Genomic DNA, 115,343 nt, shown 5'->3' with positions numbered 1-115,343 from the left:
ATCACCTGTTCTTTGAGGTCGAATCCTTCTAGTACTCGACGGCGTTCGGCATAAATAGCACGACGTTGGTTATTCATTACCTCATCATACTCAAATACTTGCTTGCGGAGATCGTAGTAATAAGTTTCTACTTTTTTCTGGGCTCCTTCTAAAGAACTAGTAAGCATTTTAGACTCAATTGGCATATCGTCTTCAACGCGCATCATATTCATCAACCGTTCTACCCGGTCGCCGCCAAAAATGCGTAGCAGATTATCCTGTAAGCTGAGGAAAAATCTCGTCGAACCGGGGTCGCCCTGTCTACCGGCTCTTCCTCTCAGCTGGTTGTCAATGCGGCGAGACTCGTGTCTTTCCGTACCGATTACGTGCAATCCGCCATTGGTTACTACCTCTTCGTGTTCGCGGGAGGTAAATTGTTCGTATTCTTGCAGAATTTTCCGGTATACTTCTCTGAGCTTTTGAACTACGGGGTCTTTTACAGGAGCTTTTTCCGCCGCGATCGCAATTTTTTCTTCTGCTTCTAGTTCTGGTAAGCTTTGTTCGCCGTACTCTCTTACGGCAAATTTAACTGTTTCTTTGAGTAAGTTTTCGGTTTCAGCAGCTAATTCAGTGGGAAAAATTTGGGGCGATGCTTTCCAAGTTTTGACTTTTTTGTTGCTATTAGTGCTATTGGGGGCAAAACCCTGGGGAGCTGACTTTCCACTAAGCTGGGGAGAACTCGCCATTAAATTATCGTCTTCTGGCATGACGATTTGAGGCATTAAATACTCTCTAATCTTCAGACGTGCCATATAGTCGGCGTTACCGCCTAAGATAATATCCGTACCGCGACCAGCCATATTGGTGGCGATCGTCACAGCACCTTTACGTCCTGCTTGAGCGATAATTTCTGATTCTCGTTCTACATTTTCGGGTCTGGCATTGAGCAAATTATGAGCGATTGCTTTTTCTCTTAATAGTCTCGAAAGTAATTCAGATTTTTCTACGCTCGTGGTTCCCACTAGTACCGGACGACCGTTTTCATTCATGTTGGCGCAGTCTTGGGCAACCGCCTGCCATTTACCAATTTCTTTTTTGTAAACCACGTCGGCAAGATCTGCACGTCTTGAAGGCAAGTTGGTGGGAATTACCGTAACTTGAAGATTGTAAACTTTCTCGAACTCGGTTTCCTCGGTTTTCGCCGTACCGGTCATGCCTGCTAGAGTCGGATATAACAAGAAAAAGTTTTGATAGGTAATACTCGCCAGAGTCTGGGTTTCTTTTTGAATCTTGACTCCTTCTTTAGCCTCAATTGCCTGATGCAAACCATCACTCCAGCGTCTGCCTGCCAATACCCTTCCCGTAAATTCATCGACGATCACTACTTCTCCATTTCGTACCATGTAGTTTACGTCTTTGGTAAACAGTTCTTTAGCTTTAATGGCATTGGATATATAGTGTGCCCAAGGATTTTCAGGGTCGTATAAATCGTTGACTCCCAATATTTCTTCAGCGTGAGCGAAACCTTCATCAGTCATCAAGACATTACGAGCTTTTTCGTCAACTTCGTAATCGCCTACTTCTTCTTCTCCTTCCTGTTTGACTAATTGTTCGGCAACCTGTGCTGCCTGTAAATATTTCTCTGTAGGACGTTCTACTTGTCCCGAGATAATCAACGGAGTTCTAGCTTCATCAATTAAAACTGAATCTACCTCGTCAATTACGCAGTAGTTAAAGGGACGCTGTACCACCTCTTCCATTGAGGTTGCCATATTATCCCGCAGGTAATCGAAACCTAGCTCGCTGTTGGTGGTATAGGTAATGTCGCAGGCATAGTTTTTCTTTCTCTCCATCGGACTCATTCCCGACTGAATTAGCCCCACGCTCAAACCGAGAAAACGATGCACCTGTCCCATCCATTCTGCGTCCCTTCTTGCCAGATAATCGTTGACGGTAACCACGTGGACTCCTTTACCCGTCAAGCCATTGAGATAAGCAGGAAGAGTACATACTAGAGTTTTACCTTCCCCCGTTTTCATCTCGGCAATTTGTCCTCGATAGAGGACGATACCCCCTAGTAGCTGTACGTCGTAGTGACGCATCCCCAAAACTCGAACTGCAGCCTCTCTAACTACGGCAAAAGCTTCTGGCAATAAGTCTTCGAGTATTTCCTTAATTTCTTCGTCGTTTTTAGCTGGTTCTAGTTGTTGTTTAAATTCTGCGGTTTTAGCTTTCAGTTCCTCATCCGATAGCTTTTTGATGTCTTCTTCGAGTAAGTTTATTTCCGCTACTATAGGCTGAAACTTTTTTAGTTTGCGGGCGTTGGGATCGCCAAACAGTTTTTTTAGCATAATAAATAAATTGATTATCAGTATTTTTATCTATCTCAGGGAGTTGCGATCGCAGCTTGATTATTTTTTTGCCGTCTTATATTTATTTCACCAACAGTCCAAGGAGGGCGTATCGCCTAGAGTTTCGCCGGGCGCGGGGCTTTCAAGGACTCGAATTCACTTCGAGTCACAGCCCCTTGTTTATGCCGCCCGTCAGGGTGCGGAACTTGTCTCCGCAGTAATCTCCGATCTTCTCTAAAATAATGTTACCATTTTGCCCAATTTCTCTGTGTTTTACTATGTCTGCTTCCATAGCGTGAAATTACTACCTATATGCTTTTTGCTAGTACTTCTTTACTCACAAATCTATTTTTGTGACTACTTTTAGGCTGAAGCGGTACTCCAACAGTCTTCATTTTTAATTCTAAAAACTTGCTATTTAGCCACTGAAATTGAAACTAAATGATTGACTTCAAGCAATTTTAGATCCTGGGTAATCGTAATCAATTCATTTTTAGTTTACTTAAAGCTAGTAATTTGAATTAGCCGAAAGTAAATTCTCAATCTTTACTAGATAAATTTTACAGCCAAGCTACGAAATTAACTCCATTATCCAAGCAAGTTGAAAACGGCAGGCGAGCATTGGTCGAGTTTTTGACCTATGATTAGAGAGGACACAACAGTTCGAGCCATCGTGGATATTTTAGTTGGCTAATTTTTCCGAACCCTGACAGAGTGTCTCTTTTTAGTTTACTTCGAGACTATCTCTACTGGCTTAATTACGTTTGACCATTTTTTGACTGTCTAATTTTTGACTGAGTTTGAGAAACGAGTAATATTTTCTTTCTTGAGATGGATATTTTAACTAAAACTATTTCTGCGGCAGAAAACTACGTCAACCAAGTAACTAAAACTGCCAGCGAGCGGTTAGATGCCTGGAGAGAAACAGCTCAAAATTCGGTTGAAATTACTTTAGAAAAGACCGATAGTTATATCATAGACAATCTTCAATCCTCAGTGAGTTCGGCGATCGACAGTTGGTTTGCCGAACATCCGTTTATTTTATGGCTGGTGCATCATCCCCTAATTACCTTAATTGGTTTTACCATCACTGCGATTTTGACCGTTAGATTATTAGTTATCATCTATGTTTCGATCGCCACTGCAATCGATCGCTTGTGGTTGTGGATTTTAAAATCTCCCTTGAGATTAGTCAAAGCTTTATTTGGTTGGGAAGTTAAAGCCAAGAATAACAATAGCAATACCACCATTACCAATTACGAGGTAACAACTAATTCCCAACAGTTAAAAGAGATTTGCGATCGCCTCGATATTTTGCAACAACAACAGCAGCAAATTATCCAGGAAATTGCTCGCCTCAAACAACAAGAAAAACATATCGAGTTAGAAAAATTCCAGCCAATACCAACACTTGGCAACAAAAAACTGTTTGTGAAATAAACAAGATCTTTATGCTTTATGTAGATTTGGTTTTGTCTAACGACAAATTTAAAGCTGAATTTTGCTCAATTTACTCTCTCAATTCAAGATTAATTTTTAAAAATTTTCAGATTACTAAACTGCTAGCTTCAATTGTTTACGGTAATATAATCCAGCCTTTCAGCATTGGGATGACAGAGATTACAACTTTGATGAGTAGTCGGTTTGGGTAAATCTACCTGGGGGTGAAGTGCTTTTAAGTAACGAGAATTAGTGACATATTCAGGTGTAGTTTCTCCTGCTATCAAGGGACGAGAATTATTTTTTAAGTAACTCCAGATCAAACGAGTAATTACCCGATTTGGTAAAGATATAGATGTACCATAGTGATTGGCAGGATTATTTAAAATTTGCTCCCAGGTCTTAGTCGGTAAAACTTCTGCAGGAATGGGTAAATGACAACCACTACAACTAACGATATATACTTCCTTGGCTAGCTGAGAATTGGCATTTTGAGCCTGGGTTAAATTAGAGCTTAACAGCAAGCCCAAAGCGATTGCTGCCAACCAAACGAAGCTAAATCGAGCAATAAATTTAAATTTTTTACAGAGCACTTGGATACAATTCTTCATATTTTTTTTCAAATATCGCAGCTTACTTATAGGTTGTGGTTTATATAGCAATCCAAAATAGAATAAAACAAAATAGTTTTGTCAGTTCCTAGTTCTACATGGCTGAAATCCATTACTCCCTCAAATCGAATAAAACTACTATATAGATCTTTATTATTTCATTGAGGGTTGAGCATAAATCAGATCGCACTGAATACTGACACCTCTTTTCGATTGCGCTGGCATCAGGCAAATTTTCCATTCCTGAGCTATGAGGTTTTTTTTGACAAAATAAGGGATAATCGAAAACAGATTTTAACTAAAAACCAATTCACAGCATCATATCGAGATTTTTTGTAATGACCGTCGTTGTCTTCGGCAGTATTAATTTAGACCTTGTAGTAGAAGTTCCCCATCTACCAGTACCAGGAGAAACTGTAATTGGCAATCGCTTTTTTTCTGCTGCCGGAGGAAAAGCAGCTAACCAAGCTGTAGCTGTCGCTAGATTGGGGACTTCAGTCAGTTTGGTCGGTCAAGTTGGAGACGATAGCTTTGGTAAAACTTTACTCGAAAGTCTCTCGACTGCAGGAGTAGACATTAACGGAGTAACTATCAATCCCCACGTCCATTCAGGAATAGCTTCGATCGCAATCGATCGACAAGGTACTAACACCATTGCCTGTGCTGCCGGAGCGAATAACTTAGTTAGAGAGGAAGAAATCAAAAAGTTTCAAACTTTGCTTCCGCAGGCAAAAGTAGTTTTGATGGAATTGGGAATTCCTTTAGCCTCAATTTTAGCTGCAGCCAGAGAATCTAAAGCCCATAACTGTTATACAATTCTCGATCCCGCTCCTGTGATAGCTAATCTGCCCGATGAACTCTATCGCTTAGTAGATCTGATTACTCCTAATGAAGTCGAGGCAAGTCAATTAGTAGGCTTTACAGTAGATGGCATAACTACTGCTAGGCAGGCAGCATTTTGTTTGCATCAAATGGGAGTCAAAAATGTAATTATCACTTTAGGCAGCCAGGGAGCTTTTTACAGTAGCGCGACGGAAAACTTTTGGGTAGAACCAATTTCCGTACCCGTAGTCGATACAGTTGCTGCAGGGGATGCGTTTAATGGCGCTTTGGCAGTAGCTATAGCTTCTGGAAAATCTCTGCGAGAAGCAGTTCGGTGGGGGACGGTTGCTGGTGCTCTAGCGGTTACTAAAAACGGCGCACAAACTTCTCTGCCTACTCGCGATCGCTTTAAACAACTGCTGGCTCAGACTTTTTATAGTAGTCCTCAATAATTGCAGCAATTTTGATTGTTTGTCCTGCTTGCCGTCCGCTCTAAAAAAATAGATGGTTCTGGTGGATATTTGAAGTGTTTTAGGTATCTATCCCAGACAACTACTAAAATTCACAGATAGCTTGGTTACATCTGCCGGAACTCTCATCACCCAAAGCCTTGAACTTAGATTAGATCGATAAAACACCAATATACTTGCCAAAAGGTTATATTCATGCTCCAATGAGGCAAATACTTTGGGATTAGTTAGAATGATTTTATAATTAAAAGTAACATTTATGGCATGATGTAGAGACTCAAACTCGGTAGTTACAGAATAACTTTTGTCGCGTACGGTAAACAAGTAAGCTTAGTGGAGTAGAAACCTCAAAAATTTTCGGTCTTGCTCGCTAAGCCCTCAAATGACACTAAATGCAATAGGTACTCACCTTAGCAAAATTATTACACTATACCTTTTCAATAACAACTGTAACCATTCCGCGCCATTTAAAAATTACCTTTTAAAAATAACAAGTGCAAGCATCAGCTTACATAAACCAAACAATAAAATGACAACTGAAAATACACATCTACGTTCTGAATTTCTCAATACTCAGGTAATCGCTCGTAATAGTGGCAAGCGATTGGGAGTAGTTAAAGAGATATTAGTAGATATAGACCGCAGAGAAGTAATTGCCTTGGGTTTGCGAGACAACATCCTCTCGCTGTCTGGTATACCAAAATATATGTATCTTGATAGCATTCGCCAAACTGGAGATGTCATTTTGGTAGATGATGAAGATGTTATCGAGGATATCGCTCTAGAAAGTTTCACTAAGTTGACCAACTGCGAAGTAATTACTGAAGCTGGAGAACCTCTTGGTAGAGTAAGAGATTTTCAGTTTGATGTTCGAGATGGCAAGGTTTACTCGATCGTCATTGCTTCTATAGGTATATCCCAAATTCCCGAACAACTGATTAGCACTTACGAACTATCTATTGAAGAAGTTGTAAGTAGCGGTCCCAATCGATTGATTGTCTTTGAAGGTTCCGAAGAGAGAATTACTCAACTTTCAGTAGGGCTTTTAGAACGCCTGGGTATTGGTCGCCCGATTTGGGAAAGAGAACAGGAAGAATATTATCCTCAAACAATCAAAGCCGAAAACCAACTGGGTACTGGTGTGCCAGTAAATCCTCCTATTTCTACTCCAGTCCCCGAACGAACTCCAGTAATGGAAGAACGTTGGGATGAGGATGATTGGCAGGAAGCACAAGTAGTTCCACCAGTAAGCCAGCAGGCTGAAGCAGTTCCTTACGAAGAGTACGAAGAAAGTAATTGGCAAGAAGTAGAACCTGAAGAAGAAGTATATGATGTCCCCATATACGAAACTCAAACTCCCGCTAAAGAGTATGAATATAATACTCCTTCTGAAGATGTTTGGGATGATGATATCAAACCAGAACCATACAATCCTCCCCCAGTTAATATTCCCGAAAAGCAAAAAGCACCCGAATACGAAGAAGAACCGGGCTATTAGAGCATAGTATCGTTAAAGGCGGACAACCAAGTTCGCCTTTACTATTTTTACTATTAGAGATAGAGAAATTTTAATCTCATACATAAAAAAATGTGTGAGAGCTAATCTTAGAGACAGTTTATAAAGTACATCTTAAGACGGATTACGGCGAATAGCAAATCGAAAGACTGATTCTAGAAAAATACTCGCCCAACTCAACCTATACGAGCATTTAATTTTTGTTTAACAAACAGTCTTCTATATTACCTAGAACGTCAGTTAACGTGAGTTCGACAGAGGCTTAAAGCCTGATTCTTTCGTAAGCTGAAACTATTATAATTTTGTTAAGAGACTAATAATTTCTGTTTTTATCGAACTCCCGTTCAGTTAGTAAGTTAGTAACTTTATATCTCTGTTAGTAAGACTCTAGCAATTTCCTCTCGTTCTTGGGATAAACTTAGGAGAGATTCTGGTTTACCACTACGCCGATACCAGTAACGAGCATTACTCAAATCTCCCTCTTTGCGATGCAAATAGGCATGAACCCAAGCACTATCTTCATCCCCAGCAGTATCAATGGTTCGGTGAGATTGATGCCAATCATCTCGATAGTCATACCATAATGCTTGTAGTGCCAGAGGATAGCTTTTTATCTCTTGCTGAGTTAGTCGTAAAAATTCTTCAACAGTCATAATAATTTGCCAAAATTCAAACTTAATTAGACAAAATATTCTATAGTTATCATTCTGGTCACGATATGTGGAAATTTCAAACAGAACTGCTAGAAGACGATCGCCTTTACAGAATTTCCCTTTTTTCTGACGAGCGACAGGTTACCTACTCTGAGGTAATCGAGTTATGGCAACACGATAACAGCTTTCGGGCGTTTTTTATTTCTTTATTAGGGGATACTTCCTTAAAAGCTTATTTTTGGGAAACACCGCCAGTAACAAATTCTACGGTTAATCGAGCATTTGAGTTTGTTCTGGTAGACAGTCCTCAATTAGCTAGAGTACGCTCCGATCCGAGTCATTTCAGACAGTATTTTTATTCGGCAGAAGAAATCGTAACCTTCCCCAATCTAGGCAATGACGCTCTACTAATCGTACCATGTCCTATTGCCGAAATATCTACCTACCCTCATCTTGCCGCGTTCATGCGAGCAGCACCCATATCTCAGCAGCATTTATTATGGCAAACTGTGGGTAGAGAAGTTCAACGGAGGCTTAACCAGCAACCCCTCTGGGTTAGTACCTCGGGGGTAGGAGTTTACTGGCTTCATGTTAGATTGGATTCTAAACCAAAATACTACTGTTTCGAGCCTTATAAAAAGATATGAAAAGATATGAAGTAGGACTCTATTAAGTAGATTCGATATAACCTTCAATTAAAATATCTGTATCGACATTTTTAATCGTTGCCCTTTCTAACCGAAGAGCATCAGTCATTTTCGTCAAACCCAAATCTCCTATAGGAGAAGGTGCGATCGCGCCACCGATAATTTTGGGGGCGATAAATGCCATTACTTTCTGTATCGCACCATCGGCGATCGCTTGTGCTGAGAGAGTTCCACCGCATTCCCATAGCACTTGGGATATTTCTCTTTGATATAGGTTCTGCATTACCGCTTTAGGAGTCAAACGAGGTAGTTTGATAATTTCTACACCACGAGCAATTAATTCAGTTTTGAGTGAAGGATTAAAATTGGGTTCGGTATAAACCAGCGTGGCAGCGAACTCGGTTTGCCACAGGTGGCACTCCCTGGGTAAATTTAAGCTGCGACTCATGACTACTCTCAGAGGATTGCGATCGCTAGTTCCATGACTGGTTAACTGGGGATTATCTTGGCGTACCGTATTGCTGCCAACAATTACGGCATCGCAGACACTTCTAAGTTGGTGTACCAGATGACGTGAGGCTTTACCAGTAACCCAGGCACTGTGTCCCGTACTAGCAGCAATTTTGCCGTCTAAAGTCATAGCATATTTAAGGATGCCAAAGGGCTGATGGTATAGAGTGCGATGGATAAAAGCCTCATTTAGTTGACGACAGGCAGTTTCTTCTACCCCAACGATTACTTCTATTCCTGCATCCCGCAGTTTAGCAATACCGCCTCCCGAAACGCGACGATCTGGATCGATCGTGCCTACAACCACTTTAGCCAATCCAGCCGCAATTAAAGCATCGGTACAGGGCGGGGTTCTTCCATAATGATTACACGGTTCGAGATTTACATATATCGTTGCACCTCTAGCTCGTTCTCCCGCAGCTTGCAAGGCAAAAACTTCACCGTGGGGTTGTCCTGGTTGGGGATGAAATCCTTCTCCAACGATTTTGCCATCTTTTACTACTACCGCACCTACCATTGGATTGGGTGAGGTTCTTCCCAAAGCGCGACGCGCTAGTTGCAAACATCTTTGCATCATTTCTGAGTCGAAAGGCGATCGCTGGTTAGAGTTTGATTCTCGATTCATCGGTCAATTTAAGTAACGCTCGACGACATTTTTTGGCATTTTAAATCTGAGAGAGGAGGCGGCTAGTTTACATGATAAGAATTTATGTTAATTCCAAATTTTTAGCGATGCTGAAATTTTCAATCCGTCACTCTCTCAAGTTAAATACTATTGTTGCACTCGTCTAAGCGTTATTGATTTAGCAATGCTCGACTAAGCTGCTTGCTGCATCCAGTCGAGACATTTAGCCAACTCCTGCTGCATTTTTCGAGCATCAGCATGATAGCGTCTGCCGTGACCGGGCAATACCCATTCAAAGCTATAGTTAGTCAACTTAGCCATCGATTTGACTAATTCCGACCAAGAGTACCAACAAACACTACGAAAAGCAATCAGCTGGTGATAGTTATCCGACCATGCCAAATGATCGCCAGTAAATAAGAATTTGTTGTCGTACAGCAGAATGGTATGTCCTTTAGTATGACCTGGTACGCTAATAATCAGGAGGTCGTCAGCTAGGGAATAATCGTCAGTACCAGTTAACTGAATTTCCACATTTCTAGTCTTGGAAGAAATTTCATCCCGATGCAAAATGCGATCGCAGCCAAAATGTTCGTGAAACTTACGATGATCGGCAACATCATCGCGATGAGTGAGATACATAAATTTAATTCCCCCCATCTGTTCGATTTGCTTGACCAATGGTGGTGTAAAACGAGGAGAATCAACTACAATATTACCTTCCGGACGCTGAATTAGATAACTCGCCGCACCAAAAGAAAGTTCGGAGTGATAGCCGCAGTGATACACATTGTCTGCTACCAACAGGGGAAATCTCGATTGTACTTCTTTAATATCCTGTGGTTTTTCTACCGTACCGATCGAAGCTGTCGGACAAGCCAATAGTGCCTCAAGTGCTGAGATGCGTTCTTCTTCGTTACTGGGTTGATGGTATACTGCTGACTGTGAACCCTTCTGACGATAGACGCTTGGAGCCATCCAACGACACGTATCGCAGTTGATGCAGGAGCGATCGACATAAAAATTGCCGCTCACATTTTGGGAACGTCGCTGCTGTAATTTAGCCATATTTATTAATTATTAACTGAAGGAAAATTGGTAGGAGTCTTAATGTCTCTTGCTCGATCGCTCCTAACTCTCGTCCTCACACGCAATTACATATCCCTATCGTAACAAATTGGCGATCGGCTGAATAATTAGGTTTACTCTATTCGATGGATGAGCTTGTAGTAGTTCGATCGTTATTTCATTGAGCGATCGCTCCAAACTTCAAACTTCAAACCTCTTTAACACCGTTGCGGCTATTTTTCGAGCTACCGAGACTAGAGAAGATGAGGCAGGAGCGAAGAGTTGAAGTAGTTATAGGGTTGAAGTACTCTGAGCAAATCTTCAGAGTTCCTGCCTAGACAAAGACTTTTTTCGGGACGATTGTCTTCTTGCTCTTGATTTACAACCCAGCCGTTTGCTTGCTTTTCTTGATATTTTGTATATCCAACAATCCTAAAAATTAGCCAAAACTTTAAATTTAAACTCAAAGATTCACTGATGTCAGCGATCGAAATAGTGATTTTAATAGAAACGTAAGTTACAAAACCAGATATTTATTGAAACTACTTTAGATTGCCATGACAAATTTTGATTCCGAACCTATTTTAGAAAGTATTCCCAAACTATTTATCTCCAATGCCGAGGTAATCGAAGGTAACGATTTCGAAGGTAACGATTTCAATAATGTTCTAGAATTCACCGTAACTCTAGATCGACCATCGACGGAAAGTATTTTTGTCATGATGGAAGCCAGCGGTTACTTGCCCGATGAATATAACTACTATCTTCCCAATGATGTTGCTGATTGGGACGATATGTATTACATGACTATGGAAAGTTTGATTTTTGAGCCTGGAGAAACCGAAAAAACCTTTAGCGTACAAGTTTATCCAGATTTAGAAATCGAGAATGATGAAGAAGTTTTCGCTACCGTAAGCTATGTTGACGGCAATGTTGAAATTGCTGATGGTTTGGGTATCGGTACGATTATTAACGACGATTTTGCAACCGAAAATTTAACATTTATTTCCGAATCCTCTACTGCCGAACCATCGCTACAATATCGAATTAATGTCGGTGGGGAGCAAATTGCCGATGACCTAATGGACTGGAGTGAAGATACCAACAGCAATCCTTCAGTTTATCGAGTAGGAGATGGTGGTGCTAGAATTTATCAAAAAACCACAACTAATATCGATCTAAGTGACGAAAGTTTGCCTACTGATGTCCCAGAAGCAATCTTCAAAAGCGAACGTTGGGATCCAATTTCTGGCTCAAATATGCAGTGGGAATTCGATGTAGATTCTGGTAATTATGAGGTTAGACTTTACTTCGCAGAGATTTATCAACCAATTGATGTAGCTGAAGAAAGAGTTTTTGATGTAGCGGTGGAAGATTCTGTACCTGGTGTATTTAATGATGTAGACATCTATGCTAGCGTAGGTCAGTACTCTGGATTTATGTTATCTCACACTACGACGGTGTCCGATGGCAGCCTCAGTTTAGAATTTATCCATGACATTCAAAATCCAGCTCTTAAAGGAATTGAAATTTTCTCTCTCGGTGAAACAGTTATTTGAGAGTTTATTAATGGATTAATTACTCTCGTGAGTCGATTTCCTTGCTACTTTTCTGATGAATAGCTCGTGTGTTTAATCCTGTTTAAATTTAAAGAGCGATCGCAGAAGGATGAGAGGTCAAAGATAAATTATCTGGATTTTCTACTTTATTTAATACTCACATCTTGCACCAGTACAAAAAACTGAATAATTAAAGATTGATAATCAATTTGAGTATTTTAACCCTCAAATCTTATACCTATTACCTCACTTAACTAGTCAATTTAGACAAGGTGCAAGATCTCAGTAATATCGCCTTTTTCCTCTTTGCCACAGGAGGGGTAGTAAAGAGCCTAGTATCATACCTACACCCGCACTAAAAGCTAATAAAACTCCTACAGGAAAGGAAATTGATTCAAAAGTAATAAATTTAAGCGATACTGGTTGAATATTTTGAATCGAAAAAATAGCGATCGCACCGATCCACAGCGCGATCGACAAGGAAACTAATAATTTGGCAACCAATCTCATATCACGCGAAAAATAAACGGATAGCGAAAAGCACGCTCTGAATTATTGAGAGCATGGATAATCGCCCAAATTGATAGACCCCAGTGATAGACTAACCAGATAGGTCCAAGAATGAAACCTAAAAGACCAAAGGTAATAAAAGACAATACCGCAATTACAATGCCAATCGCCCAGACATTGAGGTGAAAGTTAATCGCTTCGGTAGCATTTTCCTTAACTACTGCATCTTCTGAAATAAAGAAAATTGCTACGGGAATTCCTATTGAGGCAACCAACGCACTGATGAAAATAGAAGCGTGACAACCTGCAGAAAGTAACTTCCGTTTATCTAAATTTGAATCCGCCTGCATTCGTTTTCCTCAAAATACCTACGAGGTCATTTTATTCCTAATCAATTCTACCATCTTTGTCTGAGGGCGGTTTCTTTGCTGACTTACTTGTAGGTAAATTCTGGTAACGGTCTTTTAAATATAAATACTGAAGCAGAATTTTTTCCGTAAATTTGCTGGCGACTAAAATCCGACATAGATTTATGGTTAAAGAGTAAGAGAAAATTTTGTCGACGGACGTTTTTTGAGCTTAGCCATATAGAAAATAGAGTGTCATATCTGTCGTGCTTTAGCGGCCACTAAGGCACGATTTTTTTGAGCATTTTTAAGCTGGTTTTGCTGGTTGTTGTTTATTATCTGCGATCGCCGAGCTTGTCTGGTTGTAGTTTAAAGTATTATTTAGTTTTGCTAAACTTACTTACCGGATATTGCTGAGATCGCGATTGTTGTGTTTCTTTTGGCCTCCCTACTCAAGCAAATGAGAATTGGGATGAACTTAGGTAAAATTAAAAAAATAAATATCAAATGATTGATTGACTTGTATCGTGACTAGAAATACAGGACTGTTGAATCGCCGTTTTGCTTCAAATTTTGTGCCCTTGCCTCCTTTTCAAGTGCCAGCAATAGGGGCGATCGCACCAGACTTTAGTTTGCTCCAAGTTAGAGGTGGCGAACGGGTGCGGCTTTCAGACTATAGAGGCAAACAGCCTGTAGTGTTGGCATTTACACGCATTTTCACCGAAAAATTATTTTGCCCTTTTTGCTATCCCCACATTCAAGACTTGAAAGTACGGTATCGAGATTTCAGTGGTAAAGGAGCAGAACTACTGACGATCGCCAGCACCGATCCAGTGCAGAGTCAGGAAGTTGTCGAAGCACTCAGCTTGCCTTATCCTTTTCTGTACGATCCCGACTGCACTATCTTCCGCCGGTATGGAGTGGGGCAAGCTCTAGGAGCACCTTTACCGGCTCAGTTTATCGTCGATCGAGAAGGTCGAATTGTCTTTCGACATCTGTTTTCCTTTACAGACAGTAACGCAGAGACAGATACTATTTTAAGCGAGTTAGCTCGGCTTTCGAATAGGTAGTGGTTGGCGAAAAAATTTCTAGAGGAGAGAGATTTGTCAGAGAGCGTCTATCAATTGCAAGTCGAGCAAGCTATTGAAACTCTTAAAAGGGAACTGCCAAGCTTGTTTGTCAGCGACCTTTCCTACGATATTTACACCCAAGATATCTATTTCCAGGATCCAGTTAATACTTTTAAAGGTAAGTTGAATTATCGAATTATCTTCTGGACATTGAGATTTCACGGCAGGCTCTTCTTTACCTCACTCTATTTTGACTTACACGACATTAAGCAGACTGCATCAGATACAATTTTGGCTAACTGGACGGTGCGGGGTACTTTACGGGTACCTTGGCAAGCTCAGATCCTGTTTAATGGCTATTCTAACTATAAGCTTAATGTAGAGGGTTTAATTTACGAGCATCTCGATACTTGGGATCGCCAGCCAAGCGCAATTCTCAAACAGTTTTTTCGTAGTGGAAAGAAATGAAATGTACAGTCAATTTTAGGGCGTTTTTTCTAGCAGTTTTCCATTGGTTAGTAAAAGCTTATATATTATTTTCAAAACACAGACGATGCAGAAAATCAAATAATTGCTCGGCATCTTCGAGATAAAGTACGTATCGATCGCGGCTGATTTTAGTTACCGTACCTTCTAGCTCTGATGGATATTTGTCAGCTAAAATTATTACAGGCGGAGGTTGGGAAAATTTACTTTTTTGGTAAATGTGTTGGACATTTTTCAAACACTGAGAGAGTGAAATATTGACCTGATTAATTATAAATATCTCGGGACGTAAGTTCGCAGAACTCATCCAATCAATCGCGTTTTCTCGGTCTACTACAACTATTACTTTATAACCTTCATTACGCAGATTTTTAACTAATATTGGTCGGGTTTCATCATCTTCTTCTAATAGCAAGATTGTAGTCATTTAATATTATTTATCCTTGGTTTAACTTAACAATTTGGTATTTAATCAACGCTGTTTAAAACCTGAGTTCGATGCAAAAATTAAAATCTGCTTGAGGTTGAGTAAAGGGGAAATAGGGAAGGGGAAAAGGCTGATTTTTCGTTCCTTTACCCTATCTTTAAACTTATGTCGAACTGACGTTGTTTAAAACGTCTTTTTAATCGGCTAAAAGCAAGTAGAGCTAAAGGCGATCGCTTGCCATCACTTTGATTTGGATAGAGTTTGTTTGAAGGAGATTCTCGCTCGATCCCGGTTAACAGGTAGTTGGGACTAATCTTTTTTATGTTCCCAGCAACCGATTGTATTCATCTTTGACGACCCGAAAACATTCACAAGCACAGTCCCTCAATCCCTGGAGATCGAGAATTTCGATATGACCGCGACTATACTTAATAATGCCCCGATCTTGTAATTTTTGGGCGGCTTGAGTTACTCCAGCGCGGCGTACCCCCAACATATTGCTAACAAACTCTTGAGTTAAATAAAGCTTGTTAGACTCAACACGGTCTTGAGATTCTAATAACCAACGTGCCAGACGTTCTTCTAAAACATGAAGTCGATTGCAGGCAGTAGTTTGTGAAATTTGAGCGATGAGAGCTTGAGTATAGCGCAGCATGACATCGCGCAATGCTGAATTTTGTTGAAACAGCGATCGCATTATGGGCGCATCGATTTTCAAGGCTCGACCGGAAATTTGGACGATATATTCTGTTTGAGTAGCTTCGGCATCGCCCATCACAGCATTAATTCCCAAAACATCGCGATTACCAACTAGTCCAGTTTCAGCAGTAGTGCCATCATTCATCGTCGTAGTAATCGAAATCATACAATCGATGGGAAAATAAAGCTCCTCAATTGTTTCTCCGGCTAAATGCAGAATTTCACCTTGACTGAGATAAGCCAGCTTGAGGTGTGGTTCGAGCTGATAATAAACTCCTTCGGGCAAAATTGCTAACAAATGATTTTGGGGTTTTTCCTGACGCTCTTGTAACTTGACTATCATGTTAGATCTGCTTACTTTAGCCTGTGATATTTTAAGCATATCAAGAGATTCGAGCGAATTGGTCGAGAAGAAATCAAAGTTTAGCAGTTTCATGAGTTACAGCAGTTTTCGTTTGGGCAGACTATATTTCGATCTGAAGCAGGAGGCAAAGGAAAATAAAGTCGCTCGGTCGTGCTCTATTCAACTGAAAAGCGCAGTAATTTTGTAAGTTTCTCTAGCTCTTTGTTCGAAATTCTGGTTTTGAATAGAGACTCGAAAAATAATTTATAAAATTTTAGTTCGCTCTGTATAGTCTCTACCTAAGTCTGGATCGATGGTGATTGCGGTCGGGACTTATCCAGTTGAATAAGTCTAATTTAAGCTTTTTCCCACTTAAATACTAGCGCTCGATTATCGGTAATTCAGTACGTTGATGTACGGTAAAAGTTGTTTGTTTTTACCGAGACAAAATACAGTCGGCGGCAAGTACATCGAAGCCATTACTGGCAAAAACCGAACAGCTATCTTTAACAGTGCTCAAAGCAGGAATATTGCCTCGTTCGAGACTTTTAATTGCATTTTGAGCGACTGGCTGATGTTGTTGAATCCAGTTATTATCTTTAATGTATCCAGGGGTAAAGCTATGGTGCTCGATCAGGAAAAAATCGATGCCGTACCTGCGAATAAAATGTTTGACTACTTCGATTTTGGGACTATACTGAGCGACAATTAGAGCGATCGCTTTTTGACGAAAAGGCAGGTAATATCCTAAATGATAGGGAATGGCATATTCGGGACTGACCAAGATCGAACGCTTGGCAAAAGTAGGCAAATAGTCGGCTTCGGTAGCTAAGGAGGCAATTAAAATGTTTTTCGGCTGCTGCTGCAAAAATTGATATAAAGCAGGTTGGTCGCCAGTTTTATATTTGGTCAGAGGGAAATTATCCAGCAATAGGGGATAGTAAAAAACCGTTCCCAGCGCGATCGCCACGGTCAAGGATAAGAGGGCGAATTTCTGGACTAGAGTAATAAAATTCAATCTAGCAGGAGTTACTGCTCGCTGGAGTCTTTCGAACAATGCTGCTAGTAGTGAGGTAATGGTAATCCCCGCTGCTATAACTAAAACAATCCGAAAACTGTGATCGCTATAGCGACTGGGAAGATGTAGAGTAAATAATGCAGCGTGAGCCACAGCGAACATCAGTATCGATACGACAACTAACTGGAGCAAGATTCTGATATTTTGATTAATTTGCTTGACTAAGGTAAATTGTCGAGGGAATTGGTAGATTATTGGCAAAAACAAACCAAAGGCTAAAGTAGCCGGATTGAGTAACTCTTCTGATGTGAGTCCCGCTCTTCCTCCACCAACTAGATATTCCCACCAATGTTCTTTGAAAAAGCTCGCTCGCCCGTGAGCATAAAAGTCTGGTAGCTGCCACGCTTCAGCGCGAGTAATCGTCGGCGCAAATTCGGAACTATAGAGCGCGTATGGTAGCAAGATGACAAAAGCCGTTGCCAAACCTACAAAACAGAGCAAATAATCCTGAGAATCTTCAGAAAATTTTGGCGTTTTACCCTGCCATTCGACTAACCGAAAAATCAGCATTGCCCCACAGAGAAAGACGTATTGAGGATAAAAAATTCCCAGGAGGGCGATAGTTAAAGCGCAGGGAAGTAAAGAACCTTTGGTTAGATAGTATAAAAATGCCAAAAAGAACGGATAGACAAACGCTCTCGGCGTAGCCGAAATCAGATCGTCTTTCATCCACAATGCCTGGTTTAACAGCACCGTAGTGATAAAACAGCCGCTAGGAACGGGAAAGATACGCCTACAGAGTAAAAAACAATAACCACTACTAACGAGGGCGATCGCCACAGGTAACAGCTTATTAAACACAAACGGATCGATGCCAAAATCTGTTGCCCACCGGTAAAGCGCCCGATATCCCAAAGGTGCGACAGATTGAAAATAATTGGCGATTGGATCTTGGGGAAATAAATCGCGGTCGACATAGCGCATCATCCAAAATACGTGCTGTCGCGCATCATCTTGAACCACGTATTCACCAGCAAAGGCTTTTTGTAGTGCCAGTAAACTATAAATTGCAGCAAAAGTTAGACTCAAATATAACCAAAATCGCCCTTGCCGCTCGCTCTGCAAAATAGCTAGTTGTTTCAATTTATCATCCCTGACAACAATAACCTCCGACTGATTACCATCGCCAATAAGTTCCCAATAGTTAACAATCGGTAAATTATCTCGACGTTCTACTTTCCTGATGACTAGTCACTAATACCTAATAGGGACTACGCACTTGCCTCCTAAACCCCCTGCCTCTCTAATAATCTCCCCAAGTTTGGGGGATGGGGACTTAGAATTTGTTTTCCCCCTGATTTGGGTAGTAAGGGGCGAATCTGATTCAACTGCGTAAGTCCTGACCTAATTAACTTCTAGCTTGCTTGAGCATATCGATTAGGGTGTGGTGCGCGTCCTCAGCATCTGCTAGAGTATGGTCGAATTCTACTCTAACCGGAACGGTTTCCCCTGCTACCTGCACCGACAGGTTCATTCCTTGGGGATCGATAGAATTCATTACCGCCGACTCGGCTTGAGGTGAATTGCCATAAAGTTTGGCATAAAGAGTTACCGCATCGCTATGATCTTGGTTCATGTGTTTGCAGATGCGATCGCTGATAGCGGGAGTAATAGTTTCAGACATCTAAATAAATTAAATAAATATTTCAATTTCGATAATAGTCCAGAGTCAGCCTCAAAACCTACTTCAGAATCAATTCCGAGTCCCATCTGATAATTATATTACTTTAAGTTAATGGACATAAATTTTAATAATCTATGGCGGTTGTCAGGGTTGATGCTTGTCGTATGTCAATCCATCCTATAGCAACTACGTCGAGTACTGCATTTTCCCTTCGTATCTGGTTGCGATCGACGATCTTACCGCCCAAAGCCTCGTAGAATTTGCAAGCAGGGTTATCAGCTAAAACCCAGACTAACAGAGATTTAAATCCGAGTCGCGTTAAATCGTCTGCAATTTTACAAAAAAGAACTTTGCCGATGCCCTTTCTTTGATACGCGGGCAAAATGTAGATAGCATAGAGTTCGGCTTGGTAAATTGAATTGCCGCTTCTTTCTCTACCTCCGTCTGCAAAAGCAATAATTTCGTTTTCGGAATTTTCTACTACGTAGATCGGATGATTATTGGTTGATGCTTCAGCCAGAATTTTTCTCCAGCTAGTTTCTCGTTGCTCGTAAGATAATTTAGCTAAATAATCATCTGGAATTATGCCTCTGTAGGTATCGAGCCAAGTATCTACATGAACTTTAGTGATCGCTTCGGCATCTGTCAGTTTTGCTTCTCGAATAATCATTTCGATCTGTTTGGTAAATAGCGTTGACAAAAAGCAACGACTTCATCAATACTGTCGGTTTGTTGGGGATAAACTATTTTAGGGCGATCGATAATTACCAGGGGTACATTTAACTTAGCCGCTACCTGAGACTTGATTGCTTCTCCTCCCGCTACTCCAGAGGCTTTAGTTACCACTAACCAAATCTTCCACTGTTGCCACAAAGCCGCTTCTAATTCTATGTCTATCGGCGGACGCAAACAGATCAGGCGATCGCTGGTAAAACCAGAGGCTAGGGCAATGTTTAATGATTTTGGCTGGGGTAAAATTCTGGCAAATAAGGTGGCGCGCTCCTGCCAGGTTTTAAATAGGGGTAAAACTTTACAGCCTACGGTCAACAATACTCTTTGTTGCTGTAAATATTCCCCTGTCAGTAAGCTCTCAAAACTATCTAATTTGATTATCGACGAATTGTGGGGTTGAGTTCTGGCGATCGCTTGCCTTTCGTAGCGTAAATAGGGCAAATTGAGCTGTTTAGCGGTGGCGATCGCGGCTCGGGAAACTTCTACAGCATAAGGATGGGAGGCATCGATAATGGCAGCAATGTTATTTTTTTTACAAAAATTTTCCATCGCAGCAGCATCCATTCGTCCGCTGACTACTTGAAACTTATTAGGATAGAGCGATTGCGCAGTTGGACTGACGACGGTGATAATGTATGGTAGTCGAACCTCAGATGTAAAATTAGTAGCGATCGCTTCGGCTATAGCTACACTTTCGCTCGTACCGCCGATCGACCAGATATTATCGGTCATTCAATCTTGAGAGATTCACTTTTCTAACCCTTGAGAGCTTTTTGAAAATTTTTGCGATATGATTTGTTGGCTACTAGTGCCGGCCATAAAACAGCTAAAACGATACGATTAGCCAAACTCGGATTAAAGTTGGTTCTGCGAAAACCTTTCGAGAATTTCCAGATTCCGCTGCCATAAATTGCCAATAAGATAATACCGATTAACTCTGTCATAATTTCGCTATTGTTAAACTAAACATCGAATCAATAACTCATACACTCGAGTACTCGTAAGCAAGTACTATCAATAATTGTAGCTCGAGATAACTTTTCGGTCAGCTCAATGCAGTACCGAATAATTTTCCTAATTACTGAAAAATGCGAGAACATAAAGATAAAGATTGGGGAAGTCAGAAATTACTCGATAGTCTGACAGCGAAGTAATCTCTGACCGTTGGTCAAACCAAGCTATCCCGACGAAAGACAAAACAATCAAAGAGGCAAGGAGGTATTATGCGTGCAGTGCTGATGGCTGGGGGTTCTGGAACTCGATTGAGACCCTTAACCTGCGATCTGCCCAAACCGATGGTGCCAGTGCTCAATCGCCCGATAGCAGAACACATCATTAATTTATTAAAACGCAATAACATTAGAGAGATTATCGCCACCCTTTACTATCTTCCCGATGTGATGCGGGATTATTTTCAAGACGGCAGCGATTTTGGTGTAGATATGACCTATGCTGTCGAAGAAGAGCAGCCACTGGGCACTGCCGGCTGTGTCAAAAACATTCAACAGTGGTTGAATGAAACTTTTATCATCGTTAGTGGCGATGCGATTACCGATTTCGACCTACAAAAAGCGATCGACTTTCATCGAGAAAAAAAATCTAAAGCGACTTTAATTCTCACTCGCGTACCCAACCCCGTCGAGTTTGGCGTGGTGATTACCGACAAAGATAACAGAATCAATCGTTTTCTCGAAAAACCCTCTCTCAGTGAAATATTCTCGGATACAGTCAACACCGGTACTTATATTCTCGAACCAGAAGTTTTAGATTATCTGCCCGAGAATGAAGAATCTGACTTTTCTAAAGACCTCTTTCCCATACTATTAGCTAAAGGCGAACCAATGTACGGTTATGTCGCCGAAGGTTACTGGTGTGATGTCGGTCATCTAGAAGCCTATCGAGAAGCACAATATGATTCTTTAGAAGGGAAAGTAACCATAGATTTTGCCTATCAAGAAAAATCTCCCGGCATTTGGGTAGGGGCAAATACTTATATCGACTCTTCAGCCACCATCGAAACTCCAGCTTTAATCGGCAGCAACTGTCGCATCGGAGCTCGAGTCAAAATTGAAGCGGGTACTGTAATTGGCGACAACGTTACCATTGGTGCGGATGCCGACTTAAAACGCCCGATTATCTGGAACGGCGTGTCAATTGGAGATGAAGCTCATTTACGTGCCTGTACTATTGCTCGCGGTACCAGAGTAGATCGCCGCGCGCAAGTTTTAGAAGGGGCGGTGGTCGGTCCTTTATCTGTAGTGGGAGAAGAAGCGCAAATTGCCCCTGGAGTAAGAGTCTGGCCCAGTAAGAGAATTGAATCGGGAGCTATTTTAAACATCAATTTGATTTGGGGCAATACCGCTCAACGCAATTTATTCGGACAGCGTGGCGTATCTGGACTGGCAAATATCGACATTACCCCAGAATTTGCCGTCAAACTAGGGGCTGCTTATGGTTCGACTCTCAAGCTCGGCTCTACGGTATTGGTGTCTCGCGACCAGCGTAGCGTCTCGCGGATGGTCAGCCGCTCCTTAATTTCGGGATTGATGTCGGCAGGAATTACCATTCAAAATCTAGAAGCTACCGCAATTCCGATTTCTCGCACCATGACGACTAAATTGACTGAAGTATCGGGAGGAATTCACGTTCGTTTAGAGCCAAATCGCCCCGACTATATTTTGATTGAGTTTTTTGACAAACAGGGCATTAATATCTCTAAATCTAAAGAAAAGAAAATCGAAGGAGCATATTTTAAAGAAGACTTGCGTCGAGTTACCGTTCAAGAAATCGGTAATGTTGCCTATCCTGGAGGCATTATCGATACTTACAGTCGTACTTTTGCCCAACAGCTTAATGTTGAGGCAGTTCGCAATAGCGGTGCCAAAATCGTAATCGACTACGTATATGCTGTTTCAGGGGCAATTTTACCCCAACTGCTGACTAAGTTCGACTGTGATGCGGTGGTACTCAATGCCAGTTTGAAACAAACGGCAATCTCTGCCGTAGAAGGAGAGGTGTTGTTGCGTCAACTAGGACAAGTGGTAGAAGCCCTCAAAGCCAACCTAGGAGTGCAGGTATCGGCTAATGGGGAACAGTTTACTTTAGTAGATGAATCTGGTTTGCCAATTCAGGGCGAAACTTTAACTGCCTTAATGGTCAACACGATTTTTACGGCGCACCCCCGCAGCACGGTAGTGGTTCCCGTTCATGCTTCGAGTGCAGTAGAACAAATTGCCCGTCGTCATGACGGTAAAGTAATTCGCACTAAAGTCAATCCAACTGCCTTGATGGAAGCTTCCCAAACTAATCCCAATGTCGTTTTGGGAGGAAGTGGAGAAATGGGCTTTATCTTTCCCCAACTACATCCCGGTTTTGATGCGATGTTTGGTATTGCCAAACTAATCGAAATGTTGACGATTCAAGAGCGCTCGCTCGCTCAAATTCGTACCGACTTACCCAGCGTCTGTCACAAATCTTATTCCCTTCGCTGTCCTTGGAAAATTAAAGGAGCATTAATGCGTCATTTAGTGGAAACTCATTCCCCAGAAAAACTGGAACTAATCGACGGAGTAAAAATTATCAATCCTCAAGACGATAGTTGGATTTTGATTTTGCCAGATGCGGGAGAACCTTTAGTACACATCTTTGCCAATAGCGACGATCGCGATTGGGTGGATGATATGCTGATGGAATATCGCCATCTCGTCCAAAAATTCATCGATCGCGAACAGGGTTTAGTCGAAAGTCACATCTAAAGGTAAAAGGTAAGAGGTAGTCGCTCTCGACTACTTACTTGCTACTTTTTATTTCCCTAATGCCTAGGGTCTATTTAAGGCTTTATTGTTTAAAATAAATTACTCGACTTAGAATAGTACAATTGTTCAAGTTAAGATCGATTGGCAGATGTTTAGGAGTGTCTCAAAATGAATAGCTGTATTTTAATGGCGGAGATAATTGAAGAGCCTCAATTGCGTTCGACTCCCGATGGCAAAACAGTCGCCAATGTTATGGTGGAGTTTGAAGGATTGCGCGAGGAAGATCCTAAAGCCAAACTAAGAGTAGTTGGGTGGGGAAATTTAGCCGAAGAAATTGAAAGCAGCTATCATCGTGGCGATCGCATAATCATTGAAGGTCGTTTATCGATGGTCTTAGTTGAAATGCCCGAAGGTTATAAAGAAAAAAGGGCGGAGTTGGTAGCTTCCCGGATCTATCCATTGGCAAGTAATGGCAATGCTGCTGCTTCTCCGTCGATAAGCGGCGCTCGCACGAATTTACAGTCCGAGGACGATTTTAATGACTTTTCTTCTACTCCAGAACCTACCACGCCATTATCTAGTTCCGATGAAAGTTCTGATTACCAAGATTTAGACGAAATACCGTTCTAAAAACCCAGCAATTTTCTCGGCAGCTAATTGTAAAATTTCTGGCTCTCTAACTAGGGCAAAACGCACGTATCCTTCGCCAGATTTACCGAAACCAGCTCCAGGAGAAACTGCAACGCCAGTTTGAGCGACTAATTTGGTGGAAAATTCCACAGAATTTTGCTGCCAGGGAGCGGGGAGTTTTGCCCAAATATACATAGTGGCAGGCGGAGGCGAGACTTGCCAACCAATTTGATTTAAAGCTTTGACGAAAACATCGCGGCGCTGTTTGAAGATAGCTATATTCTCGGCTATGAAAGTTTGAGATCCTGACAAAGCGGCGATCGCGCCGTTCAAAATTCCGCGATACTGATTGAAGTCAATTGCAGCTTTGACTTTTCTTAAGGCAGCAATCAATTCAGCATTACCGATAGCGTAGCCGATCCGAAAACCACCCATATTGTAAGATTTGGAGAGGGTAAAAAATTCGATGGCTACTTCTTTATGGCGATCGGCTTGAAACACTGAAGGAGCGGAAGCATCGTCAAATACCAAATCTACATAGGGAAAATCGTGGACTAAGACTAAATCGTGTTGGCGACAGAAAGCAACTGCCTGCTGAAAAAATTCTAAAGGGGCGATCGCCGTAGTTGGATTGTGAGGATAGCTCAAAACCATCATCTTAGCTCGAGCGACAACTTCAGCAGGAATGGCTTCTAACTTTGGTAAGAACCGATTTTCTGCCAGTAAAGGCATGGGATAAATTTCGCCTCCAGCTAAATACACTCCTCCTGCGTGGGAAGGATAGCCGGGATCCTGCAGAAGCGCAAAATCCCCAGGATTGAGAATTGCTAGTGGCAGATGGGCAGTGCCTTCTTGAGAACCGATTAACTGGAGTACTTCCGTTTCAGAGTTGACTGCCAGTCCAAATTTTCGAGCGTACCAACTAGCGGCAGCTTCCCGAAATTCCTTGGTTCCCTGATGTAATAAATAACCGTGAGTACTGCGATTGCCTAAAGCTACGGCAATTTCATCGAGGATATGTCGAGCTACTGGTAGATCGGAAGAACCTAAGGACAGATCGATAATTTCTTGCCCGGTTTCTCTAGCCATAGCTTTGGCTCGATCCATATCAGCAAAAACATTATGAGAAAATGAGGTTAAACGTCTAGCAAATTGCATGGTAGAGCTCGAGCGAGGTTAAGTTCGGTCGATACAAAATTTTAACTAATCAGAAGACAGGCAATAAACTACTAGTCAATTATTGGCGTTGCTAATTTAAAGGATGACATATTTAGTGTTACGGTTCGTAGCTATAAGCTATAAGCTCTAAGTTTTTTGAAATTAAGCAAAAATAATAGCTGTGAAAATCATACTCTAATTGTGCAACGCCCAATTATTAGATGGCGATCGCTCTAGTAAACTATCGCCTATTTACTTGGTGTCAGCAGCAACAGCAAGTAAGATAATTTACCAAAGTATGAGTTAATGAGCAAAAAACCCTGTCAATAACAAAGGCAATAGGATTAGGGCAGATAGAATAAAGGTTACTGTTACTGCATCTATATTAATCGTCTTTTTTGGTGTTCTTTTCATGGCAATCGGATTTTATACACTTTCTACAATATTAGAAACTTTTCCCTCGCTCTTGCTTGTCTACTTCATCAATTAAGTATGTTCTAAACCAACTGCATCGGCAAGCTTATCCAACCCCGATTTTTCTAACTTATCCAACACCCCTGATAATATTTCTTTTACCATCCAAGGACCTTGATAGATCCAACCTGTATAAGTTTGTAGTAAACTCGCTCCCGCAATGATTTTTTCCCAAGCATCTCTAGCGTTGAAAATACCGCCAACGCCGATAATGGGTAATTTTCCCTCCGTTTGGCGATAGATATAGCGAATTATTTCAGTAGAGCGCTCTTTTACTGGTAAACCGCTAATGCCACCCGCTTCATCTTCGATCCTCTTACCAGTTTCACTGAGAATCTCGGTTTTCAAACCATCACGGCGAGTAGTAGTATTAGTAGCGATCGCACCAGCTAAATTATACTTAATAGCTAAATTGATTATACTCTCGATATCTCCCCATACTAAATCGGGAGAGATTTTGACTAAAATTGGTCTGTTATTAGTATTTGTCCCTTGTAATTCCGATAAGATTGGCTCTAGCTGCTCTACTGCCTGAAGCGATCGCAGTCCCGGGGTATTGGGAGAACTAACATTAACTACAAAGTAGTCTGCCAAATCTTGTAGGTAGCTAAAACTACCTACATAGTCTTCTGGTGCTGCTTCTAAGTTAGTAATTTTTGATTTACACAAATTAATCCCAATCGGAATTGTGCGGGCTTTTCTCTTCCAGGTTTGCTCTAGAGTATCTGCCATGACTGCCGCACCTAAATTATTCGCACCCATGCGATTGAGCGCGGCTTTGTCTTGAGGCAGACGAAACATTCGCGGACGAGGGTTACCCGGTTGTGAGTGTAAGGTTACTGCCCCTAGTTCGGCAAAGCCAAAGCCCAAACTAGACCAAATTCCTGCTGCCGTACCGTCTTTATCGAACCCTGCCGCCAAACCAAGGGGGTTATTAAAGTTCAATCCCCAAAGCGACTGTTGCAGACGTGGATCGCTGACTAAAAAAGATTTTTCTAGTTGACTGATTGTCAAATTTCCCCAGGCAGAGTTACGGGAGGTTTCTATATTATGTAATGTTTTTAACATTTGACGATGGGCGGTTTCGGGATCGCCTTTAACGACAGAAAGAATCAGAGGATAAAACGGCTTAGTAAAATCGAACATACTACAGTATTATATTTGTCGCTCGTGATTGAAGTAATTACTCTTCAAAACTCAAATTATGAGCATCGATGGGTTATGTAGGTAGACCACATCTTGGTGTTAGGCAGAAAGCAGAAAGCAGGAGGTTATTAATCTATACTTATCTCAATCTAGCTCTTTTTTAGTGTACTGAGGTGCATTTACTTTCTATCGAAACTATTAATCACTCAAGAATTGAAGCTGAAAGAGTAATTAGTTTATCGCTCTTGCCTGTTGTCTGACTGCTATGGCAATGATTTAAATCATGTTATAGTTTGTTGCTTAAATTTGTTTTGGTTTGAGATCGGCTTCTAGCTGTTGCTGTTTTTTAGCTAAATCTTCTTGATGGCGTTTGAGTTCTTGTTCTAATTCTTGAAGTTGTTCGCGACGAGTTTCAATTTCTAAGGCACGACGGTTTAACTCTAGGTTTTGGACGGTGATTTCCTGTCGCCATTGTTCTACTTTATGCTGTTCTGCTTCGATAAATTGTGAATTGATGGCATTTTTAGTTAAGTATTGCTGCAAAATACTCAATACCCAGTCCTTAGCTTCTTGAATACTAATAATTTGACCGTTTTCTGATGTTTCTACTAATACCAATACTCCAGGATAAAGAGACGTTTCTTTAGTCAGCAATATAGCTTCTAAATTATCCACTTCCCAGACATATTCAGATTTTTGGCGAGCTAGTAACTGTAATTGTATTTCTCCAGAAGTAGAATTAATTTGGACTTGAGCTAGGTATAACATAGCTATTGGGTCTGGGTTATTAAATATAGATTAAGCAAAGTTTTTCAAAAATCAAACCAATCAAGATCGAATTGCAATTCCTACTCTAAACCTTGAAGCCGTTTACGTAGAATTTGGGCTTGAATTTCAGCTTCAGCTAGAGCATCCCTAGCTCCTTGTACTACCTCTGTCGGTGCTTTGTTAATAAACCCTGAATTGCTCAAACGACCTTTTAGTGATTTTATTTCGCCTTCGACTTTGTTTAAGTTTTTCTCTAACTTACTACGAAGTGCCGCTAGATCGACTAGTCCTACTAAAGGAATTAAGATTTGTACCGTGCCAAATACTCCCGCGAGCGCTTGCTGACGCTGTTCTGTTAAGGTATTGACAATGGTTAACTGTTCGACTTTGGCACGATCGCGGATATAATCGGCTGTAGACTCTAAAATATCTCGTTCGCGATCGCTTTGAGTTTGCAGTACCACTTCAATTTCTGCCCCTGGTTTGATTCCCGCTTCGGTGCGTAAGTTGCGGATCGTTCGAATTATGTTAAACAGCAGGTCGAAGCTTTGTTCTAGTTCGCTGTCGATGAGATCTTCATTCACTTCAGGATAAGCTTGTAAAGCTAGTGTTGCTTTTCCCTCAGCTTGAGTGAGAGTTTGCCAGATCTCTTCGGTAATGTGGGGCATAAAGGGGTGGAGTAGTTTTAAAATGCCGTCTAGGACGTGGGCGAGGGTTTGTTGGACTGTCTGTCTTTGAGGAGAATTGTTATCTTGCCACAGTCGCGATTTGACTAGTTCGATATACCAGTCACAAAAATCTCCCCAGATAAATTCATACAGTCTGGTAGCCGCTTCTCCCAAGCCATAAGCTTCAATATCCGTTCTAGTCTGCTTGACTGTTTGATAAAAACGAGACCAAATCCAGCGATCGCATAGTTCCAATTCTGAAGCTGCCGTAACTGGTTCGCCCAATTGCTGCGGCATTTTGCCATCTAAGTTCATCATTACGAACCGCGCCGCATTCCACAGCTTGTTAGCGAAATTACGCGAAGCTTCTACTGAAGGGGATTCATCTTTATCGCGATCGTAATCAAAGCTGATATCTTGCCCTGCCCCCGCGACTTTTTTAATTAGCGTGTAGCGCAAAGCATCCGCGCCGTATTTATCGATCGTCAACAGCGGATCGATGCCGTTTCCCTTCGACTTAGACATTTTTTGTCCGTTTTCATCTAGTACCAAGCCGTGAATGTAGACATCTTCAAAAGGCATCTTATCGGTGAAATACCCCGCCATCATAGTCATGCGGGCTACCCAGAAAAAGATAATATCAAAGCCTGTAACTAGAGTAGAAGTGGGATAATACGTGGCTAGATCTTGAGTTTTTTCCGGCCAACCCATAGTGGAAAAAGGCCACAAACCAGACGAAAACCAAGTATCGAGAACGTCGGGATCGCGTTCTAGTTTAATCTCTTCCCCGTAGCGAGCGAGCGCCTTTTCTCTAGCTGCGGCTTCATCGTGGGCGACAATAAACGGCGTATTATCGCGAATTTCGCCGGCGGTTTCGGAAACTACATACCAAGCTGGAATTTGATGCCCCCACCATAGCTGACGAGAAATACACCAGTCTTTTATTTTGACTAACCAGTCTCGATAGACTTTGCGCCAGCGTTCGGGAATGTAATTAGGGGAATTGTCGCGATCCAAACAGGCTAGTGCCTTGTTTGCCAATGGTTCCATTTTGACGAACCACTGGGTAGACAACAGAGGTTCTACTGGTACTTTGCCGCGATCGCTGAAGGGAACGCTGTGTTTGTAGTCTTCGGTTTTGACCAATGCTCCCAGTTCGGCTAACTTGTTAACTATATTCTTACGGGCGACAAAGCGATCCTGTCCGGCAAACTCTCCTGCATTTTCATTCAAGCTGCCATCGAGATTCATGATGTTAATCATTGGCAGATTGTGGCGTTGTCCCATCTCGAAGTCGTTGGGATCGTGGGCGGGTGTTACCTTAACACAACCCGTACCAAACTCAGGATCGACGAGGTTATCGGCAACGATGGGAATTTCTCTACCGACAATGGGCAGAGTGATGGTTTTACCGACTAAATCTTGATAGCGATCGTCATCGGGATTAACTGCAACCCCCGTATCGCCTAACATGGTTTCGGGGCGAGTGGTAGCAACTTCTAAATAGCCACTACCATCAGTCAAAGGATAGCGAAAATGCCATAGATGCCCGTCTACTTCTTGGTTTTCAATTTCTACATCCGAGACTGCCGACTCGGAAGCGGGACACCAATTAACCAAATATTTACCGCGATAGATTAATTTATTTTCGTATAGTTGGATAAAAGCCGTCTTAACCGCTTCGGACAACCCTTCATCCATAGTAAACCGTTCTCGCGTCCAGTCTGCCGAGATTCCCAAACGACGCAACTGTTTGACGATACGATCGCCCGATTGTTCTTTCCAAGCCCAAGCCCGTTCTAAATATGCCTTTCTACCTAAATCGTGCCGAGTTTTACCTTCAGCTTTTAGCTGTTTATCGATAACTGTACTGACAGCAATACTAGCGTGATCCGTTCCCGGCAACCAGAGAGTATTACAGCCAATCATTCGATGGTAGCGAATTAAGGTATCGATCAGAGCACTTTCAAACGCATGTCCCATGTGCAAGCTACCCGTAACATTTGGCGGAGGGATAACTATACAGTATGGTTTACCTTCACGTTCTGGATCGGCTTTAAATAATTTTTTTTCTTCCCAGTATCGTTGCCATTTAGCTTCTGTAGCGGAAGGATCGTATTGAGTAGAGAGGTTGAGTGTGATCTCGGTCATGAAACTGATATAGGCAGTAAAGTGTATGAGCGATCGGCACGATTATTTATTGTATAGTTATTGCGCTTTTTATCGCTATAAAACGATCGCTCTTGCTGAGTCATCTTTACCATCAATTTACAATCATATTTCTTGACGATCGCATTTTAACTCTCATTGAGTACAGATAGAAGCAATGGTTTTCTCAGCACTATCCGTAAAGTGCAAAGTAATTTTTTGCCTAGTTTCGACTTTTTTACCCCGATGTCATTTCATTCGAGGTTGAGAGTCTTGGCAGTTGGCGATCGCTCTGTTGATACCATACTCGACCATCTAAAGCCATTTGTTCGATCGAGCTAGCCAAACGTAGGACTTTTAATGCCTGTTCTCCTCCTACAGAAGGTCTTTCGCCACCCCGTATACAATTGACGAAATGTTCTATTTCGGCATATATTGGCTCGACGTTGTTGGTATAGACTTTTTCAATGATGCCGTCTTGAAGATAGGGGCGATCGTGCCTGAGAGAATTACCTGCCAACTGATGGCGATGAATTAAAATTTCATTTTTTAAAAAATCGGTTTCAATCAGAGAGTTTTGACAATGAGCCGCCAAAGTGCGAATTTTGCGATGGGTTATTTTAGAAGCAGTTAGAGTTGCCACGATGCCGTTAGCAAAACCTAGAGTGGCAGTAACGTAGTCTAAGTATCCCGACTCCCCAGCACTACTGCCGCTGGCGGTCGCTCTAATTACTGGTGCTGAAGTTAATTCTAGTAGGAGATCGATATCGTGAATCATTAAGTCTAAAACTACCGAAACATCATTGGCGCGATCGCAATAGGGACTCATGCGTCGAGATTCTAGAGCTAGGATCGATTCTGTTTGAGCTACTTTAGTTAATTGTTGAAAAGCAGGATTGAATCTTTCTATATGACCGACTTGCAAAATCAGGTTGGTTTCTGCCGCCATGTTTACCAGAGATTCGGCTTCAGCGATCGAAGCGGCGATCGGCTTTTCGATTAAAACGTGAACTCCTGCTTGTAGACAATTTATCCCCACTTGATGATGTAGTTTTGTCGGTACGGCAATACATACTGCATCGACATGAGCTAAAAGTTCGAGATAATTTTCCCAAAAATGAGTATGATAGCGACTGGCAATATCAAGTCCTCTTTCTAGATTAATATCCGATACTCCTACTAATTTGATATCTTTAAGCAAACTCAGAACGCGAGCGTGATGTCTTCCCATATTACCTACGCCAATAACTCCCATCCTTAGCGGAGGGGAACTAATGTTATCTGAGTAATTGGGCTGTTGTTGAGAAAAATTAGATTGCACTTGTAATAAACTCCTTCACCACTAGGATTTAGTAGACTACCGATCCCATCCTTGCTCAGTCATCCAGATAGTACCACAGACACATTTGTCAACGATAATTTAACCTTTGTCTCAATTTCTGAGACTTTCTGATAACTACTTACAACTTTATATATCTTTACATTGTGCGGTAATGGTCGACAAAACAAATTGAGTTTGTGACAGTTTTCGTGACTATTGTCTAACCAACAATCGATTTCGAGCAGAAACGGGAAGCAATCTCTAACTTAAATTGCTTAACTAAAATCTTCATAATCAAACAGCCTCCTGTGCTTAACTAAAAATCTCTATAATAAAACAGCTTCCCGTTAAGAGGAAGCTGTTGTAGTTTCGGTCAAATTTAACTAGGAAAAACTCAACCGATTATGGCGTTGGCTTTTTTAATTACTTTCTCTACAGTAAAGCCAAATTTTTCTAAAGCGACGCTACCAGGGGCAGAAGCACCAAAAGTATCTATTCCGATAACTGCGTTGGGATCGCCAGTGTAGCGACACCATCCAAAGGTAGTACCGGCTTCCACTGCTAACCGCTTTTTGGCAACCGAAGGCAGTACGGACTCTTTATAATCGTCGTCTTGAGCTTCGAATACTTCCCAGCTTGGCAAAGAGACAACTCGGACTTTCTTGCCTTCGACTTTGAGTTTGTCGGCTGCTTTGACGCATAACTGAACTTCGCTACCGGTACCAATTAAGATTAGGTCTAATTCTTCGGGAGCAAAGCCACAGGAGAGAACGTAGCCACCTTTAACTGTATCTTCAATAGAACTACCCTCCAAGTTGGGCAAGCTTTGACGAGAAAGAGCCAATAAAGTAGGACTATGGCGGTTTTCTATAGCAAACTTGTATGCCCCAGAGGTTTCATTACCATCAGCAGGACGAAAAACGGTAAGATTGGGAATCATCCGCAATGAGGCAACTTGCTCGATAGGTTGGTGAGTTGGACCATCTTCTCCCAAACCTACAGAGTCGTGAGTCATCACCCAAATTACCCCTGCTTCAGATAGAGCTGAAAGGCGAATTGCATTGCGCATATAGTCAGTAAACACGAGGAAAGTCGCACCATAGGGAATTATGCCCGACTTGTGCAGAGCTAGACCGTTACAAATAGCTCCCATACCGTGCTCTCTTACCCCAAAGCGAACATTGCGATTTTCATAGTGACCCTTTTGGAAATCACCAGAAGACTTTAATAAAGTTTTATTAGATGGAGCCAAATCTGCCGACCCACCGAACAATTCGGGCAATACTCCTGCTAATGTATTTAGAACGATGCCAGAATGGTTGCGAGTAGCATTAGCTTTATCTTCTGGAGTGTAAGTCGGCAGCACTTTATCCCAACCTTCAGGTAGCTCGCCCTTCATCATCCGTTCCAAAACTGCAGCTTCTTCAGCGTATTCAGTTTTGTAGTGAGTTAGTAGGTCATTCCATTCTGATTCGGCTTGCGCGCCTTTATCAATCGCTTGACGAAAATGATTTAAAGCATCTTCTGGAACTTCAAATTCTGGGTATTGCCAATTTAGGTGTTCGCGGGTAGCTTTGACTTCTTCTGCGCCCAAAGCAGCGCCGTGAACGCCGTGGGTGTTTGCCATGTTGGGAGAGCCATAACCGATAGTGGTAGTGACTTTAATTAGAGAAGGTTTGTCGGTAACGGCTTTGGCAGCTTCGATGGCTTTGGCGATGCCTTCTAAGTCGTTATTACCATCCTCTACGTGCTGAATGTGCCAGCCATAGGCTTCGTAACGCTTAGCAACATCTTCAGTAAAGGCGAGATCGGTAGAACCATCGATGGAAATATGGTTATCGTCATAAAAGGCGATTAATTTACCCAAGCCTAGGTGTCCTCCTAGAGAACAGGCTTCCCCTGAAATGCCTTCCATGTTACAGCCATCACCCACAATAACGTAGGTGTAATGGTCGATAATCTTACAGTCGGGCTTATTAAACATCCCTGCTAGATGTGCTTCTGCCATTGCCAGCCCAACTGCATTGGCAATTCCCTGACCTAAAGGACCTGTAGTAACTTCAACTCCCGATGTGATATGATTTTCGGGGTGTCCTGGAGTTTTAGAATCCCACTGACGAAACTGTTTGATATCTTCAAGAGAAACGCTATCGTAGCCCGTAAGATACATTAGGGCGTACTGCAACATGCAACCGTGTCCTGCTGAGAGTACGAAGCGATCGCGGTTCAACCAATTGGGGTTTTTGGGGTTAAACCGCATAAATTGATTCCAAAGGACATATGCCATAGGAGCGGCACCCATCGGCAGCCCTGGATGACCTGAATTAGCTTTTTCTACTGCATCTATTGCCAGAAAACGAATTGAATTTATACAAAGTTCTTCAAGTGATTGGGTGGCGACTACCATAATTGGTTCTATAAAGTAAACTACAAACTTACAAACTACGATAAAACAGAATTTGAGCTAGCTAGACACGTCACTTGTCAAGAAGCAGTACCTCCACAAGTGCAATTTGAGTCTTTGCCGACACAAAAAATCGATGCGAGCGGCGTTTGGCATCGATGGCTGTGGGTTGCCCCAAGGCTTATTTACATTTTCCCATTCTTGGGATCGACGAGCAAGTTTTGTTAATCGAAGTAAAATTTTAAATTTTATTGGTATTTTTTAAACGCTAAGGTCACATTGTGACCTCCAAAGCCAAAAGAGTTGGAAAGAGCTGCTGAAATTTGATGCTCGCGACTGGTATGGGGAACGTAATCTAGATCGCATTCTGGATCGGGATTATCCAAATTGATGGTTGGAGGTACTCGATTGCTAGCGATCGCCATCAATACTGCTACTGCCTCAATGCCTCCAGAACCTCCTAACAAATGACCCGTCATTGATTTGGTAGAGCTAATTAAAAGCTTTTCTGCTCTACTGCCCAAAGCTTTTTTAATTGCCTTGGTTTCGGTAATGTCATTCGCCTCAGTGCTAGTACCATGAGCGTTGATATAGTCTATATTTTCGGGAGTTAGAGCAGCATCGATTAGTGCTAACTCGATCGCTTTGGCTGCTCCCTGACCATCGGGTACGGGGGAGGTAATATGATAGGCATCGCAGGTCATGCCATAACCGACAATTTCGCCATATATTTTGGCTTTACGAGCTAGGGCGTGTTCTAATTCTTCTAAGAATAAAATTCCCGCTCCTTCCCCCATGACAAATCCATCGCGATCGCGGTCGAATGGTCTGCTGGCACGGGTCGGTTCGGCGTTACGGCTTGTTGATAGAGCTTTTGCCGAACAAAAACCTGCAAACGATAGAGGCGTGACTGCAGCTTCAGTTCCGCCGCTAATCATCGCCGTCGCATATCCTCTTTGGATCAGCCGAAAAGCGTCGCCAATGGCATGAGAGCCGGCAGCACAAGCAGTTACAGTACAAGAATTAGGACCTCTGGCTCCTGTATGAATTGCTGTCAATCCTGCCGCCATGTTAGCGATCATCATTGGAATGGTAAAGGGACTGACTTTTCTCGGTCCTTTATTCAGCAGCACTTCCTTTTGGTCTTCCATCACTCTAATGCCACCTACACCCGTGCCAATTAGCACTCCTACACTGTCGGCATTGAGTTCGTCGATGACAAATTTCGCGTCTTCGAGTGCTTGTTGGCTAGCGGCGATCGCAAACTGAGTAAAGCGATCCATGCGCTTGGCTTCTTTTTTGTCCAAATAATCATGAGGATCGAATTCTTTAACTTCAGCCGCAATTTGACAGGTATGCTCTGAGGCATCAAACAAGGTAACTGGTGCCACTCCACTACGACCAGCGAGTAAACTCGTCCAATACTGTTGGAGATTGTTGCCTATGGGAGTAACAGCCCCGAGTCCTGTCACCACTACTCTTTTTGGTTGCCAATTTGTCATCTTAGATTACGCTACTATATCCAGGAAAATTTGCTTCAATTTTTCGCGATGCGAGCAGTTATTTGCTGTCACCACCGCTCGAGGCGAGCGCCCGTAGCTCTCAATTACAATAAGAATTTAAGCAGTTGCTTCAATTTCCGAGCTGATATGCTCTACTGCTTTACCTACCGTATCGATTTGTTCTGCAGCTTCATCGGGAATTTCTATATCGAATTCTTCTTCTAAAGCCATAACTAACTCTACCGTATCGAGTGAGTCTGCTCCTAAGTCGTTAGCAAAGCTAGCTTCTGGAGTTACTCTGTCTTCTTCGACCTCTAATTGCTCGACGACAATTTTTTGTACTTTGGCAAAAACTTCTTGATTCATTAGACTTGATTTCCTACTAAACAATCTACAATTATGAAAAAAATGTAAGTTGAAACGGCTCGGGTTTTACCGTTTGCTGGCTCGATGCTCGATTATACTATTAAACTCTGAGCTGTAACACTCATCTTATCTAAAAAAAGACCCAAACCGATCTCATTAGGTAGTCGCTTCTACAATTGGCACCTCAATCGCCGAACCCCGATCGCGAGATAGATTATTTGCAGATTACATTTGAAATAACGAGATTTATAATTTTATTACTCTAGTGTTGTTAATAAACACCAAAAAAAAGCGGAAGTCAATTGAAAAAATCAACCGTTCCGCTTATCCAAGTAATAGAATAATTCCTACTCGAACTATCGCTTCATTTAGTTATAGATAATTAACTTCTAGAAGCTCTAGTTTCATTAGCCATAGCTTTATATTTATCTAAACTCGGACCGGGACGACGACGATAATTTGTAGGGATGGGCATCAAATTGTTGGTGGCAAAAGTCGATTCTGGTTCAGTAGCTCCTTTGCCATTACTACTGTTTTTCTCGTACATCGCTTTAACCCAGAAAGGTTGTTCCCATAAGGAGGCACCAGAATCTTTATTAGCACCATTATTAGCAGATGGTTGAACTGCATTTTGGGCATTCTTATCCGCTGCTAATTTTAATTTTCCTTCTTCGGTTTTAGTGGATTTAACAGCTGTTTCTACATTTTCCCGAGCAGAATCTATTTGTTCTTCACCATCTTCGGCAACGCTAGTTACTTTGTTTACCACTACATCTTTAGCTTCAGTTAGTTTATCTCCAACTGCTTCTTTAGCTTCGGTAATTTTATCTTGAAGTGTTTCATCTTCATCTAATTCTAGATAATATTCGCTTTTTTTCTTAGCAAAATTAAATAATTTTTGAATCATCTTCAGTCTACTCCTGGAAATATTGCCAATGATTATAAAATCGATCAAAATCCAATTAAGTGCGATCTCAAAAATTTGCTTTTTACTATCTATTCGAGCTTAGTAAAAAGCAGATATCTTTATTGTCGATCTCGTTGGTGAAAATAAATGTAACAAAATGTTCGATATATTCTCAATCAAGCCAGAAAATTAAACCTATTGCAATGATATTTTACAAAAGTTTATCGTCTGCCCTGCAAGAATCGTCCAATCTTAACTAGAGATTACTGCGATCGCCGTCCGCTCTCGGCAAGTATTTATGGAATCACTCGGAAAAATCATGGGAAGATAATTTAAAGAGCGATAAAATTTCTAGATGAAGTAGAAAAGCGACGCATCATTGGCATAAACAAAGCTCGCTCTCGTTTTGGTTTCTACTAGGGTGGCTATGAAAAACTAGTGGCAGTAGAAGAAATTAGGGGAACAATTGTTCTCTTTTACTTATTTTAGTCCCGACTTCAGAAGTCTATTGAATAAAAAAAAATACTTAATGAAAAAATATTTTATTGCGCTCGTAGTTACTATAACGACAATCTTATTAATTCTAACTAATTTTAGTTATACTCCAACTGCTTTAGCCTTAGCCACAGATAATCATAACTCTTACTATCGAGAAAAATCCATTCACAACCCCGACGGCACTGGCAAATATTATCTCAACCGAGAAATTGCTAAGGTTATGGGACATCAGGCAATGATGTGGCTAGAGAGACCGAGTCGAGAAGCAGAAGAAAGACCCCAACAAACCGTAGCCGAATTAGAATTACAACCAGACGATGTAGTTGCCGATTTGGGTGCGGGAACGGGTTATTTTAGCTTGCGGATCGCTCGAGCAGTTCCCCAAGGCAAAGTCTACGCTGTCGATATTCAACCTGAAATGCTCGACACACTCAATTATTTAAAATCGGAAAAAAATATCGAGAACGTTGAGGCAATTTTAGGATATGTAGACGATCCTCATCTACCTGAAAATAGTATCGATCTGGCTTTTATGGTAGATGCCTATCACGAATTTGAATATCCCAGAGAGATGATACAGGGAGTGATGAAGGCATTAAAACCTCAAGGAAGAGTTGTCTTGTTAGAATACCGTAAAGAAAATCCCTTTATTTTAATTAAACCTCTCCATAAAATGACCGAAAGACAGGTAAAAAAAGAGATGAAAGCTGTCGGTTTAAAATGGCAACAAACTAAAGAATTTCTTCCAGAACAGCACTTTCTAGTATTTGTCAAACCCTAATTAGAAACTTCTGCCATTTCTATGGTGCGGTTTTCGATATCTTTGACCAAAAAGTTTAAAGGACGATCGCGGCGAATTTTATATCTCAAACGGCGAGACTGAATTTTCAACAGTATATCTTCCAAACAATCGCGATCGAAACAGACATGACGCTGACGCTCTTTATAACCAGTACTCGCTCCAGCTATAACATGAAGCTGAGTATTTTTTTTGAGTTGATACCACAAACCATCTCCGCCACTCAAGCCAGTATTACTCGGAGTAGCTGACATATATAGAGGATCGAGACCTCCCGCACCCATCGCCTGTTCGTAATTGTAATAATAGTGCAAGGGAACGTCGGCAGCGGGTAAGCTCAATAGTCCTTCATAAAACTGTTGCGCCCCTCGCAGATCGGAAACCATAATTGTATAAACTTTGGGCGCACTGGTTAAAAACATCCACATTGCCCCGGCATATGCTACTAACAGCATCACCATGATGCCTTGGGTGGAAAATAAGCTATCAAAAGCTATTGGGGGGAAGAATGCACCTAAGTAGTTAGTCATAAATACACCGAAAGTAAGATTAGTTATTATTTTAATTATTATTATTGACTAATTTAAATTGGGTAGAGAGCGATCGCCCCAAACTAGCTCTACCCCATTTACCCAGTTTGAGCTATTGCGATCGAAGCGAGAGTTTACTTGCCGAGCGCTAGTTATTAAGGTTAAATCTTGAGAATTTACTCAGTTAAGCCGTGCTGGAGAGCAAAGCGAACTAGCTCGGTGCGGCTATTGGTACCGGTTTTCCCAAACAGGCGACTGACGTATTTTTCCACATTTCTGACACTAGTACTTAGCTCCTTGGCAATTTCCTTGTTCATCAAACCACGAGCTACCAAATCTAAAACGCTCTGTTCTCTGGGAGTTAGCTCGATTTTAATCGGTGAGGGTGTAGTCAAAATACCTCCAGTACCTTCACCCAATCTTTCGTCGAGTTTGCCTTTAATTGCTTCTAATTCTCGGGCAATTTTTTCTAATTCGATACTATCGCCATTGCTAGTTACGCTAGCTGCTCGATGTCTGGCTAACAGGTTTCTGACAATAGCTTCTAGTTCCTCGGGATCGAAAGGTTTGGGCAAATAGGCATCGACCCCAGATTCATAGCCTTGAATGCGATCGCTCGTCATGCCCCTCGCGGTCAAGAAAACCACCGGAATTGCCTGATAGCGGGGGTCTTCTCTGAGCTTTTGCAAAAATTGATACCCGTTAACTTTAGGCATCATAATATCAGAAATAATCAGATCTGGAGCTTCGGCTTCAATTTTATCCCAGGCTTCATCTGCATTACTGGCAGCTTGCACCGTCCATTCTTCGTTATCCTCTAGATAAGCTTGTACGGATTCTCGAATACCTGGTTCGTCATCTACTAATAGCAGTTTTTGTTGTTGGGACATAAGCTTTACTTGCGGATTTGATACCGCAAAAGATAGTAATTATTTTTATCATAAACTTCTAGGCGTTATCTAGATTTTAGTAGGCGATTGCCTTGAGGTGAATTTTTTTCGTCAGGGTGCTCTGTGTGTTATCCGAGCGAAGTCACAGCTGGAATTTGCTAGAGATCGTGCTAGTTAGATGACGAGCTGAAGCTAGTTTGACAATAACAATAGATTAAATTCAAATATGACGATTGTGATTACCACCGCCAGACTGGCTTTAAGACACTTTACCCCGGAGGATACCGATGCACTAGCGGCTATTTTTGGGGATCGAGAAGTAATGCGTTATTCCCTCTCTGGAGTAAAGACGCGATCGCAAACCCGAGAATTTATCAGTTGGATTCATTCTAATTATCAAAAATATGGCTTTGGATTGTATGCCGTTACCTTACGAAAAACTAAACAATTAATTGGCTATTGTGGTCTACTGGTTTGGTATTTTGAGGAAGTAACAGAAGTAGAAATTGGTTATCGCCTAGCTAGAGAATATTGGGGTAAGGGATTGGCAACAGAAGCAGCTGTAGCAGTACGAAATTATGCTTGGCAGCAGCTGGAGTTGAATCGCCTGATTTGTTTAATTCAGCCAGAGAATAAGCCATCGCTTCGAGTCGCGGCGAAGTTAGGCATGAGCCTAGAAAAAAATATCATTTTCAATAACTTGAAAGTTGGAGTTTATCGTATTTACCAGAAATCAGACGACCGATAAATTATTATAATTAAAGCAGCAAGACAAAAATTTTTTATAAAAAAAAATGTGCGATAAGCTCACTTAAACGGTGCTTTGCGAATTTCAGAATAAAAAGAAGTTTGCACGATCGTACCCCTATGTTTATCCCGAACGATATTAGTGCGCAGTCTTAAATTATCGCTGGCAAACCATTGGCGTTCTTCAGTGCAAATCTTGTCGGTTTCAATAATTAAAGTTAAAGCTCCATCATCTCCCAAAATATAGCGTCCGTCACTGTTGCTATCTCCTTGACGTAAAATCTTACCCGTTCTCTTATTTTCTTCATGAGGAACGATGGCAATGACGGCAGAACCTAATTGTTTGGGTTTTCCCCAATCTACTGAGTTATCCCAGCTTGTAGCCAATCCACCCAAGCTGAGTTGGGGATCGATGCGAGCATTCTGGCAAATACCCACTACTGTAGAATGATCTGAAGCTAAAAGTTCCACTGTAAGATCGGCTTTGCTGCTTTGAGCTTTATTGTTATCTAAATAATTGGTGCGCTGACTAAACCATTTACCTGCACTCAAATCTAAGAATTGTTTGATATCCATCAACGATAAACTATTTGTCTATTAAAAATTTTATAGAATTATAGAGATTTTTTCATGATCTTGATTTTGCCATAATTTATTATGATGACAACTGAAGCAGCAAAAAACAAGCGGTCGATTACCGAATTAGCTGCGTTGGAAAATGCGATCGCTAAATTACTCAATCGACAAGAAAAAGCTTGGGGTTATTTTCAGGTAGCTAAAGAGGACAACTTTTACGCACTATACGTTCCTTATTTGGCAAGTTTAAAATTGTATCAAAGTTCTAAAAGCATAGTTTATAAAGGTTATTGGCGACCTTCTCAAGATATTATCCTACCAGACATCAAAGATCGCAGCGAAAAACCCGATATTTATCTGAGGAAAAAGCGCAAGCAAGTCCCAAATAAGAAGAAAAATTCGAGTTTAATTAAACAACAACGAATTTTTGAAATTTACTATCGGTTTAATTCCTGTCCCGAAGTGCGCCGCCTTAATCAAATAATCGTTAGAGCCATAGGCGATCGCATTGCCGCCAGCGTAACCGTTTCACCAGCCGAAGAAATCGATCCTCTAGTTTTAATTTCCGAGGCTGAATAATTTTGGTTACAATAATTGCGGCAAAAAATAGTAAGTGACACAGACATGGTAGAGGCAAAAATTGGCATTATCGGTGGTAGTGGCTTGTACCAGATGGATGCCCTGCAAAATCTTCAGGAAGTCAAGCTGCAAACACCGTTTGGCGATCCTTCCGATGCTTTAATTGTCGGACAGCTAGAAAATACTACCGTAGCCTTTCTAGCCCGTCACGGACGCAATCACCATCTGTTACCTTCAGAATTACCGTATCGTGCCAATATTCATGCTTTCAAACAGTTGGGGGTGGAGTACATCATTTCGGCTTCGGCAGTCGGCTCTCTTCAAGAAAAAGTCAAACCTTTAGATCTGGTGGTTCCCGATCAGTTTATCGATCGCACTAAAAACCGCATTGCAACTTTTTTTGGTCAAGGATTAATCGCTCATATTGCTTTTGGCGATCCCGTCTGTCTCGATTTAGCTGGGGTTCTTGCCGACGCAGTAGAATCTTTGAAATTACCTGAAGTTAGTTTGCATCGCGGTGGTACTTATGTCTGCATGGAAGGTCCCGCCTTTTCTACTCGAGCTGAATCTTATCTCTATCGTAGTTGGGGAGCGACGGTAGTGGGTATGACTAACTTAACTGAAGCAAAATTAGCTAGAGAAGCAGAAATTGCTTATGCTACTCTGGCTTTAGTTACCGATTATGACTGCTGGCATTCCGACCACGACAGCGTAACCGTAGAGATGATAATTGACAACCTCCAGCGCAATGCGGTTAATGCGCAAAAAGTGATTCGGGAAACTGTTAAAAGAATTAGTGCCGCTCCACCTCAGTCCGAAGCACATTCAGCTTTAAAATATGCTATTTTAACTCCCCCAGAGCGAATTCCTGCTGCCACTAGAGAAAAACTATCTCTATTAATACAAAAATATATATAAATAATTATTGTTCGGGATAAGTAACCATACTCCCTGGCAATCTTTCTTAGCTTTAAGCTACGAACTATACAAAGAGCCGCTCGCAGATGACCAAAATAGATTTTATTAATAAATTGTGTAGTTAGTTATCATCGAGGCAATAAAGCGTTAGCCTGTAAATAGACCCTTTACTCTGGTTGAACTTATAGATTTAGGTTAATGACTTCTAACGAACTATTAACTCTTGTGGCTCTACTCATTCCTGGAATGCTCTTATCAATTTTAATTATGCTGACTTTTGCTAAAGGCGGTTAAATTTGTTCGGTCGAAGTTTTGCTGACGATCGCCAGTCTAATCTTCTTTTGTAGTATAAAATAATTTAATCCAGCCAAAAATTTTGCTCGAGAGTTTTTGCCGAGAAAGCGATAGCGAGTCTCAATCGAGGTATTTCTATTATTTATATTTATTTGCTGGTGCTGCGCCTCATAATTTTAGACTGATATTAGACTGATATCCATATCCGCTCTCTGGTCTAAATACAAGGTAATCCAGTTTGAAAGCAGAAAATCAACCTAACCAAGAAAGTAGAGTTTATGTAAATCTACCGACAAATTTATCTCGCTTACTCCATATCTGAGGGGTCTGACAGAGAGCTAGATTCCGAAATAGTTTCTTCTAAATCCATTCGCTTTTCCATCTGACATAAGAAATAGCCTGTCATCATCGCTGAAGCTAGTAAATGGGCTAAATTTTCGCGATCTGTCGTAATTTTGATATTGAAATCACCCGTAGGCAACATTCCTACTAGCCCTTGAACATTTTGAGAAATAATTTGTTTGACTTCCGGGCTGGCAGATTGAGCAATTTGCGCTAAAACTTCGGGTTGTTGTTGGCGCAAATACTGCATTAAATTATTATAATTTTTCTCTTGCTGTTCGGAATCTGAAAAATCAAAATTAAATATCATTCGTTACTCAGGTTTAGAAGTAATTCATTTCTACTTTGACATAGTTTTGTCCCTATCCGCTAGTGAACGAGGCTCATAAATCGCCTCAATATTAGCCAGGTCATTAATTTCAAAGTATTGATGAAATCTTTCTGTCACCTCTAGCCAATAAGAACGTCCGTCAGCTTGTGCTCGTTTGCGAATAAATCCCAACTCGACTAATTCTGCTACTTGCTGATAGGCACTGCTGCCCCGTAGGTCGATTAATTCAGTTTGCAGGATAGGATTTTTTAAAGCGATTGCGGCGAGGGTTCGCAGCGCTCCTTTTCCTAATTCGGCAGGAACTAATTCTCGGACTAAATTTTCATAAGCGGACTTAAGCTGAAGGCTAAAACCTGTCGCTGTTTCTACAATCTCTAGTGCCGTGTCGCGGTGGGCATAATCGTTCATTAACTCGATTACAGCATCTTCGGCAGCCTCGAGATCGCAATTTAAATGGCTAACTATTTCTGCTAGGTTGAGAGGCTTGCCTTCAATATATAAAATGGCTTCTACTTTGGTTGCTAATCTCAATTCTTTATCTCGCCAGAAAAAGTTATTTTTTTAGTAAAGGAAAAAAATGCCCTACAGGACCGTATCCTTCGCCTATATCTAAAGCAGATTTAAGAGTATTGGTTACGTATTGTTTTGCCGCGATCGCACTCGACCAGAGATCTTTTCCCAAAGCTAAATTAGCGCATATTGCTGCTGAAAGGGTACAACCAGTGCCGTGAGTGTTTTTAGTCTCCACTGGTGATTCGGCTACAATTTCGAGCCGATCGCCATCGAACCAAATATCAGTGCCCTCAAATCCAGGTAAACTTCCTCCTTTGGCTAAGATTACTCCCCCCTCTAACCGCTCGTAAATTGCGATCGCCGCTTGCTTGAGATCTTCTAAAGTATCGATCTCGATCCCGCTCAAAATTTGTGCTTCATAGCGATTGGGGGTAACGAGCGCCGCTTGAGGTAACAAGTATCGCTCTAAGCTAGTAACGGCACCATCATCTAACAAACGCGCTCCGGTACGAGACACCATCACTGGATCGACAACTAGCTGGGGTAAGTCTAGTCGTTCCAGTTTCCGGGCTACAGTGAGAATGATTTCTCGATTTAAGAGCATTCCCGTTTTCAGAGCATCTACCTTTAAGTCCGTTGCTACTGCTTCTAGTTGAGCTTCAACCATTGATGGAGCGATCGCTTCGACTGCGGCGACTCCTAAAGTATTCTGAGCGGTCGTGCAGGTCAAAACGCAAGCACCGTGAACGCAGTGAAAAGCAAAAGTTTTCAAATCTGCCTGAATTCCCGCGCCACCACCACTGTCAGAGCCAGCAATAGTTAAAGCTATCTTAGCACTCGTCATCCTTTGGGAAAGCGTCTGCGCTGCAAAAAGTCGGGAATTTCAATTCGACCGCGATCGCTCGTTGGTTCGGGACGGCGAGTTCTTTGTGGTTGGGGCTGAGGCATGGGAGCAAACACATCAGCTGTTGCTTCGGATTCTATTTCTTCGTCATTCTGCTCGCCATCAAAGCCCGTAGCAATCACTGTAATCCGCACTTCTCCTTCCATATGCTCTTCGATGACCGCACCAAAGATGATATTGGCTTCTTCATCTACTACTTCATATATGCTGTCGGCAGCGGCATTAACCTCATGAAGAGTTAGATCGTTACCGCCGGTAATATTGATGACTACTCCCTTAGCACCGTGAATCGAAGCTTCGAGTAAGGGAGAAGAAACAGCAGCGATCGCCGCCTCTCTGGCGCGAGATTTACCCGAACCAATTCCGATCCCCATTAGAGCCGAACCCGCATCTGCCATAACTGCTCTGACATCTGCGAAGTCTACATTAATCAAACCGGGAATGGTAATAATATCAGAAATACCCTGTACGCCCTGCCGCAAAATATCATCTGCGACTGCAAACGCTTGCTGCACTGGTGTTTCTGGCGAAATAACTGAAAGTAGCTGGTTGTTGGGAATGACAATTAGAGTATCCACTCGACTGGCGAGGGCTTCAATTCCTTTTACCGCTTGACCAGTACGTCTTCTGCCCTCGAAGGTAAAAGGACGAGTCACTACTCCCACAGTCAAACAACCCATTTCTTTGGCAACTTCTGCGGCGATGGGAGCAGCACCGGTTCCCGTACCACCACCCATGCCGGCAGTAATGAAAACTAGGTCAGTATTTTCTAGGGCGTGAGCAATTTCATCTCGGGATTCCTCAGCCGCTTTTTGTCCGATCGCCGGATTGCCACCCGCTCCCAAACCTCTGGTTATTTTCTGTCCGATTTGCAGCTTTTGGGGAGCTTGGGCGTGGTTGAGAGCTTGAGCGTCTGTATTGACCGCCCAAAACTCAATTCCCGACACCTGACCTTCAATCATGCGGTTAACGGCATTACAACCACCACCGCCAACTCCAATTACTTTAATTTTGGCGACGTTGCTCGGCACAATTTTGTTACCCCTCATATCTTCTTTGGGAATTTGAGAACTATTATTGCCATGAAAAGGAATTCCGACTCCGTTATTAACATAGCTACTGGTTTTATCTGAAGTTAGCTCGGAACTATAGTTAACTCGATCGTTGTGGAGATGAAAAAGTTTGTGGTTGGCTGACATGGGTGTAGATCGTTATTTTTGCTTAATGTTTTCTTTTATACAAAATCGATTTTTGAAATTTTTTCTAGCTTAATTATTATCTACTATAGATAATTACCAGGAAATATTTAAGTTTTTATAACTATTAGGTAGCTAATTTTAAAGTTTAATTCTTACATTCGCCTATTTTAAGAGTTAACACTGTAAATTGATTGTGTAAAAATACGGATTTTTGGGACTTTTTTCTTAGTTGCGATACTTTTGAATCAAATTCAAGTTGGGATTACTGAGATCGATATAGGCAATTTGACTAGAGTCGAAGCGATCTGGCAAATTTTTCAGTCGAACCATAACTTCAAAGCGATCTTCTAATTGAGATAGATCTGCTCCCAAATACACCGTTCCTAATTCAGTTTTTAAAAATAATCTTTCTGTTTCATCCCAGCGAACTTCACTAATTTCCAGAGCAGAATAGAGAGAAATCAAGCGATATATTTCCATCCAAGAAGCTCGATCTTGGGGGTGAAAATTAATTACTTTTAATTGAGGAAGTAGAAAATTTGTACTTAAATTTTTATAGAAATGAGGAGGAATCCAAGTTCCTTCAGCATCTAAAAAACCTACTTTTCCTGCCGACAAAGCTAAAGCTACGGGAACTCTTTCTTGAAGAGAGATTGTCAAGCGTGGGGGAATAGTTTGTTTGCTAACTCTAGCTGCGGCAATTGCCGGTATCGACTCTAATTTTTGTGCTAGTTCGTAGCTCGGTACCGCGCCTAAAAACTGAGGATAGGTTAAGTCGAGCAGAGCATAAATGGCAGCTTCAGAGACCAAATTTTCTCCTTCTATTAGCACTTGAGCCCGTCCGTTAATCTGCCAATAAGATGAAGCCACAATGCCACTAAGACTAGTAGCACAGCCAATTGTAACTAGAGAGCGCCATAGCGATCGCCTCCAACTTTGCTGCTGTTTGTGATTGAGTCGTAATAATTTATGTTCTAACTGGGGAGAGAAAAATTCCATTATGGACTGTAGGTCAATACCGTTTCTGCAGGCAATTATAGTCAATTAGAATACAATTTAGAATTAAATTAAACTGTACTTCATCTCACTGTATAAAAAAATTACCTATGATAAATTAAGGTTTACGACTGTCTTAATATAGTCTTTTAGCGACAACTATTTTTTTGCTTATGATAAATACAAAACGCGGACTCGTCTTAGGGACAACGGCTGTTGCTCTTTCGACTGTGGCGGTAACTGGAGCGGGTATTCATTTATCTCAAAGTCAAGCTTTTTTTCAAGACAGCCCTAAAGAGTTAGTAGATGAAGTTTGGCAAATTATCAATTACCAATATGTCGATACCAGTTTTAACAATAAAGATTGGGTTAAAGTTCGTCAAGAATATCTAGACAAAACTTATCGCGACAAAGAAGAAGCCTATCAAGCGATTCGAGATATGCTCGGGCAACTCGAAGATCCTTACACGCGATTTATGGATCCAGAAGAGTTTAAGAATATGCAGATCGATACTTCTGGAGAGTTAACTGGAGTAGGAATTCAAATTGCTAAAGACGAGGAAAGCGATCGCTTAATTGTAATTTCTCCGATTGAGGATACTCCTGCTTTTGAAGCGGGAATTTTAGCTAAAGACATCATCACTAAGATCGACGGTGTCGATACCAAAGGTATGGATGTCAACGATGCAGTTAAGCTAATTCGCGGTAAGCCTGGTAGTGAGGTGATTTTGACTATAGACCGCAATGGCACTACCAGCAATTACAATTTGGTGAGAGCGCGAATTGAAATTCATCCCGTACGCGCCAGCATCAAAAATTCCGATCTCGGCGAAGTAGGCTACATTCGACTAACGCAGTTTAGTGCTCAGGCTGCCCAAGAAATGCGCGAGGCGCTCGAAAATTTTGAGTCACAACAGGTCAAAGGTTATATTTTAGACTTGCGCTCCAATCCTGGCGGCTTGCTATATTCTAGTATCGATATCGCTCGGATGTGGCTAGAAGAAGGTACGATCGTTTCTACACTAGATCGTCAGGGAGAAAACGACCGCAAGTCCGCCAATCAAAAAGCTTTAACCGATAAACCCTTGGTGGTTTTAATTGATGGTGGTTCGGCAAGTGCCAGCGAAATTCTCTCTGGTGCCCTGCAAGACAACGAGCGCGCTGTTTTAGTAGGTACGCAAACTTTCGGCAAAGGATTGGTGCAGTCGGTTCGTTCCCTAGGAGATGGTTCTGGTGTAGCAGTCACTATCGCTAAGTACCTAACTCCTGACGGAAGGGATATTAACGAAGAAGGGATACCACCAGATGTGGTCATCGAGTTGAGCGATAAGGAAAGAAAAAAACTACAAGGCGATCGCAAGTTGGTAGGAACGGGACAAGATCCCCAGTTTCTCAAAGCCCTAGATATATTATCGGGAGAAATTAAGGCTCAACAAGAAGTAGACAGTCATACTAGCAGAAAATAGCTTTAAAAGATGAACTTGCCGTAGGTGTAAGCTCTAAGCTGTAAAATGCTCGATCGAAGCAAAGACAAAGCTTAGAGCTAATAACTTCAAGAGCGACTTAAAAATTGCTGCTTCCTCGATCTCGGACGGAAATTAATTTTTTTATTGTGGTTGACACTTACCCGCTCTAATCAAACCAACTCGTTTGGCGATCGCCATTGATTGGCTGTCAAAAGGACCCCAGTGAGGTTTTGTTGTTGGTGGACTATTCGGATCGCGCTCGACAATCTTACAAGTAGCATCTTGCACTTTGACTATGTACCATGAGGAAGAACGATCGTTCATTACTATATTATTTATTAAAATCGAAAAATCACAGCTAAAAACCAAAAAGTGGGGTTGTAATGAACCCCACTGCCAATATTAGAAGTAACCAAACGGTTTATTCAAAATCTTTACGACCGGGGTTTCGAGAGGGATCGCCAGAAAGGAAACCAAAAATAAAGAGTCCGATAAAGAAAAAGACGGTGATATAAACAACAATTTTGAGAGTGAGCATGTCAATCTTTCCTAACAAATGTTAAATAATTCTAACAAACCAAGCAATTATTCGGTTAAAAATTGGCTCTGTTAACAACAGCGCAATAACCAATTGCCAAAATGAACATTACATAATTATTAAATCATACCCGAACGCAGTAAAAAAATCAGAAGTTAGACATATACATATTAGGTACTAGATTTTAGAACAGTAGCAAATTACGAGGTATAAAGATAATAATTATTGTCCTCGGCTCTTTTGCCGTTCTCAGCTACGCAAATTTAAACTAAAACAATATTACCAGCATTGAAAAAACCAACCTCAAAGTTCATGAGCGATCGCAATTCAAACCAACTTTTGTTACGCACCCCTCTCTACAAGCTGGCACAGGAAAAAAAAGCCCGTTTTACCGCTTTTTCAGGCTGGGAAATGCCAGTACAGTATGCGGGATTGAAATTAGAACACCAAGCAGTGCGATCGCAAGTGGGGATGTTTGATATTTCTCACATGGGAAAATTTGCCCTAGAAGGAGATAATTTAATTACAACCCTACAGACTTTGGTTCCTTCCGATCTAGCTCGATTAAGTCGTGGTTCGGCACAATATATGGTTTTACTCAACGACCGCGCCGGTATAATCGATGACTTAATTTTTTATTACCAGGGCGTAACGGAAATGGGACGACAGCAGGGAATATTAATTGCTAATGCGGCGACTACTGCTAAAGATAAAGCTTGGTTGTCGAGCCATTTAGAGCCAAATGGAATCGTACTAACAGATATTTCTCAGCAGGCTTTAATTGCCCTTCAAGGACCTCGGGCAGCAGAAGTCTTACAATCTCTAGTAACAGAAGATCTAAGTGAGATGAAAGCTTTCAGCCATCGAAAACTAGTGCTCGTCGATTCTACTGCTTTTGTTGCTAGAACGGGCTATACGGGGGAAGATGGCTTTGAAATTATGTTGGAACCAGAAGCGGGTCAAAAATTATGGATGCGTCTGTTTGAAGCTGGGGTAGTTCCCTGTGGCTTGGGTGCTAGAGATACACTGCGACTAGAAGCAGCAATGAGCCTTTACGGACAGGATATCGACGAAACTACTACTCCTTTAGAAGCTGGTTTGGGTTGGTTAGTACATTTAGACCGTAAAAATGACTTTATCGGGCGACAAGTATTGGAAAAACAAAAAGCGTCGGGAATAGAACGTCGCCTAGTAGGTTTGGAAATGGCAGGACGTTATATCGCCCGTCAGGGTTACCCGGTTGTCTTTGAAGGTCAAACTGTGGGAGAAGTTACTAGCGGTACCCTCTCACCGACTTTGGGTAAAGCGATCGCCCTGGCTTACGTGTCCCGTCCTCTGAGTAAAGTAGGGCAAAAATTAGAAATAGAAATTCGCGGTAAAATTTATCCGGCTACGGTAGTAAAAAAACCTTTTTACCGTTCTCCTCATAAATAGAATCCGTTGCCAAATTGCTACCTACAAATATGAGGAAAAGTAGAGGAAGTAGAGAACAACGGCGATCTCTTACCTTTTATCTTCTTGCAGCCTTTTTTATACTCTCTATTGCTTGTTTCCTTTTGCCTAGCAGCTTCGCTGCCTGACGGAGAGGGAGGGATTCGAACCCTCGAACAAGTCACCCTGTTACGGCATTTCCAGTGCCGCGCCTTCGACCACTCGGCCACCTCTCCAGATAGAGCCGCAATTTCTTATTATACATGGTTAAAATTGCTTGTCAAAATGCGGCGTAATTCTTTAGACTGCATGAAGAATGGGGCAAAAAAATTTGATGAATAAGTATCACAAAGTTAAAATTCGCGATCGCGCTAAGGGAAAAGAATATACGGTAGAAGTACCAGAAGACCGCTACATTTTACAGACAGCAGAACGACAAGGAATAGAACTTCCTTTTTCTTGTCGTAACGGTGCTTGTACTAGCTGTGCAGTGCGAATTTTGGCAGGAGAAATATATCAACCAGAAGCTATGGGACTATCGCCAAAGCTTAAAGAACGAGGTTATGCTTTATTGTGCGTTAGCTATGCTCGTTCCGATCTCGAAGTGGAAACCCAAGATGAAGATGAAGTATACGAATTGCAGTTCGGACGTTATTTTGCTAGAGGAAAACTAAGGTTTGGCTTACCTTTAGATGAGGACTAAAACATCTAAGCTGAATGATGCCAATTAAATCTTTTGTCAATGGCTTACTAGACTTAAATTCAACTGAAACTAAGCTTTTCAAGCGCATCATTACCATTGTTTGCTGTTCGCTTTTGCTATCTGGCTGTGGTGTAGCCGAAACTAATCCCAATTTGATTTCTGCCAGAGTCGAGCGAGTAGTCAGCGGACAGACTTTAGAAATTGATGCGATCGCTGCTGATAATACTTATAAAACAACCAGAGTTAGAATCATCGGGATCGACGCACCAGATTTGAGACAGTATCCCTGGGGAACGGCAGCTAAGCAGAGGTTAGCTGAATTAGTAGGACGAGATTCGATTCAATTAGAAACCGAAACCCAAACGGCAGATAGTTTCGATCGCCTGCTGGCCCATGTCTGGCATAATAAAACATTGATTAGCGAACAGTTAATCGAAGAAGGTTATGTTTTGGCCGATACCAAATACCCCCATAAATATAGTCAGCGTCTTTTAAACGCTAGGGAATATGCCCGTTTGCTGGGTTATGGTATCTGGAATCCAAAACAGCCTCTACGACGAACACCAAGCCAATTTCGTGCTCGATCTTCCTCATCATGAACCAACCCAATCTCGAACGACTGCAAGTTTTTTTAGATATCGCTACCGAAGCCGCTCTAGCAGGAGGAACGGTTTTAGAATCTCTCTGGGGTAAATTAGAGGACATTCAGGAAAAAGGACGTTCTGGGGATTTGGTCACTGAAGCCGACAAACAATCAGAAGCCGAAGCCTTAAAAGTCATACACCGTCACCTGCCCGAGCATCAGATTTTAGCTGAAGAATCTGGAGAATTAGGCAATGCAGATAGCGAATATCTTTGGGCGATCGATCCCCTCGACGGTACGACAAATTACGCTCACGGATTGCCCATCGCTTCAATTTCTGTTGGTTTGTTGATTAATGGCGTTCCCAGTGTCGGAGTGATTTACAATCCTTTGAGTGGGGAACTATTTCGCGCTGCTAAAGGACTTCCCGCGACGCGCGATCGCCGCCCGATAAAAGTCTCTCAAATCTCAGAATTAGCTAACAGCCTGCTGATTACTGGTTTTGCTTACGATCGCCGCGAAACTTCAGATAATAACTATGCAGAATTTTGCTATTTAACCCATCTCACCCAAGGAGTGCGCCGTCTGGGAAGTGCTGCCCTCGACTTAGCTTGGGTAGCTTGTGGCAGATTTGATGGTTACTGGGAACGAGGGCTAAGCCCTTGGGATATTGCCGCAGGTGTGGTTATCGTCGAGGCAGCAGGAGGCAAAATTACCGCTTACGATGGCAGTCCTTTCGATCTCAATTCGGGGCGCATTCTAGCTACTAACGGTGCGCTTCACGATAATTTGAGTCAGGCTTTACTCGAAATTTCTGCTTTGTCTAGTTGGAAGTAGCAAAAATAAGAAGCAATAATCTCTTACCGCTTTGAAATAGCCGGTCTATTCAAGAAAAATAGTTATGGAGAACTCTTGGTAATGGTAAAGCAGGCTGAAAACGCCATACGGGTTACGGTTAGATCGCGACAAGAATTGAGACAGTGGCTGCAAAAAAATCATCTACAAGCTGAAGGTATTTGGCTGATAACGTACAAAAAAAACCATCAAGATTATCTTTCATACAACGATGTAGTAGAAGAATGTCTTTGCTTTGGCTGGGTAGATAGTTTGCCTTGTAAGCTCGACGAACAGCGCAGCATGCTCTATCTTTCGCCGCGTAGAAAAGGTAGTAACTGGTCGAAGGTAAATAAAGAAAGAGTTCAATGTCTAATTGAGAATGGATTGATGCAACCTGCGGGACTAGAAAAAGTCGATCGCGCCATTAAAGATGGTTCCTGGTCATTTCTCGAATGTGGAAGCACACATCTTGCCAGAAGATTTAAAAAACGCCCTGGCTAAAGATCTAGTTGCCTACAAAAACTTTAATTCTTTCTCACCGTCATCAAAGCGAGGTATTTTGGAATGGATTAAAAATGCCAAAAAACCAGCAACTCGTGCCAAACGAATTGTAGAAACGGTAGAGAAAGCCGCGCTAAATATTAAAGCCAACCATTGCAGATAAAAACATATTCTTTCTATCTACGGCTTACTATTTACGGTGTTTTAAAGCGTATTCTTTAAATCTTTCTAAATCTGCCTGAACGGTAGATTCAACGATATTGCCTAAAAACAAATTATCCATCAGCCTGCCTAAGATACCGGGAATGGCATAGGAAAAAGTCATTTTAACTACGCTTTTGCCGTGGCGATCGTAAAAACGAATCGCGCCTCGGTTGGGTAAACCATCTACCGATTCCCATTCAATTATTTGCTGTGGTACGACTTGCAGAATACGAGATAGCCAAGTAAAGTTGAAGCCTCCAGTAGCTAGTTTCCAGCGCGATAGTTCGGGATTGTCTTTGAGAATCGTCACCGAATCAATCCACTTCATCCAACGGGGCATTTGTTCTAAATCCGACCACATCCCCCATACTTGCTCTATGGGAACATCTACTTCTACTTGTACGGTGTGTTCTAGCCAATCTGTCATGTTTGTTTTTGAGTGGGTTGGAAGTCGATCGAGCAAAATTTGCTGGATACAGTTCCCTAAATTTTAAACCGCTAAGGGTTTTAGTTCGGCAGCAGTTTCTAAAATAGCTCTAGCGGCCTGTTTGCCCGAAAGTGTTGCCCCTTCCATGCTGTCGATATAGTCTTGTTGGGTGTAGCTACCAGCTAAGAAAAAGTTGGGCACTGGAGTTTTTTGGGCGGGACGATACACATCCATGCCTGGAGCTTCGCGATATAGCGATTGAGCCAGCTTGACTACACTGTACCAGGTCATGTTCAGTTCCTTAGAAGAGGGGAAAAGTTGATGTACTTGTTGTAAAACGTGACGGGCGACCGCTTCATTACTCTCCTTAATAAAAGGATCTCCTGGGGTTAAAACTAACTGGAGTAAGGAACCCTGTCCTGGCTTGTAGTAATCTCCAGGGCTAGCTAGGGCTAAATCGGCAAAACAAGAAAAGTCCGCATCGGGAGTATAGAGTAAATTATCGATACCTGCGGCGGCCGTGAGTTGTTTTCTTTTCTGAGCGTCTTGAAGTTCTGTAACCCAACCATCAAAGCGTAGCTGTACTGTAGCGACGGGAACGGCATCTAATTTGTAGATCTTGTCGAATTCCGACCATTTACGCCATTCTGGAGGCAAAACTTTTTTAATTCCAGGTACGTCACAGGCAAAAACATAAGCGTCGGCAGTAATAGTTTCTTCCGTAGCTCCATTAGCGACTACGATCCCGGTAACTTTAGTAGTATCTCCCAACTCGCTAAATAAAATTCTTCTGACGCGGCGACGGGTATGAATTTTGGTACCTCTAGCGGTCAAATACTCGACGATAGGCTTGTGGAGGTATTCGTTGGGAGAACCTTCCAACATTCGCAGTACGGAGGCTTCAGTTTTGATAGCAAAGAACTGAAAAATAGTCAGCATACAGCGGGCAGAAATATTTTCCGTATCGATAAAACCCAAAGCATAGGCGATGGGGTTCCACATCCGCTGTAAGCTACCATCATTACCACCATGAGAGCGAAACCAATCGGCAAAGCTGATCGAATCTAGATTGCGAATAGTTTTCATCGCCCCTTCAGAATCGAGCAAAGCACGAACTATCGGACTGGTTCCCAAGGCTAAGGAGTTAGCCATTTTGTCTACTGCCGAAAGTTGGGAGGTAGTAAAAAAAGCTTTTAAACCATTGAAGGGTGCGCCAGTTAAAAAACGAAAATCTAGTTCGCCAACTCTACCGCCTCGATTGATAAATGTGTGGGTATGCTCTTTGAGGCGTAAATTGTCGATCGCACCTACTTTTTGCATCAGTTTAAATAGGTTGTAATAGCAACCGAAAAAGACGTGGAGTCCCATTTCTAGATGATTGCCATCTTTGTCGATCCAGCTACCTACTTTACCCCCCACGAAGGGACGAGATTCAAAAATTTCTACTGCCGCACCAGCATCAGCTAAATCGATAGCTGTTGCCATTCCTGCTAATCCTGCACCAACGATTGCTACTCGCATCAAACTTGTTATCTATTCTGTTAAAAACTGGCTTTACATATTGTAATAGATCTTACTGTTCTTCTAATTTTTCTTGCCCAAAAGCTTTAAGTTTATTGTAAAAGGCTGAAACATCTGGCAGAGGAACGAACCGGTCGATGGGAGTTGCTTCGGCAGCAATTTCCGTCCAACTCGTTTCCTCGGAGATTTTGGCAGTAGGAACTAAACTCTTGGATGATGAATTAGTTAGGGCAGATTGATTATCCGCATCGTTAGCTGAAGGTTTTGAGGTTGCTTCAAAACTCCCCAGATCGGCAGGTTCTGAGTTTAGTTGTGAGGATTGTGGCTTGGAGCGATCGCCATTCTCTGATGAGCCAACCAAATTTCGCTCGACGGTCTGAGCAGGTAAGGGGGTCTGGGGAGAGTCTTTTTTGCCACCAACAGCTATAGATTCTGAGGAACATTTAGAACTAGCATTCTGGTTTGCCGAACTCGATTTCCACTCGTTTTGGCGATGTCTTCTCTGAACGGGTGGCTTCCTCGCCGAATTTTTATCGCTGCCTTGGCGAGGGTCGTGGCGTAGTCTCTGACTGGCTTTTGGGGTAGGCGAAGTGGCTGGGGACATTGATGAGGTCGGTTTCTGAGGAGCGATCGCCTTACTACTCTGCGTCTGTAGCGGAGGCTTTTCCCACGTCTTATAGGATAATCGCCGAGGGTCACGACTATCATTCAGAGATGCAGAAAAAGTTTCTCTAGGTTTATTTTCTTGAGTTGAAAAGTCTGTTAAGTTACTCAAATGTCTCGGTAGATTACGGCAAATTAAACGCTCAAATTCGTGAGTAAAATGAGTACTAGGATTTCCCCGTCGGAACCAAACACTTAAAATTTGTTCGATGGAAATAGCTTTATATCTTCCTAAATATAGAGCTTCGATGGTTGCCAAACGTATCCAGTCGATGTGATAGTCATTTAACCATTTTTGTAATAATTGTTCTATACTATATTTTCCTAAATCGAAATCATAGCTTTTAATTAAAGATAATGTTTGTTCTACCGATAATTTTGTGGTTAATTCCGTCATCGACCTATACCGAACATCTTGATTAACTAACTACTTATAGGTTAAAGATTTAATTTACATAATTTCACTTAATTTTAATACTACTACAGTAAAATTATAGTTTTCCAGCACCACACAATATAGCCTAAGTTTTTGATATTTGCTACCTGAGTCAGCAGTACTCGGCATAAAATAAGCGACGAGAACTCAAGTCAACGCATTGAGTAGAGCAATCGAATCAATCAATCGTAAGAAAACTGATGAGGTCGTCTAGCCAAGACTTCTCGTTACTAAGAAAAAGCCAATCGACAAGACAAACGGGAAAATTTTCCTACGGGAGAGATTTTTAGCTAAAAAATGAAAAATAGTAGAAATCGATTGAATCACCAAACCTAGATGAAAGATTTAGTTAACCGAGCGATCGCGCTAAAAGAAGCTTTATTAGACTTTGTTTATGATGCAGAAGGAGAATTGGCAGTCGCGCTAGAAACCTATGCTGCCGAACATGGTAGTCAGGAGAAGTACGATATCAAACAACAAAATATTATCGTCGATACTTTTTTGACTGAAGGCAAGGTCGGGGAAAAAGAACAAACTCCTCTCGAACTATTCAGCAAGGAACGAGAAGATCTCGATCGAGAAGATCGCGCTTTACTAGAACGCTGGCAGGATAACTTTACGGGTTTATTTGAAATTAAAGCAATTTCTGATGGCAGTTTAAAGTTAATGAACTGGCTAACCGCCAAAGAATATTCAATTATACCTCACTCTACCATTCCAACTGCCGAGTCCGATCGCTGGCAACTAGGAGAAATTTTACTAACTCGCCTCGCACCTCTAAAAGACGATTGTTGGTTCTTTTTTAGCGATCGCATCGTCAAGGGTAAATTGGGTAAGCCAAAGCTGGCAGTTGCTGTAGGAGAATTTAGAACTAAATTTAACAGCGAACTCTACGGAGACGCTCCCCAACTCCTAGAAGAAGCTTGGGAATCGGTAGCAGTATACCATCAAGAATTTATCGATTACTTTGGTAGCGATCGCCTGACTCTGCCTGGAGAAGAACTCAATCAAAAGCTAGGGGAACTCCAAAGTATAATGAGTCAAAAACGTTTGGAGGCAGCAGGAATTGATACCTCTAAATCAATGCAGGAACTAGTACGAGAATCTGGTGCAGATATTTCAGAAATTGAAGCTAATGCAGATTTATCTGAAACAGATGCCGCAGCAGTCACTAAGGTTTTAAACAGCAAAAAAAAGCTTTCCTCAGTTATTCCCAAAGTGGATTTACCGCCAGAAATCAAAAATGCCGAACGTGTCACGGTTATTTCTCATCCGCGCTGGGGACAAATGTATTTACCTCACCACCTCAAGCTGACCGAACTTTTAGACACGGAAAATGCAGCACAAGACCTTACTTGCCAATATTTAGTTCGCCAATATCTTGAAGAACCATCAGCTAATTATTATATTTGGCAACTATTAGTAGAAGAATATGCAACTCAACTGGAAAAAGTGCTGCAAGTTGTGTTAAATAACGATAATTTCAACCTAGAAACCGATTTACCAGCGACACTGCAAAAATACGACAAACCGCTAAAACCAGTGCTACCAGACATTGCTAGCGTTCCCCTGCATTTGAATAACTTGTTCGAAGAAGCCTTGGCGCAGGTGCAAAAAACCAAATCTAAGAGTAAGAAGAAAAAGAAAAAGAAAGGATTTCTGTGAAATTACTGCGCCTTTTATTGCCCAGAAAGACGCGATCTCAGCACCTCTTTCAGAGGTGGACTCGTTGGATAATCAATGACTCGGCATGGTGTCCCTCGAGGCTCAGTGCAGGCTCCGCCGCAGAACGACGGAGTAATCTGCGATCGAAGTCGATTAAAACTTACAAAAACAGAGGCGGTATCAGATCGCCTCTGACAAACTCCGATCGGACTTACCAGTATTATCGAGATTTATTATTTAGCCGAGTCATTTTTAAGCAGAACGGCGAGTTACTAGACCCCAGATAAAGATTAAAATAATCGCGCCGATAACTGCAAAAATAATGCTAGGAATGGATAAGGTTCCTGCCGTCGCACCTGCCGATGTCCCCAGGATGAGTGAACCGAGCCAGCCTCCTACTAAAGCACCGAGAATACCTAAAACGATGGTGGCAATAATACCGCCACCTTGGTCACCGGGATAAATCAACTTTGCTAAGGCACCTGCAATTAAACCTAAAACGATCCAGGCAATAATACCCATATTTTTTCTCCTGTTTTGATATTTTTACTGTTTGCTATCTTGGATTTAAACGTGAATTATTCAATAAAAATAGCCATTTAATATATAAGTTAATAAAGATTTATATAAACTTCGTCTATCTAAAAGAAGATTTGTAATTCTATCGAATTAATGATTTAAATGAGCTTCAAAAATGCCAAATTCACGGCTTTACATTAACTTCATAGATTTTCAATTTTTGTTAAGCAGATAACTTAGGGAAAGTTTAAATTTAAAACCTAGAAACTAGGATAGCTCTGAAATTATAATTATTATGTTCTATGTTTGATTTTAATAATCGAACTCAACCAATAATCTCGTAAAGAATTGCTCAATTGGTCAAATCAAAGTTTAGAGCTCGGAAGTTGAGGAAGAGTTGCTGGGCGAATCAATATCTTTTACATCACTTACTGCGCTTTTCAGTTGAATAGAACACAACCGAGCAACTTTTTTCTTTTGCTTTTTGACTCCTGACTCCTGCCTAATACCAAGATTGTAGTCTACCCAAACGAAAACTGCTGTAAATTATTGATTAGCCATAACTCAATAGATTTCAACAGTAGTATGAATATGACTAAGGATTAGGGCGAGCGCCATCCTTTTATCTTAGTAGCCGTTCCCTCCTTAGGTCAAACGTCGTAATCGTGTCGAGTCCCTTAGAACTCTCTAACACTACCAGCGAAACTAGGGATTGCATCTAAAATTCAAGCTGTTTAGAATTTGAGCTATTTAATTTAAGCTATTGGCTAATTTTTCGCTAACATACATTCATTGAGTCATTGAGTAAAAAAAAATTTCTGTGCCAAAGATTGAATAACTTACCTTAATTGAAGCCAGCGAACTAAAAGCAAAAAATCAAATTCTACAATGCTCGAACAGACTAAAAACAAGATTATTCGTAAGGCTCTCTTATCTCGTCGTTTAGAAGAACGCTTACTAGAGCTTTACAGTCAAGGAAAGCTATTTGGCACGGTTCATACCTGCATCGGACAAGAATTTTCAGGAGCAGTAATTACAGAATTTCTCCAACCTGGAGACTCTATATTTTCCAATCATCGCTGTCACGGTCATTTTCTTTCATTTACCAAAGATGTCGGCGGTTTAGTCGCCGAGATTATGGGAAAACAAACTGGAGTATGTGGCGGTTGGGGTGGTAGTCAACATCTCTGCAAAGACGGTTTTTACTCCAACGGCATTCAAGGTGGGATCGTGCCCGTAGCTGTGGGTTTAGCCTGCGCTCGTAAATTTAATGGCGATCGCCAAATCTCTACCGTGTTTGTGGGGGACGGTACTCTGGGAGAGGGTACTTTCTATGAGGCATTGAATATTGCCGCTAAGTGGGAATTACCTTTACTGGTGGTGCTAGAAAACAATGGCTATGCTCAATCTACCAGTCAGGAAGAAACCCTAGCGGGAGATATTTGTAGTCGAGCAGATGCGTTTGGTATTCGTAACGCTCGCGGAGATACTTGGAATTGGGAACAACTGTATTCTATTGCAGAAGATTTAGTCAGTTATGTTAGAAACGAAGGCAAACCAGCATTTTTACAAATAGATACCTTCAGGCTCAAGGCACATTCCAAAGGAGACGACAACCGCGATCGCAGCTTAGTCGAACCATACGAACGCAAAGATCCCCTCAATCTGTTGCTGGGAGAACCGCAGCCAGGGTTAACTGCTTTACTCGCTGAAATCGATCGCTCGATTGACGAAGCAGTAGCGATCGCCGAAGCGGCTAACTATCCAGAACTAGAGGTAGTTGCGGCTAAATCTCCACAGATCCAATGGCAAGAAAAAACCGTTACCAAACGGCGATTTAACAAAACTCTCAATCAGGTTTTTATCGACTTGATGGCAGAGTATCCTCAAATGCTGTTTATCGGTGAGGATATTAAATCGCCCTACGGTGGAGCATTTAAAGTAAGTAAAGAACTATCAGATTTATATGGCGATCGCGTATTCAACACGCCAATTTCCGAAGCGGCGATCGTCGGAGTATCTACGGGGTTGGCAATGGCAGGCTATCAGACGTTTGTCGAAATTATGTTTGGCGATTTTAGTACCCTAGCATTCGATCAAATTCTCAATCATGCTAGTAAGTTTCGTCAGATGTATAACCAGCAGGTGACGGCTAATGTGGTCATTCGTACCCCGATGGGAGGCGGTAGGGGATACGGTCCAACTCACAGCCAGACGTTGGACAGTCATTTTTTTGGTATTCCCGGACTGAAGATCGTCGCTCCTAACAATTTAATTGAACCCAGACCGATTTATCATACTATCATTGAAGCAAATCTCGATCCGACTTTGGTAATTGAGAACAAAATTCTCTACGCGCAGAATTTACGCCAACAGTTACCAGAAGGATTTACCAGAATGGTGAGTAACGAAACCTTTCCCACAATTTGGATTAAACCACAAGCCTTAGCCGTAGATGTAACTCTCATCGGTTATGGGGGAATGAGTGAAATTTTGGTAATGGTGTGCGATCGCCTGTTTCAAGAACACGACTTAATCGCCCAAGTTATTTGTCCGACACAAATTTATCCTTTTGCTATCGAGCCATTTTTAGACATTATCGCTGGTAGTAAGCTACTAGCAGTTGTAGAAGAAGGACAGGGATATGCAGGATTTGGTGCCGAAATCGTTGCTCAAATTACCGAAGCTGGCTCGAAATTTTTACCAGTCGTAACCAGGATTTTTCCACCCTCGATGGCTATTCCTGCTTCTAGTCCGCTAGAAAAAGCTATATTGCCCGATTCCGACAAGATTATTACGGCGATCGTCAACCACGAACGGTTTCAAACTCAGTCACAAATCACTCCACCATAAAAGCGACGCATTTCGCGCCTGCTACTGTGACTGTTGGTAAATATCTATTTGAAGCCTTATTCACAAAATTAGTTTTCAGTTTTCGCTCCTAATCAGATTTTCAGCCAACTCCACAACAAGTGCGCTCAAAAATTATTATCTAGCTAAAGACTAGCTAAAGAATTGAAGTAGAAAACTGTTGCCAATCGATACGAGCTTCAAGATAATTAACCATGAAAGATATATTAGTTCCCAGAGTCAATACCAACGATAACGAAGTAGATCTCGTTCATTGGTATGTAGAAGATAGACAGTTTGTGGAAAAAGGACAAGAACTTGCCGATGTCGAAACTTCTAAAGCGGTCGTCAGTATTGAAAGCGAAGCCACTGGCTATGTTACGATTAATTCTCAGGTAGGAGATAGCGTAAAAGTAGGCGAGGCGATCGCCACTATCTATTCCGAACTGAGCGAATTAGAACTAGCTCTGACTGGGGGGACACCTCCTGAAACCCAGACTTCCAAAGTTTTAGAACGGCCCGTTGAAGTATCCCCTGCTACTTCTCAAGTCAATAATAATCGCAACGGTAGTTCTCAGGCGATCGCTCCTCCAGAACAACCCGTTACTACTTTACAAGCGTCATTCGATTTCACTCGCTTTTCTCCGGCAGCCAAAGCATATGTAGCGCAACACGATCTCGACGAAAGTCAGTTTGCAGGTATAGGATTGGTTTCGGTGGCAACCATCGAACGAGCTTTGGGCAAATCTCAACCTGTAGCTACTCCTGAGCCTACTACGGTAGAAGCTCCCCCTCCTGCCAACAGCGTTAATTTGCGCTCTCAAAAAATTAGTAAGTCCAAGCAGCTTGAAATTAGCTTACTTACAGCAGGACAAGCCGGAGGAATTAATAGCTCTTTAACAGTACAGTTTAATTCTGCTGATATCAGACTAACTTTGGCTGAAACCAACTCGCTCAACGGACAAATTTTACCGTTAATTTTGTTTGAGTTTTCCCGTTTGCTGGAAGAATATCCGGTGTTTAATGCCTATTATGCAACTGGCAAAATTTATTACTACGATCGCATCAACATTGGTTTGGCAATGGATTTAGGTAAAGGTTTGAAAGTCCCCGTAATTCAAAATGCCAATTTACTCGCTCCTGCCGAGATGCTAGAGATGATTAATAACTACGCCATGCAGTATTTAGACAATAGTCTCACTCCTGAAGTGCTGACGGGAGGAACGGTAACTATTAGCGATCTTTCCAATGAAGGAATTTTGCATTTTCAACCCCTACTCAATCAACACCAGTCAATTATCCTCGGTATTGGCGGCGATCGCTCCTTACCAGGAGAACCAGTAACTCTAACTATAGTTTTCGATCATCGTCTTTCTGCTGGTCGAGAAGTAGCCCTGTTTCTCAACGAACTAAAAAAACGTCTGCTCAGCTACGGTCTTTCCAGGCTACCGCAAATCCAACAAATGGCAAAGACTAATAATGTTGAGTGCAGTAAATGCTCGATTTCTCTTGACGCTTTATACGAACAATTCGGTTCGGATGCTTTGATGCAGGTTCACGTCAATTCACGAGGAGAAACCGCATATATCTGTCAGGTGTGTCGGGAAGGATTTTGATAAATAGTTATAAGCTCTAAGAAGGTAAAAGGTCAAAGGAGAAAGGGGAAAGGTAAATTATTTTGTCTTTCTACTTTATACTTACTACTCCTAATGCAAGCGTGCTTGACCTACTCCTAATATCTCTTGTAAACGCATAAGAACTGTGTAGGTAAAAGAAAAAATGGAAAAAGTAGTAGGTATTGTGGCAAATATTGCTGGCAAGTCTCCGCAACAGATAACCCCAACAACCAGCTTGAGTTCTTTGGGAATTAATTCTTCAATTCAAATTTTAAAAGTTCAAAGTGCTTTAGAACGTAAGTATCAGCAAAAACTACCTTTTTTGGCAGACAGTTGGACATTAGAGCGTATTGCGGCTCAGGTAGGAGAAGCAACAGAGCGAAATAGTGCGATCGCATCTCCAGAAGTTCGAGAGACAGCACGACCAAAAGAAATAAATTCATCGGCTATCTCGGTCGGAGTGGATATCGAAGAGGTAGATAATTTGCCCGACACCTCCAATTATCGCACTCATGAATTTTACCAAGCTCTATTTAGCTTAGAAGAAATTTCCTATGCTTTACTTAAAAACGAGCCCAAACAACATCTCTGCGGAATTTTTTGTGCTAAAGAGGCTTTAAAGAAAGCCGCGCCAGAACTAGTTAACCTGCGCATGGATGAGATTGTAGTCACTCATCAACAGGGTAGACCTGTAATTACTCTAAGCGATCGCGCTATCGATCTTCGGTTTAATTTTCAACTCAGCATCAGTCATACTCAAAACTATTCGGTAGCGACGGTTTTGGCAATTAGGAATTAAAATTTCACTCTTAATTATTTCTCTGACGACTAAACTTAACAAACCCATAGAAAACATAGATGTTAAAAGGAATAAATCGACGTTCGGTTGGAATTTTTGCAAAATTGTACGGCTTTTTGGGCAAATTTTGGCAACGAGGTTTATTTTATAAGCTCAGATACAGTTTGAGTAAGAGGGAATTAGTCAATCCAGTTGGTTTGTTAGAATCCAATCCTCCAGTCAATCTTCAGGTAGATAGATCCGAATCGATTGTAGTAGTTGGAGTGGGAATTGCTTCTTATACCTTGGTTCGCAGTCTCCATCGCTTGGGCTATCAAAATGTCAAAATTGTAGCTCGCGATTGCGCCTTTGGAGGTAAATGCGTCAACATTGGCTGTATGCCTTCAGAATACTACACTGCCTATCGTCAGCAGGGAGCAGCGGCAATTGAAAGAGGAAAGCAATTTGTTTCTTCTCTGCGCCAATTTACTCAACAAAGTTTTCAAGAGCTTGGCTATCCTCTAATTGAAGGGGAAGTAGTCGAAGTCAGAGATAAACAGATTATTCTCAAAAACGGAGATGAGATAAGTTTCGATCGCTTGGTTTTAGCGACAGGCAATCAAATATCCAAATTTCCCTGGTTAGAAGCTACCTGTTCTTTACAGGAATATTGGCAAATTACCGCAGGTAAACTAGTTATCGTCTCAGAAGGTAACCCCGCTTCTCTATCCTATGCCAATATTGCTTGCGATCGCGGGATTGAAACTACAGTTGTCTTTACTACCAATCCTTTACTAGCTCATTTACCTTCTTGGCAATATTTTCAACGGGAGTTGAGCAAACGGGGAATTAAAATAATTGACTCGGCCAAAATTAATGAAGTCAGAGGAGGCTCCGTCGTTCCCAATAGTTTGACGATTGAAGTAGGGAATAGATTAGAAACAATTGCTTTCGACCATTTGCTCTACGATGGTGCGACGGAAATCAATTTACCCCCAATTGACGGTAAAACAATAACTATTTTAGAGCTTGACTTACAGCAGGCTAATATTATCGGTCGTTCGGATATTTCAGTTTTAGGAGATGCGTCTGGTTTATTTTCAGCTACGGAGGCAGAATTACAGGCTAAAAAGTTAGCTCGTGCTTGGTCTAGTAGCGAAACTCTCAACATGAGCGATTTCGAGTGTTTACCTTTAAGAGTACATGGTCGCAAGTCATTAGCACTAGTTGGTTCCCCTTGGACGCTATTGTCGCCAGGGTGGCGTGCTGTAGATTTTAAAGTTTTAGGTTGGTCGGCGGTTCACAATGAGACTGGGAAACTGTGGTATTTATACAATGGCGATCGCGCCAAAGTTGAAGCGATTCACATTTGTCACCGAGATGCTTCCGAACTAATTTCCCTAGCAGCAATCCTGATCGATCTACCCATCACTGATTCTCGTTGGTTAACCTGTGCGGTTCATCCCAGTGCGGCAGAAATTTTCAAGCTGGTTATTGAAGATATCGAAACTCTCGATAGTGAAACCAACTCAGAACGAGTTTTATTGGGAGCTAGTTCCACTGACAACAACTCTCGCGATAACATACTCAACTTACCGCCAATTGCCAAGCTAAATCACAGTTCCTTCTATCAAACTGCATTTTCTGCCGAAGAGCGATCGCTGGGCATTCTCGATCGCCAGCCTGAGGTATATTTTGCCTTACTGTTAGGACTCAAACATCTACTCAAATCGCAAGATCCCTCGGGAACCATTGTCCTAATGCGTTCTTCAGAAGCTCGCTACTTCGCACCCGGACTGAATTTTGACTATCAGCTAGCTGCGGCAGAAAACGCGATCGCCGTTAAGCTAGGTGATGAAAGAGTAACCATCAATATCGGAAAGTAAAAACATCAAACTTTGTCCCAAGTCATAGTTGAAAGATGCAAAACATAATCATCGACGTTGGCAAAAATTATTTCCTTCCCCTGAAACAACGTAGAAAGTAGTCCTCCACTTACATAGATACAATTTTCTCGTTCTAAATATACTGACTCGTGCTGATGAATCCAGCCAGGTTTTTTGCCGTAGGTTTCAATAGCTTCAATTTTTAGAGATTTAAGATCGAGTCGAAATACTAGCGTTTCTTGAAAGTTTCTCTCTCCTTTGTAGCCAAGACCACCGATGATATAAATACCATTGCCTATTAAAGTTGCCGAATGAAAATCTGTAGGCGGAAACACTTCTTTGGGATAGCCATATATAGACCAATCATCCTCACTATTAAAAACAATTACATCATTGTAAATGCAAAAATCATCGTCATAAAAATCTTCGTGTTCGCCACCGATAAAGATAGTTCTGCCATCTTCAAGCTTGGTTTCGCTCATCCCGTATCGATCGAAACATCAAATGGCTCGTTCGAGTGTCGCTCTAGATTGCTGAAATCTCTGACTCGCTTCCCAGGCTGAAATTCTCGTTCTCACCATATATTGCCAAAACTCAAAGTTCATCAGTTCGGGATTTTGTTTGCCAAACTGACGATACTTTTGTTGTTGAAAGTGTTCTTGAGTAACTAGCATTGGAAAAGATCTCGCTCGCTAGAGCTAACGAAGTAAACACAGCAATCAAAACCAGTGCTCTACTCCAAAACCCACAGCGCGATCGCTTTTTAATTTCGCTGCTAAATCTAAAACTGCTTGACGACCGATCTCGGTTTCAAATACGGAGGAAAAAACAGCATCGACCGCTTTTTCTCGACAAAAAGTCAGTAAGCGACTAGGATAACCCATAATTGCCGCTTTGACGGTAAAAATACCTTTCCAGCCTCGTTGGTAAGCTTCTTTTAATTGGTGAAAACTGGCTACAGATTCATCAAGAGCAATCGCGGTAGTATATTCCCGCCTCAAAGACAGCATCTCGACGAAATTAGCGGGAGGTAAAGGCTGTTCGATAAATTCTACGGTATCAGTTGCTTGAGTTTCCTCTAACCATTGCCGCGCCTGTTGGATAGTTAATCCTCCGTTAGCATCTAGTCTTAATTTGCTAGTTGGAGGCAAAACTCTGACTAATTGATGGAAAATGGTAATTTCTTCTGTAATAGGTAGCACGCCAATTTTCCATTTAAAAGTATTGAAATGTGGTTGAGAAATATTTTGCCAGGCGGTTAGAGCGTGTTTACCTGCAGGTAAGAGATAAGAGTAGTCTAAAGCAGTAGGGCGATCGCTTTTGCTAGATAAATTTAATAATGCCGACTCGAAAGCAAACTGACAGGAAGGGAGGCGATCGCTAATGCCATAAATCTCATCGATCGCAATAGTTGCTCCCAACTGTTGACAAAATTCTAATGCCTGTGCCAAAGTTTCCGAACCAAACTGAGGCAGTGGAGCAATTTCCCCTCGACCAACCTTACCGGTTTCATCCATCAGACTAATAATAATCCCTTGCCGCACTCGCCAAATACCCTGACTGGTTTGTAAAGGGGAGCGAAAATGGCGCTGATAAGACTTGTATTTAAATCTATAGACTTGTCTCACAAATCATTAACGACTACTGGCGATCGAGGTCAAGGTCAAGGAAAAAAAGTTTGATTTATTCACTTATGTAGACGATCCTATTTTTCCTTTTGGCGACGATGAAAACGAATCCCCAAAAAAATATCGTATAAAAAGCTTAAAAAATTTTTACCGTCTAGTAAACCTAGAGACTGTTCGCACCCTTTAGCATCTAACAGAGGTTTCGTCGCATAGTAGGCTGGCTGATATTTATACCAGGGAATAGAAGGCCAGAGATGATGTACCAAATGATAATTTTGTCCTAAAATCAGCAGATTGAGGATGGGACTGGGATAGACTCTAGCATTTTTCCAGCGATCGCGCTGTTGAAAGGGACGATGGGGTAAATAATCGAAAAACAATCCTAAAGTTATTCCTACTACCAATGCAGGCACGAACCAAAAGTTCATTACATAGCCGAGGAAACCATAGTAAATTCCTAAAGCAACCACAGTAACTAAAAATAATCTGCTGAGAAACCATTCTAATAGTTCGTATTTGCGCCACAAACGCCGTCTAAAAAAGAAGATTTCGTGATAAAAAAACCGCGCTGCAATCAGCCACAAAGGTCCCCCCGTAGAAACAAAATGATCGGGATCGTTCTCAGGATCGTTGACGTGAGCGTGATGCTGGAGATGTACCCTAGTAAAAACCGGAAAAGCGAATCCCAGCATTAGTGCGCTGCTGTGTCCTAAAATAGCGTTAACCACACGGTTACTGTGTGCGCTATTGTGAGAAGCATCATGAATGACCGTTCCCGATAAGTGTAGTGCCAGGACGTTAGCTAAAAAACAGCACCAGTCCGGAAAATTCCACAACCAATAACCACAAGTCGATAAACTCAGTAGCGCGATCGCCGTAATGGTCATCAAAACGTTGGGATTCAATCCACTCGGAGGTTTGAGAAATTCTTTGGGTACTGTACGCAGTGTCACTGTTTCCCCAACTCGATCGAGCGGAGCTTGCAAGTGACCTTTGGTCAAAACCGACTGCATTTTGGTTTTTGCTCCTCTTAAACTTTTACTAAATATACCTTTGCTGAAAGGTAGTTTACACTACTATTTGCTGCCGGTAAAGATTTGTAACGTAATCTAATTTTTTCGGGACTACTCCGCCTGAAAATTTACATTTTTGTTAAATATTCTTGATACCCTAGTTGGTTTAACCGATCCTGCTTTTCGCGCACTTTCTGAGCTAGACGTTGCCGATACTGCTCGACGCGCTGCTGTAGCTCTAAATTATTAGTAGCTAAGATTTGTACGGCTAATAACCCTGCATTTTGCGCGTTGCCGATCGCCACTGTAGCAACGGGAATTCCTCTCGGCATTTGTACGATGGAATATAGAGAGTCTAACCCCTGTAGATGTCTGGTAGCAACTGGTACGCCAATTACGGGTAAAGGAGTGAGCGACGCTACCATCCCTGGTAAATGTGCCGCGCCTCCTGCTCCTGCAATAATTACTTTAATGTCTCGATGATGAGCTTGTTTGGCATAGTTCACCATGTATTCTGGAGTTCGATGAGCCGAAACAATTGCTAGTTCCCATTTTACTTGAAATTCTTCACAGATAGCGATCGCGCTTTCCATAGTGGGTAGATCGGAATCGCTACCCATGATTATGCCAATCTTTGCTGTATTTTCACTCACACTTAACCTAATGCTCGATGACCAATTATTAATTATCGATTAGCTATGAAAAAAGATGTTATCTCTTAGAGGTTCTTAAGTTTAATTTTAGATTTTTATCAAAATGATTCTAGCGATCGCTGTTTCGACGATTTCTATAACTCATAAATTTAAATTTTCTTAGCTTTAAGTTACTCGTACTAAATCTACCCAATTGTATTCGTGTTTAACCCCAGTTTAAAAGCGATCGAACGCGTAATTTCCATAAAGTGATCGCCTAAATATCAATTTTCCCGAGCCAAATACTCCCATCAAAGCAACAGCTTGACCTCTTTTTACGCGTCTAAACTATCATTTTATAACATGGATAAATGAATTCTCCCTTAGTTATGTAAAGAAAATTCTTTATGTATTCCCACCGCAGATAATAAACTATTGGCATTTATAGTGATTGATAGTTGCGGTTCGAGAGATTTTGTCGGGGTATCCATTGGTGGGATTGTATTAGTAGGATTTAATTTAAAATTGTTGAGATTGGGCATAATTTAGAAGCCAATTCCATCTTCTAACTTGTGCAATTCTGAGAGATATCTTTTCTCCTGTTGTTAATAAAATATATTCCTCACCAGAATTATTTTCATAGACATCTGCAATTAATTGATTTCGAGTATCATTGCCCCAAAGTTTTCCCGCTTCTTCCCACCATTTTAAGCAAATACTCTTAAATCTCGGATCCTCTAAATATTCATCTTGCCAGTTGTATGGATGCCAATGGTTATTTAGAGCGGCAATTAACAAGGCACTAGGATAATCTATTTTTTTATTTTTATTTTGTAAATTAATCCAGTATTCAATAATACTTTGAAAAGCCGCTTCCATTCCATAGCCACAATTGCCAATTGCTTCTCTGACATCTTCACGAGAAAAATCTACACCAATGTATTTTAGTGCCGATTTGTATTTACGATAAATTTCTTGCGTTATTTCGTCTAGTTCCTCAAGCATCAATTTATTAACTAGCAGCTTATTTTATTAAGGAGAATTTATTTTGTAAAATAAAGCTATCGAATCAAAATGATTAATATTTTTCTAGATGGTTGTCGCTACTCGCCGCAAGTTCACTATAGATGAATATCATAAACTCGTAGATTTAGGGATGTTTACAGAGAACGATAGAATAGAACTGATTAGAGGAGAAATCATCGAAATGGCTCCCAAGCGAACTCCTCATTCGGTATGCAAATCTTTTTTGTGGAAACGGCTTTATGACCTAGTCGGTAAACAAGCTGAAATAAGAGTACAAGAGCCTATTATACTTTCAGATAGCGAACCAGAACCCGATGTAGTTATTGCTCGACAAAAATCCGATAATTATCTCTCTGCTCATCTTACTGCCAAAGATATAATTTTAATCGTAGAAATTGCTGATTCTACTCTAGAGTATGACAGGGAAGTTAAGTTATCTCTGTATGCCGAAGCAGGGATTAACAATTATTGGATTTTCAACTTGGTGGATAGTCGTTTAGAGGCTTATAATTGCCTGCCCTTTTTCCGATAGTCAAGGCAAATTCGATTATAAAGCTAAAAATATTTTTCTACCGGAAGAAACCATCAAACTACCAAATTTTGCTGAAGTCACTTTGGGATTAGCTTCAGTTTTCCCAAGCAATAAATAATTTTCGCTTACAAAAACAAAAATTTTTTTAGCAGCAACTTCCTTGACTGTCTACTTTTCTTTTTTATTCAGCAAGCCCTAATATAATTAAGAATCGCCTGTTGGTAAATTTATCGATGCAGCAAATTAATACCGAAGTTTTAGTTATCGGTGGTGGTATTGGTGGAGTTGCTGCTGCTATTCAAGCCTCTCGACGGGGGGTTGCCACTATTTTAGTTAGTGAATTGTCTTGGTTGGGAGGAATGCTTACTGCAGCAGGAGTTAGTGCGCCTGATGGCAATGAGCTGGCAGCATGGCAAACGGGGTTATGGGGGAAATATTTAAGGCAGCTACAACAGAGACAGCCTGGAGGTTTGGACAATGCTTGGGTGAGTCTGTTTACCTATCATCCTCGTATCGGTGCAGAGATTTTTGCCGACTGGGTTAACGAGATACCAAATCTCAACTGGATTAATAACTATCAACCATTAGCAGTAATAACACGGGACAATAGAGTTACTCGAGTCGAGTTTGAAGATTTTGCAGTTACAGCCAAAATTATTATCGACGCTACGGAATTAGGAGATTTATTGGCTTTAGCTGGAGTACCTCATCGTTGGGGTTGGGAGTTACAAGCAGAATTTAACGAACCTAGTGCGCCAGCTATCCAGAACGAATTAACGGCTAAATATTCCGTACAAGCACCTACCTGGGTGTTTATGCTGCAACATTTTAGTAATCTCCAAACTGCTCATTCTTCTGGCGACTCATCACCGTTTCACGATGCTTGGGCTAATTATGGTGCAGAGTCTTTTCTCAACTATGGTAAACTGCAAGATAACCTCTACATGATAAATTGGCCGATCGCCGGTAATGATTATGGAGAGGGTTTAGATCGCCTCATAGCATCTGAGACAGAAAAGCAGCAGTTTTTGGCAGAGGCATATCAACACAGTTACGACTTTGCGGCTTATATTCAATCTCAGTTACCAGGCTATAGTTTGGCAGAGAAAATCTTTCCCCAACCGAAATTAAACTCGGCTTTTGCCTTACACCCATACTATCGCGAAAGCCGCAGACTAAGAGGTAAGGTAACAATTACCGAAAACGATATTTTACCCGTTGCTAATGGCTGTGTAGCACCACTACCACTAAATGCTAATGGAGAAGTTAGCGCGATCGCAATTGGTAATTATGCTAACGATCATCACTATCCTGGGTACGATTTTCCCTTGCAGTCAGAGATTGCTGCGGAAACAAGTGAGTCCTACTCGCGAGGCGAGAAGCTACGCAACGGACTTGCTCTGCAACCGGCAGCCTGCTCTGACCGTTGGTCAAAATCAATTCATTGGGGGGGAAGATTGACGGGTACGCCGTTTACCATTACCTATGATGCTCTAATTCCAGAATCTATTGCAGGTTTACTCGTCTGCGAAAAAAATATTTCTGTCTCTCATCTTGCTAATGGCTGTACCCGTCTGCAACCAGTAGTAATGAATATCGGACAAGCTGCAGGTATGGCAGCCGCACTGTGTATCGAAGCTAATTGTCAGCCACAAGAATTATCGGTGAGAAAATTACAGCAAGCTTTATTAACTGACCAATATGCACCAGCTGCTGTTATTCCCTTGTATAATTTAGTGCCAGAACATCCAGAATGGCTCTACTGGCAGCAATACTATTTAGATCGTCCCCAAGATTATCCCCTTGATGGCAATTGTCCTGCAAGCGATGGCTATACTAAAACTATTGCCAACAGCAATTACTATCGGGGAACTTTTCACAATTTGGGCAATGGAGAATACGCCATTATTCTCAACGAACCACAACACGATAATTCCCACTGGCAGTTAATTACTCTAAATCCACTAGTAAACCAACAATTGTTATCTTGTCGGGAAGGAGAGAAAATTTCTGTAGTGGGAAGATTCAATCGTGCTGGTAATTGGTTAATTGCCGAAGCAATTTTATCGTGAACTAGACTCGGACAGTTTAAAAAAATAAACTGCTGCAAACTGGCTCTAAGATATTACATCTTACCTTTTTGCATCACTTCGATTAAATGTTGGCGAATTTCTTGCATACGATCTGCATCAGATTGCTTCAACTTTTCAAATAATTCAACACAGGCTTGAGAGCCTGCTGCTTTAGCGTCTTCAATGTATTTATCGTATGCCGCTACAGCTTTACCTTTCTCATGAAGCACGGTTACCCAATCATACTCTAGGTCGCTAACATTTTTAATAGCCATATTTGTTTCTCCTTCAAATTTAAGTGTTCTATTCAATCTCACTAAATTTAAAAAGGACAAACATCTATCAAAAAAATGATGTTTAGAGAAACTTGACAACAAAACTTCCAGCCATAAGCGATTGCTGATTGTGTCAATAGTTCGGACAATTTTAGTAACGAGCTTGTAAAGCTTGAGTGACAACAATGAAGAGTCGATCTATCTTACGAGTACTTGTGTCGAACGCGGTTCAATTCTGAAGCTAGTAACTGAAGTCTTTCTAAACCTTCGTCTAAAAAATCATCCCCCTTTGATATGTTTACCGTTTTAGAAACGGGTCGCCAATTGGTGCAGTCAAAAGTCAGTTCTGGAAACCATTTTCTAGGTAGCTTGTGGTCTAAGTTTAACCCGCCGTGTCGAGTTTTCCAGACTTGATAGGTAGGATATTCGATGTCAGTTACTGTCAGATAGCGACAAGCGTACAAGGCATATAAAACTGAAGCTCTAGCATATTCACCCGAACCTACAGCACCATTTAGAATAAAATTATCTAGATCGGCTTTACGAGCAAAACAGATATCGGAGATAGTGTAACTATTTTGATATTTGCCAAAATCGCTTACTATTGTGTCCACCTTCTCAAATTCGAAGCAAAACAAGTTTGATAGTTCTACTAATATTTCTTCCCAACTCTCATATAGGTTTACTCTCATTGATATTTCGCCTTCAAACTTCCGATCAGAGAGCTACCAGTATTGAGAACTTCAAGTAAATCTTGGCTTTGCTTGGCTCGTTTGTATTTGGCTTCTGCTTTTTTTACGGCATATTCTAGCAAGTCGATTGCTTTTGAAGTAATATTATTTTGCAAAATGCTCCAAGATTTACAAACGTTGTCCCAACCTACATTTTTGTAACCTTGCTGCCGAAGCTTTTTCTGTTTGGTTTTACTTAAAGCGTTAAATTTTTCCGAATTACGTTTTTGAGCCTGTCTATAATTTAATCCTTCAAACTTTCTAGTTGAAGCCATTAGTATTTCTCCTCTCACGATATAGATTAAAGTTTGCCGTATTTATTTCGATACTGTTGGGCTATGTTTTTGGAATCATTCACTACTGTTTCAGCTTTTTCTAGATCTTCTCTAGCCGTCTCCTTGGAAACTGCGTCGATTTCAGAGAGAATTTTGTCATCATCTTTGGTTACTTTGCCAAAAAGATGCTTGAAGCTTTGAATAAATTCATTTTTCGTCCATTTAGTTATCGCACCTAGCTTGGCAACTAAGCCAAAGTTTTCTCTATTCAGCCTTTGATTAATTTCTGCTCTTTCGTTGCGCTCTAAAAATATTTTGACCAACGTTGCTGAAGAAATAGTAATTTCATCATGTTCTAGCCAGCTTTCTAGATGGGTCTTCTTTAAATTCTTAAGATTTGTAGCGAGAAGTTCTGGATGTCGAGAGAGAATTACTTTTTCTATTTCTTGGCGATTCATTAACAAATACTTTTTTATAATAATTTATATACTTTTCTCTTCTTAGATAACATAGGGAATTTTTTGCGTCTATAGTTCTAAAAATACTTTATAAAACTTTTATCCGAATTTATATTAGAAATAAACTCTACAAATTTAAGCTCGTTTACTCGTGCGTAGTGTTATATTACTTTATTCTGATGAACGAACTTAGTTGTAAAATTTTATTATGAGCGATTCAGCAGATAAAGAAGCGGTACTAGCGGTAAATCAAGCCTTTTACGATGCCTTCTCCAATAAAGATCTGAGTGGTATGAACCGTCTGTGGTGGCAAGGCTCGACCAGTTCGTGCGTTCATCCTGGGGGAAGTGTGCTTGAGGGGTGGAAGGAAATTCAAGCATCCTGGGAAACTATCTTTCGCAATACAGATTCTTTTGAGATAGATATAGAAATTATTAAACTAGAAGTCGATCGCGCCCTTGCCTACATAATCGTTCGAGAAATAGTGTTACAGTCGAGCCGAGGTAGAAAAGTAAAAGCACCATCCCTCGCCACTAATCTGTTTCAAAAAATGGCGCAAAAATGGTACTTAATTCACCATCATGGCAGTCCAATTATGCGCTAGTTGAAGGATAATTAATAACTGTTCGTTAATTATTGCCGACCGAGCTTTGTTAAATTCTAGTTTCGAATCATTTTATCCCCTTGCCGCGATCACTACCAATCAAACAGCGGCAGGAATTCTCCAACCTTTGTGTCAGACAACGGGAGCGACTTTATGGCTACCAGAGTCCGTAGCAAACACAGAAAATACCCAATATTACCATTCAAGTCTTAAAAAACATCTTACTTCAATTTGGTCATCGCACCAAGCAATTATTTTTTGTCTGGCTGCCGGTGCGGTGGTGCGGTTAATCGCTCCTTTACTAGAAGATAAACAGCACGATCCTGCCGTCATAGTTATCGATGGCGAAGGGCGTTATGTAATTAGTTTGTGTGGCGGGCATCAAGGCGGTGCGGACTTACTCACCCAACTGGTTGCCGATACTATTGGTGCGGTGCCAGTGATTACGGGAGCGGCTAGTAGCCGCAAGTCAATCGCGATCGATACACTAGGTTTTCCATTCGGTTGGGGTAAAGGAGAGGGAGATTGGACGGGAGTGATGGCAGCTGCAGCCAGAGGCGAAACCGTACAGGTAATTCAAGAGGTGGGTTCGACTCTATGGCAAGAACATCTACCAGAGAAGCATGGTTTCAAGTTTGGCGTTTCTGAAACTACACCCCAGGCTCGTATCTGGGTTAGTCCCACTCGCAGAAAGTTCGCCCCTAAGTCTGATTTTCCCAAGGTACAATGGCATCCTCGAGTGTTGTGGATCGGTATTGGTTGCGAACGAGGTACTTCACGGCAATTAATCGAGACGGCGATCGATCACACTTGTCAGAGAGCTCATTTAGCTCGAGAGGCGATCGCTGGAATAGCTAGTATAGAGCTGAAAGCGGACGAAACGGGAATTTTAGAACTATGTGGCGATTTTTGCTTACCTTTTAAAACCTTTAGTGCCGAACAATTACATCAGGTGACAGTACCTACTCCTTCTGATGTTGTCGCTCAGGAAGTCGGTACCCCCAGCGTTGCAGAAGCCGCCGCCATTCTAGCTGCCGAAGGCGATCGTTTACTCGTCCCCAAACAGGTGTTTAAAAGTGAAACCGAACCTGGAGCAGTAACTGTGGCGATCGCCCAAGCTGCGGTAGAATATACGGGTCGCACTGGTAAACTATTTTTAGTCGGGATCGGTCCTGGTAGCTTAGCTCAAATTACTCCAGCGGCAAAAACTGCGATTACTTCTGCCGATGCGGTTATCGGTTACTCACTCTACACTGATTTGATTAAACCCCTGCAGCGAGTCGGACAAATTATCGAATCTCTACCTATATCCCAGGAAAAACAAAGGGCGCAACGAGCGATAAAATTAGCTCGGTGGGGTTTAACCGTCGCGGTGATATCTTCTGGTGACTCCGGGATTTACGGCATGGCAGGTTTGGTATTAGAAGCCTTACAAGCCGACAATTGGGATGGCAAAACTCCTCAAGTACAGATATTTCCCGGTATCTCCGCTTTACAAGCGGCGGCATCCAGAGTCGGTGCACCTTTAATGCACGATTTTTGTGCCATTAGTCTCAGTGACTTATTAACACCTTGGGAAGTAATTATTCAGCGTCTGGAAGCAGCAGCGCAGGGCGACTTCATTACCGCAATTTACAACCCGCGATCGCAAAAGCGCACTCAACAAATTGTAACCGCCCGGGAAATATTTTTACAGTATCGTTCCTCTAACACCGCAGTGGCAATCGTCCGCGAGGCATATCGAGATAATGAGCGAGTTACTCTCACCACGCTAGACGAGATGTTAGCAGTTCCCATCGATATGCTAACTACAGTGATTATCGGCAACCGCTCTACTCGCAACTATGCTAACTGGATGATTACTCCCAGAGGGTATTCATTATAGGAGATGAATTGCTATTCGCCCCTACAGAGATTATTTCTGTTTTAATCAACTAAAGGTAATTTGCTGCCGAAGTTGTTTGTTATATATTTGGGTCATTTTTTTGTGCCTTTAAGTTGGTACTAAAATTTTAACCCATTTATTTAGTCTAAAATCACTTGATGTGTTGCTACAGCTAAAACTTTACTTTTTTCTTTTTTGCCTTGAATATAATATGAATTTAAACGGTATAAGAATATTGAAGCAACGATCGCTTTTTATCGCGATCGCTACAGCCAATCCGACAGATTTATTTCTGTTTCAACCAACTAAAATGAGCGCGTACGTCTTTGCCCACTTCTTCAATGGGATGTGCGGCTTCTTGACGGCGCATGGCAGTAAATCCTGGCTTACCAGCCTGATTTTCGAGAACGAATTCCCGAGCAAATTGACCAGACTGAATTTCTCTAAGAATCTGACGCATCTCCGCACGAGTTTGTTCGTTGACTACGCGGTTGCCGCGAGTATAATCGCCATATTCGGCGGTGTTAGAAATACTGTCGCGCATTTTCTCCAAGCCGCCTTCGACGATTAAATCGACGATTAATTTGACTTCGTGCAGACATTCGAAATAAGCCAACTCTGGCTGATAACCCGCTTCGATTAAAGTCTCAAAACCAGTTTTGATTAGGGCACTCAAACCACCACACAGAACCGCCTGTTCTCCAAATAGATCGGTTTCGGTTTCTTCCCTAAAAGAAGTTTCCAAAATACCAGCACGAGTACCGCCAATACCCTTAGCATAAGCCATGGCGCGATCGCGTGCCTTCCCCGAAGCATCTTGATAAATCGCAAACAGACAAGGAACCCCTTGCCCCTGTTCGTAGGTGCGTCTGACCAAATGTCCCGGTCCTTTGGGTGCAACCATGAATACATCTACGGTTTCGGGGGGGACGATTTGACCGAAGTGGATATTAAAACCGTGAGCGAATGCCAAAGCCTTGCCTTCAGTTAGATAAGGTGCAATCTCATTAGTATAAACTTGCTTCTGCACTTCATCTGGTAGCAGAATCATAATCGTATCTGCCGCTTGCGCCGCATCAGCTACGTTTTTGACGGTCAATCCTGCCGCTTCTGCTTGGGGTTTGGATTTGCTGCCAGCATATAAACCGACAATTACATTAACGCCACTATCTTTAAGATTTAGGGCGTGAGCGTGACCCTGGGAACCGTAACCAATAATCGCTACGGTTTTATCTTTAAATAAATCTAAATTAGCATCTTCATCGTAATACATCCGCGCCATAGTAATTTCTCCCAAACATTTTTAGCTCGTAGGCTCATTATAATTTTTCTCGGGTAGTCGAGATAGACGATGGCTTTGAAGGCAGCTATAGATTTTTTCTATACCTCACCGATACGGGAATTAGCTGTCGAACTCTATAAGCGAACCCTTCTTTGGATAGAAGCAAAAGCAGAATAATAATGGTAAAACAACAGAGGGACGGCACTAAGATTAACTAATTAAACTGAAATCAACCAAATTAAGCCACTTGATTTCTAAGTTACCCAATTACTATACAGTTGCTTGACAAATATGAAAATTGGTTCTCGTTATCTCGGTAATGGTGTTAGTGAATTTACCCTGTGGGCACCTTTGGCAAAACAAATAGCGGTCAAGATCGTCGCCCCCCAAGAAAAATTGCTCCCGATGGTAGAGTTAGAACGGGGTTACTGGCAGGTTAAAGCCGAAGGGATCGAACCAGGTACGCTTTACTATTATCAACTCGAGGACGGAACTACTCGCCCCGATCCCGCTGCCCATTTTCAACCCCAGGGAGTTCATCGAGCATCGGAAGTAATCGACCACAGCCAAATGAATTGGCAAGATACTGGGTGGTCTGGGGTTCCTCTCGACGAGATGATTATTTACGAGTTGCATGTAGGTACATTTACAGAAGAAGGTACTTTCACCGCGATTATCCCTCGTTTGCCAGAGTTGTTGGAGTTGGGCGTAAACGCGATCGAAATTATGCCAGTTTCCCAATTTCCAGGCGATCGCAATTGGGGTTACGATGGAGTATATCCCTTTGCCGTACAAAATTCTTACGGCAGACCAGAAGACTTCAAGCAATTAATTAACAAAGCTCACCAACAGGGCATCGCCGTAATTTTAGATGTAGTTTACAATCATTTCGGACCCGAAGGTAACTATACTGCCTGTTACGGTCCTTATTTTACCGAAACCTATCGCACACCTTGGGGCAGCGCGATTAATTTTGACGATGCCTACAGCGACGGGGTACGTAATTTTGCGATCGAAAATGCCCTACATTGGTTTGAGAATTATCACATTGACGCACTAAGGTTAGATGCCATTCATGCTATTTACGATCTTGGTGCCAAACATATTCTGCAAGAGATGGCGGAAAGGGTAGAAGAATTATCGCAACGAGTGGGTAGAAAATTTTATCTCATTGCCGAAAGCGATCTCAATGACGTACGAGTAATTCGTCCTAGAGAATTAGGAGGTTTTGGGGTTGATGCTCAATGGAGCGACGATTTTCATCATAGCGTTCGCACTTTACTTACTAAAGAATTAGTTGGCTACTATCAAGATTTTGGTAGCTGCGAACAATTAGCCAAAGCCTATAAAAAGACTTTTGTTTATGACTGGCAGTATTCCCCATTTCGCAAACGCTATCATGGTAGCGATGCTAGCAATCGCCCCGGTTGGCAATTTGTCGTTTGTATCCAAAACCACGATCAGGTGGGCAATCGAATGTTAGGAGAGCGTTTGGCTAGCTTAGTTAAGTTTGAAACTTTAAAATTAGCGGTAGGAGCGTTAATGATTTCTCCCTATATTCCTTTATTATTTATGGGAGAAGAATATGGCGAGAATGCTCCTTTTCTCTATTTTGTCAGTCACAGCGATCCCGATTTAGTCGCTGCGGTACGGGAAGGGAGAAAAGCCGAATTTGCCGACTTTCACATTGAAGGAGAATATGTCGATCCCCAAAGTAGAAAAGCATTTAATTCATCAAAACTAGACTGGGAGAAAAAAAGTACGGGCAAACATCAAGTTTTATGGCAGTTTTACCGACAGTTAATTTTACTGCGGCGCACTATTTCTGCCTTGAAAAAATTAGATAAACAGAACTTAAGCGCAACAGCAATAGAAAGCGATCGCCTGATACTATTACATCGTTGGCAAGATCGTAGTCAAATTTTCAGTATTTTAAACTTTGCCGATGAAGCAGTTAGTTTTACAAATAATATTCCCCAGGGAAAATGGCAAAAACTCCTTGACTCTAGCGAAGCTAAATGGATGGGTGATGGTACTTCTTTACCACAGGCGATCGAGCTAAACTCGGAATTAATAATTCAGCCTCAGAGTATAGCCATCTATCAACAATAATTTTTTGAAACCTGGGGTTTGGGTTATTTTATAAAATGAAAAAAATCTATAGTAGTTCTCCAATTAGTAAGAGCTTCGGCTTTTTAGAGCGGAGCATTTCCTGAGTTCGCCAAATACAAATCTAAAACTATTTTAAAAACCCTTATTTCTTTCTTTGCCTATTGCTTATTACTGTTGTCTGTCTCTACTGAAGCATATCTCGGATCCTCGATAACTGCTACATAATTTGCCTTCAATACCCAATCTCTAAACTAGAATCATGCGTATTCCTATAGCTACATATAGAATTCAATTTAATTCCGAATTTAATTTCGATCGCGCCAGAGAAATTATTGATTATTTAGCAGATTTAGGTATATCCGATCTCTATGCTTCACCAATTTTTAAAGCTAGAGAAGGTAGTAGTCATGGTTATGATGTAGTCGATCCGACAACGATCAATCCCGAACTAGGAACCCAAGAAGATTTCAATCAATTAATTCAAGAACTGCAAGTGCGCCAGATAGGATGGTTGCAAGATATCGTCCCCAACCATATGGCATATGATAGTCAAAATTTATGGTTAATTGATGTTCTAGAAAATGGGATCGATTCGGAATTTTTTAATTTTTTTGATATTAACTGGAGTCAACCTTATGAAGAAATGAAGGGACGGGTACTCACTCCTTTATTGGGAGATTTTTATGGTAGTTGTTTAGAAAGAGGCGAAATTAAGCTTAATTATGATGAAACTGGATTGTGGATTGGTTATTATGACTTTAAATTACCTCTAAAAATTGATTCTTATCTAACTTTTTTAAGTTATGATTTAGGTAAATTAGCTGAAAAAATTGGTCGTCAGCATCCAGATTTTATCAAAATTTTAGGGATTATTTACTTATTGAAAACTATTCCTGAAGAAACCAAAGGTAAAGAACGTTACAATCAAATAAGCTTTGTTAAAAGTTTAATTTGGGAAGTTTATATGCAAAATCCCGATATTGAAGAATTTATCAAACGTAATCTGGAAATATTTAATGGTGAACTCGGACATCCCGAAAGCTTTAATTTATTAGACAATATATTATCAGAACAATTTTATCGTCTATCTTTTTGGAAAGTAGGGGCAGAAGAAATCAACTATCGGCGATTTTTTACGGTTAACGAATTAATTTCGGTTAAGGTAGAAGAACTAAAAGTATTCAATAAAACCCATGAATTAATTGCTCAATTAGTTGCCGACAACAAAATTACTGGAGTTCGCATCGATCATATAGATGGTTTGTATAATCCCCAAGAATATCTAAGCAGACTGAGACAACTATTAGGTGATGTTTATATCACAGTTGAAAAAATTCTCGAGCTAACTGAAGATTTACCACCAGAATGGCCGATTCAAGGCACGAGCGGGTATGAATTTCTTAATTATGTAAATGGTATCTTATGCTGTCAAGCACACGAACGCGACTTTAGTAGAATATACAGAAGTTTTATGGGTTCGACCGCAACTTATGACGATTTAGTTTATGAAAAAAAAGCCTTGATTCTAGAAAAAAATCTAGCAGGCGATCTCGATAATCTGGCACAGATTTTAAAAAAAGTTTCGATACAAACGAGAGAAGGAAGCGACTTTACGCTTTACGGTTTGAAACGGGCTTTATTTGAAGTATTAGTACTTTTACCCGTTTATCGAACTTATATTAATGCTGAAGGTATTGGCAAAACAGATAAAAAATATATTCAACAAACAATTAAAGCGGCTCAAAAAAAAGCACCTTTGTTAATTAATGAAATTAACTTTATTCAAAAACTATTGTTGCTAGAATACGAAGATTTTCGTAGCAAAAGCCAAAGAGAAGAATGGCTGCATTTTGTCATGCGATCGCAACAGTTAACTGGTCCTTTGATGGCAAAAGGAGTTGAAGATACTTTACTTTATGTTTATAACCGTTTACTATCTTTAAATGAAGTCGGAGGAAACCCCGGTCACTTTGGTATTTCTTTAGATTTATTCCATCAATTCAACCAAAATAAAATTCAAAACTGGCGGTACGGCATGAATACAACTTCTACCCACGATACCAAACGGGGAGAAGATGCTAGGGCAAGACTGAACGTACTTTCAGAAATTCCTCAAGCATGGGAAACTCAGATTAATCAGTGGAGTGAACTCAATCAAGCCCACAAACAAAGTAACATTCCTGATGATAATGACGAATATTTCTTTTATCAAACTTTAATCGGTGCTTTTCCATTTTCAGAGCGCGAACTCACCGATTTTCCTACTAGAATTAAAAACTATATTCTTAAAGCAGTCCGAGAAGCTAAATTACATACTGCTTGGTTACGCCCCGACGAAGAATACGAACGGGGATTTTTAGACTTTATCGATCGGGTTTTAGATCGTAAAAAATCGAAAAGTTTCTGGGATAAGTTTATCCCTTTTCAAGAAAAAATTGCCGAGTATGGCATTTATAATTCTCTCACTCAAGTTTTAATTAAAAACACCGCACCAGGGGTTCCAGATTTATACCAAGGTACGGAATTATGGGACTTAAGTTTAGTAGATCCCGATAATCGCCGTCCTGTAGACTATCAAAAAAGAGTTGCCTTTTTAGCTGGAATTAAAGACATAAGAGACGAAAATATTCTCGAGTTATGTAAAAAGTTAATTGCTACTAAAGCCAATGGTAAAATCAAGCTATTTCTTACCCATCAGTTGTTATCTATTAGAAGAGAACATCTAGATATTTTCCAAAATGGTGACTATGTAGGTATTGAAGTTATGGGGAAATATCGAGACCACATAATCGCCTTTGCTAGAAACTATAACGGAAAAACTATCATTGCAGTTGCTCCTCGCTTTTTAACTAGTGTAGTTAAACCGAAACAACTTCCCCTCGGTGAAGAAGTTTGGCAAGATACCCGTTTGAATTTATCTTATAAAGATTGGTATAACCCGATCGACGCTCAGACAATATCCCACGAAAATCCTTCCGTTGGAGAAATATTAAACAACTTCCCCGTCGGTTTGTTAATTGGATAACAATAATGAACTTTAGCAAATAAAATTTAAGATTAAAAACCAGGGGCGATCGCCGCAGTAAGGTGTCTAGTAGAGTGTGGCGTAAATTCCCTACCCATTGTTTATAGGGATTGGGAGACAGTGAGACAGGGAGACGGGAAGAGAAAATGGATACTCAACTTTCGCCAAGGTGTACTAGATTGAATGGTTGGTTAGGGATAAAGCATCAAACTTAACAGTAAGTAATAAATGAGTTTGGCGAACGCTAATTAGACGAGAGACAATACAATAAAAAAATCTTGCAACCCAAACCTATTGTTTTGTCAATTAAAAATTGACCAACGGTAACTCCCACGCGCTGGATTTTACGAAGTCAAAGCAGGCACTGGAATTCAATTAGCGACCGCGTGACGGGTAAAAGCGATTGTCTTAAATGTCAAGTTTAATTTGTCTTATGGTGCGATCGCTAGTAACCAAATTAAGTAAGAAGAATCGCTTGTCACAGTCATAACTTACTGCGAGCAGGAAAAAACTAAAGCGATCGTGATAATTGAACTAAACGATTTGAGGTTGCCAGGTTTGATTATTTCTCATCATGGCATTGAGAAAAATGGCATTGCTGAATTAAGACATGAATCAATAAGGAACAGGAACATCGAAAAATCTGAGATAGTGAATTAGCTGTCGGATTGAATGCTTGAGCATCTCAACTGATGTTTGAATAACAAAGCGTTTTGCGGTGTAATCGAGCTAAATAATGTCTCAGCCTGGTGTTTTCTCCTTCAACTCTGGTCATATAAGTTTTACAAATTATTTGGTCGCCGTCGGGAATAAAACCAGGATATACTTTCCAGCCATCGGTAACATAGAAATAACACTGCCATTTTTGGACAATCTCCCAGAGTGGTTCAAAAGTTTCGGAACTGCGATCGCCCAAAACCCACCCTAAAATTCCTGGTCTGAAGTGATCTACTGCTGTCCAGAGCCAAATCTGGTTTTTTTCTGACCAACAAAGGTTTCCAATTCATCTAATTCTCCTACTTGTGGAATTGTTTCTGGCTCATAAGCATCTGCAAGTAATCTTCCAACTTCTCTGACCCCAGTAATGATGGTGGTATGGTGGACTCCTTTGACTCTTTCTATGGCTCTAAAACCCATGCCGTTAACATACATTTTTAAGCATTCACCCTTAGTCTCTTCTGAATCGCCACGACTGGTTTCGTAATCAGTAATGAACTGGCGATCGCAATTGACACAAATATAATTTTGTTTTCCTTGTCTGTTTTTTCCATTCTTTCTGATGTGTTCCGATTTACATTATTGCATGATTTTTCGCTAATTCATACTCGACTTTTAATTATGCAACGCCTATCAGGTAAATGAGCTTTGAATACTTCAATTACTCCTGGTTGTTGTTTCTCATGTCTGGGTCGAGTAACTTTGAGTTTACTTTGTAATTCATATCGAACGACTCGATGTATAGTTGCATAACTTATTTCAATATCTTCACAACTAAACAGCGCGGACAGCTTTGCTGTCCTAGTCGTCGTTAGACGACGAGCTGCGCATACGCGCTGCGTTGTACTTCTTGATAACTGTTAAAACCTTCGGGGTCAGATAACTCTTTTTGAAGCTTGGCTACTGTTTCTATCTCTAGTTTTTTTTGGTCTTCCTGTTTTTAGTGGTTCTTCTAGGAGTAAAGATAATCCTCCTGTTTTATACAATTGTAACCAGCGATGAATCGTTGACTCTCCTCTACCTATAATTACTGCTAAATAATTGACATTTTCTACTACCTTAATTTTTAGCAGATATAGGCTTTGTACTTTAGCATATCCTAATCCCGTTTTTTGCCGCTTCATCAGTAACTTTAACTCTTCTACTGATTCGGCTATTTCTATTTTAGGTACTCCAGACATTCGCTAGCATTTTATCTTTTTGTTATTTTACCAAGTCTCTCATTATTTTTGAAAATTGGTATTATAGGCATAATCACCACATAAAACTAGGGTAGGGGTTTAGTTATCGTATTGTTTACGCTAACATGGTTTTCTTTCCCCACATCTTTTTTCGTTCACCCGTAGCTAGGGAATCAAAAAACTTAAATGATCCCCAGTAATTTGTGCCAATTCAACAGGAGAGCCCTCTACTTTCACCTCACCTCGATCTAAGAACAAAATCCAGTCAGATCTCAAAATAACCCGAGGTCTATGACTAATAAGAATCGTCGTCTTGTTCTGACGGTATAATAGTAACTTATCTAATAACTTCGCTTCCAGAAGTGGATCGAGAACACCAGTAGACTCATCTAGAATTAGTATAGGGGGATTAGTAACGATAGCGCGAGCGATCGCCAGACGTTGTCTCTGTCCGCTAGAAAGGTTGGCTCCAAACTCTCCCAGCACCGTTTGATATTTATTAGGTAGTTCCCGTATAAACTCATCCGCCATTGTTACTTGACAGGCTGTTACAACCTGCTCGAAGTCAATCCCAGGAAACGAAAATCGAAAATTGTCTAAAATCGAACGACTCCAAAAGTGCGATTCTTGAGTAACCAGTACGACCTGTTGCCGCAAACACTCTAGCGAGAGATCGAGCTGATTATAGGGACCAAAGCTAATATTACCTGACTTGAGTGGATATAATCCTGTCAGGAGCTTTGCCAAAGTACTCTTACCGCATCCCGACTGACCGACCAATGCAGTTATCTGCCCTCCAGGAATGGTCAGGTTAAAATTTTGAAGCAAATTCACCCGACCAGCATGGTGAAAATTGAGATTTTTGCAGACAATATCGGCATTGTTGCATAGCTGCACCCAAGGTTTTTTTTCCCTGTATTCATCTTCAGGAGTAGCATCCAGCACTTCTGAGAGGCGCCGAATCGTTACCTGAGCCATAATAAATTCATCTGTCAGACTTACTGCAAAACTTAAAAAGCCCAAAAAATTACCGCTCATGCCGTTAAAAGCTATCAATTGACCAATGCTAAAATTGCCATTAATCACAAATAGGCTCCCCAGCCACAGTAGACCGATACTAGTGAAATCGAACAGAATCTCTGTTAGAGTGCTACTGCAAACTTGCAGTTTTAAAAGTCCCCAGTTGAGGTTAGCAAGGCGACTAAAATTATGCTGATATTCATCCCAGGCTTGAGGCGTAGCCTGAGTAGTTTTCAACACCATCGCTCCTCGAAAGGTTTCTACTAAAAAGCCTTGATTCTCTGAATCTTCCAGAATCAACTGGCGGCTTTTACGGCGCAAAACAGGGAGAAACAATAAATTTATACCAATAACCACTACAAAAGCTAGGATTGAAGCTAGAGTAAGTACCCAGTTATAGAGCAGCATCAGTCCTAGGGAAACGAGTGCAATAAAAAACTGGCCGGGCAGCTCTAGCACAATTTCCTCTACTAGAGCATTTACGTGCTGTACGTCGGTAATGCGACTTATTACTTCCCCACTACGATGAACATCGAAGTAAGATATGGGCAACCGCAGCAACTTATAGCCGTAGTCGAACAGCAAACCTAGTTGCAACCGTTCGGCAAAATAGCCTACCAAGTGCGACTGAACCAGACTCATGATATTACGAAACAAATTCATAATTACTACGGCAATTATGACGGTGGTCAGAAGCTGGATATCACCTCGCACCAGCACAGTGTCGGTGAGGAGCTGCATCATTACTGGCATAGTCAAGCTCAGCAGACCAATAGTAATATTGATAGCGGTTGCTTCTATCAAAATGAAACGATGAGGCCAGACTCGCTTTAAAAAGCGACTAAATCCATCAATTTTGTCGTTAGGTTGGTCATAAAAACATTCTTCATTCGGCTTGAGGAGTAGCATTACACCATTACTCCAGTTTTTAAGAAGCTCTTGACGCTTAAGATAACGTACTCCTACTGCTGGGTCGGCAATCACGTATTTATTACGCCGCTGCTCGTAAAGTACTACCCAATGGTTTTCTTTCCAGTGAATAATGGCAGGTAATGGAACTCGATTTAAACGAGCGATTAATTCTGATGCAGCTTTAACCTGCCTGGCATTAAAGCCTAGAGCTTCTGCTCCGCGTCGCAGTCCTAGCAGAGTAGTTCCGTGCGAACCAGTACCTACCACTTCCCGAGTACGGCTTAGAGCAAGGGTGCGACCATAGTATTTAGCTATAATAGCTAGGCAAGCTGCACCGCAGTCTTCTTCGCTATGCTGAAGTATGTTGAAATATTTCAATTTGGCGAACGCTCAAACTATTCAAATTAAATTTTTTATCTATTAAGCTCAAGTTTATAAGCTAAATAAAAATGGATAAAAAAGCGGTTTGCATGTAGTTTGCATTTCAATGTGAGACACCCAATTAAGAACACTCTAAAAGAATTAGATTATTTCTATATCTGTTAGTCATGCAAACCACTGTAAATTAAATTTTTAAGTTTTTAACGCTCTAATTTACATTAAGTGAAATATTAAATTTACTAATTAGATAGAGCGCATTTATAGCAAACAATTTTCGACTAGGTAGGATGTCTTGAGTACGAGCTTTTTAGCAAGGTTAACGTGCCAACTATTTTCTACTTTCATTAGTAAAAAATTAATGACGTTTTTTTGCGTGAGTTTTTTTCTTGCTTTTTACTTTTGTTTGTCTTTTTTTTACCACTGTTTTCCTCTTTTCAGGTTTTTTCGACTTTTTATCTAAATCCGGAAATTTGATAATGGGTATGGGTACGGGTACGGGTACGACGGGTATGTGTCCAACTCCACCAGACACCAATTCAGCTTGCCTATCTGATAAAAACTCCAAATCTTCAAATTCAAGTTCGTCAGCCAACGAGGTGAATCGATCTTTATTTACTGGTTGATTCGACATGAGTTAAACTCCTTCTTAAAAAAAAACAAGACTATATGTAACTGATGTTGTGCGTTTGTTATGCGTCACAGGTTCCAAACCTTTAGTTTTCTGTGCAAAATTAAATTTTGAAACTATTAACTTTTCGTTAAAGTTTCGTTTCACTGCATAACGTCACATATTTTTTGATTTTGTTCAATTTTTAAATTATTAGATTAGTAGTATTTTGTCAATTGTTTTATAAAATTATCTAATATGCATAAATGATGAATATAGAAATAAAAAGTTACATTTTAATGTTGGACTAATTCTACTCCTCTTCCGTCACTTTCGGAAAAGACAATTGCTAAAATCCTTTAAATTTTGCCTGACCGTATAGACCGTCTGCTACCACGCACCTTGATATGACTTCCGTATCGTTTTGTCGAATAGCTGAACCAAAATCGCGACGTATTCGTAGCTTATAAACTGGAGTTTAGACTAAATCCAAAAGAAGAGATAGCTAAGCAAGCAAAAAGGGAGAAGATAAAAGTTGACTAAAACGAATCATCTTCTCCCCCATGAATCTTGAACGATTAAAAGAATTTCGTCAATCGGCATACGAAGCAATGGGTAAAGCCAAAGATGCTGTCTTTGAATTGATGGATGCAGTGCTATTGACCAGAAGTATCTCTTCATTTGCCGAACTTTCCCTAAGTCCAGTGTTTCGCCGTCAATGGTCAAGTATCTATGAAGCCATTGATGACAGTCGACCCCAAAAACCCAACCTGAAGAAACTGTATATCGAGCAAATTCCGCAGGACAAGATTCTTCGAAGAATCTTGTTAAGGAGACCATACTGACTGGTCAAGACCCGAAGCCTTCACGTTAAAAGATCGTACGTACCTACGAACACTGTAAGCAACTGATTGGAGGAGGCAGCAAGCCAGTTACCTTGGGACAAGGTTACAGCACCCTGGCTTGGATACCAGAAGACCAAGGAAGCTGGGCATTACCTCTGTGTCATGACCATATAACTAGCTTTGAAACACCTCTGAGTCGAGGAGCCTTTCAACTACGAAAGGTTTGCCAAATCCTGAAAGTGCGTCCAGTGAGTGCTTAGGATAGTTAGTACGGTAATGCTTCCTTTGTCAACCAAACTGCCGATATCCCTGCCGACAAAATTATGCGGTTGCGACCCAATTACTGTCTGTGGTGAGAACCGCCACCCTACTCAGGTAAGGGTCTTCCTCGAAAACATGGGGAGAAATTTAAACTCAACGATGAGACTACTTGGGGGTCTTCTCAAGAAACTCTTATTCTCGATGACCCTACTTGGGGTGAGCTGAAAATCCAGCATTGGGAGTCGTGTTGATTATAATTGGCGAGCGCATTACCTAAAAATATACCCTAAATTACCAACTTCAATTTTTCTATGCTGTTAGCTGTGAAGCGGAATAGTCAAAAATGGTAATACCAATAAAAGTAGCCAACTCCAACTCAGCCAATTAGTTTCGGGGATCGAGTCAGTTTCTGATAACAGAAAATCAATTCTCATTTCCAGGCGATCGCGATTTACGGGATAGCTAAAGTGTGCTGAGAGCATTTGAGGCGATTCTAGAGGTGCTTTGACTACCTTTAAAAGAGATTCAGCTAATAATAACGAATTTGTTCTTTCTGCTGCTTGACGGTCGGCCCTCATTTCTCTGAGTAATAATAGTTCTTGCCATAACAATTCTGTATGAGGTAGCCAACTAGTAACAGAACGCAACCAACCAAACCAGAAAAACCAAAATGTATCGCGATAGTAGACATGAGCTTCTTCATGAGCGAAGACGGCGGCTAAATGTTCTGCATCTAAAGCTGCTAATAATCCTTCACTGATAACCAATTCTGAATTCCAAAAACCAACTTGCGCGCTATAGGGAAAATCAACTGCTAGAAAACGTACCGTTCTATCCGCAACCCTTTGCTGTCGATAAGTGTTAAGCTCTCGTAGAGAGCGAATGCCTGAGTAGGCTAGCTTTAGCAACCAATAGCTTGCAAAAATTAAAAAGCTCCAAGACACTACATAACCCAACCAACTAGCTTCAACACCAAACATTGCCCCACGAAAGCCCATACAAACGATCGCCATAGCCGTGCTTAAAAGCAGTAATGGAGGAAATAGCAATAAAAATAAACAGCGTTGCCAGCGATCCCGCCAACTTGCCGTGAGCGGAACTTTTAGCTGTCTCAACTGCCAAACTATTGCTAATATCATCACGATGCCGAGCGAGTGCATTCTATTTTTCCTCCTCTCTCTGACGACGAATCGCTTTTAGGCGAGCAGCAATTTTTTCAATTTGTTCCAAGCTTGCCGTATCCAAACTGTCGGCAAAAGAAGCAACTAGATCGGGATTGCTGACTTCTAAAAAACCATTGAGCTTCTCATAAGATTTTATAGCTTGGGCTTGTTCGCGAGAAATGAGAGCTTGCCAGGTAAAAGCTCGTCCTTTTTTGCAGCATTTGAGCCAGCCTTTGGTAGTTAAGCGACGCAATACAGTGGTTACGGAAGTATATGCTAATTCGCGGTTGGGATCGGTTAAAATTCGGTCGTGAACGTCCTTGACCGTTACGATTTTTAACTGCCAAACTATTTGCAGAATTTCTGTTTCTAACGGACCTAGAGACAGCTTTTTGGGTCTGTAGTGAGGTAGAGGAGGCATCAATGATTTCGTAAGTGTTGACAAAAATCTTATTTATTTTACCTCGTCAAGATGTTCTCTAAGTTTTTACTCTTCAGTAATAAGATAATTTTAAATAAAAATTGCTCCCGGGCTTTTGGAGGCTAAGGTTTTCTAAAGCAAAATCTAAATTAATTATCTTACATGCTATCTGATGTATGAGAGGCAATTAACAGGATGTCTGAAGATTTTCTAAACGATAAAATTGGTATTATATTTTGTTTGTCGAGCTTGCCCCCCGCTTTAAAAAAAATAAGGGATTTAGAGAACTTAACTTTAGTAGCAAATTAGACTTCTCAAATAACTTCTAGGGAAGCCTAACTAAACAATGCTGGCATTTACTAGAGGATTGTACTGATGCTCGATAGTTGTGACTTAGTATTTTTTCAAAAAATTTACTAGAGGATTGTACTGATGCTCGATAGTTGTGACTTAGTATTTTTTCAAAAAATTTACTAGATTTTTAGTGTTCGACCAAATTTAAGTCAATACATTTTATTTTTTATTCGTACTACTATGAGTAATTGGTGGCTGGGAACGGCATTAATTTTAGCATCTACTTTTGCTACATTGAAATTACAGTCAGTAAAAGCGATCGCATCCAACCTCAATTCGAGAGAAATTTCGACCTTAAAAAATCAACAGACAAAACTACTAGCTCAACAACAACCAGTTTGTTCGCAATTGGCAACTGGGTATTCCAAAGTATATGCGTTTGAAACCCAAAGTTTTTGTATTGGCATTTGTCAGACTGACGAGGAGTTCTTTTATTTAAGACAATCTAGAACCAATCCTCAAGAACTTTTAATACTGCCAGCCACAGCCGTATTTGGTGGCAAAGTTTTTCAAGCTATTGATGGCAAAACTATTTACTTTGTTGGGATTGATGCTAATGGACACTATTCTTCAGTAATGCACAATGATGATGAGATTGTCTTCGAGCCAGAAATACAGTCTTCTGTCATAGACTCAACCCCTGGAGATCGCTTTCAGCCAGCTTTTACAGAAAGTATTCCCTGGTTAAATAATGGAGAAAACAGTTTAGACACCAATAACAATAGAGATAATTCCGAATCAACTAACTGGAAAGTTTGTACTCTAGATCGCAGTAAGCTTCATCCCATGTTAAATGACTGGCAAAAACTTTTCAATGCATCGCTTAAAACAAGTGACAATTGTCAAGCTCAATTCACATCTAACTAGTATCGTTTTGATGTTTTCTAGTTTTTCAATCCTGTCTACTGCCTGCTGCCTGGACAACCGTCAAATTACTCGTCTCGTGGAGTAGCCACGGCAGCTTTAGGGATCTTGACCGCTGGTTTATCGACCGCTACTGCTAGCATAATCGGATCGGCAAAGGTTTCTGGTTTGGGAGATTTAACCAGTCTCCACGCTGGTGAATTAGTTCCAGGAACTAAGCCAGATAGAGCAGCAATTAAGGCTGCAGCGATCGCGCCTCCACCCCAAACCGCAATCTTTTTACGTCTTTGAGTGCGGTCGAGTTTTTCGTACACTTGAAGCGATAAGTCGTCAAATGATAACTTGCTAGGAGGTGCGGTTAAATTCTGCATTTGCGAATGTAAGTGCAATAATTGCCCGTACATTTTCTTAACTTGAGGTTCGTTATCCAAAAGATGCTGCACTTGGTTGCGTTCTGTTGGAGTTAGTTCATTATCTAAATAAGCACTTAATAACTCAAAGCAATCCAACTCGCCGTTGCCAGTTTTTTCGTCCGAATCGTAAATGCGATCGCTGTCAAAATCCGATGTCATTGTGGCATCACCGTTACACGTTATTAGGTCAAATTAATTTCAATACTGTAGAAAAACAACCATGGTTGCTGGGGTTATTTACCAATTTACTCTCCATCTATGTAGTTTTGCAATACTGTCTGGAGTTTTAATCTAGCTCTGGCAATTCTGGATTTTACCGTTCCTAAAGATACGCCAGTTATTTCTGCTATTTCTTCATAAGCTAAACCTTCAATCTCTCGCAATACTATAGTAGTACGAAAGGTTGGTGGGAGTTCGGAGATTGCCAAATGCAAATGTTCGTAAAATTCTTTGGTAGCTAGATTTTCATCGGGACCTGGAGTATCAGCAGGCAATTCCCAACTTATTTCACCGTCTTTCATTTGGCGTGGCGCATCCAGAGATAGAGGTGTAGCTACTCTTTTGCGTTTGCGTAGTTCATCATAAAAAAGATTGGTAGCAATACGGCTGAGCCATCCCCTAAACTTAGCGGGTTCCTGTAGGCGATTGATATTGCGATAAACGCGAATCCATACCTCTTGAACTAAATCTGCTCTTTCTTCCCAGTCAGGAGCTAAGTGATAAAACAAACGATTTAAATGGGATTGATATCTTCGCAATAATTCGGCGAATGCCACTCTGTCTGGTTGAGAACCTTCTTGGCAGCGAACGATTAGATCGTAGTTAGAGAGTTTTGTGGGAGTCACTAAGTTGTTAGTTTCGCTCACCTCAACTCTTGACCATGATATAGGAAGAGATTGACTCATAAACTTAATTAAAAGCAATATATGATTTCTCAACCTTTAGACTAAATAGCTGGAGAAAAAGTTCCTCGCTCCCTCCAGATAATACTTAAAATAATATCTCGAGCATATTTAAACTTTACAATTTTGATTGTGCTTCGTAGCTAGGAGCATAGTCCTTTAAAAGACTGCTCAACTGGGTAGCTATAGTCGAATCATTTTTAGCACTGAGAGCTTGTCGTTCGGGGAAAAATTTTGGTCGGTCTAAGTAACGAGAAATTGCCTCTCTGACCTGGTCTTGGATGAGTGCTTGTAACTCTTGTCTGGCTCTTTGACGCTGATAGTTCGCCCCTTCTTCTGTGGTGGCATATAGAGGTGGTAAACGGTTGAGTGCATAGGCAGCAATATCTCCAACATCAAGGGAACTATCGCTAGTTTGCTCGATTTCGGCGATACGAGTAATAGCTTCGCTGAGAACTAACTCCTCCATAACATTGATAAACTGTTTGCGAGGAACTGCCACTACTTCTCCTGTCAGAAGGGCACCCATGAGTTTGTCTAATGCCATATATTCTTCTACAGATAATTCGGCTGCCGCATCACAAATACCTCCAACTTCTGCTTCCATAGTTGGAGTTAAATAGCCGTCTTGCAGAGCTTGTTCTACGATTGATTTAATTCCCATATCTGTTTAAATACTTCCCTAGATTATTACTTTCTCGACCCATCTTAATCTTTATTTTCAGAAATCGAAAAGGTAGCGAGATAAAATATCTGCTGGCTCAAAACTTAAGTGCGATAGGGAAATTGCAACTTTCCTCAGCAGTGCACTCCTATTTATTTTTACTCTAAATTATATGCTTATTTTAGAGGGTTTATCTTAATAAAAGATTAAACACTTTTGTAGGATGGAGGACGTGCTTGTTTACTCAAACAATTATCGTTCGAGTCTTCAATTTGCCTTAAGCTTAATCATGTGAGCTACAAATAAACGACTCGGCGCAGTTGCGCCCTTCCAGTCCGCACGGTGGAGTAATCTCTGACTTTACTTAGTTAATTTCCGTAAATCTCCAAGGAACGGGATCGACAGCTACCCCATTAACGTATAATCCCCAGTGGAGATGGGGACCGGTGGATGCTCCCGAAGAACCAATAGTACCAATTTTTTGTCCCGGCTGAAGCAAATCTCCTTCTCGTACATAAATATCTTGTAAATGCATTAATATACTTAATACACCCTGACCGTGATCGATACCAATGGTATTGCCATGTACGTGAAAGTCTTCGCTTTCTTTGCCGATGAGCCTAACTTTTCCTGCGGCGGGAGAGACTACTATCGAACCGCTACTGCCAGCATAGTCAACACCTTTATGGTAGTAATCATGAGCGAATTCGCCATTGTAGTAACGACGCACGCCAAAAATGGTAGAAACTTGAGCCGCACTCGGTCGAACAAAAATACCGTTCCAGAACTTTTGAGGTGTAACCAAATTTTTAAATGCTGCTACTCTTTCTAGTTCGGTAGGAGTAGCTGGTCTTGAAGCTCTGCCACTCAACCAAATATGTTGAGTGGGAAAAATCCGATTTTTCAACCAGACTCCAATATTTCTAGTTGTTTCTTCGCCTTTAATGCGAATGGTCATTTTGCCTGGTTCGTCTAGAGGAGAAGTTGGAATGAAAGCTCTATAGCGATCGCCGAGTTGAAAAACAGGATAATTTTTTTGCTCCAAACTTACTGTTGGTGGCTTACTAGAACTATCATCTGGAGTTATTAATACTGAAATAGTATCCCCGATTTGCGGAGCGCTCGGCGATAAATCTACTTCTAAAGCTCGCGCATAGGTAGGAGTTGCTAACAAAAATGTTGTTGCCGTCCAAGTAAAAATATTTTTAGACAGGTTTAGCATGAGCCGATCTTTCTGTGCCGATATTTAAGTCATCAAGTGTCTTCTTTACTAGCACAGATTGCAAAAATTAGACATGAGTTCCATCGGTCCGATGCTAATTTTATCAGCGTCGAATGAATGGTAAATAGATAATTTAAGTTAGTTTGCAGTCATCTCTGACTGTTGGTCAATAGTTCTGAATTAAAACTTATTTCTTTAGGGAATTTCTACAACCTCTGCGACTGAAAGTTCTCTATCATCATAGATAGGGAATAAATGTAAGTACTTTTGATGAGCGCAGCGACAGAAACTAGATTTTTACTAAAACAACCCGAGCTTTTAGAAAACCGTCTCCAAGAAATTCCAGCAGAACCTGGAGTATATTTTATGCGGGGCAGTAACGATGATATTCTCTATATTGGCAAATCTAAAAAATTGCGATCGCGCATTCGTTCCTATTTCCGCGACTCGCAAAAATTGAGCGATAGGATCGCCATGATGGTCCGTCAGGTAAGCGAAATTGATTTTATCGTTACCGACACCGAAGCCGAAGCTTTAGCTTTAGAAGCCAACCTAATCAAACAGCATCAGCCTTACTACAACGTGCTGTTAAAAGACGATAAAAAATATCCCTATGTCTGTGTTACTTGGTCGGAAGATTATCCGCGCATTTTCATCACTCGTAAGCGTCGGGCTAAAAATGAACGCGATCGCTATTATGGTCCCTATGTAGATACTGGTTTGTTACGTTATACCCTACATATCATCAAGCGAGTATTTCCGCTGCGCCAGCGTCCCACTCCTCTGTTTAAAGACCGTCCTTGTTTGAATTACGATGTAGGTCGCTGTCCTGGGGTGTGTCAGTCGTTAATCTCACCGGAAGAATATAAAAAAATCATCCAAAAAGTAGTGATGGTCTTCCAAGGAAGAACAAATGAATTGGTTAGTATTCTGCAAACCCAAATGGAACAGGCGGTAGAAAAGCTCAAGTTCGAGCAAGCCGCCAAATTACGCGACCAAATTAAAGCTTTATACAGTCTCAACGCCGACCAAAAAGTATCTTTACCTGATGATACTCTCTCTCGCGATGCCATCGCCCTAGCTGCAGATGACAGACACTGCTGCATTCAATTATTTCAAATTCGTGCCGGACGCTTGGTGGGACGCTTGGGTTTTTTTGCCGATGCTCAATCTGGTAGCGTTGGAGCAATTTTACAACGAGTGTTAGAAGAACATTACTCTACCGTCGAACCAATCGAAATTCCTACCGAAGTTATGGTGCAGCACGACTTACCAGAAGCAGAAATGTTGAGCGAATGGTTGAGCGATCGCAAGGGAAGAAAAGTCAGTTTGGTAGTTCCTCAAAGACAGACTAAAGCCGAACTGATTGAAATGGTGGAACGTAATGCCAATTACGAACTAGAACGAACTCGACGGACGAGCGATCGCAACACTCGGGCTTTACAAGACTTAGCCGATATTTTAGATTTACCAGAACTACCCAAACGCATTGAAGGTTATGATATTTCCCACCTTCAGGGTTCGAATGCTGTTGCTTCTCAAGTAGTATTTGTCGATGGGGTACCAGCTAAACAGCACTATCGTCACTACAAAATTAAAAACCCTACTGTAACTATCGGACATTCTGATGATTTTACCAGCATGGCTGAAGTAATACGTCGTCGCTTTCGTAAATATAAGCAACCAATAGCCGCTCTTTCTCTATCAGAGACTGAAAGCGATCGCGATTTTCCTGACTTAGTCATGATCGACGGTGGCAAGGGACAGCTATCGGCAGTAGTTGCCGTGTTGCGGGAGATGAATCTTTTAGAAAGGGTAAAAGTAGTTAGCTTGGCAAAAAAGAAAGAAGAAATTTTTTTGCCGGATGAATCTTTTCCTTTAGATACCGATCCAGAACAGCCAGGAGTACAGTTACTTAGACGAGTTAGAGATGAGTCGCACCGTTTTGCGGTTAGTTTTCATCGCCAACAAAGATTAAAAAATAGCAGGCGATCGTGCTTGGAAGAAATTTCAGGATTGGGTTTTCAACGCCAGAAACAATTACTGGCGTATTTCCATTCAATTGACTATATCCGCAAGGCTTCAGTAGAAAAGTTAACTGAAGTGCCCGGTATCGGACGGAGTTTGGCTCGAGAAATTTATAATTATTTTCATCCTAGCAGTTAAAGCACTAATTTTTGGCTAATTTTGTTTGCTGGTTACTAACAGGCTTCCATTCCGTAGGTATATCTTCAATAACTGTTTTCTTACCTGTTGGTTCTAAAAATAAAACTTTAATTGTTGGTTGATAACATTCACCAATTAATTCGTGTCCGTGCCCAATAACTTCACCTATGTTACCAGTTTTTTTTTGTAAGACGCGATCGCCTATATTAAACATGAGTATCATCCTTCTGAATTTTTACTTTAAATAAACTTGAAAACTAGATTGAAAAACATTGTTTAATATAGATAGCTTTTTTAAAAAAATCGTCTACCTTTAGTCTTAAAACGAACTTGTCACTCGGTTAATTCGCTTAAATAAGCTTACCGAATTCATAGCGATTAACAGGTCGTGACTGTATTGTCAGAATTGAGGCTCGAGATGTGTACGATCTCTCATGAATCCGAGCTCAATTTTAAGCAACTTTGTCTTATGCTTGTTGTCCACTTTTTACGCTATTTCTGCTTTTCATCAACTTATGCCTGTCAGTCAGCATAAACTGTTTTTTGTTACTTCATCAGAAAATTCAATTTTTTCTATTTTAGAGCCTCCAGTAATCGAACTATATTTTAGTTTTTTACTATTCAATCGACTCTTTAATTTAATATAAATAAAAAATTTAATTTTTATATTCTTATTAATTTTTTCCTCTAGTTTTTTGTCAATTTAATAATTTAAGTTCGGTAAAACTAATTATCTTTATTTTACTACATATTGAGTTCAAAACAAGAAATATTGGACTTGTCTATTAATTAAGTCCATCGCCTGAATCTTTGGCGAAAATCACAACTACTATTGATTGCAATCACACTTAGAAGTCATAGTTTTTTTTATAAAGTTTATATGAACGCGAACACTATTTAATTAAGCAAATAATTTTATTTATTTTATTTGTTTAATTGTTTTTTAATACAAAGGTATTTAATGATGAACTCAGTAAATAAACAGCTCTATAAACAAACCGCTTTCAATTTAGATACTAATTTGCGAGTCCAACCATGGAGGGGTAATAGTGGATCCACTATTCATTTAGATTTAAAAAATCTTGGAGATACTACAATATCGGATTGGGAAATAAAGTTTCAATCTGATGCCCCAATTAGAGAGAAACCTACTGATATTTGGCTGGGAAACATTGTCACTGAAACTTTCAAGAATGGAAAATATGAATATGTAATTGATTTTCCTAACAATCAAGATCTAGATCCTGGAGAAGAGCAGTACTTTGGATTCAATACTTTAAATCCATCTCCCAAAATTAGTAATATTCAAATAAATTCTCCATCTCCAGTTAGTTTCAACAAGCATACTAACTCAGTAAATAAACAGCTCTATAAACAAACCGCTTTCAATTTAGATACTAATTTGCGAGTCCAACCATGGAGGGGTAATAGTGGATCCACTATTCATTTAGATTTAAAAAATCTTGGAGATACTACAATATCGGATTGGGAAATAAAGTTTCAATCTGATGCCCCAATTAGAGAGAAACCTACTGATATTTGGCTGGGAAACATTGTCACTGAAACTTTCAAGAATGGAAAATATGAATATGTAATTGATTTTCCTAACAATCAAGATCTAGATCCTGGAGAAGAGCAGTACTTTGGATTCAATACTTTAAATCCATCTCCCAAAATTAGTAATATTCAAATCAACGATCGAGAATTAGAAAATAATACTTCTAAATCTCCTACCATTAAACAAAAACCGCCTTCATCAAATTCCTCTCTATCTCCACTTAGTTCCAACGCCATCTCAGTAGGATTTGAACAGCATGCTAATAATACGATCTATAGCACTGACGTACAAAGACAAGATTGGGATGCAAAGTGGTCAATGTATATGGATAAATACTCTATGATTACCAATGAAGATGCTCACTCTGGCGATAAATCCTTAAAAATTACCTATCCCTCAAACGCTCAATCGAATGTGGGTGCAGAATGGCAAATTCCCAGTCAAAAGGAATACTTTCTTTCTTATTGGGTCAAGTTCGATAAAGATTTTGATTTTGATGGTTCCAAGTATAGTGGAGGAAAACTACCAGGATTGGGTGCCGATGGTCTTTGCGCCGGAGGCAATAGTTGTAATGGCAATAATGGATTTACTTCACGGTATATGTGGAGAGAAAATGGAAAAGCTGTTCTGTATTTATATCACATGGATAAACCAGGAGCATATGGAGAAGACATTTTACTTAAAGGAAGCGACGGCAGTGATAAATATTTTGCGCGAGGTAAATGGCATAACCTAATTCAAAGAGTAAAAATTAATGACGGCAATCAGTCTAATGGAGAAATAGACGTTTGGATGGATAAAGAGCAAGTACTTTCCAGGGACAATCTCAAATTTGTAACTAATAATCAGGGCATCGATAACCTATTTTTCAGCACTTTTCATGGTGGCTCAGGCAGCGACTGGTGGCCAGAACGTGATGTTAATGCATACTTTGATGACTTTGTTGTTTCGACTAATGCTGCTGATGTAGGTTTATAGTCTGCTAAGAAAACAGAGATGAGCTAATCCATAGATTTGTCTGAAAGTTTGCCTAAAAGTCTATGATTGGATTTGACCCGGATTGAAAATTTTAGGAAAAATGTCATTCAGTACAGTAGCATCAAGAATTGAAGGCTCACGGGGCAATACCTGTATTTCTCATCCTCTATTTCTCACAATGTAAAAACCTTCCAAGTCGGGTAAGGTTTTTAACTCAGAAGAGGGATGAAGCTCAAAAATACTATGAAGGCATCATCATCTCCAGAACTTGTTCTGGAGATTTTCCTTGAAAAAATAAGTTTTGTCTCAGTCAAAAACTGATAGTTCACACTCAACCCAGTAACAATACTTACGAGCGAATTCAAGAATTTACTAGTAAAACACTTGCTTCTCCAGCCTTTGCCGATATTTCGATCGCGCTAAATAAACTTTTATTAATCTAATTCGATTTTCTATTGCTGCAACTGCCAACATTGTGATGCGATGCCTTTGGCTAGCTTCGCAATCGCCCAATCTTCTTCAGTATGAACGACCAATACCCTAACTTGAGAATCTGGGGTAGCGATATCTTCATTAGTAGGATGAGCATTATTTTTATCGGGATCGAGTTGCAAACCCAAAAAAGCGAATCGATCGCAGGTTTTTTCTCTTACTTTGGCTGCATTTTCCCCCACACCTGCAGTAAATACTAAAGTATCTAGCCCTCCCAGAGATGCCATCATTGCCCCAATACTACTACTGAGGCGATGGATATAAATATCGAAGGCTAACTGCGCTCGCTGTTTACCCTCGGCACTGGCGGCTAAAATTGTCCTCATGTCGGCAGATATTCCCGAAACACCTAATAAACCAGACTCTTTATTTAATAATTTATTTAACTCGTCTGCATCTAAATTGTATTCGCGCATCAGAAATAGTAAGATTTGGGGATCGATCGAACCGCAGCGCGTACCCATCATCAAGCCTTCTAGAGGAGAAAAACCCATCGTGGTATCGATACAGATGCCATTTTTAATTGCAGCTAGAGAACAGCCATTTCCTAAATGACAGGTAATAATTTTTAGAGAATCTAACGGTTTATCGAGAAGTTGAGCCGTTTTGGTGGCGCAGTATTGATGGCTGATGCCATGAAAACCATAACGCTGAATACCCCGTTCGTACCATTCATAAGGTAGGGGATAAACTTTGGCAGATTGGGGAATTTGACTGTGAAAGGCAGTGTCGAATACAGCGATCTGGGTTACATCGGGCAGAATGTTAGAGATCGCTTCAATGCCTTCGAGGTGAGCGGGGTTGTGGTTGGGCGCGAGGGGAATTAGTTCGGCGATCGCAGCTTTGACTTCAGGAGTAATTATAGTAGGTTGGGAATATTTCGCCCCTCCATGGACTATGCGATGTCCGACTAGAGCGATCTGCTCTAGTTGGTCTATAACTTTAGTTTCTCCGTCAACGAGAGTATCGAGCATCATCTCTAAGGCGCGATCGCGATTGGCTATTTTAATTTGTTGTTTGAGGTTATTACTTTTAACGGTTAAACTACCGAAGTCTGAAGCAATCGTCCAATCTATGTGCGCTTCCCACAAAGCCTCGGGAAGTTGTTGGGGTAATTCTTTTCCTATTTGATAAAGGCAACTTTTTTGACTGCTCGAACCAGCGTTGAGGACTAAAATATACATAAATCTAGTTGCTCTCGATAAAATGACCGCCAAATTTTCCTTTATTGTAAAGAATAAATTTTAAAAACCCGTAAAATCACTAGTAGCTAAGTACAACTCATTCCAAGAAGGAGGTCTGTAGTCTCGATTTAAACTACGATCGACATATCCTACTACGCGGGGCAATTCTTCTCCTCTAATTTCTCCTTTCAAAAACATTTTCAATTTGTTTTCCCAGTCTTGAGGATATTCTCTAATTAGGGGATGTTTGACCACCAGGGATTGATATTCACCTCGGTCGGGATCGATGATGACATCCAAGCTGAGAATGCCCAAAGAGCGAACGAAAATTCCAGTAGCCGCGATCGCCGAATCGGCATTAACTCGTCTTTGTTTGAGAATGACTACAAAATGCCCTCCTTCAGGAATGTTATAGAGTAATTCTTGGGAATCTTTAATCGGATGGACTTCGACATTGTAGCCTTTAGTCAATCCTTTATCGAGAGTAATATCTTCGTATTCTTGGTCGGGATGGGGCAGATAAATTGTAAACTGATGGAGATCGAGCCAAGGGTTATATACTGTCTCTTCGGTCGCTCGCTTCCAATCATTATATTGTTGGCGCATCTGCCGAGCGACATAACTTTGGCTATCGCAAATGTTAATTAGAGACATATTGAGAACGCATTGCTCGAACTTGTTGAAAGCTCCTAAAACTTGCATAATCACTACTTATTGTTTGTGTTTTTAATCTGTCGTCTCTGGTTACTAATGACTACTAACCACTAACTACTAACCGACTCAATCTTCATCCAAAGCAGGAAATGCCTCTTCAATCGCCCATAAAATACTTTTGTGGGCGATAAACCAACTGCGAGTTTCTGGAGTCAATTCATCCCACACTAAGTCAATAGAGACATGAGGCGATTCGTACTGATATTTTTTACCGAGCAAGCGCAAATTGGCTACAACCTTTTTAGGAATTTCAAAATCTAGCCAATTAACCTCAACAACTTTACCCGATACACCCCCACTAGGATCGTAAATTAGTTGGGCAACTCGAATTAGATCGGCAAAATGAGTGGGTTTCAATCCCGTTATCTGTTGAATTTCTCGAACTCGCTCTCGATCGTTTTTGATACTCATAGTTGTTTTGTTCTTTATGGTTTGTCCTTTGTAACTATCAACCAATGACTAATTAAATAGCCGTATAATTTTTTACTCGTTTTTCTGCTGTAACCCCTAAAATCTTGGCCAACCAAGGTGGTGGAGAAGTGGCGATCGCTTTTTGTAGGTCTGCTAGAATTTCTCTTGCCGAACCACCCGGTTCTACTTTCATCGGATAGATATAAGCCTGGATGACTTTAGCCGCAGCAGGACCGCCGATAGAGACAACATAGAGAACGGGACAATCTTTAATTAAATTGACTCTAAATCTATTTTTGTCTTCGGCGAACTCTACTTCGATGGCGGAGCGAACATCGATTAATCTAATTTCATCTACTGATAGCTGATAAATTAGGTAACGATGGCATGAACCAAAATGTCCGTCTAACTGCTCTCCAGTGTTGGAAGCAACAGCAATTCTGATGGAGTTGGGCAGATCTCCTTCTCGATATGGCTCGATGGGTAAATTTTCTTCAAAGTAACCCGTTTCACCCCACAAGATTCTTACTGCTTCTTTGAACGCTGCGATATCGCTATTATCGGCATCTTCGCCTTCCCATTCACTATCTACTTCATAGATATTGCCGAAGGATCTTTTTAACTGAGTAACGGTAAGCTTACTGAGAGATTCTTCGGTAATTTCATAGTCGAGATTGGTTTGCAAAGCCTCAACTAAATCCTTGACAGACACATCGGGTAATACTCTAGCAGCCAAGGCAATTCTCAGGGCAAGTTCGTTGGAAATGGGTTGGGTTGTCATAATTTTTGTCCTTTGTTATTTGTCCTTGGTCTTTCGTTTTTCGTCTTTATTCAATAAACCAATGACTAATAGCCAACTTATATCAGATTGCTTGAAATATAGTGATTTGAGGTATTTACATTAATATGATTAAGCCTGTACTCGAAATTCTCAACCCTGTGTTTATAGAGTCACGAGCAATTTTGTTTGGATCGAGGTACGAGTATTTTTTTCAACTAGTACGGGTATATTTGAGTAGGTAGTTAAATCCCAATGTGGTCGCGCCTCAAATTTAGATAAATTTCTGGTTATAGCAGTTCTAACTCAATTTTTTTGGGAACTATTACTGTATTTACTTGGGATAGAATACCTCGCGATGACAATGGTGCAATAGCATTGGGAGAATTATTTGGTTGGTTATTAGAGTGAAGAGCGATCGCCTTTGGGTCAAGAAACATCTCGAACCCGAAGAAGAAAAACTACGGTTTTCAAAGTAGATGAGGTTTAATTCAATAGTAAACTTTTCTTGCATCAAGCAATCGACCTTGCCCCAAAAATAGTAATGGGCGCAAACCCTGCGCCCCTACAAAAATTACAATTGTTTTACCTCCGCTACTAACTGCGATACTACATCCTGTGCGCTACCGAATAACATAGTTGTTTTGTCTTTGTAGAATAGTTCGTTATCTACTCCTGCAAAACCTGTCCGCATACTGCGCTTGATGACTATAGCGTGTTGTGCCCGATCGACATCGAGAATGGGCATACCGTAGATGGGACTGTGACTGTCGTTACGGGCGGCGGGATTGACCACATCATTAGCACCGATAACTAGAGCCACGTCAACGCGATCGAATTCGGTGTTAATATCATCCATATCGTATAGGCGATCGTAGGGAACATTGGCTTCGGCTAATAGTACGTTCATATGTCCCGGCATTCTACCTGCAACGGGGTGAATGGCATATTTAACATCCACTCCCATTTTTTCTAGTTGAGAAGCCAATTCTCGTACGCCGTGTTGCGCCTGAGCTACCGCCATACCGTAACCGGGAACGATTACCACAGAGCGAGCATAGCCCAACATCATTGCCCCTTCTTCACTGTCGATAGAACGGTAGGTTTTATCGATTTCTCTGCCACCTGTACCACCGACGGTAGTACTGTCGCCACCAAACGCACCAAATAGCACGTTGGTAAGAGGTCGATTCATCGCCTTACACATGATTTGGGTCAAAATTAACCCTGAAGCTCCAACTAATGCCCCGGCGACGATGAGCATACTGTTGCCTAGAATAAAGCCGACGGCACTGGCAGCCAAACCCGAACACGAGTTCAACAGAGAAACCACGACAGGCATATCAGCACCACCAATGGGCAGTACGAATAAAGCGCCGAGCAGTAAAGAGATGGCAGTTATAGCCAGAAAAATTGCGGAATTTTCGGGCTGAATTAATAAATAAATACTACCGACTAAAAAGCTAGCCAGCAGTAAAACGTTAACCGGTTGTTGTAGGGGAAAGGTAACGGGGGAACCAGTTACCAAACCTTGAAGTTTAACAAAGGCTAATACACTTCCTGTCAGAGTTACGCCACCGATGAACACTCCCACAATAGCAATAAAAGTCGCATCTAAAGGAACAGTACCAGTAGTACTGAGTAACCGCCAGAATTCACCGACAGCTACCAAAGCTGAAGCCGCACCGCCAACCCCGTTAAAAATACCCACCATTTGCGGCATATCAGTTATGGCAACTTTTTGTGCTGCGATCGCACCAATTAAAGAACCAGCAATGATACCTACCAAAATCCATTCATAATTGAGTACGGATTGGTTTAACAAAGTTGCGACAACAGCAATTAACATTCCCACTGCTGCTAGAAAATTACCTTTACGGGCGGTAGCGGGCGAACCTAATTTTTTCAACCCCAGAATAAATAGGGCAGCAGCAGTTAAATAAGCTAGTTCGATTCCCGTGTTTAAATATGTACTCATGATGCTTCTTTCTTTTTAAACATTTGCAGCATTCTGTCGGTTACCAAAAAACCGCCAACGACGTTGACTGTAGCTAGCACTACGGCAAGTAAGCCCAAAATCGTAGTGAGGTTCCATTGCCTTACTCCAGCAATTAATAAAGCACCTACGATAGCAATGCCAGAAATAGCATTAGCACCAGACATTAAGGGAGTGTGCAAAGTCGGGGGAACTTTATTAATTACTTCAAATCCTACGAAGGAGGCGAGAACGAATACGACTAAGCCTGTAAGTAATCCTGCTTCCATAAAATTAACTCCTATATTTTTTGGTTGGTAGTTAGTAGTTAATAGTTAGTAGGAGGGCTAAACACTACTAACCACTAACAACGCTTCTTTTACCCGTTGGTTACGAATCTCTCCAGCGTGAGTTACACAAGCACTACCAGTAATGTCGTCGTCAAAATTAAGCTGTAGCTCTCCATCTTTAGTCAAATGTTTGACGAAGTTTAAAAGATTTTTGGCATACATCTGACTGGTATCAGCAGGGACGGTACTAGGTAAATTGGTGGGACTGATGATAGTTACGCTTTGATAGTTGATGTTTTTACCAGCTTCACTACAGGCGCAGTTGCCGCCACTTTCTGCTGCTAGATCCACGATTACCGAGCCCGGTTTCATCTGCGCCACTGTTTCTGCTGAAATTAACAGAGGTGCTGGTTTACCTGGAACTTGGGCAGTAGTAATCACGACATCAGCCTTAGCAACGTAGGGACTCAATCTCTGACGAATTCGCTCTTGAGTATCGCTCCCCACTTGTTTGGCATAGCCACCATCGCCTTCAGTAGTTTCTTCAAGGTCAATCTCGACAAAATTACCACCGACACTTTGAACCTGTTCTTTGACAGTCGGGCGAATATCAAAAGCTTCTACCACTGCACCCAATCTTCGTGCCGTGGCGATCGCCTGTAACCCAGCTACACCGGCACCTAAAACTAATACTTTAGCTGGCGGGATCGTTCCGGCGGCAGTAGTCATCATCGGGAAAATTCGCGGTAAACTAGCTGCTGCTAATAACACTGATTTATAACCAGCAATGTTAGCTTGAGACGACAACGCATCCATGCTTTGAGCGCGTGTAGTACGAGGAATTAGCTCCATACTGAAAGCTGTAACTTGACGCTGTGCTAGCTGTTGAATGACTGTAGGATCGCCCAAGGGATTGAGAAAACTAATTAGGGTTGCTCCCGGTTTGAGCCAGTCTATTTCCGACTTACCATCTTGCTTGCCAGGAGGATTAACTTTAAGCAGAATATCTGCTGTTCCCCACAATAAGGCTGGATCGGCAATTATTTTGGCTCCTACTGTTTCGTAGGCGGCATTGTCATAACCAGCACCAACACCAGCACCCGTTTCTATCCAAACTTCAAAGCCTTTTTTGACCAAACGGGATACGGTATCGGGGACTTGTGCTACTCGAAGCTCACCTAGCTCGTTTTCTTTGACAATGGCTACTTTCATAAAGTTCTCCTAATCTTTAAAGAGTCATTGGTTATTAGTCTTTGGTCGTCGGTCATTAGTGACTGATTCTAGGTAAATGACAAATAACGAATGACGAAAGACTATAGCAACTTATATCAGCCGAGAATTGGAACGGTATAATTTGGGACTCAGATTAGATTGGTTAAGGTTGTACTTCTAGGGTCGAAACCTAGCTAAAATAGGCTAAATGAATTGTTATTGGGGTAAGGTACGAGTATTTTTGACCGAAAGTACGGGTATTTTGAGTAGGTTCGTCGCCAAACACATGTTATCCCCCTCCTAAGAAACAAAATCAGTCACAGAGGGGGAGACGGACTGAGGAGTCAAATCAAAGCCGAGAGAGTGAGATTTTTTGGTCAGGTTTTGAACGAGTCGCTCTTGATATTTTTGTTCGTAATAATCAACTCCTGGATCGACATAAGCCTCACCTCTGGTCCAAAGATAATAGAAAAGCCGTGCTATTGTCTTGGTGCGCGTTCCCATGCTGGGGAAACCCCAGGGGGGTCGCACCGCTTTATGTGCTGTAGCTGTAAGTGCTTGAGGAGTACCCAAACGGGTTCGCAGACGACGAGAGAATGCACCCAAAGCAGAACGACTATTTTTGAGAGCTTGAGCTGCCATTCGGAAGGCATTAGCTGCTCGATTAACGACACAACGAGTCTGAGAACTTTTAATCTTACCTCCAGTTATACGAGAAGCAGGACATAAACCCAACCAAGAACAAAAATGTTTGACAGAAGCAAAGCGAGTCGGGTCAAGCCCAACTTCAGAAAGAATTGTCTGTACCGTCAAAACCCCAAGCCCATCAATTCGAGTGAAATCAACACCACTAATACGATAGAGATGAGTTGTCAAGTCAAAATTAGGTTGATTCCCTTGAGGTTTATGGCGTCGATTTTTAGCGGGAAGAATGGGTGAAGTTTCGACATCAATTTGATTAGCAAACTAAGCTAGACATTGCTCAATTTTTCGGTCGCATTCAGCGATCGCTTTTTGATAGACTTCATAAAGTTGTAATTCCTGTTGCAGCACAAAAATGTGTTCGACACGGTAATCTCCAGTTAAGGCTTGAGCTATCTCTGAGACACTACTCTTGATGCGGGGATTTTTCAAAGCAGTAAGACTTGGGGGTTTCTTTCTCCAGCCACAATAGCACGAATAATTGCTATGCCAGTGATGCCAGTAATATCACTAATCACCCGATGCAGTTGCAGATTCATTTGCCTAAGAGCTTTCTGCATTCGTTGAACGTGAGTACTGGCACTTTTAATTAGCCTATCTCGTTGACGAATATAACTACGCAGAACGCAGATTTGGTCATCGGGTCGAAATGAACCAGATAACAGACCATAACTGTGTAATTGCTGTAACCATTGACAGTCAAGTACATCACTGTTACGTCCAGGGACGGTTTTGACATGATGGGCATTGACTAACTTGACTTCCAAACCTTGAGTTTCCAGAATTTGCAATAGAGGAATCCAGTACACTCCCGTTGATTCCATTGCTACTGTCTTGACTTGGCACTCTTTTAACCAATTGGCTAAAGCATACAAATCACTAGTAATTCTCCTAAACGGGATAGCCCAATTGTGGCTTCACCAATTTCATTCCCTTAAACATCTAGAACCACGCTTCTGTGCGGGCGCAATCGCACCAATGAGGGTTCGGTCTTAACTGTCAGGCGACCACCATTAATATTAAGGGGTTTTCTCCTCTGTGACTGATTTTGTTTCTTTTATTCATTATGAGCAATCGCCGCTCATGGAACGCTTCTGTCAGACTCCGAAAACTAGAGCAATTTCTAAGTTCTGTGACCATTATCCACTGTGCGATCGCTTGATTGTTTCTTAAGAGAAACTTTCCTAAGCGACTGGCGTTTGCGTAGCAAGCGAACCAAGAACAACGCTAAGCCGTCCAAAAAACTGGACAAGCTCAAGAAATAGCTGATAAACTCAGTGGAATGGAATCATTAGACCACCGTAAAGAGAAGGAATTGAAAGACAAACAGTTGCTTAACCGTTTACGCTTGGCGACAACACGAGTCAAAGATGTGGAGCGAGAGCGGCTCTGGGCGCTCGCGACGGCTCATGCTGAAGGTTTATCAATCAGAACAATAGCTAAAGCCACTGGCTTAAGTTCAAGCCGTATCCATCAACTGTTACACACTGATCAAGCCCATCAAATTCCTGACTGGCTGAATAATCTGCCAAATTCAAAGATCGAGATGAATGCACAATCAGATGGTGAGGGTAAGCTGTCGCTCAAACAGCTACAGCAACAGTTGGCTGATGAAGGAGAAGTCATACGTTGGTGTATCGATTGGCTGGAGCAATTAGCTCGTGGGGAAAAAGTGGTAGTTAATCTAGGTGCCGAATCAGACCCCAGAACAGCATATGTAGGTGTCGAGCGCTCGTGGGTACTGCGAGTGCTGAAGAGGGTTGCTGGCAATCTCGATCGATTATCAGGGACTTCTTACCCCACTGAGGAGAGTGAAGTAGAACCGAATCCAATCATGAGGGGTGTTAAACGTCGGAATCGTCTTGGGGAACCAGAGCCAGAATTATCATCTCTTAGTCAGCGCGAACAACGAGCTATTCTGAGGGAAAAGATGGGTTTACCACCAATCTAAAGTAGTCGAGTAACAAAGAATTGTAGCGATCGCTGTATCAAGAAAACTCTAGCCTAAATGGTAGGGGGAATTTTAACGAGATTTCAATGGTTTGATGGAGCTAATTCTCAGAGGGTTTAACTGGTACACAAAATTAAATTCCCAAAGAATCTCTGTAAAACAGATGCAGTAAAGTTTTGCCTTGTTTTGTCCACTAAATTGGACAGCTTAGCGTTATTCTTGGTTCGCTTGCTACGCAAACGCCTAGATCCAGAACCAGAGAAGCTGTCAGCTAGGGTCAGAGAGACTCCGTCGTTCCACGGCGGAGCTTCCTCTGACTTCGTCAACTCGCCTAGGGTCAAGCCCAAACCAAAAACTCCCAAACAAACCAAACCCAAACGAAAGAGACAAGCACCCTGGAAGGATGAAAGTCAGTTTAAAAAGTTCTATCGAGCATTAATTCAAGCTCTGCCTATCGTGGCTAATTCTCATTCTCCCCAAGGACTAGCACAGACGATTATCAAACAACTCAGATGTGGCATTCCCCACAGTTATTGGGATGATTTCATTGCAGGACTGCCCATCGGCACATCGACTAAGCCTGAGTGGGAAATCGAGCCTGGTGTTCCCTACCCGATGTTTGTCGAGTACCTGACGGAGAAGATTAAGAAAGGCGACAACAGCACTACCGACGAACAGACTCGTAATGAGGTCTTCAGGATTTTAGACAAACCCCGTCAAGCCAAAGCCTTGTGGGTGCAGTTTAAACGCAGTGTAGTCAATGTTTCCCAGCAGGTAGAACGCGATCGCTCTCTGGGAGTTAGCAGTCCCAATACTCCCGTCTGGACTAACGGTATTTAAACAATAAACAAAGCCAAAAAGAGATAAAATACTTACCAGACTTGTGTTTTACGTCAAAGAACTAACCAATGGAAGCTGGGCAAACAATCTGCCGACCCACCTCGAATTGAATTCGAGGTGGAAAGCGGCAGTGCATTCCGCACCTTTGAACACTTTTTCTGAAGCTTTGGAAGCTTTTCGTACAGCTATATCTTGAGGACACGGATTCTGAGCCAAGCTCAGAATCGTGAGCTGTCCGTATCGTTTTGTTGAATGGCTCAACCATAATCGTGACGTATTCATAGCTTATAAAGATAGTTTGGGCTATATTTGGGCTTAATTTTTGTTTGAGTACCGATAATCGATGTGTGCCAAACCAAGATAAAAGTGATGAACTAATTTCTCTAAGTAGGGGGGAACAAATAACTCCCCCCAGTACAAAAAGGAGAAAACAAGGACATGGTACGGGATATATCAAGTGCATGCCTATAAAGCGGTGTGGGAAGGAGTACCAGCAGTACTGGTATCACTATGAAGAGTGGGAGGGGGGCGATCGCCCGATCAAAAAGTCACGTTATATTCCCAAGCGTTTACTAGCAAGGGTAGAGAAGATGGAGGCGGAGAAATTGCCAGTGAGGGAAATATTGGAGGTCTTGGGGGTTGAGAGGTAGGGCGGTCGCCAAAATCATAGGAAGAATAACTTGGCTCTACTTCACCAACATTGCCATGACCAAATTCATCAAGGTGTGTATGACAAGCACCAGATTGTTGAGAAGCTGGATGAAGTGAAAGTGTGCGCCATGATACGCATTAATAGAATCGCCAACACAGTTGGCTGGAGTTCGGGGTAATCGACTCCAAGGTGAACAACTAACCTAGACCCGAAAGGGCGAGGGGACAAGAGCATGTTCGTAAAGCGGGAAGTAATAGAAGACGTGTACATTACAGTCCTGCAACGCCTGAACGATATGGTTAAAGCTAAACTGCTTGAACCCTAATATCCAGCGATGGAACTGCACATCCTTCGGTAGCACGTCTATACACCGATGTTATTGGTAACCATTAATTCAAGTTTCATTAATGGTACACCCCGACCAATAAGCGATGAGTAATGAACTCATTCAAGGATATGAGTAGGAGCCTAAGTCGTTCTTTATACGTTCTATGGTGACGGAACATGGGATTGCCTATGGGACGCGAGCCCTAAGGTAACGGAGTTCTAATAGTAGTCGTGGGAGTAAAGCCCTACCAGGGAGAACGGGAGAGCCGTTTACAGGGCGAAGTAGAACAGGTAATTGGATGTTACAAAAATCGAGAGGTACGCGAGATGCGGACAGCCGAAACGATACTGAACATCATACGTGAGCGCGGACAACGTGGATTGCATGTAGAAAATGTATATCGACTGTTATATAATCCAGACTTGTACTTACGCGCCTACGCCAAGCTATACAGCAATGCAGGTGCGATGACACCAGGTGTTACGCCGGAAACGTGGATGGAATGTCGCTGGAGAAAATTAACACCATCATTGAGGCTCTGAGATATGAGCGTTATAGATGGACTCCAGTGCGACGTACTTATATCCCGAAGAAAAACGGCAAACTAAGACCACTTGGGATGCCTTCTTGGTCGGATAAATTACTTCAAGAAGTAATTCGTTCTCTAATAGAAGCTTACTATGAGCCACAGTTTAGCGAAGACTTCCACGGTTTTCGACCCAAACGCGGGTGTCACACAGCACTCTTAGAAATTACCCAGAAAAGTCGAGCGACAAAGTGGTTTATCGCAGGAGATATCTGCGCGTGTTTTGATAGAATAGACCATACTATCTGTTAAAAATACTACAAGAGAAAATTCACGATAATCGCTTGATTCGTCTAATCAAGGGGTTGCTGGATGCAGGGTATTTGGAAAACTGGAAATATCATGACACCTATAGCGGAGTTCCGCAGGGTGCAGTTGTAAGTCCCATACTTTCCAATCTGGTGTTAGACAAGCTGGATAAATACGTCGAATACGAGCTAATACCAGCATACACACGTGGTCAACGAAGGAGAGTCTACCCACCTTACAATGTACTGACTAAAGCTGCTTCAAAAGCACGCCAAGCTGGAAAATTGGATGAGGCACGGAAACTGAGCCAACAGGCGCAGTCAATTCCGTCCCGCAACCCCAATGATCCCAACTTTCGTCGCCTTTGGTACACAAGGTACGCCGATGATTTTCTGTTGGGAGTAATAGGCTCAAAATCCGAAACGGTGGAGATCAAACAGAAGCTCGCCACGTTCTTACGTGACGAGTTAAAACTGGAACTCAGTGAAGAAAAGACGCTCGTTACCCATGCAAGGACCGAAGTGGCTAAATTCCTGGGTTACGAAATCCACATACTACACGCCGATAATAAACATGACTATCGAGGTCAAAGATGTATCAATGGCAGCGTAGGATTAAAGGTTCCCAAAAGCGTAATTAAAGACCATTGTGTCAAATATCTGCGCTCTGGAAAACCGATACACCTAGCGCAAAGAGTATCGGATGATGCCTACAGTATAGTTACCCAGTATCAAGCGGAGTACCGAGGAGTAGTCCAGTATTACCGTATGGCTTACAACCTCCATATGCTTTCTCAACTAAAACGAGTTATGGAGCTTTTCCTGGTAAAAACTTTGGCGAAGAAGTTCAAAACTACTTGCCAGAAAATTTACAAACGTTATCGCACACCATTGATACAAAAGATGGCACTTATAGAGTGCTACAAGTAACAGTGGAAGGTGATTCTAGGAAACCTCTAATAACCTATTTTGGTGGCGTTTCTCTGCGTTGGAACAAGTGGGTCAAAATCGATGATAATCTGGACACTCAGATCTGGAACGGACGTAGTGAAGTCGTTCAACGCCTTTTAGCTCAAAAATGTGCTCTTTGTGGTGCTAAGGACAATATTGAAGTCCATCATATCCGCAAATTAGCAGATATTAAGCAAAAAAGACACGAAGAACGCCCAGAATGGATGATGAAAATGTCGGCACGCAACCGTAAAACTTTAGTGGTTTGCCGCCAGTGCCACGAGAAAATCCAATATGGACGCTACGATGGTGACGCTCTAAGACGTAAAAATTACTGGAAAGCTACGTGATACGGAAACGGTCATGCGTAGTTTGGAGGGGGGTGGTTGGAAAAGTACCATAATGGTAATTCGCTGGCTACCTACCCTACTTCACGTCCAGTTTCGCAGACAAGTCCTAGAGGTGACTATTCGGCTTAGTTTAACTGTACCTCTGCTAGAATCAAGGTAAGACAAGATATTGAAGGAGGGCTGATTATGACTATCTTAATTGCCCCAAGCACTGAAAGCTGCAAAGTCTCTCGTAACCAACTTACCGCTTCGGAAGTACAACTATTAATTACGGTCAGGTATACGCAGCTTTCGGCAGCTAGATTTGAAGGGCTGTGGGATTGAAAACAAAATATCGAGTCTGAAATGCTTATTAGGCAAGTGTTTCGAGCGCTTATTGCCCAAGCGTGACAGCTTCGCTAGTTTCACCTCTAGTTAGTTTTACACACTAGGTTCGGTAGAGCCGCTAATTTCAACAATTTTCCTGACCATGATTGATGACACAAAGTTAGTCTGGGATTTACAGCGAGCCAATCAAATCGCTCAAAGCTTTTCTACTTCCCTAGACTTAGAGAAAATCGCTCGCTTGGCAACGGATGGGTTGGTTAAGTATTTCAACTGTGCTTTCGCTCGGATTTGGCTAGTCGAACCAGATCGTAAAATGTTGCGATTGGTTGCATCATCTGGATTATATACTCGCACAGATGGTTCTTTTAGCCGCATCCCAATGGGGGCATTTAAGATTGGTAGAATTGCTCAAAATCGCGTATCTCTATTAAGTAATAACTTGGCTTCGGAGTCTTGGGTTAGATATCCTGAATGGGCAATCGCCAAAAAATTAAGAGTTTTGCTGGTTATCCCTTGGCTAATTCTGACAAGGTAATTGGGGTATTAGCTGCATTTAGCCATAATCCCATGAGACCAGAGTTTTTAAAAGTATTGTTAAGTCTCTGCACTACCTTGACTGTGGCTTTAGAGATTGCCTCGCTGCACCAGCAAGAAAAACAAGATTCACAAGCTGTCAAGCCAGAAATTACCCTTGCAGAACTCTCGCTTTCTGATCGCCTTCCTTATATACTGGGTCAGACAAAGTTGACAGTGCTAGGAACAGAAAGAAGTCTCGACTTATCTCAGACTGAAGTATTTCTAAAAGTTGCTCAGATCCTTAAAACCCTGGATTGTACTTACTGTCGCTTAACTTATGAAGTAGATTCGGTTTCCCTAGAAGCGATCGCCGCTACTTTACCGACAATCCCCCAGTCACCAAAAGAGTGGGAGAGAGCGGTTTTTGGGAATTTGTTCTTGATCGCATCCTGTTTTGGTGGAAGCCTCAAAATCAACACCGAAGCAAGTATTAAAGCGATTCAGGTTTCTCTGACATTTCCCTCCCCAGTCAATCTTCCAGAGTTATCCCTGAAGATTCAATGTCGCCTACCTCTGCTGCAAATAGGATTTACTCAGCTAGCTTATTCAGCAGGATTAAGAGTTTGTGCTAATGAGGAGCGTCATATTCCCCTACTGACAGATCGAACTTCTCTGATGGAAAAGAGCGATCGCCTCATTTGGGTTAACCATGACTCAAAAACGGTTCCTAGTGGGGCAAAAGCTCAAGTTGACCTCTCTACGACTTCAAGCCAATTACGGGAAGCGGTTGAAACTGTCATGAAAGGAGATAGTTGGGGACTCAATAATCATATTGGAACGCAACAGAGACTTACTAATCGAGAACAGGAGGTAATCGCACTTCTAGCTAAAGGATTACGAGATCGCAATATTGCCGACCAACTCTACATTAGTGATAGTACCGTTAAGTTTCACATTAGCAATATATTAGCCAAACTAAAAGCAAAAACTCGACTTCAAGCACTTTATAAGTTAATGCGTGCTGACGGATTAGAGCTTTAAATTTACCAATGGATCTGTCAATAAGTTTGTGTCAAAGAAAGTTAAAGTGGAAGCCGTCCTTC

The 115,343-nt window shown here is 41.4% G+C and carries 108 protein-coding genes, 1 tRNA gene and 3 pseudogenes (1 of these 112 cut by a window edge); 43 read left to right on the top strand and 69 right to left on the bottom strand.

Annotated elements, in window-relative coordinates:
- Nucleotides 1–2,330: the 5' portion of a preprotein translocase subunit SecA gene (gene secA, locus ACLFKQ_RS12140; RefSeq protein ID WP_449000064.1), read on the bottom strand. 490 nt of this gene lie to the left of the window's left edge; the window shows 2,330 of its 2,820 coding nt (coding positions 1–2,330); the start codon lies at nucleotides 2,328–2,330; its stop codon lies off the left edge, out of view.
- Between the two features lie 10 nt (nucleotides 2,331–2,340).
- Between secA and ACLFKQ_RS12135 the strand changes: the two genes are divergently transcribed.
- Entirely contained in the window at nucleotides 2,341–2,568 is a 228-nt protein-coding gene (locus ACLFKQ_RS12135) for a hypothetical protein (RefSeq protein WP_449000063.1), read from the top strand.
- Between the two features lie 593 nt (nucleotides 2,569–3,161).
- Nucleotides 3,162–3,770: a hypothetical protein gene (locus tag ACLFKQ_RS12130; protein ID WP_449000062.1), complete on the top strand. Its 609-nt coding sequence runs from the start codon at nucleotides 3,162–3,164 to the stop codon at nucleotides 3,768–3,770.
- Between the two features lie 128 nt (nucleotides 3,771–3,898).
- Here the strand turns inward: ACLFKQ_RS12130 and ACLFKQ_RS12125 are convergent, their stop codons facing one another.
- Complete coding sequence (locus ACLFKQ_RS12125; protein WP_449000061.1) at nucleotides 3,899–4,381, bottom strand: cytochrome C; 483 nt, start codon at nucleotides 4,379–4,381, stop codon at nucleotides 3,899–3,901.
- A gap of 338 nt (nucleotides 4,382–4,719) precedes the next feature.
- On the opposite strand from ACLFKQ_RS12125, the gene rbsK reads away from it, so the two are divergent.
- Together rbsK and ACLFKQ_RS12115 are read left to right on the top strand one after the other, a co-directional pair.
- Nucleotides 4,720–5,655 carry a ribokinase gene (rbsK, locus tag ACLFKQ_RS12120; RefSeq protein ID WP_449000060.1) on the top strand — a complete coding sequence of 312 codons (936 nt, stop codon included), beginning with the start codon at nucleotides 4,720–4,722 and terminating at the stop codon, nucleotides 5,653–5,655.
- 547 nt (nucleotides 5,656–6,202) lie between these two features.
- Entirely contained in the window at nucleotides 6,203–7,171 is a 969-nt protein-coding gene (locus tag ACLFKQ_RS12115; RefSeq protein ID WP_449000059.1) for a PRC-barrel domain-containing protein, read from the top strand.
- A 383-nt stretch (nucleotides 7,172–7,554) separates the two neighbouring features.
- Here the strand turns inward: ACLFKQ_RS12115 and ACLFKQ_RS12110 are convergent, their stop codons facing one another.
- A complete protein-coding gene (locus tag ACLFKQ_RS12110) occupies nucleotides 7,555–7,842 on the bottom strand; it encodes a hypothetical protein (RefSeq protein WP_449000058.1) in 288 nt (95 codons plus the stop codon).
- Between the two features lie 65 nt (nucleotides 7,843–7,907).
- Between ACLFKQ_RS12110 and ACLFKQ_RS12105 the strand changes: the two genes are divergently transcribed.
- Complete coding sequence (locus ACLFKQ_RS12105; protein ID WP_449000057.1) at nucleotides 7,908–8,489, top strand: DUF6940 family protein; 582 nt, start codon at nucleotides 7,908–7,910, stop codon at nucleotides 8,487–8,489.
- A 22-nt stretch (nucleotides 8,490–8,511) separates the two neighbouring features.
- Here the strand turns inward: ACLFKQ_RS12105 and ribD are convergent, their stop codons facing one another.
- Both ribD and ACLFKQ_RS12095 read right to left on the bottom strand, forming a co-directional pair.
- Nucleotides 8,512–9,624, bottom strand: coding sequence for a bifunctional diaminohydroxyphosphoribosylaminopyrimidine deaminase/5-amino-6-(5-phosphoribosylamino)uracil reductase RibD (gene ribD / locus ACLFKQ_RS12100; protein WP_449000056.1), 1,113 nt, complete (start codon nucleotides 9,622–9,624; stop codon nucleotides 8,512–8,514).
- 192 nt (nucleotides 9,625–9,816) lie between these two features.
- On the bottom strand, nucleotides 9,817–10,692 hold the full coding sequence (locus ACLFKQ_RS12095; RefSeq protein ID WP_449000055.1) for an MBL fold metallo-hydrolase: 876 nt from the start codon (nucleotides 10,690–10,692) through the stop codon (nucleotides 9,817–9,819).
- A gap of 557 nt (nucleotides 10,693–11,249) precedes the next feature.
- On the opposite strand from ACLFKQ_RS12095, the gene ACLFKQ_RS12090 reads away from it, so the two are divergent.
- On the top strand, nucleotides 11,250–12,251 hold the full coding sequence (locus ACLFKQ_RS12090; protein WP_449000054.1) for a malectin domain-containing carbohydrate-binding protein: 1,002 nt from the start codon (nucleotides 11,250–11,252) through the stop codon (nucleotides 12,249–12,251).
- A 282-nt stretch (nucleotides 12,252–12,533) separates the two neighbouring features.
- On the opposite strand, the gene ACLFKQ_RS12085 is transcribed toward ACLFKQ_RS12090, so the two are convergent.
- Nucleotides 12,534–12,761, bottom strand: coding sequence for a LapA family protein (locus ACLFKQ_RS12085; RefSeq protein ID WP_449000053.1), 228 nt, complete (start codon nucleotides 12,759–12,761; stop codon nucleotides 12,534–12,536).
- Nucleotides 12,758–13,111 carry a DUF4870 domain-containing protein gene (locus tag ACLFKQ_RS12080; protein WP_449000052.1) on the bottom strand — a complete coding sequence of 118 codons (354 nt, stop codon included), beginning with the start codon at nucleotides 13,109–13,111 and terminating at the stop codon, nucleotides 12,758–12,760. Before ACLFKQ_RS12080 ends, ACLFKQ_RS12085 begins: the two co-directional genes overlap by 4 nt.
- Before the next feature lie 524 nt (nucleotides 13,112–13,635).
- Between ACLFKQ_RS12080 and ACLFKQ_RS12075 the strand changes: the two genes are divergently transcribed.
- The gene (locus tag ACLFKQ_RS12075) at nucleotides 13,636–14,178 is read left to right on the top strand and encodes a peroxiredoxin family protein (RefSeq protein ID WP_449000051.1); all 543 of its coding nucleotides are present in this window, start codon (nucleotides 13,636–13,638) and stop codon (nucleotides 14,176–14,178) included.
- Nucleotides 14,179–14,211: 33 nt separating this feature from the next.
- Nucleotides 14,212–14,646: a DUF2358 domain-containing protein gene (locus ACLFKQ_RS12070; protein ID WP_449000050.1), complete on the top strand. Its 435-nt coding sequence runs from the start codon at nucleotides 14,212–14,214 to the stop codon at nucleotides 14,644–14,646.
- Between the two features lie 58 nt (nucleotides 14,647–14,704).
- Here ACLFKQ_RS12070 and ACLFKQ_RS12065 read toward each other — a convergent pair whose 3' ends face one another.
- The 7 genes from ACLFKQ_RS12065 to ACLFKQ_RS12035 form a co-directional block, all read right to left on the bottom strand.
- The gene (locus ACLFKQ_RS12065; protein ID WP_449000049.1) at nucleotides 14,705–15,091 is read right to left on the bottom strand and encodes a hypothetical protein; all 387 of its coding nucleotides are present in this window, start codon (nucleotides 15,089–15,091) and stop codon (nucleotides 14,705–14,707) included.
- Nucleotides 15,092–15,410: 319 nt separating this feature from the next.
- Nucleotides 15,411–16,133: a Crp/Fnr family transcriptional regulator gene (locus tag ACLFKQ_RS12060; RefSeq protein WP_449000048.1), complete on the bottom strand. Its 723-nt coding sequence runs from the start codon at nucleotides 16,131–16,133 to the stop codon at nucleotides 15,411–15,413.
- Nucleotides 16,134–16,569: 436 nt separating this feature from the next.
- Nucleotides 16,570–18,294: a hypothetical protein gene (locus ACLFKQ_RS12055; RefSeq protein ID WP_449000047.1), complete on the bottom strand. Its 1,725-nt coding sequence runs from the start codon at nucleotides 18,292–18,294 to the stop codon at nucleotides 16,570–16,572.
- Nucleotides 18,295–18,559: 265 nt separating this feature from the next.
- Complete coding sequence (locus ACLFKQ_RS12050) at nucleotides 18,560–18,835, bottom strand: DUF2470 domain-containing protein (RefSeq protein WP_449000046.1); 276 nt, start codon at nucleotides 18,833–18,835, stop codon at nucleotides 18,560–18,562.
- A gap of 124 nt (nucleotides 18,836–18,959) precedes the next feature.
- Complete coding sequence (locus tag ACLFKQ_RS12045) at nucleotides 18,960–19,505, bottom strand: N-acetyltransferase family protein (protein WP_449000045.1); 546 nt, start codon at nucleotides 19,503–19,505, stop codon at nucleotides 18,960–18,962.
- The gene (locus ACLFKQ_RS12040) at nucleotides 19,502–20,299 is read right to left on the bottom strand and encodes a cobalt-precorrin-6A reductase (protein ID WP_449000044.1); all 798 of its coding nucleotides are present in this window, start codon (nucleotides 20,297–20,299) and stop codon (nucleotides 19,502–19,504) included. The genes ACLFKQ_RS12045 and ACLFKQ_RS12040 overlap by 4 nt, the downstream gene beginning before the upstream one ends.
- 23 nt (nucleotides 20,300–20,322) lie before the next feature.
- Complete coding sequence (locus ACLFKQ_RS12035; RefSeq protein WP_449000043.1) at nucleotides 20,323–20,511, bottom strand: hypothetical protein; 189 nt, start codon at nucleotides 20,509–20,511, stop codon at nucleotides 20,323–20,325.
- Nucleotides 20,512–20,790: 279 nt separating this feature from the next.
- Between ACLFKQ_RS12035 and ACLFKQ_RS12030 the strand changes: the two genes are divergently transcribed.
- Together ACLFKQ_RS12030 and ACLFKQ_RS12025 are read left to right on the top strand one after the other, a co-directional pair.
- Nucleotides 20,791–23,322 carry a sugar phosphate nucleotidyltransferase gene (locus tag ACLFKQ_RS12030; RefSeq protein WP_449000042.1) on the top strand — a complete coding sequence of 844 codons (2,532 nt, stop codon included), beginning with the start codon at nucleotides 20,791–20,793 and terminating at the stop codon, nucleotides 23,320–23,322.
- A gap of 168 nt (nucleotides 23,323–23,490) precedes the next feature.
- Nucleotides 23,491–23,952, top strand: a complete 462-nt coding sequence (locus ACLFKQ_RS12025; protein WP_449000041.1) for a single-stranded DNA-binding protein — start codon at nucleotides 23,491–23,493, stop codon at nucleotides 23,950–23,952.
- On the opposite strand, the gene ACLFKQ_RS12020 is transcribed toward ACLFKQ_RS12025, so the two are convergent.
- From ACLFKQ_RS12020 to ACLFKQ_RS11980, 9 genes are all read right to left on the bottom strand, one after another.
- Complete coding sequence (locus ACLFKQ_RS12020; protein WP_449000040.1) at nucleotides 23,932–25,110, bottom strand: LL-diaminopimelate aminotransferase; 1,179 nt, start codon at nucleotides 25,108–25,110, stop codon at nucleotides 23,932–23,934. The genes ACLFKQ_RS12025 and ACLFKQ_RS12020 overlap by 21 nt on opposite strands.
- Before the next feature lie 486 nt (nucleotides 25,111–25,596).
- The gene (locus ACLFKQ_RS12015) at nucleotides 25,597–26,730 is read right to left on the bottom strand and encodes a quinone-dependent dihydroorotate dehydrogenase (RefSeq protein WP_449000039.1); all 1,134 of its coding nucleotides are present in this window, start codon (nucleotides 26,728–26,730) and stop codon (nucleotides 25,597–25,599) included.
- 300 nt (nucleotides 26,731–27,030) lie between these two features.
- Nucleotides 27,031–27,498, bottom strand: coding sequence for a hypothetical protein (locus tag ACLFKQ_RS12010; RefSeq protein ID WP_449000038.1), 468 nt, complete (start codon nucleotides 27,496–27,498; stop codon nucleotides 27,031–27,033).
- An 80-nt stretch (nucleotides 27,499–27,578) separates the two neighbouring features.
- The gene (locus ACLFKQ_RS12005; RefSeq protein WP_449000037.1) at nucleotides 27,579–30,317 is read right to left on the bottom strand and encodes a valine--tRNA ligase; all 2,739 of its coding nucleotides are present in this window, start codon (nucleotides 30,315–30,317) and stop codon (nucleotides 27,579–27,581) included.
- A 235-nt stretch (nucleotides 30,318–30,552) separates the two neighbouring features.
- On the bottom strand, nucleotides 30,553–31,569 hold the full coding sequence (locus ACLFKQ_RS12000; RefSeq protein WP_449000348.1) for a Gfo/Idh/MocA family oxidoreductase: 1,017 nt from the start codon (nucleotides 31,567–31,569) through the stop codon (nucleotides 30,553–30,555).
- A 460-nt stretch (nucleotides 31,570–32,029) separates the two neighbouring features.
- The gene (gene tkt, locus ACLFKQ_RS11995) at nucleotides 32,030–34,042 is read right to left on the bottom strand and encodes a transketolase (RefSeq protein ID WP_449000036.1); all 2,013 of its coding nucleotides are present in this window, start codon (nucleotides 34,040–34,042) and stop codon (nucleotides 32,030–32,032) included.
- 245 nt (nucleotides 34,043–34,287) lie between these two features.
- Complete coding sequence (gene fabF, locus ACLFKQ_RS11990) at nucleotides 34,288–35,541, bottom strand: beta-ketoacyl-ACP synthase II (RefSeq protein WP_449000035.1); 1,254 nt, start codon at nucleotides 35,539–35,541, stop codon at nucleotides 34,288–34,290.
- Nucleotides 35,542–35,658: 117 nt separating this feature from the next.
- A complete protein-coding gene (gene acpP, locus ACLFKQ_RS11985; protein WP_449000034.1) occupies nucleotides 35,659–35,907 on the bottom strand; it encodes an acyl carrier protein in 249 nt (82 codons plus the stop codon).
- Nucleotides 35,908–36,289: 382 nt separating this feature from the next.
- Entirely contained in the window at nucleotides 36,290–36,814 is a 525-nt protein-coding gene (locus ACLFKQ_RS11980) for a hypothetical protein (RefSeq protein WP_449000033.1), read from the bottom strand.
- A gap of 529 nt (nucleotides 36,815–37,343) precedes the next feature.
- On the opposite strand from ACLFKQ_RS11980, the gene ACLFKQ_RS11975 reads away from it, so the two are divergent.
- The gene (locus ACLFKQ_RS11975; protein WP_449000032.1) at nucleotides 37,344–38,093 is read left to right on the top strand and encodes a class I SAM-dependent methyltransferase; all 750 of its coding nucleotides are present in this window, start codon (nucleotides 37,344–37,346) and stop codon (nucleotides 38,091–38,093) included.
- Here ACLFKQ_RS11975 and ACLFKQ_RS11970 read toward each other — a convergent pair.
- Together ACLFKQ_RS11970 and ACLFKQ_RS11965 are read right to left on the bottom strand one after the other, a co-directional pair.
- Complete coding sequence (locus ACLFKQ_RS11970; RefSeq protein WP_449000031.1) at nucleotides 38,090–38,641, bottom strand: glyoxalase-like domain protein; 552 nt, start codon at nucleotides 38,639–38,641, stop codon at nucleotides 38,090–38,092. The two genes, ACLFKQ_RS11975 and ACLFKQ_RS11970, sit on opposite strands and share 4 nt — an antisense overlap.
- Nucleotides 38,642–38,817: 176 nt before the next feature.
- Nucleotides 38,818–39,531, bottom strand: a complete 714-nt coding sequence (locus tag ACLFKQ_RS11965; protein WP_449000030.1) for a response regulator transcription factor — start codon at nucleotides 39,529–39,531, stop codon at nucleotides 38,818–38,820.
- A 226-nt stretch (nucleotides 39,532–39,757) separates the two neighbouring features.
- Here ACLFKQ_RS11965 and ACLFKQ_RS11960 point away from each other — a divergent pair, with 226 nt between their 5' ends.
- Nucleotides 39,758–40,279, top strand: coding sequence for a GNAT family N-acetyltransferase (locus ACLFKQ_RS11960; protein ID WP_449000029.1), 522 nt, complete (start codon nucleotides 39,758–39,760; stop codon nucleotides 40,277–40,279).
- 59 nt (nucleotides 40,280–40,338) lie between these two features.
- Here ACLFKQ_RS11960 and ACLFKQ_RS11955 read toward each other — a convergent pair whose 3' ends face one another.
- Nucleotides 40,339–40,854 (bottom strand): phycobiliprotein lyase, encoded by a 516-nt coding sequence (locus tag ACLFKQ_RS11955; RefSeq protein ID WP_449000028.1) that lies wholly within the window; start codon nucleotides 40,852–40,854, stop codon nucleotides 40,339–40,341.
- Nucleotides 40,855–40,935: 81 nt separating this feature from the next.
- Here ACLFKQ_RS11955 and ACLFKQ_RS11950 point away from each other — a divergent pair, with 81 nt between their 5' ends.
- Nucleotides 40,936–41,433, top strand: coding sequence for a hypothetical protein (locus ACLFKQ_RS11950; RefSeq protein ID WP_449000027.1), 498 nt, complete (start codon nucleotides 40,936–40,938; stop codon nucleotides 41,431–41,433).
- A 45-nt stretch (nucleotides 41,434–41,478) separates the two neighbouring features.
- The gene (locus ACLFKQ_RS11945) at nucleotides 41,479–42,351 is read left to right on the top strand and encodes an S-methyl-5'-thioadenosine phosphorylase (protein WP_449000026.1); all 873 of its coding nucleotides are present in this window, start codon (nucleotides 41,479–41,481) and stop codon (nucleotides 42,349–42,351) included.
- A 601-nt stretch (nucleotides 42,352–42,952) separates the two neighbouring features.
- On the opposite strand, the gene ACLFKQ_RS11940 is transcribed toward ACLFKQ_RS11945, so the two are convergent.
- The 5 genes from ACLFKQ_RS11940 to ACLFKQ_RS11920 all read right to left on the bottom strand — a co-directional run bounded on the left by ACLFKQ_RS11940 (nucleotide 42,953) and on the right by ACLFKQ_RS11920 (nucleotide 46,933).
- Entirely contained in the window at nucleotides 42,953–43,297 is a 345-nt protein-coding gene (locus tag ACLFKQ_RS11940) for a DUF760 domain-containing protein (protein ID WP_449000025.1), read from the bottom strand.
- 30 nt (nucleotides 43,298–43,327) lie between these two features.
- Nucleotides 43,328–43,849, bottom strand: a complete 522-nt coding sequence (gene scpB / locus ACLFKQ_RS11935) for an SMC-Scp complex subunit ScpB (protein WP_449000024.1) — start codon at nucleotides 43,847–43,849, stop codon at nucleotides 43,328–43,330.
- Nucleotides 43,850–43,871: 22 nt separating this feature from the next.
- The gene (gene thiD / locus ACLFKQ_RS11930) at nucleotides 43,872–44,675 is read right to left on the bottom strand and encodes a bifunctional hydroxymethylpyrimidine kinase/phosphomethylpyrimidine kinase (protein ID WP_449000023.1); all 804 of its coding nucleotides are present in this window, start codon (nucleotides 44,673–44,675) and stop codon (nucleotides 43,872–43,874) included.
- Nucleotides 44,672–45,934 (bottom strand): cell division protein FtsZ, encoded by a 1,263-nt coding sequence (gene ftsZ / locus ACLFKQ_RS11925; RefSeq protein ID WP_449000022.1) that lies wholly within the window; start codon nucleotides 45,932–45,934, stop codon nucleotides 44,672–44,674. Before ftsZ ends, thiD begins: the two co-directional genes overlap by 4 nt.
- Nucleotides 45,935–46,159: 225 nt before the next feature.
- A complete protein-coding gene (locus tag ACLFKQ_RS11920; RefSeq protein WP_449000021.1) occupies nucleotides 46,160–46,933 on the bottom strand; it encodes a cell division protein FtsQ/DivIB in 774 nt (257 codons plus the stop codon).
- A 170-nt stretch (nucleotides 46,934–47,103) separates the two neighbouring features.
- On the opposite strand from ACLFKQ_RS11920, the gene ctpC reads away from it, so the two are divergent.
- Nucleotides 47,104–48,396, top strand: a complete 1,293-nt coding sequence (gene ctpC / locus ACLFKQ_RS11915) for a carboxyl-terminal processing protease CtpC (protein WP_449000020.1) — start codon at nucleotides 47,104–47,106, stop codon at nucleotides 48,394–48,396.
- 141 nt (nucleotides 48,397–48,537) lie between these two features.
- Here ctpC and ACLFKQ_RS11910 read toward each other — a convergent pair whose 3' ends face one another.
- On the bottom strand, nucleotides 48,538–48,720 hold the full coding sequence (locus tag ACLFKQ_RS11910; RefSeq protein WP_449000019.1) for a hypothetical protein: 183 nt from the start codon (nucleotides 48,718–48,720) through the stop codon (nucleotides 48,538–48,540).
- Nucleotides 48,721–48,817: 97 nt separating this feature from the next.
- The gene (locus ACLFKQ_RS11905; protein WP_449000018.1) at nucleotides 48,818–48,934 is read right to left on the bottom strand and encodes a photosystem II reaction center protein I; all 117 of its coding nucleotides are present in this window, start codon (nucleotides 48,932–48,934) and stop codon (nucleotides 48,818–48,820) included.
- A 312-nt stretch (nucleotides 48,935–49,246) separates the two neighbouring features.
- Between ACLFKQ_RS11905 and gcvT the strand changes: the two genes are divergently transcribed.
- Entirely contained in the window at nucleotides 49,247–50,368 is a 1,122-nt protein-coding gene (gene gcvT, locus ACLFKQ_RS11900; protein ID WP_449000347.1) for a glycine cleavage system aminomethyltransferase GcvT, read from the top strand.
- Nucleotides 50,369–50,514: 146 nt separating this feature from the next.
- Here gcvT and ACLFKQ_RS11895 read toward each other — a convergent pair.
- A tRNA-Ser gene (locus ACLFKQ_RS11895) sits at nucleotides 50,515–50,601 on the bottom strand.
- 98 nt (nucleotides 50,602–50,699) lie between these two features.
- Between ACLFKQ_RS11895 and ACLFKQ_RS11890 the strand changes: the two genes are divergently transcribed.
- The 5 genes from ACLFKQ_RS11890 (at nucleotide 50,700) to ACLFKQ_RS11870 (ending at nucleotide 53,152) form a co-directional block, all read left to right on the top strand.
- Nucleotides 50,700–51,068: a 2Fe-2S iron-sulfur cluster-binding protein gene (locus ACLFKQ_RS11890; RefSeq protein ID WP_449000017.1), complete on the top strand. Its 369-nt coding sequence runs from the start codon at nucleotides 50,700–50,702 to the stop codon at nucleotides 51,066–51,068.
- A 14-nt stretch (nucleotides 51,069–51,082) separates the two neighbouring features.
- Nucleotides 51,083–51,667 carry a thermonuclease family protein gene (locus ACLFKQ_RS11885; protein WP_449000016.1) on the top strand — a complete coding sequence of 195 codons (585 nt, stop codon included), beginning with the start codon at nucleotides 51,083–51,085 and terminating at the stop codon, nucleotides 51,665–51,667.
- Complete coding sequence (locus tag ACLFKQ_RS11880) at nucleotides 51,664–52,488, top strand: inositol monophosphatase family protein (protein ID WP_449000015.1); 825 nt, start codon at nucleotides 51,664–51,666, stop codon at nucleotides 52,486–52,488. The genes ACLFKQ_RS11885 and ACLFKQ_RS11880 overlap by 4 nt, the downstream gene beginning before the upstream one ends.
- A gap of 81 nt (nucleotides 52,489–52,569) precedes the next feature.
- The gene (locus ACLFKQ_RS11875) at nucleotides 52,570–52,989 is read left to right on the top strand and encodes a YdeI/OmpD-associated family protein (RefSeq protein WP_449000014.1); all 420 of its coding nucleotides are present in this window, start codon (nucleotides 52,570–52,572) and stop codon (nucleotides 52,987–52,989) included.
- Entirely contained in the window at nucleotides 52,958–53,152 is a 195-nt protein-coding gene (locus ACLFKQ_RS11870) for a YdeI/OmpD-associated family protein (protein ID WP_449000013.1), read from the top strand. The genes ACLFKQ_RS11875 and ACLFKQ_RS11870 overlap by 32 nt, the downstream gene beginning before the upstream one ends.
- A 27-nt stretch (nucleotides 53,153–53,179) precedes the next feature.
- Here the strand turns inward: ACLFKQ_RS11870 and ACLFKQ_RS11865 are convergent, their stop codons facing one another.
- The 3 genes from ACLFKQ_RS11865 to ACLFKQ_RS11855 all read right to left on the bottom strand — a co-directional run bounded on the left by ACLFKQ_RS11865 (nucleotide 53,180) and on the right by ACLFKQ_RS11855 (nucleotide 56,201).
- Entirely contained in the window at nucleotides 53,180–53,620 is a 441-nt protein-coding gene (locus ACLFKQ_RS11865) for an SRPBCC family protein (RefSeq protein WP_449000012.1), read from the bottom strand.
- A 63-nt stretch (nucleotides 53,621–53,683) separates the two neighbouring features.
- A complete protein-coding gene (gene zds / locus ACLFKQ_RS11860; RefSeq protein ID WP_449000011.1) occupies nucleotides 53,684–55,141 on the bottom strand; it encodes a 9,9'-di-cis-zeta-carotene desaturase in 1,458 nt (485 codons plus the stop codon).
- 52 nt (nucleotides 55,142–55,193) lie between these two features.
- Nucleotides 55,194–56,201 carry a hypothetical protein gene (locus ACLFKQ_RS11855; RefSeq protein WP_449000010.1) on the bottom strand — a complete coding sequence of 336 codons (1,008 nt, stop codon included), beginning with the start codon at nucleotides 56,199–56,201 and terminating at the stop codon, nucleotides 55,194–55,196.
- Nucleotides 56,202–56,576: 375 nt separating this feature from the next.
- Between ACLFKQ_RS11855 and ACLFKQ_RS11850 the strand changes: the two genes are divergently transcribed.
- Entirely contained in the window at nucleotides 56,577–57,905 is a 1,329-nt protein-coding gene (locus ACLFKQ_RS11850) for a hypothetical protein (protein ID WP_449000009.1), read from the top strand.
- A gap of 252 nt (nucleotides 57,906–58,157) precedes the next feature.
- Here the strand turns inward: ACLFKQ_RS11850 and ACLFKQ_RS11845 are convergent, their stop codons facing one another.
- Nucleotides 58,158–58,427, bottom strand: a complete 270-nt coding sequence (locus ACLFKQ_RS11845; protein WP_449000008.1) for a GlsB/YeaQ/YmgE family stress response membrane protein — start codon at nucleotides 58,425–58,427, stop codon at nucleotides 58,158–58,160.
- An 885-nt stretch (nucleotides 58,428–59,312) separates the two neighbouring features.
- On the opposite strand from ACLFKQ_RS11845, the gene ACLFKQ_RS11840 reads away from it, so the two are divergent.
- The 4 genes from ACLFKQ_RS11840 (at nucleotide 59,313) to ACLFKQ_RS11825 (ending at nucleotide 65,554) form a co-directional block, all read left to right on the top strand.
- Nucleotides 59,313–61,277, top strand: a complete 1,965-nt coding sequence (locus tag ACLFKQ_RS11840; RefSeq protein ID WP_449000007.1) for a dehydrogenase E1 component subunit alpha/beta — start codon at nucleotides 59,313–59,315, stop codon at nucleotides 61,275–61,277.
- A gap of 212 nt (nucleotides 61,278–61,489) precedes the next feature.
- Entirely contained in the window at nucleotides 61,490–62,890 is a 1,401-nt protein-coding gene (locus ACLFKQ_RS11835) for a 2-oxo acid dehydrogenase subunit E2 (protein ID WP_449000006.1), read from the top strand.
- A gap of 163 nt (nucleotides 62,891–63,053) precedes the next feature.
- A complete protein-coding gene (locus ACLFKQ_RS11830; RefSeq protein ID WP_449000005.1) occupies nucleotides 63,054–63,689 on the top strand; it encodes a 4'-phosphopantetheinyl transferase superfamily protein in 636 nt (211 codons plus the stop codon).
- A 59-nt stretch (nucleotides 63,690–63,748) separates the two neighbouring features.
- Entirely contained in the window at nucleotides 63,749–65,554 is a 1,806-nt protein-coding gene (locus ACLFKQ_RS11825) for an FAD-dependent oxidoreductase (RefSeq protein WP_449000004.1), read from the top strand.
- Nucleotides 65,555–65,559: 5 nt separating this feature from the next.
- On the opposite strand, the gene ACLFKQ_RS11820 is transcribed toward ACLFKQ_RS11825, so the two are convergent.
- The 6 genes from ACLFKQ_RS11820 to ACLFKQ_RS11795 form a co-directional block, all read right to left on the bottom strand.
- On the bottom strand, nucleotides 65,560–66,036 hold the full coding sequence (locus ACLFKQ_RS11820) for a Kelch repeat-containing protein (protein ID WP_449000003.1): 477 nt from the start codon (nucleotides 66,034–66,036) through the stop codon (nucleotides 65,560–65,562).
- Nucleotides 66,037–66,054: 18 nt separating this feature from the next.
- Complete coding sequence (locus tag ACLFKQ_RS11815) at nucleotides 66,055–66,228, bottom strand: hypothetical protein (RefSeq protein ID WP_449000002.1); 174 nt, start codon at nucleotides 66,226–66,228, stop codon at nucleotides 66,055–66,057.
- Between the two features lie 45 nt (nucleotides 66,229–66,273).
- Complete coding sequence (locus tag ACLFKQ_RS11810; protein ID WP_449000001.1) at nucleotides 66,274–67,182, bottom strand: o-succinylbenzoate synthase; 909 nt, start codon at nucleotides 67,180–67,182, stop codon at nucleotides 66,274–66,276.
- Between the two features lie 77 nt (nucleotides 67,183–67,259).
- Nucleotides 67,260–68,195 (bottom strand): beta-carotene hydroxylase, encoded by a 936-nt coding sequence (crtR, locus tag ACLFKQ_RS11805; RefSeq protein WP_449000000.1) that lies wholly within the window; start codon nucleotides 68,193–68,195, stop codon nucleotides 67,260–67,262.
- Nucleotides 68,196–68,323: 128 nt separating this feature from the next.
- Nucleotides 68,324–68,848 carry a 5-(carboxyamino)imidazole ribonucleotide mutase gene (gene purE / locus ACLFKQ_RS11800; RefSeq protein WP_448999999.1) on the bottom strand — a complete coding sequence of 175 codons (525 nt, stop codon included), beginning with the start codon at nucleotides 68,846–68,848 and terminating at the stop codon, nucleotides 68,324–68,326.
- A gap of 498 nt (nucleotides 68,849–69,346) precedes the next feature.
- Nucleotides 69,347–69,832, bottom strand: coding sequence for a hypothetical protein (locus ACLFKQ_RS11795; protein ID WP_448999998.1), 486 nt, complete (start codon nucleotides 69,830–69,832; stop codon nucleotides 69,347–69,349).
- Between the two features lie 88 nt (nucleotides 69,833–69,920).
- Here ACLFKQ_RS11795 and ACLFKQ_RS11790 point away from each other — a divergent pair, with 88 nt between their 5' ends.
- Together ACLFKQ_RS11790 and ACLFKQ_RS11785 are read left to right on the top strand one after the other, a co-directional pair.
- Complete coding sequence (locus tag ACLFKQ_RS11790; protein ID WP_448999997.1) at nucleotides 69,921–70,385, top strand: Uma2 family endonuclease; 465 nt, start codon at nucleotides 69,921–69,923, stop codon at nucleotides 70,383–70,385.
- Nucleotides 70,386–70,618: 233 nt separating this feature from the next.
- Nucleotides 70,619–72,457, top strand: coding sequence for an FAD-dependent oxidoreductase (locus ACLFKQ_RS11785; protein ID WP_448999996.1), 1,839 nt, complete (start codon nucleotides 70,619–70,621; stop codon nucleotides 72,455–72,457).
- Nucleotides 72,458–72,510: 53 nt separating this feature from the next.
- Here the strand turns inward: ACLFKQ_RS11785 and ACLFKQ_RS11780 are convergent, their stop codons facing one another.
- The 4 genes from ACLFKQ_RS11780 to ACLFKQ_RS11765 all read right to left on the bottom strand — a co-directional run bounded on the left by ACLFKQ_RS11780 (nucleotide 72,511) and on the right by ACLFKQ_RS11765 (nucleotide 74,196).
- Nucleotides 72,511–72,732 carry a hypothetical protein gene (locus ACLFKQ_RS11780; protein WP_448999995.1) on the bottom strand — a complete coding sequence of 74 codons (222 nt, stop codon included), beginning with the start codon at nucleotides 72,730–72,732 and terminating at the stop codon, nucleotides 72,511–72,513.
- A gap of 203 nt (nucleotides 72,733–72,935) precedes the next feature.
- A complete protein-coding gene (locus ACLFKQ_RS11775; protein WP_448999994.1) occupies nucleotides 72,936–73,424 on the bottom strand; it encodes a hypothetical protein in 489 nt (162 codons plus the stop codon).
- Entirely contained in the window at nucleotides 73,421–73,738 is a 318-nt protein-coding gene (locus ACLFKQ_RS11770) for a hypothetical protein (protein WP_448999993.1), read from the bottom strand. Before ACLFKQ_RS11770 ends, ACLFKQ_RS11775 begins: the two co-directional genes overlap by 4 nt.
- 26 nt (nucleotides 73,739–73,764) lie before the next feature.
- Nucleotides 73,765–74,196, bottom strand: coding sequence for a hypothetical protein (locus ACLFKQ_RS11765; RefSeq protein ID WP_448999992.1), 432 nt, complete (start codon nucleotides 74,194–74,196; stop codon nucleotides 73,765–73,767).
- A gap of 208 nt (nucleotides 74,197–74,404) precedes the next feature.
- Here ACLFKQ_RS11765 and ACLFKQ_RS11760 point away from each other — a divergent pair, with 208 nt between their 5' ends.
- Both ACLFKQ_RS11760 and cobJ read left to right on the top strand, forming a co-directional pair.
- Nucleotides 74,405–74,800: a YybH family protein gene (locus ACLFKQ_RS11760; RefSeq protein ID WP_448999991.1), complete on the top strand. Its 396-nt coding sequence runs from the start codon at nucleotides 74,405–74,407 to the stop codon at nucleotides 74,798–74,800.
- A gap of 46 nt (nucleotides 74,801–74,846) precedes the next feature.
- Nucleotides 74,847–76,685, top strand: coding sequence for a precorrin-3B C(17)-methyltransferase (cobJ, locus tag ACLFKQ_RS11755; protein ID WP_448999990.1), 1,839 nt, complete (start codon nucleotides 74,847–74,849; stop codon nucleotides 76,683–76,685).
- A 286-nt stretch (nucleotides 76,686–76,971) separates the two neighbouring features.
- On the opposite strand, the gene ilvC is transcribed toward cobJ, so the two are convergent.
- Complete coding sequence (gene ilvC / locus ACLFKQ_RS11750) at nucleotides 76,972–77,967, bottom strand: ketol-acid reductoisomerase (RefSeq protein ID WP_449000346.1); 996 nt, start codon at nucleotides 77,965–77,967, stop codon at nucleotides 76,972–76,974.
- A gap of 291 nt (nucleotides 77,968–78,258) precedes the next feature.
- Here ilvC and treZ point away from each other — a divergent pair, with 291 nt between their 5' ends.
- Nucleotides 78,259–80,079 carry a malto-oligosyltrehalose trehalohydrolase gene (gene treZ, locus ACLFKQ_RS11745; RefSeq protein WP_448999989.1) on the top strand — a complete coding sequence of 607 codons (1,821 nt, stop codon included), beginning with the start codon at nucleotides 78,259–78,261 and terminating at the stop codon, nucleotides 80,077–80,079.
- Between the two features lie 259 nt (nucleotides 80,080–80,338).
- A complete protein-coding gene (gene treY / locus ACLFKQ_RS11740) occupies nucleotides 80,339–83,104 on the top strand; it encodes a malto-oligosyltrehalose synthase (RefSeq protein WP_448999988.1) in 2,766 nt (921 codons plus the stop codon).
- A 615-nt stretch (nucleotides 83,105–83,719) separates the two neighbouring features.
- Here treY and ACLFKQ_RS11735 read toward each other — a convergent pair.
- The 4 genes and pseudogenes from ACLFKQ_RS11735 to ACLFKQ_RS11720 all read right to left on the bottom strand — a co-directional run.
- Nucleotides 83,720–84,400 (bottom strand): annotated as a pseudogene (locus tag ACLFKQ_RS11735) (IS1 family transposase); the annotation flags it as partial.
- Between the two features lie 296 nt (nucleotides 84,401–84,696).
- A complete protein-coding gene (locus ACLFKQ_RS11730; RefSeq protein ID WP_448998985.1) occupies nucleotides 84,697–85,002 on the bottom strand; it encodes a hypothetical protein in 306 nt (101 codons plus the stop codon).
- 165 nt (nucleotides 85,003–85,167) lie between these two features.
- On the bottom strand, nucleotides 85,168–87,312 hold the full coding sequence (locus tag ACLFKQ_RS11725) for a peptidase domain-containing ABC transporter (RefSeq protein ID WP_448999987.1): 2,145 nt from the start codon (nucleotides 87,310–87,312) through the stop codon (nucleotides 85,168–85,170).
- A 358-nt stretch (nucleotides 87,313–87,670) separates the two neighbouring features.
- Nucleotides 87,671–87,946 (bottom strand): hypothetical protein, encoded by a 276-nt coding sequence (locus tag ACLFKQ_RS11720; protein ID WP_448999986.1) that lies wholly within the window; start codon nucleotides 87,944–87,946, stop codon nucleotides 87,671–87,673.
- Between the two features lie 539 nt (nucleotides 87,947–88,485).
- On the opposite strand from ACLFKQ_RS11720, the gene ACLFKQ_RS11715 reads away from it, so the two are divergent.
- Both ACLFKQ_RS11715 and ACLFKQ_RS11710 read left to right on the top strand, forming a co-directional pair.
- Nucleotides 88,486–88,767, top strand: a complete 282-nt coding sequence (locus ACLFKQ_RS11715; RefSeq protein WP_448999985.1) for a hypothetical protein — start codon at nucleotides 88,486–88,488, stop codon at nucleotides 88,765–88,767.
- A 92-nt stretch (nucleotides 88,768–88,859) separates the two neighbouring features.
- On the top strand, nucleotides 88,860–89,027 hold the full coding sequence (locus ACLFKQ_RS11710; protein ID WP_448999984.1) for a hypothetical protein: 168 nt from the start codon (nucleotides 88,860–88,862) through the stop codon (nucleotides 89,025–89,027).
- A 318-nt stretch (nucleotides 89,028–89,345) separates the two neighbouring features.
- Here the strand turns inward: ACLFKQ_RS11710 and ACLFKQ_RS11705 are convergent, their stop codons facing one another.
- Together ACLFKQ_RS11705 and ACLFKQ_RS11700 are read right to left on the bottom strand one after the other, a co-directional pair.
- Nucleotides 89,346–90,188 (bottom strand): M56 family metallopeptidase, encoded by an 843-nt coding sequence (locus ACLFKQ_RS11705; protein ID WP_448999983.1) that lies wholly within the window; start codon nucleotides 90,186–90,188, stop codon nucleotides 89,346–89,348.
- Between the two features lies 1 nt (nucleotide 90,189).
- The gene (locus ACLFKQ_RS11700) at nucleotides 90,190–90,612 is read right to left on the bottom strand and encodes a BlaI/MecI/CopY family transcriptional regulator (RefSeq protein ID WP_448999982.1); all 423 of its coding nucleotides are present in this window, start codon (nucleotides 90,610–90,612) and stop codon (nucleotides 90,190–90,192) included.
- Between the two features lie 534 nt (nucleotides 90,613–91,146).
- Between ACLFKQ_RS11700 and ACLFKQ_RS11695 the strand changes: the two genes are divergently transcribed.
- Nucleotides 91,147–91,833, top strand: coding sequence for a hypothetical protein (locus ACLFKQ_RS11695; RefSeq protein ID WP_448999981.1), 687 nt, complete (start codon nucleotides 91,147–91,149; stop codon nucleotides 91,831–91,833).
- A gap of 65 nt (nucleotides 91,834–91,898) precedes the next feature.
- On the opposite strand, the gene ACLFKQ_RS11690 is transcribed toward ACLFKQ_RS11695, so the two are convergent.
- The 4 genes from ACLFKQ_RS11690 to ACLFKQ_RS11675 all read right to left on the bottom strand — a co-directional run bounded on the left by ACLFKQ_RS11690 (nucleotide 91,899) and on the right by ACLFKQ_RS11675 (nucleotide 95,031).
- A complete protein-coding gene (locus ACLFKQ_RS11690) occupies nucleotides 91,899–92,402 on the bottom strand; it encodes an anti-sigma factor family protein (RefSeq protein ID WP_448999980.1) in 504 nt (167 codons plus the stop codon).
- A gap of 86 nt (nucleotides 92,403–92,488) precedes the next feature.
- Entirely contained in the window at nucleotides 92,489–93,148 is a 660-nt protein-coding gene (locus tag ACLFKQ_RS11685) for a sigma-70 family RNA polymerase sigma factor (RefSeq protein ID WP_448999979.1), read from the bottom strand.
- A gap of 115 nt (nucleotides 93,149–93,263) precedes the next feature.
- Nucleotides 93,264–93,809, bottom strand: coding sequence for a late competence development ComFB family protein (locus ACLFKQ_RS11680; RefSeq protein ID WP_448999978.1), 546 nt, complete (start codon nucleotides 93,807–93,809; stop codon nucleotides 93,264–93,266).
- A 364-nt stretch (nucleotides 93,810–94,173) separates the two neighbouring features.
- A complete protein-coding gene (locus tag ACLFKQ_RS11675; RefSeq protein ID WP_448999977.1) occupies nucleotides 94,174–95,031 on the bottom strand; it encodes a M23 family metallopeptidase in 858 nt (285 codons plus the stop codon).
- Nucleotides 95,032–95,301: 270 nt separating this feature from the next.
- Here ACLFKQ_RS11675 and uvrC point away from each other — a divergent pair, with 270 nt between their 5' ends.
- On the top strand, nucleotides 95,302–97,197 hold the full coding sequence (gene uvrC / locus ACLFKQ_RS11670; RefSeq protein WP_448999976.1) for an excinuclease ABC subunit UvrC: 1,896 nt from the start codon (nucleotides 95,302–95,304) through the stop codon (nucleotides 97,195–97,197).
- Nucleotides 97,198–97,201: 4 nt separating this feature from the next.
- Here uvrC and ACLFKQ_RS11665 read toward each other — a convergent pair whose 3' ends face one another.
- On the bottom strand, nucleotides 97,202–97,411 hold the full coding sequence (locus ACLFKQ_RS11665; RefSeq protein ID WP_448999975.1) for a hypothetical protein: 210 nt from the start codon (nucleotides 97,409–97,411) through the stop codon (nucleotides 97,202–97,204).
- Between the two features lie 747 nt (nucleotides 97,412–98,158).
- Between ACLFKQ_RS11665 and ACLFKQ_RS11660 the strand changes: the two genes are divergently transcribed.
- Nucleotides 98,159–99,733, top strand: a complete 1,575-nt coding sequence (locus ACLFKQ_RS11660) for a polysaccharide lyase (protein WP_448999974.1) — start codon at nucleotides 98,159–98,161, stop codon at nucleotides 99,731–99,733.
- Between the two features lie 452 nt (nucleotides 99,734–100,185).
- Here the strand turns inward: ACLFKQ_RS11660 and ACLFKQ_RS11655 are convergent, their stop codons facing one another.
- The 9 genes and pseudogenes from ACLFKQ_RS11655 to ACLFKQ_RS11615 form a co-directional block, all read right to left on the bottom strand.
- On the bottom strand, nucleotides 100,186–101,409 hold the full coding sequence (locus tag ACLFKQ_RS11655; protein WP_448999973.1) for an acetate/propionate family kinase: 1,224 nt from the start codon (nucleotides 101,407–101,409) through the stop codon (nucleotides 100,186–100,188).
- Nucleotides 101,410–101,469: 60 nt separating this feature from the next.
- The gene (locus ACLFKQ_RS11650) at nucleotides 101,470–102,111 is read right to left on the bottom strand and encodes a hypothetical protein (protein WP_448999972.1); all 642 of its coding nucleotides are present in this window, start codon (nucleotides 102,109–102,111) and stop codon (nucleotides 101,470–101,472) included.
- A 78-nt stretch (nucleotides 102,112–102,189) separates the two neighbouring features.
- Nucleotides 102,190–102,534: a hypothetical protein gene (locus ACLFKQ_RS11645; protein ID WP_448999971.1), complete on the bottom strand. Its 345-nt coding sequence runs from the start codon at nucleotides 102,532–102,534 to the stop codon at nucleotides 102,190–102,192.
- 52 nt (nucleotides 102,535–102,586) lie between these two features.
- Nucleotides 102,587–103,315, bottom strand: a complete 729-nt coding sequence (locus tag ACLFKQ_RS11640) for a dinitrogenase iron-molybdenum cofactor biosynthesis protein (protein ID WP_448999970.1) — start codon at nucleotides 103,313–103,315, stop codon at nucleotides 102,587–102,589.
- 287 nt (nucleotides 103,316–103,602) lie between these two features.
- Nucleotides 103,603–103,752: a hypothetical protein gene (locus ACLFKQ_RS11635; protein ID WP_448999969.1), complete on the bottom strand. Its 150-nt coding sequence runs from the start codon at nucleotides 103,750–103,752 to the stop codon at nucleotides 103,603–103,605.
- A gap of 134 nt (nucleotides 103,753–103,886) precedes the next feature.
- Entirely contained in the window at nucleotides 103,887–105,290 is a 1,404-nt protein-coding gene (locus ACLFKQ_RS11630; protein ID WP_448999968.1) for an NAD(P)(+) transhydrogenase (Re/Si-specific) subunit beta, read from the bottom strand.
- Nucleotides 105,287–105,577, bottom strand: a complete 291-nt coding sequence (locus ACLFKQ_RS11625; protein WP_448999967.1) for an NAD(P) transhydrogenase subunit alpha — start codon at nucleotides 105,575–105,577, stop codon at nucleotides 105,287–105,289. The genes ACLFKQ_RS11630 and ACLFKQ_RS11625 overlap by 4 nt, the downstream gene beginning before the upstream one ends.
- Nucleotides 105,578–105,634: 57 nt before the next feature.
- The gene (locus ACLFKQ_RS11620; RefSeq protein ID WP_448999966.1) at nucleotides 105,635–106,789 is read right to left on the bottom strand and encodes a Re/Si-specific NAD(P)(+) transhydrogenase subunit alpha; all 1,155 of its coding nucleotides are present in this window, start codon (nucleotides 106,787–106,789) and stop codon (nucleotides 105,635–105,637) included.
- Nucleotides 106,790–107,089: 300 nt separating this feature from the next.
- A pseudogene (locus ACLFKQ_RS11615) lies at nucleotides 107,090–108,387 on the bottom strand (IS110 family transposase); the annotation flags it as partial.
- Between the two features lie 386 nt (nucleotides 108,388–108,773).
- Here ACLFKQ_RS11615 and ACLFKQ_RS11610 point away from each other — a divergent pair.
- The 6 genes and pseudogenes from ACLFKQ_RS11610 (at nucleotide 108,774) to ACLFKQ_RS11585 (ending at nucleotide 115,281) form a co-directional block, all read left to right on the top strand.
- Nucleotides 108,774–109,442, top strand: a complete 669-nt coding sequence (locus ACLFKQ_RS11610) for a hypothetical protein (RefSeq protein ID WP_448999965.1) — start codon at nucleotides 108,774–108,776, stop codon at nucleotides 109,440–109,442.
- Nucleotides 109,443–109,628: 186 nt separating this feature from the next.
- Nucleotides 109,629–110,282 carry a hypothetical protein gene (locus tag ACLFKQ_RS11605; RefSeq protein ID WP_448999964.1) on the top strand — a complete coding sequence of 218 codons (654 nt, stop codon included), beginning with the start codon at nucleotides 109,629–109,631 and terminating at the stop codon, nucleotides 110,280–110,282.
- Between the two features lie 1,306 nt (nucleotides 110,283–111,588).
- Nucleotides 111,589–113,397, top strand: a pseudogene (locus tag ACLFKQ_RS11600) (reverse transcriptase domain-containing protein).
- A gap of 186 nt (nucleotides 113,398–113,583) precedes the next feature.
- Nucleotides 113,584–113,721 carry a hypothetical protein gene (locus ACLFKQ_RS11595; RefSeq protein WP_448999963.1) on the top strand — a complete coding sequence of 46 codons (138 nt, stop codon included), beginning with the start codon at nucleotides 113,584–113,586 and terminating at the stop codon, nucleotides 113,719–113,721.
- 145 nt (nucleotides 113,722–113,866) lie between these two features.
- Nucleotides 113,867–114,259: a GAF domain-containing protein gene (locus tag ACLFKQ_RS11590; RefSeq protein WP_448999962.1), complete on the top strand. Its 393-nt coding sequence runs from the start codon at nucleotides 113,867–113,869 to the stop codon at nucleotides 114,257–114,259.
- Nucleotides 114,196–115,281, top strand: a complete 1,086-nt coding sequence (locus tag ACLFKQ_RS11585) for a LuxR C-terminal-related transcriptional regulator (RefSeq protein WP_448999961.1) — start codon at nucleotides 114,196–114,198, stop codon at nucleotides 115,279–115,281. The genes ACLFKQ_RS11590 and ACLFKQ_RS11585 overlap by 64 nt, the downstream gene beginning before the upstream one ends.
- Nucleotides 115,282–115,343: the final 62 nt, after the last annotated feature.

This window comes from Myxosarcina sp. GI1(2024) (assembly GCF_053543375.1).
Note: the sequence above shows the minus strand (reverse complement) of the source record. Positions and strands in the feature narration are given on the sequence as shown.

Coding starts and splice junctions, on each gene's coding strand:
- ACLFKQ_RS12010 (WP_449000038.1), bottom strand. CDS start 27,498: ATGTTATACCTAGCTCAAGTCCAAATTAATTCTACTTCTGGAGAAATA.
- ftsZ (WP_449000022.1), bottom strand. CDS start 45,934: ATGTCAGCCAACCACAAACTTTTTCATCTCCACAACGATCGAGTTAAC.
- ACLFKQ_RS11655 (WP_448999973.1), bottom strand. CDS start 101,409: ATGTATATTTTAGTCCTCAACGCTGGTTCGAGCAGTCAAAAAAGTTGC.
- ctpC (WP_449000020.1), top strand. CDS start 47,104: ATGATAAATACAAAACGCGGACTCGTCTTAGGGACAACGGCTGTTGCT.
- ACLFKQ_RS11865 (WP_449000012.1), bottom strand. CDS start 53,620: ATGACAGATTGGCTAGAACACACCGTACAAGTAGAAGTAGATGTTCCC.
- ACLFKQ_RS11635 (WP_448999969.1), bottom strand. CDS start 103,752: ATGTTTCTTGACCCAAAGGCGATCGCTCTTCACTCTAATAACCAACCA.
- ACLFKQ_RS11785 (WP_448999996.1), top strand. CDS start 70,619: ATGCAGCAAATTAATACCGAAGTTTTAGTTATCGGTGGTGGTATTGGT.
- tkt (WP_449000036.1), bottom strand. CDS start 34,042: ATGGTAGTCGCCACCCAATCACTTGAAGAACTTTGTATAAATTCAATT.
- ACLFKQ_RS12030 (WP_449000042.1), top strand. CDS start 20,791: ATGCGTGCAGTGCTGATGGCTGGGGGTTCTGGAACTCGATTGAGACCC.
- ACLFKQ_RS11690 (WP_448999980.1), bottom strand. CDS start 92,402: ATGACATCGGATTTTGACAGCGATCGCATTTACGATTCGGACGAAAAA.
- ACLFKQ_RS12115 (WP_449000059.1), top strand. CDS start 6,203: ATGACAACTGAAAATACACATCTACGTTCTGAATTTCTCAATACTCAG.
- ACLFKQ_RS12015 (WP_449000039.1), bottom strand. CDS start 26,730: ATGTTCGATTTTACTAAGCCGTTTTATCCTCTGATTCTTTCTGTCGTT.
- ACLFKQ_RS11625 (WP_448999967.1), bottom strand. CDS start 105,577: ATGGAAGCAGGATTACTTACAGGCTTAGTCGTATTCGTTCTCGCCTCC.
- ACLFKQ_RS11630 (WP_448999968.1), bottom strand. CDS start 105,290: ATGAGTACATATTTAAACACGGGAATCGAACTAGCTTATTTAACTGCT.
- ACLFKQ_RS11780 (WP_448999995.1), bottom strand. CDS start 72,732: ATGGCTATTAAAAATGTTAGCGACCTAGAGTATGATTGGGTAACCGTG.
- treZ (WP_448999989.1), top strand. CDS start 78,259: ATGAAAATTGGTTCTCGTTATCTCGGTAATGGTGTTAGTGAATTTACC.
- ACLFKQ_RS11840 (WP_449000007.1), top strand. CDS start 59,313: ATGCTCGAACAGACTAAAAACAAGATTATTCGTAAGGCTCTCTTATCT.
- ACLFKQ_RS11730 (WP_448998985.1), bottom strand. CDS start 85,002: ATGTCTGGAGTACCTAAAATAGAAATAGCCGAATCAGTAGAAGAGTTA.
- uvrC (WP_448999976.1), top strand. CDS start 95,302: ATGAGCGCAGCGACAGAAACTAGATTTTTACTAAAACAACCCGAGCTT.
- ribD (WP_449000056.1), bottom strand. CDS start 9,624: ATGAATCGAGAATCAAACTCTAACCAGCGATCGCCTTTCGACTCAGAA.
- zds (WP_449000011.1), bottom strand. CDS start 55,141: ATGCGAGTAGCAATCGTTGGTGCAGGATTAGCAGGAATGGCAACAGCT.
- ACLFKQ_RS11830 (WP_449000005.1), top strand. CDS start 63,054: ATGGAAAAAGTAGTAGGTATTGTGGCAAATATTGCTGGCAAGTCTCCG.
- ACLFKQ_RS12040 (WP_449000044.1), bottom strand. CDS start 20,299: ATGACCGATAATATCTGGTCGATCGGCGGTACGAGCGAAAGTGTAGCT.
- ACLFKQ_RS12080 (WP_449000052.1), bottom strand. CDS start 13,111: ATGCAGGCGGATTCAAATTTAGATAAACGGAAGTTACTTTCTGCAGGT.
- ACLFKQ_RS12065 (WP_449000049.1), bottom strand. CDS start 15,091: ATGACTACAATCTTGCTATTAGAAGAAGATGATGAAACCCGACCAATA.
- ACLFKQ_RS11820 (WP_449000003.1), bottom strand. CDS start 66,036: ATGAGCGAAACCAAGCTTGAAGATGGCAGAACTATCTTTATCGGTGGC.
- ACLFKQ_RS11890 (WP_449000017.1), top strand. CDS start 50,700: ATGAATAAGTATCACAAAGTTAAAATTCGCGATCGCGCTAAGGGAAAA.
- ACLFKQ_RS11795 (WP_448999998.1), bottom strand. CDS start 69,832: ATGCTTGAGGAACTAGACGAAATAACGCAAGAAATTTATCGTAAATAC.
- ACLFKQ_RS12000 (WP_449000348.1), bottom strand. CDS start 31,569: ATGGGAGTTATTGGCGTAGGTAATATGGGAAGACATCACGCTCGCGTT.
- ACLFKQ_RS11835 (WP_449000006.1), top strand. CDS start 61,490: ATGAAAGATATATTAGTTCCCAGAGTCAATACCAACGATAACGAAGTA.
- crtR (WP_449000000.1), bottom strand. CDS start 68,195: ATGCAGTCGGTTTTGACCAAAGGTCACTTGCAAGCTCCGCTCGATCGA.
- ACLFKQ_RS11855 (WP_449000010.1), bottom strand. CDS start 56,201: ATGACGGAATTAACCACAAAATTATCGGTAGAACAAACATTATCTTTA.
- treY (WP_448999988.1), top strand. CDS start 80,339: ATGCGTATTCCTATAGCTACATATAGAATTCAATTTAATTCCGAATTT.
- ACLFKQ_RS11585 (WP_448999961.1), top strand. CDS start 114,196: ATGGGCAATCGCCAAAAAATTAAGAGTTTTGCTGGTTATCCCTTGGCT.
- ACLFKQ_RS12050 (WP_449000046.1), bottom strand. CDS start 18,835: ATGTCTGAAACTATTACTCCCGCTATCAGCGATCGCATCTGCAAACAC.
- ACLFKQ_RS11645 (WP_448999971.1), bottom strand. CDS start 102,534: ATGAGTATCAAAAACGATCGAGAGCGAGTTCGAGAAATTCAACAGATA.
- ACLFKQ_RS11965 (WP_449000030.1), bottom strand. CDS start 39,531: ATGTCCCAACAACAAAAACTGCTATTAGTAGATGACGAACCAGGTATT.
- ACLFKQ_RS11770 (WP_448999993.1), bottom strand. CDS start 73,738: ATGGCTTCAACTAGAAAGTTTGAAGGATTAAATTATAGACAGGCTCAA.
- gcvT (WP_449000347.1), top strand. CDS start 49,247: ATGAGCGATCGCAATTCAAACCAACTTTTGTTACGCACCCCTCTCTAC.
- ACLFKQ_RS11885 (WP_449000016.1), top strand. CDS start 51,083: ATGATGCCAATTAAATCTTTTGTCAATGGCTTACTAGACTTAAATTCA.
- ilvC (WP_449000346.1), bottom strand. CDS start 77,967: ATGGCGCGGATGTATTACGATGAAGATGCTAATTTAGATTTATTTAAA.
- ACLFKQ_RS11715 (WP_448999985.1), top strand. CDS start 88,486: ATGAATCTTGAACGATTAAAAGAATTTCGTCAATCGGCATACGAAGCA.
- thiD (WP_449000023.1), bottom strand. CDS start 44,675: ATGACGAGTGCTAAGATAGCTTTAACTATTGCTGGCTCTGACAGTGGT.
- acpP (WP_449000034.1), bottom strand. CDS start 35,907: ATGAATCAAGAAGTTTTTGCCAAAGTACAAAAAATTGTCGTCGAGCAA.
- ACLFKQ_RS11695 (WP_448999981.1), top strand. CDS start 91,147: ATGAGTAATTGGTGGCTGGGAACGGCATTAATTTTAGCATCTACTTTT.
- ACLFKQ_RS11845 (WP_449000008.1), bottom strand. CDS start 58,427: ATGGGTATTATTGCCTGGATCGTTTTAGGTTTAATTGCAGGTGCCTTA.
- ACLFKQ_RS11955 (WP_449000028.1), bottom strand. CDS start 40,854: ATGGATATCAAACAATTCTTAGATTTGAGTGCAGGTAAATGGTTTAGT.
- ACLFKQ_RS11675 (WP_448999977.1), bottom strand. CDS start 95,031: ATGCTAAACCTGTCTAAAAATATTTTTACTTGGACGGCAACAACATTT.
- ACLFKQ_RS11620 (WP_448999966.1), bottom strand. CDS start 106,789: ATGAAAGTAGCCATTGTCAAAGAAAACGAGCTAGGTGAGCTTCGAGTA.
- ACLFKQ_RS11980 (WP_449000033.1), bottom strand. CDS start 36,814: ATGATTCAAAAATTATTTAATTTTGCTAAGAAAAAAAGCGAATATTAT.
- ACLFKQ_RS12110 (WP_449000058.1), bottom strand. CDS start 7,842: ATGACTGTTGAAGAATTTTTACGACTAACTCAGCAAGAGATAAAAAGC.
- ACLFKQ_RS11660 (WP_448999974.1), top strand. CDS start 98,159: ATGATGAACTCAGTAAATAAACAGCTCTATAAACAAACCGCTTTCAAT.
- ACLFKQ_RS11945 (WP_449000026.1), top strand. CDS start 41,479: ATGGTAGAGGCAAAAATTGGCATTATCGGTGGTAGTGGCTTGTACCAG.
- ACLFKQ_RS11905 (WP_449000018.1), bottom strand. CDS start 48,934: ATGCTCACTCTCAAAATTGTTGTTTATATCACCGTCTTTTTCTTTATC.
- ACLFKQ_RS11775 (WP_448999994.1), bottom strand. CDS start 73,424: ATGAGAGTAAACCTATATGAGAGTTGGGAAGAAATATTAGTAGAACTA.
- ACLFKQ_RS11875 (WP_449000014.1), top strand. CDS start 52,570: ATGGTAAAGCAGGCTGAAAACGCCATACGGGTTACGGTTAGATCGCGA.
- rbsK (WP_449000060.1), top strand. CDS start 4,720: ATGACCGTCGTTGTCTTCGGCAGTATTAATTTAGACCTTGTAGTAGAA.
- ACLFKQ_RS11680 (WP_448999978.1), bottom strand. CDS start 93,809: ATGGGAATTAAATCAATCGTAGAACAAGCTCTGCAAGACGGCTATTTA.
- ACLFKQ_RS11595 (WP_448999963.1), top strand. CDS start 113,584: ATGACTATCTTAATTGCCCCAAGCACTGAAAGCTGCAAAGTCTCTCGT.
- ACLFKQ_RS12130 (WP_449000062.1), top strand. CDS start 3,162: ATGGATATTTTAACTAAAACTATTTCTGCGGCAGAAAACTACGTCAAC.
- ACLFKQ_RS11760 (WP_448999991.1), top strand. CDS start 74,405: ATGAGCGATTCAGCAGATAAAGAAGCGGTACTAGCGGTAAATCAAGCC.
- ACLFKQ_RS11920 (WP_449000021.1), bottom strand. CDS start 46,933: ATGGAATTTTTCTCTCCCCAGTTAGAACATAAATTATTACGACTCAAT.
- ACLFKQ_RS11815 (WP_449000002.1), bottom strand. CDS start 66,228: ATGCTAGTTACTCAAGAACACTTTCAACAACAAAAGTATCGTCAGTTT.
- ACLFKQ_RS12020 (WP_449000040.1), bottom strand. CDS start 25,110: ATGCAATTTGCTAGACGTTTAACCTCATTTTCTCATAATGTTTTTGCT.
- ACLFKQ_RS12005 (WP_449000037.1), bottom strand. CDS start 30,317: ATGACCGAGATCACACTCAACCTCTCTACTCAATACGATCCTTCCGCT.
- ACLFKQ_RS12060 (WP_449000048.1), bottom strand. CDS start 16,133: ATGATAGTCAAGTTACAAGAGCGTCAGGAAAAACCCCAAAATCATTTG.
- ACLFKQ_RS12105 (WP_449000057.1), top strand. CDS start 7,908: ATGTGGAAATTTCAAACAGAACTGCTAGAAGACGATCGCCTTTACAGA.
- ACLFKQ_RS11960 (WP_449000029.1), top strand. CDS start 39,758: ATGACGATTGTGATTACCACCGCCAGACTGGCTTTAAGACACTTTACC.
- ACLFKQ_RS12035 (WP_449000043.1), bottom strand. CDS start 20,511: ATGACAGAGTTAATCGGTATTATCTTATTGGCAATTTATGGCAGCGGA.
- ACLFKQ_RS11940 (WP_449000025.1), bottom strand. CDS start 43,297: ATGATATTTAATTTTGATTTTTCAGATTCCGAACAGCAAGAGAAAAAT.
- ACLFKQ_RS12045 (WP_449000045.1), bottom strand. CDS start 19,505: ATGATTATTCGAGAAGCAAAACTGACAGATGCCGAAGCGATCACTAAA.
- ACLFKQ_RS11685 (WP_448999979.1), bottom strand. CDS start 93,148: ATGAGTCAATCTCTTCCTATATCATGGTCAAGAGTTGAGGTGAGCGAA.
- ACLFKQ_RS11765 (WP_448999992.1), bottom strand. CDS start 74,196: ATGAATCGCCAAGAAATAGAAAAAGTAATTCTCTCTCGACATCCAGAA.
- ACLFKQ_RS12095 (WP_449000055.1), bottom strand. CDS start 10,692: ATGGCTAAATTACAGCAGCGACGTTCCCAAAATGTGAGCGGCAATTTT.
- ACLFKQ_RS12090 (WP_449000054.1), top strand. CDS start 11,250: ATGACAAATTTTGATTCCGAACCTATTTTAGAAAGTATTCCCAAACTA.
- ACLFKQ_RS11590 (WP_448999962.1), top strand. CDS start 113,867: ATGATTGATGACACAAAGTTAGTCTGGGATTTACAGCGAGCCAATCAA.
- ACLFKQ_RS12085 (WP_449000053.1), bottom strand. CDS start 12,761: ATGAGATTGGTTGCCAAATTATTAGTTTCCTTGTCGATCGCGCTGTGG.
- fabF (WP_449000035.1), bottom strand. CDS start 35,541: ATGACAAATTGGCAACCAAAAAGAGTAGTGGTGACAGGACTCGGGGCT.
- ACLFKQ_RS12025 (WP_449000041.1), top strand. CDS start 23,491: ATGAATAGCTGTATTTTAATGGCGGAGATAATTGAAGAGCCTCAATTG.
- ACLFKQ_RS11950 (WP_449000027.1), top strand. CDS start 40,936: ATGATGACAACTGAAGCAGCAAAAAACAAGCGGTCGATTACCGAATTA.
- ACLFKQ_RS11975 (WP_449000032.1), top strand. CDS start 37,344: ATGAAAAAATATTTTATTGCGCTCGTAGTTACTATAACGACAATCTTA.
- ACLFKQ_RS11850 (WP_449000009.1), top strand. CDS start 56,577: ATGAAAGATTTAGTTAACCGAGCGATCGCGCTAAAAGAAGCTTTATTA.
- ACLFKQ_RS11720 (WP_448999986.1), bottom strand. CDS start 87,946: ATGTCGAATCAACCAGTAAATAAAGATCGATTCACCTCGTTGGCTGAC.
- ACLFKQ_RS11880 (WP_449000015.1), top strand. CDS start 51,664: ATGAACCAACCCAATCTCGAACGACTGCAAGTTTTTTTAGATATCGCT.
- ACLFKQ_RS12125 (WP_449000061.1), bottom strand. CDS start 4,381: ATGAAGAATTGTATCCAAGTGCTCTGTAAAAAATTTAAATTTATTGCT.
- ACLFKQ_RS11705 (WP_448999983.1), bottom strand. CDS start 90,188: ATGCACTCGCTCGGCATCGTGATGATATTAGCAATAGTTTGGCAGTTG.
- ACLFKQ_RS11640 (WP_448999970.1), bottom strand. CDS start 103,315: ATGACAACCCAACCCATTTCCAACGAACTTGCCCTGAGAATTGCCTTG.
- ACLFKQ_RS11825 (WP_449000004.1), top strand. CDS start 63,749: ATGTTAAAAGGAATAAATCGACGTTCGGTTGGAATTTTTGCAAAATTG.
- ACLFKQ_RS11700 (WP_448999982.1), bottom strand. CDS start 90,612: ATGCCTCCTCTACCTCACTACAGACCCAAAAAGCTGTCTCTAGGTCCG.
- ACLFKQ_RS11665 (WP_448999975.1), bottom strand. CDS start 97,411: ATGTTTAATATAGGCGATCGCGTCTTACAAAAAAAAACTGGTAACATA.
- ACLFKQ_RS11650 (WP_448999972.1), bottom strand. CDS start 102,111: ATGCAAGTTTTAGGAGCTTTCAACAAGTTCGAGCAATGCGTTCTCAAT.
- ACLFKQ_RS11910 (WP_449000019.1), bottom strand. CDS start 48,720: ATGAACGATCGTTCTTCCTCATGGTACATAGTCAAAGTGCAAGATGCT.
- ACLFKQ_RS11610 (WP_448999965.1), top strand. CDS start 108,774: ATGGAATCATTAGACCACCGTAAAGAGAAGGAATTGAAAGACAAACAG.
- ACLFKQ_RS11790 (WP_448999997.1), top strand. CDS start 69,921: ATGGTTGTCGCTACTCGCCGCAAGTTCACTATAGATGAATATCATAAA.
- ACLFKQ_RS11970 (WP_449000031.1), bottom strand. CDS start 38,641: ATGACTAACTACTTAGGTGCATTCTTCCCCCCAATAGCTTTTGATAGC.